93 protein-coding genes and 2 tRNA genes (1 of these 95 running past the window's edge) are annotated in these 115,343 nt (G+C 60.7%); 61 read left to right on the forward strand and 34 right to left on the reverse strand.

The window, feature by feature from the left end; translation table 11 throughout:
- Positions 1 to 45 precede the first annotated feature (45 nt).
- The 4 genes from yidC to rpmH all read right to left on the reverse strand — a co-directional run bounded on the left by yidC (position 46) and on the right by rpmH (position 2,715).
- A complete protein-coding gene (yidC, locus tag P0D71_RS04115; protein ID WP_091797626.1) occupies positions 46 to 1,704 on the reverse strand; it encodes a membrane protein insertase YidC in 1,659 nt (552 codons plus the stop codon).
- Positions 1,705 to 1,734: 30 nt separating this feature from the next.
- Entirely contained in the window at positions 1,735 to 1,965 is a 231-nt protein-coding gene (yidD, locus tag P0D71_RS04120; protein ID WP_081936011.1) for a membrane protein insertion efficiency factor YidD, read from the reverse strand.
- 106 nt (positions 1,966 to 2,071) lie between these two features.
- Complete coding sequence (locus P0D71_RS04125; protein WP_091797623.1) at positions 2,072 to 2,557, reverse strand: ribonuclease P protein component; 486 nt, start codon at positions 2,555 to 2,557, stop codon at positions 2,072 to 2,074.
- A gap of 23 nt (positions 2,558 to 2,580) precedes the next feature.
- Positions 2,581 to 2,715, reverse strand: a complete 135-nt coding sequence (rpmH, locus tag P0D71_RS04130) for a 50S ribosomal protein L34 (RefSeq protein ID WP_004198824.1) — start codon at positions 2,713 to 2,715, stop codon at positions 2,581 to 2,583.
- 392 nt (positions 2,716 to 3,107) lie between these two features.
- On the opposite strand from rpmH, the gene dnaA reads away from it, so the two are divergent.
- The 3 genes from dnaA (at position 3,108) to gyrB (ending at position 8,655) form a co-directional block, all read left to right on the forward strand.
- On the forward strand, positions 3,108 to 4,745 hold the full coding sequence (gene dnaA, locus P0D71_RS04135; RefSeq protein WP_218157121.1) for a chromosomal replication initiator protein DnaA: 1,638 nt from the start codon (positions 3,108 to 3,110) through the stop codon (positions 4,743 to 4,745).
- A gap of 220 nt (positions 4,746 to 4,965) precedes the next feature.
- On the forward strand, positions 4,966 to 6,069 hold the full coding sequence (gene dnaN, locus P0D71_RS04140; RefSeq protein ID WP_007180118.1) for a DNA polymerase III subunit beta: 1,104 nt from the start codon (positions 4,966 to 4,968) through the stop codon (positions 6,067 to 6,069).
- 114 nt (positions 6,070 to 6,183) lie between these two features.
- Positions 6,184 to 8,655 carry a DNA topoisomerase (ATP-hydrolyzing) subunit B gene (gene gyrB / locus P0D71_RS04145; protein WP_091797614.1) on the forward strand — a complete coding sequence of 824 codons (2,472 nt, stop codon included), beginning with the start codon at positions 6,184 to 6,186 and terminating at the stop codon, positions 8,653 to 8,655.
- Between the two features lie 193 nt (positions 8,656 to 8,848).
- Here the strand turns inward: gyrB and P0D71_RS04150 are convergent, their stop codons facing one another.
- Both P0D71_RS04150 and P0D71_RS04155 read right to left on the reverse strand, forming a co-directional pair.
- Complete coding sequence (locus P0D71_RS04150) at positions 8,849 to 9,301, reverse strand: S16 family serine protease (RefSeq protein ID WP_408468817.1); 453 nt, start codon at positions 9,299 to 9,301, stop codon at positions 8,849 to 8,851.
- Positions 9,302 to 9,393: 92 nt separating this feature from the next.
- Positions 9,394 to 9,591, reverse strand: coding sequence for a BREX system Lon protease-like protein BrxL (locus P0D71_RS04155; RefSeq protein WP_408303592.1), 198 nt, complete (start codon positions 9,589 to 9,591; stop codon positions 9,394 to 9,396).
- A 26-nt stretch (positions 9,592 to 9,617) separates the two neighbouring features.
- On the opposite strand from P0D71_RS04155, the gene P0D71_RS04160 reads away from it, so the two are divergent.
- The 23 genes from P0D71_RS04160 to P0D71_RS04270 all read left to right on the forward strand — a co-directional run bounded on the left by P0D71_RS04160 (position 9,618) and on the right by P0D71_RS04270 (position 40,675).
- Positions 9,618 to 9,953, forward strand: a complete 336-nt coding sequence (locus tag P0D71_RS04160; protein ID WP_408303591.1) for a hypothetical protein — start codon at positions 9,618 to 9,620, stop codon at positions 9,951 to 9,953.
- Positions 9,954 to 10,949: a hypothetical protein gene (locus tag P0D71_RS04165; protein WP_408479320.1), complete on the forward strand. Its 996-nt coding sequence runs from the start codon at positions 9,954 to 9,956 to the stop codon at positions 10,947 to 10,949.
- Positions 10,950 to 10,966: 17 nt separating this feature from the next.
- Positions 10,967 to 12,064, forward strand: coding sequence for an Imm72 family immunity protein (locus P0D71_RS04170; RefSeq protein WP_408479321.1), 1,098 nt, complete (start codon positions 10,967 to 10,969; stop codon positions 12,062 to 12,064).
- A 73-nt stretch (positions 12,065 to 12,137) separates the two neighbouring features.
- Positions 12,138 to 12,260: a hypothetical protein gene (locus P0D71_RS04175; protein WP_408303587.1), complete on the forward strand. Its 123-nt coding sequence runs from the start codon at positions 12,138 to 12,140 to the stop codon at positions 12,258 to 12,260.
- A 390-nt stretch (positions 12,261 to 12,650) separates the two neighbouring features.
- On the forward strand, positions 12,651 to 12,938 hold the full coding sequence (locus P0D71_RS04180) for a PAAR domain-containing protein (RefSeq protein WP_408479322.1): 288 nt from the start codon (positions 12,651 to 12,653) through the stop codon (positions 12,936 to 12,938).
- A 243-nt stretch (positions 12,939 to 13,181) separates the two neighbouring features.
- Positions 13,182 to 16,241 (forward strand): type VI secretion system Vgr family protein, encoded by a 3,060-nt coding sequence (locus tag P0D71_RS04185; protein ID WP_408479323.1) that lies wholly within the window; start codon positions 13,182 to 13,184, stop codon positions 16,239 to 16,241.
- 45 nt (positions 16,242 to 16,286) lie between these two features.
- On the forward strand, positions 16,287 to 20,987 hold the full coding sequence (locus P0D71_RS04190) for an RHS repeat-associated core domain-containing protein (RefSeq protein ID WP_408479324.1): 4,701 nt from the start codon (positions 16,287 to 16,289) through the stop codon (positions 20,985 to 20,987).
- 532 nt (positions 20,988 to 21,519) lie between these two features.
- A complete protein-coding gene (locus P0D71_RS04195) occupies positions 21,520 to 21,651 on the forward strand; it encodes a hypothetical protein (RefSeq protein ID WP_408303713.1) in 132 nt (43 codons plus the stop codon).
- A 72-nt stretch (positions 21,652 to 21,723) separates the two neighbouring features.
- A complete protein-coding gene (locus P0D71_RS04200; protein WP_408303712.1) occupies positions 21,724 to 21,972 on the forward strand; it encodes a hypothetical protein in 249 nt (82 codons plus the stop codon).
- A 248-nt stretch (positions 21,973 to 22,220) separates the two neighbouring features.
- Positions 22,221 to 22,652, forward strand: a complete 432-nt coding sequence (locus tag P0D71_RS04205; RefSeq protein WP_408479325.1) for a hypothetical protein — start codon at positions 22,221 to 22,223, stop codon at positions 22,650 to 22,652.
- Between the two features lie 152 nt (positions 22,653 to 22,804).
- Positions 22,805 to 23,092, forward strand: a complete 288-nt coding sequence (locus tag P0D71_RS04210; protein WP_408479322.1) for a PAAR domain-containing protein — start codon at positions 22,805 to 22,807, stop codon at positions 23,090 to 23,092.
- A 243-nt stretch (positions 23,093 to 23,335) separates the two neighbouring features.
- Entirely contained in the window at positions 23,336 to 26,395 is a 3,060-nt protein-coding gene (locus P0D71_RS04215; protein ID WP_408479323.1) for a type VI secretion system Vgr family protein, read from the forward strand.
- Positions 26,396 to 26,440: 45 nt separating this feature from the next.
- Positions 26,441 to 31,141, forward strand: coding sequence for an RHS repeat-associated core domain-containing protein (locus P0D71_RS04220; RefSeq protein ID WP_408479324.1), 4,701 nt, complete (start codon positions 26,441 to 26,443; stop codon positions 31,139 to 31,141).
- A gap of 532 nt (positions 31,142 to 31,673) precedes the next feature.
- Complete coding sequence (locus P0D71_RS04225; protein ID WP_408303713.1) at positions 31,674 to 31,805, forward strand: hypothetical protein; 132 nt, start codon at positions 31,674 to 31,676, stop codon at positions 31,803 to 31,805.
- A 72-nt stretch (positions 31,806 to 31,877) separates the two neighbouring features.
- Positions 31,878 to 32,126 carry a hypothetical protein gene (locus P0D71_RS04230; protein ID WP_408303712.1) on the forward strand — a complete coding sequence of 83 codons (249 nt, stop codon included), beginning with the start codon at positions 31,878 to 31,880 and terminating at the stop codon, positions 32,124 to 32,126.
- A 248-nt stretch (positions 32,127 to 32,374) separates the two neighbouring features.
- Positions 32,375 to 32,806 carry a hypothetical protein gene (locus P0D71_RS04235; RefSeq protein ID WP_408479325.1) on the forward strand — a complete coding sequence of 144 codons (432 nt, stop codon included), beginning with the start codon at positions 32,375 to 32,377 and terminating at the stop codon, positions 32,804 to 32,806.
- Between the two features lie 152 nt (positions 32,807 to 32,958).
- Complete coding sequence (locus P0D71_RS04240) at positions 32,959 to 33,246, forward strand: PAAR domain-containing protein (protein WP_408479322.1); 288 nt, start codon at positions 32,959 to 32,961, stop codon at positions 33,244 to 33,246.
- Between the two features lie 243 nt (positions 33,247 to 33,489).
- A complete protein-coding gene (locus tag P0D71_RS04245; protein WP_408479326.1) occupies positions 33,490 to 36,171 on the forward strand; it encodes a type VI secretion system Vgr family protein in 2,682 nt (893 codons plus the stop codon).
- 2 nt (positions 36,172 to 36,173) lie between these two features.
- Positions 36,174 to 37,601 (forward strand): hypothetical protein, encoded by a 1,428-nt coding sequence (locus P0D71_RS04250; protein ID WP_408479327.1) that lies wholly within the window; start codon positions 36,174 to 36,176, stop codon positions 37,599 to 37,601.
- Positions 37,598 to 38,374 (forward strand): hypothetical protein, encoded by a 777-nt coding sequence (locus P0D71_RS04255; protein ID WP_408298316.1) that lies wholly within the window; start codon positions 37,598 to 37,600, stop codon positions 38,372 to 38,374. The genes P0D71_RS04250 and P0D71_RS04255 overlap by 4 nt, the downstream gene beginning before the upstream one ends.
- Before the next feature lie 315 nt (positions 38,375 to 38,689).
- Complete coding sequence (locus tag P0D71_RS04260; RefSeq protein ID WP_408298318.1) at positions 38,690 to 39,139, forward strand: hypothetical protein; 450 nt, start codon at positions 38,690 to 38,692, stop codon at positions 39,137 to 39,139.
- A 180-nt stretch (positions 39,140 to 39,319) separates the two neighbouring features.
- Complete coding sequence (locus P0D71_RS04265) at positions 39,320 to 39,703, forward strand: hypothetical protein (RefSeq protein ID WP_408298320.1); 384 nt, start codon at positions 39,320 to 39,322, stop codon at positions 39,701 to 39,703.
- A gap of 210 nt (positions 39,704 to 39,913) precedes the next feature.
- Positions 39,914 to 40,675, forward strand: coding sequence for a hypothetical protein (locus tag P0D71_RS04270; protein WP_408298322.1), 762 nt, complete (start codon positions 39,914 to 39,916; stop codon positions 40,673 to 40,675).
- 417 nt (positions 40,676 to 41,092) lie between these two features.
- Here the strand turns inward: P0D71_RS04270 and P0D71_RS04275 are convergent, their stop codons facing one another.
- From P0D71_RS04275 to P0D71_RS04295, 5 genes are all read right to left on the reverse strand, one after another.
- Complete coding sequence (locus P0D71_RS04275; RefSeq protein ID WP_408479328.1) at positions 41,093 to 42,400, reverse strand: SEL1-like repeat protein; 1,308 nt, start codon at positions 42,398 to 42,400, stop codon at positions 41,093 to 41,095.
- A gap of 2 nt (positions 42,401 to 42,402) precedes the next feature.
- On the reverse strand, positions 42,403 to 44,388 hold the full coding sequence (locus P0D71_RS04280; protein ID WP_408479329.1) for a phospholipase D-like domain-containing protein: 1,986 nt from the start codon (positions 44,386 to 44,388) through the stop codon (positions 42,403 to 42,405).
- Positions 44,389 to 44,391: 3 nt separating this feature from the next.
- Positions 44,392 to 47,247: a type VI secretion system Vgr family protein gene (locus P0D71_RS04285; RefSeq protein WP_408298327.1), complete on the reverse strand. Its 2,856-nt coding sequence runs from the start codon at positions 47,245 to 47,247 to the stop codon at positions 44,392 to 44,394.
- A 154-nt stretch (positions 47,248 to 47,401) separates the two neighbouring features.
- Positions 47,402 to 48,235 (reverse strand): RNA-dependent RNA polymerase family protein, encoded by an 834-nt coding sequence (locus P0D71_RS04290; protein WP_408298329.1) that lies wholly within the window; start codon positions 48,233 to 48,235, stop codon positions 47,402 to 47,404.
- Positions 48,236 to 48,929: 694 nt separating this feature from the next.
- Positions 48,930 to 49,796, reverse strand: a complete 867-nt coding sequence (locus P0D71_RS04295) for an AraC family transcriptional regulator (RefSeq protein WP_408479330.1) — start codon at positions 49,794 to 49,796, stop codon at positions 48,930 to 48,932.
- A 261-nt stretch (positions 49,797 to 50,057) separates the two neighbouring features.
- Between P0D71_RS04295 and eat the strand changes: the two genes are divergently transcribed.
- From eat to eutC, 3 genes are read left to right on the forward strand one after another with little or no spacing between them, the layout of a single operon-like run.
- Entirely contained in the window at positions 50,058 to 51,461 is a 1,404-nt protein-coding gene (gene eat, locus P0D71_RS04300; protein ID WP_408479331.1) for an ethanolamine permease, read from the forward strand.
- A 43-nt stretch (positions 51,462 to 51,504) separates the two neighbouring features.
- On the forward strand, positions 51,505 to 52,899 hold the full coding sequence (locus P0D71_RS04305; protein WP_408479332.1) for an ethanolamine ammonia-lyase subunit EutB: 1,395 nt from the start codon (positions 51,505 to 51,507) through the stop codon (positions 52,897 to 52,899).
- The gene (gene eutC / locus P0D71_RS04310; protein ID WP_408479333.1) at positions 52,896 to 53,693 is read left to right on the forward strand and encodes an ethanolamine ammonia-lyase subunit EutC; all 798 of its coding nucleotides are present in this window, start codon (positions 52,896 to 52,898) and stop codon (positions 53,691 to 53,693) included. Before P0D71_RS04305 ends, eutC begins: the two co-directional genes overlap by 4 nt.
- Positions 53,694 to 53,710: 17 nt before the next feature.
- On the opposite strand, the gene P0D71_RS04315 is transcribed toward eutC, so the two are convergent.
- Positions 53,711 to 54,106, reverse strand: coding sequence for a DUF779 domain-containing protein (locus P0D71_RS04315; RefSeq protein ID WP_091797383.1), 396 nt, complete (start codon positions 54,104 to 54,106; stop codon positions 53,711 to 53,713).
- Positions 54,107 to 54,171: 65 nt separating this feature from the next.
- Positions 54,172 to 55,692, reverse strand: coding sequence for an aldehyde dehydrogenase (gene adh, locus P0D71_RS04320; protein ID WP_408298339.1), 1,521 nt, complete (start codon positions 55,690 to 55,692; stop codon positions 54,172 to 54,174).
- Positions 55,693 to 56,018: 326 nt separating this feature from the next.
- On the opposite strand from adh, the gene P0D71_RS04325 reads away from it, so the two are divergent.
- On the forward strand, positions 56,019 to 57,071 hold the full coding sequence (locus P0D71_RS04325) for a helix-turn-helix domain-containing protein (protein WP_408479334.1): 1,053 nt from the start codon (positions 56,019 to 56,021) through the stop codon (positions 57,069 to 57,071).
- A 57-nt stretch (positions 57,072 to 57,128) separates the two neighbouring features.
- Here the strand turns inward: P0D71_RS04325 and P0D71_RS04330 are convergent, their stop codons facing one another.
- Positions 57,129 to 59,522, reverse strand: coding sequence for a heavy metal translocating P-type ATPase (locus tag P0D71_RS04330; protein ID WP_408479335.1), 2,394 nt, complete (start codon positions 59,520 to 59,522; stop codon positions 57,129 to 57,131).
- A 78-nt stretch (positions 59,523 to 59,600) separates the two neighbouring features.
- Here P0D71_RS04330 and cadR point away from each other — a divergent pair, with 78 nt between their 5' ends.
- The 6 genes from cadR to P0D71_RS04360 all read left to right on the forward strand — a co-directional run bounded on the left by cadR (position 59,601) and on the right by P0D71_RS04360 (position 65,151).
- Positions 59,601 to 60,032 carry a Cd(II)/Pb(II)-responsive transcriptional regulator gene (gene cadR, locus P0D71_RS04335; protein WP_091797368.1) on the forward strand — a complete coding sequence of 144 codons (432 nt, stop codon included), beginning with the start codon at positions 59,601 to 59,603 and terminating at the stop codon, positions 60,030 to 60,032.
- 101 nt (positions 60,033 to 60,133) lie between these two features.
- Positions 60,134 to 60,334, forward strand: coding sequence for a hypothetical protein (locus tag P0D71_RS04340; protein ID WP_091797365.1), 201 nt, complete (start codon positions 60,134 to 60,136; stop codon positions 60,332 to 60,334).
- Between the two features lie 55 nt (positions 60,335 to 60,389).
- Entirely contained in the window at positions 60,390 to 61,793 is a 1,404-nt protein-coding gene (gene dbpA, locus P0D71_RS04345; RefSeq protein ID WP_408479336.1) for an ATP-dependent RNA helicase DbpA, read from the forward strand.
- A 310-nt stretch (positions 61,794 to 62,103) separates the two neighbouring features.
- On the forward strand, positions 62,104 to 63,258 hold the full coding sequence (locus P0D71_RS04350; RefSeq protein ID WP_091797359.1) for a pyridoxal phosphate-dependent aminotransferase: 1,155 nt from the start codon (positions 62,104 to 62,106) through the stop codon (positions 63,256 to 63,258).
- A 134-nt stretch (positions 63,259 to 63,392) separates the two neighbouring features.
- Positions 63,393 to 64,187: an ABC transporter substrate-binding protein gene (locus tag P0D71_RS04355; protein WP_091797356.1), complete on the forward strand. Its 795-nt coding sequence runs from the start codon at positions 63,393 to 63,395 to the stop codon at positions 64,185 to 64,187.
- A 118-nt stretch (positions 64,188 to 64,305) separates the two neighbouring features.
- The gene (locus tag P0D71_RS04360) at positions 64,306 to 65,151 is read left to right on the forward strand and encodes a helix-turn-helix transcriptional regulator (RefSeq protein WP_408479337.1); all 846 of its coding nucleotides are present in this window, start codon (positions 64,306 to 64,308) and stop codon (positions 65,149 to 65,151) included.
- A 21-nt stretch (positions 65,152 to 65,172) separates the two neighbouring features.
- Here the strand turns inward: P0D71_RS04360 and P0D71_RS04365 are convergent, their stop codons facing one another.
- The 3 genes from P0D71_RS04365 to P0D71_RS04375 all read right to left on the reverse strand — a co-directional run bounded on the left by P0D71_RS04365 (position 65,173) and on the right by P0D71_RS04375 (position 67,993).
- A complete protein-coding gene (locus P0D71_RS04365; RefSeq protein WP_408184008.1) occupies positions 65,173 to 65,760 on the reverse strand; it encodes a LysE family translocator in 588 nt (195 codons plus the stop codon).
- A 124-nt stretch (positions 65,761 to 65,884) separates the two neighbouring features.
- A complete protein-coding gene (locus P0D71_RS04370; protein ID WP_408479338.1) occupies positions 65,885 to 67,747 on the reverse strand; it encodes a hypothetical protein in 1,863 nt (620 codons plus the stop codon).
- 170 nt (positions 67,748 to 67,917) lie between these two features.
- Positions 67,918 to 67,993, reverse strand: a tRNA-Lys gene (locus tag P0D71_RS04375).
- Between the two features lie 204 nt (positions 67,994 to 68,197).
- Here P0D71_RS04375 and P0D71_RS04380 point away from each other — a divergent pair.
- On the forward strand, positions 68,198 to 68,602 hold the full coding sequence (locus P0D71_RS04380; RefSeq protein WP_309395355.1) for a PaaI family thioesterase: 405 nt from the start codon (positions 68,198 to 68,200) through the stop codon (positions 68,600 to 68,602).
- Between the two features lie 35 nt (positions 68,603 to 68,637).
- Positions 68,638 to 69,516: a patatin-like phospholipase family protein gene (locus tag P0D71_RS04385; protein WP_408479339.1), complete on the forward strand. Its 879-nt coding sequence runs from the start codon at positions 68,638 to 68,640 to the stop codon at positions 69,514 to 69,516.
- A 101-nt stretch (positions 69,517 to 69,617) separates the two neighbouring features.
- Here P0D71_RS04385 and P0D71_RS04390 read toward each other — a convergent pair whose 3' ends face one another.
- Positions 69,618 to 70,631 carry a D-2-hydroxyacid dehydrogenase family protein gene (locus P0D71_RS04390; protein WP_408479340.1) on the reverse strand — a complete coding sequence of 338 codons (1,014 nt, stop codon included), beginning with the start codon at positions 70,629 to 70,631 and terminating at the stop codon, positions 69,618 to 69,620.
- 378 nt (positions 70,632 to 71,009) lie between these two features.
- On the opposite strand from P0D71_RS04390, the gene P0D71_RS04395 reads away from it, so the two are divergent.
- Entirely contained in the window at positions 71,010 to 72,866 is a 1,857-nt protein-coding gene (locus tag P0D71_RS04395; protein ID WP_408479341.1) for a phosphoenolpyruvate carboxykinase (GTP), read from the forward strand.
- Positions 72,867 to 73,207: 341 nt separating this feature from the next.
- The gene (gene gvmR, locus P0D71_RS04400) at positions 73,208 to 74,311 is read left to right on the forward strand and encodes a transcriptional regulator GvmR (protein WP_408298359.1); all 1,104 of its coding nucleotides are present in this window, start codon (positions 73,208 to 73,210) and stop codon (positions 74,309 to 74,311) included.
- A gap of 164 nt (positions 74,312 to 74,475) precedes the next feature.
- Here the strand turns inward: gvmR and P0D71_RS04405 are convergent, their stop codons facing one another.
- The 3 genes from P0D71_RS04405 to dprA form a co-directional block, all read right to left on the reverse strand.
- Complete coding sequence (locus tag P0D71_RS04405; protein ID WP_408479342.1) at positions 74,476 to 77,154, reverse strand: DNA topoisomerase III; 2,679 nt, start codon at positions 77,152 to 77,154, stop codon at positions 74,476 to 74,478.
- Positions 77,155 to 77,401: 247 nt separating this feature from the next.
- Positions 77,402 to 77,779 carry a thioredoxin family protein gene (locus P0D71_RS04410; RefSeq protein WP_091797318.1) on the reverse strand — a complete coding sequence of 126 codons (378 nt, stop codon included), beginning with the start codon at positions 77,777 to 77,779 and terminating at the stop codon, positions 77,402 to 77,404.
- An 89-nt stretch (positions 77,780 to 77,868) separates the two neighbouring features.
- Complete coding sequence (gene dprA / locus P0D71_RS04415; protein WP_408479343.1) at positions 77,869 to 79,134, reverse strand: DNA-processing protein DprA; 1,266 nt, start codon at positions 79,132 to 79,134, stop codon at positions 77,869 to 77,871.
- A 244-nt stretch (positions 79,135 to 79,378) separates the two neighbouring features.
- Here dprA and def point away from each other — a divergent pair, with 244 nt between their 5' ends.
- The 14 genes from def (at position 79,379) to P0D71_RS04485 (ending at position 92,342) form a co-directional block, all read left to right on the forward strand.
- A complete protein-coding gene (gene def / locus P0D71_RS04420; RefSeq protein WP_408479344.1) occupies positions 79,379 to 79,882 on the forward strand; it encodes a peptide deformylase in 504 nt (167 codons plus the stop codon).
- A gap of 31 nt (positions 79,883 to 79,913) precedes the next feature.
- A complete protein-coding gene (gene fmt, locus P0D71_RS04425) occupies positions 79,914 to 80,900 on the forward strand; it encodes a methionyl-tRNA formyltransferase (RefSeq protein ID WP_408479345.1) in 987 nt (328 codons plus the stop codon).
- Positions 80,901 to 81,014: 114 nt separating this feature from the next.
- Positions 81,015 to 81,656 (forward strand): LysE family translocator, encoded by a 642-nt coding sequence (locus P0D71_RS04430; protein WP_408479346.1) that lies wholly within the window; start codon positions 81,015 to 81,017, stop codon positions 81,654 to 81,656.
- A gap of 106 nt (positions 81,657 to 81,762) precedes the next feature.
- Complete coding sequence (htpX, locus tag P0D71_RS04435; RefSeq protein WP_091797303.1) at positions 81,763 to 82,620, forward strand: zinc metalloprotease HtpX; 858 nt, start codon at positions 81,763 to 81,765, stop codon at positions 82,618 to 82,620.
- Positions 82,621 to 83,008: 388 nt separating this feature from the next.
- Positions 83,009 to 84,448 (forward strand): 16S rRNA (cytosine(967)-C(5))-methyltransferase RsmB, encoded by a 1,440-nt coding sequence (gene rsmB, locus P0D71_RS04440; RefSeq protein ID WP_408479347.1) that lies wholly within the window; start codon positions 83,009 to 83,011, stop codon positions 84,446 to 84,448.
- Positions 84,445 to 85,044 (forward strand): DUF4390 domain-containing protein, encoded by a 600-nt coding sequence (locus P0D71_RS04445; protein ID WP_091797298.1) that lies wholly within the window; start codon positions 84,445 to 84,447, stop codon positions 85,042 to 85,044. The genes rsmB and P0D71_RS04445 overlap by 4 nt, the downstream gene beginning before the upstream one ends.
- Entirely contained in the window at positions 85,034 to 87,448 is a 2,415-nt protein-coding gene (locus tag P0D71_RS04450; protein WP_408183998.1) for a sensor histidine kinase, read from the forward strand. Before P0D71_RS04445 ends, P0D71_RS04450 begins: the two co-directional genes overlap by 11 nt.
- The gene (esaR, locus tag P0D71_RS04455) at positions 87,449 to 88,138 is read left to right on the forward strand and encodes a response regulator transcription factor EsaR (protein WP_280996967.1); all 690 of its coding nucleotides are present in this window, start codon (positions 87,449 to 87,451) and stop codon (positions 88,136 to 88,138) included.
- Between the two features lie 116 nt (positions 88,139 to 88,254).
- A tRNA-Phe gene (locus tag P0D71_RS04460) sits at positions 88,255 to 88,330 on the forward strand.
- A 401-nt stretch (positions 88,331 to 88,731) separates the two neighbouring features.
- Entirely contained in the window at positions 88,732 to 89,466 is a 735-nt protein-coding gene (queC, locus tag P0D71_RS04465; RefSeq protein WP_408479348.1) for a 7-cyano-7-deazaguanine synthase QueC, read from the forward strand.
- A gap of 63 nt (positions 89,467 to 89,529) precedes the next feature.
- Positions 89,530 to 90,162 carry a 7-carboxy-7-deazaguanine synthase gene (gene queE / locus P0D71_RS04470; RefSeq protein WP_091797286.1) on the forward strand — a complete coding sequence of 211 codons (633 nt, stop codon included), beginning with the start codon at positions 89,530 to 89,532 and terminating at the stop codon, positions 90,160 to 90,162.
- Between the two features lie 9 nt (positions 90,163 to 90,171).
- On the forward strand, positions 90,172 to 90,615 hold the full coding sequence (gene queD / locus P0D71_RS04475) for a 6-carboxytetrahydropterin synthase QueD (protein WP_091800899.1): 444 nt from the start codon (positions 90,172 to 90,174) through the stop codon (positions 90,613 to 90,615).
- A 246-nt stretch (positions 90,616 to 90,861) separates the two neighbouring features.
- Complete coding sequence (locus P0D71_RS04480) at positions 90,862 to 91,644, forward strand: HpcH/HpaI aldolase family protein (protein WP_408183995.1); 783 nt, start codon at positions 90,862 to 90,864, stop codon at positions 91,642 to 91,644.
- The gene (locus P0D71_RS04485; RefSeq protein ID WP_091797279.1) at positions 91,641 to 92,342 is read left to right on the forward strand and encodes a tetratricopeptide repeat protein; all 702 of its coding nucleotides are present in this window, start codon (positions 91,641 to 91,643) and stop codon (positions 92,340 to 92,342) included. The genes P0D71_RS04480 and P0D71_RS04485 overlap by 4 nt, the downstream gene beginning before the upstream one ends.
- Positions 92,343 to 92,457: 115 nt before the next feature.
- Here P0D71_RS04485 and rodA read toward each other — a convergent pair whose 3' ends face one another.
- From rodA to P0D71_RS04510, 5 genes are all read right to left on the reverse strand, one after another.
- Positions 92,458 to 93,606, reverse strand: a complete 1,149-nt coding sequence (gene rodA / locus P0D71_RS04490) for a rod shape-determining protein RodA (RefSeq protein ID WP_091797276.1) — start codon at positions 93,604 to 93,606, stop codon at positions 92,458 to 92,460.
- A 10-nt stretch (positions 93,607 to 93,616) separates the two neighbouring features.
- Positions 93,617 to 95,929, reverse strand: coding sequence for a penicillin-binding protein 2 (mrdA, locus tag P0D71_RS04495; protein WP_408479349.1), 2,313 nt, complete (start codon positions 95,927 to 95,929; stop codon positions 93,617 to 93,619).
- A gap of 141 nt (positions 95,930 to 96,070) precedes the next feature.
- Positions 96,071 to 96,583 carry a rod shape-determining protein MreD gene (gene mreD, locus P0D71_RS04500; RefSeq protein ID WP_091797269.1) on the reverse strand — a complete coding sequence of 171 codons (513 nt, stop codon included), beginning with the start codon at positions 96,581 to 96,583 and terminating at the stop codon, positions 96,071 to 96,073.
- Positions 96,580 to 97,704: a rod shape-determining protein MreC gene (gene mreC, locus P0D71_RS04505; RefSeq protein ID WP_408479350.1), complete on the reverse strand. Its 1,125-nt coding sequence runs from the start codon at positions 97,702 to 97,704 to the stop codon at positions 96,580 to 96,582. Before mreC ends, mreD begins: the two co-directional genes overlap by 4 nt.
- Positions 97,705 to 97,857: 153 nt before the next feature.
- Positions 97,858 to 98,901, reverse strand: coding sequence for a rod shape-determining protein (locus tag P0D71_RS04510; RefSeq protein ID WP_004189550.1), 1,044 nt, complete (start codon positions 98,899 to 98,901; stop codon positions 97,858 to 97,860).
- 381 nt (positions 98,902 to 99,282) lie between these two features.
- Here P0D71_RS04510 and gatC point away from each other — a divergent pair, with 381 nt between their 5' ends.
- From gatC to P0D71_RS04535, 5 genes are all read left to right on the forward strand, one after another.
- Complete coding sequence (gene gatC / locus P0D71_RS04515; RefSeq protein ID WP_091797263.1) at positions 99,283 to 99,582, forward strand: Asp-tRNA(Asn)/Glu-tRNA(Gln) amidotransferase subunit GatC; 300 nt, start codon at positions 99,283 to 99,285, stop codon at positions 99,580 to 99,582.
- A 193-nt stretch (positions 99,583 to 99,775) separates the two neighbouring features.
- A complete protein-coding gene (gatA, locus tag P0D71_RS04520; protein WP_408298380.1) occupies positions 99,776 to 101,263 on the forward strand; it encodes an Asp-tRNA(Asn)/Glu-tRNA(Gln) amidotransferase subunit GatA in 1,488 nt (495 codons plus the stop codon).
- A gap of 5 nt (positions 101,264 to 101,268) precedes the next feature.
- Positions 101,269 to 102,744: an Asp-tRNA(Asn)/Glu-tRNA(Gln) amidotransferase subunit GatB gene (gene gatB / locus P0D71_RS04525; RefSeq protein ID WP_408479351.1), complete on the forward strand. Its 1,476-nt coding sequence runs from the start codon at positions 101,269 to 101,271 to the stop codon at positions 102,742 to 102,744.
- A gap of 134 nt (positions 102,745 to 102,878) precedes the next feature.
- Positions 102,879 to 103,718 carry a PPK2 family polyphosphate kinase gene (locus P0D71_RS04530; RefSeq protein ID WP_091797252.1) on the forward strand — a complete coding sequence of 280 codons (840 nt, stop codon included), beginning with the start codon at positions 102,879 to 102,881 and terminating at the stop codon, positions 103,716 to 103,718.
- 46 nt (positions 103,719 to 103,764) lie between these two features.
- On the forward strand, positions 103,765 to 104,544 hold the full coding sequence (locus P0D71_RS04535) for an exodeoxyribonuclease III (RefSeq protein ID WP_091797249.1): 780 nt from the start codon (positions 103,765 to 103,767) through the stop codon (positions 104,542 to 104,544).
- A 98-nt stretch (positions 104,545 to 104,642) separates the two neighbouring features.
- On the opposite strand, the gene P0D71_RS04540 is transcribed toward P0D71_RS04535, so the two are convergent.
- From P0D71_RS04540 to argB, 7 genes are all read right to left on the reverse strand, one after another.
- A complete protein-coding gene (locus P0D71_RS04540) occupies positions 104,643 to 105,920 on the reverse strand; it encodes a M48 family metallopeptidase (RefSeq protein ID WP_408479352.1) in 1,278 nt (425 codons plus the stop codon).
- The gene (locus P0D71_RS04545; protein WP_408479353.1) at positions 105,917 to 107,311 is read right to left on the reverse strand and encodes an AmpG family muropeptide MFS transporter; all 1,395 of its coding nucleotides are present in this window, start codon (positions 107,309 to 107,311) and stop codon (positions 105,917 to 105,919) included. The genes P0D71_RS04540 and P0D71_RS04545 overlap by 4 nt, the downstream gene beginning before the upstream one ends.
- 14 nt (positions 107,312 to 107,325) lie before the next feature.
- On the reverse strand, positions 107,326 to 107,934 hold the full coding sequence (gene metW, locus P0D71_RS04550) for a methionine biosynthesis protein MetW (protein ID WP_007179691.1): 609 nt from the start codon (positions 107,932 to 107,934) through the stop codon (positions 107,326 to 107,328).
- Positions 107,931 to 109,076, reverse strand: a complete 1,146-nt coding sequence (gene metX, locus P0D71_RS04555) for a homoserine O-succinyltransferase MetX (RefSeq protein WP_408479354.1) — start codon at positions 109,074 to 109,076, stop codon at positions 107,931 to 107,933. Before metX ends, metW begins: the two co-directional genes overlap by 4 nt.
- A gap of 294 nt (positions 109,077 to 109,370) precedes the next feature.
- A complete protein-coding gene (slmA, locus tag P0D71_RS04560) occupies positions 109,371 to 110,072 on the reverse strand; it encodes a nucleoid occlusion factor SlmA (protein WP_408479355.1) in 702 nt (233 codons plus the stop codon).
- Positions 110,039 to 110,842: a pyrimidine 5'-nucleotidase gene (locus P0D71_RS04565; RefSeq protein ID WP_408298389.1), complete on the reverse strand. Its 804-nt coding sequence runs from the start codon at positions 110,840 to 110,842 to the stop codon at positions 110,039 to 110,041. The genes slmA and P0D71_RS04565 overlap by 34 nt, the downstream gene beginning before the upstream one ends.
- Positions 110,843 to 111,102: 260 nt before the next feature.
- On the reverse strand, positions 111,103 to 112,002 hold the full coding sequence (argB, locus tag P0D71_RS04570) for an acetylglutamate kinase (protein ID WP_007179687.1): 900 nt from the start codon (positions 112,000 to 112,002) through the stop codon (positions 111,103 to 111,105).
- 264 nt (positions 112,003 to 112,266) lie between these two features.
- Here argB and P0D71_RS04575 point away from each other — a divergent pair, with 264 nt between their 5' ends.
- Positions 112,267 to 112,485 (forward strand): cysteine-rich CWC family protein, encoded by a 219-nt coding sequence (locus P0D71_RS04575; protein WP_091797233.1) that lies wholly within the window; start codon positions 112,267 to 112,269, stop codon positions 112,483 to 112,485.
- A 63-nt stretch (positions 112,486 to 112,548) separates the two neighbouring features.
- On the opposite strand, the gene P0D71_RS04580 is transcribed toward P0D71_RS04575, so the two are convergent.
- Complete coding sequence (locus P0D71_RS04580) at positions 112,549 to 114,186, reverse strand: tetratricopeptide repeat protein (protein ID WP_408479356.1); 1,638 nt, start codon at positions 114,184 to 114,186, stop codon at positions 112,549 to 112,551.
- A gap of 130 nt (positions 114,187 to 114,316) precedes the next feature.
- On the opposite strand from P0D71_RS04580, the gene P0D71_RS04585 reads away from it, so the two are divergent.
- A protein-coding gene (locus tag P0D71_RS04585; protein WP_091797227.1) for an ATP-binding protein crosses the window boundary here: on the forward strand, positions 114,317 to 115,343 show its 5' portion. 284 nt of this gene lie beyond the right edge of the window; only the first 1,027 of its 1,311 coding nucleotides appear in the window; it begins with the start codon at positions 114,317 to 114,319; the stop codon falls past the right edge of the window.

A 115,343-nucleotide genomic window follows, 5' to 3' on the forward strand; every position in this document is an offset into this window, starting at 1 on the left:
ATCAGCCTGCGCTAGCGGGCGTTGCCGCCCGCCTCAGCCGCGAAATCAGGCGGCTTTGGTTTTCGCCTGGCCCATCATTCGCGTGATGTAGTACTGCTGCGCGATCGACAGCACGTTGTTCACGACGTAGTACAGCACCAGGCCGGCCGGGAAGAAGAAGAACATGACCGAGAACGCGATCGGCATGAACATCATCATCTTGGCTTGAACCGGGTCCGGCGGCGTCGGGTTCAGCTTGGTTTGCAGGAACATCGAGACGGCCATCAGCACCGGCAGAATGAAGAACGGATCCTGTTGCGACAGATCGTGAATCCAGAGAATCCACGGCGCGCCGCGCATTTCCACCGACGATAGCAGCACCCAGTACAGCGAGATGAACACCGGAATCTGAATGACGACCGGCAGACAGCCGCCGAACGGATTGACCTTCTCGGTCTTGTACAGCTCCATCAGCGCTGCGTTCATCTTCTGCGGATCGCCTTTGAAGCGTTCACGCAGTGCTTGCATGCGCGGCGTGATCGCCTTCATGCGCGCCATCGACTTGTAGCTCGCGGCCGACAGCGGGAAGAACACAGCCTTGATCAGCAGCGTGAGCAGCACGATCGACCAGCCCCAGTTGCCGACATAGCTGTGGATCTTCTCGAGCAGCCAGAACAGCGGCTTCGCGATGATCGTCACCCAGCCGTAGTCCTTCACCAGTTCCAGACCCGGCGCGATGCCCTCGAGCATGCGCTCTTCTTCCGGACCGGCGAACAGGCGCGCGGAGACGTCGACGGTTTGGCCCGGGGCGATGGTCGCGACCGGTTCCTTCACGCCGACGCGGTACAGCGCCGGATCGATCTTCTCAACGTAGATGTCGCGTTTCGCACCTTGCTGCGGAATCCAGGCCGACGCGAAGTAATGCTGAACCATCGCGATCCAGCCGTTGTCAGCCGAAGTCGCGTAATCCTGCTTGTTCTTGTCGATGTCGCCGAACGTCATCTTCTGGAAGTGATGCTGGTCGGTGTAGACAGCCGGCCCGATGAACGTGTGCGAGAAGCGCGGCGTTTCCACCGGCTGGTCGTCACGCACCAGTTCCATATAGACCGACGGGCTCACCGGCGTGGTGCCGACGTTCTGGATCTTCGTGTCGACGCCGATCACATAGCTGCCACGCGTGAACGTGTAGGTCTTGATGACCTTCACGCCGCCCTTCACCGGCGACTCGAAGCTGAGCTGGAACGACTTGGCGTCGCCCGTCAGGTCGTGCGGCTGGTTCGGCAACGGCGTGTAAATGTCGTTGTGATTCGGGAAATCGCCGCCGAGCAGGCCCGTGCGCGCCAGATATGTATGGTTCGCGGTGCGGTCGAACAGCGTGATGACGAGATCCGGTTGCTTGCCGTCGCCTTGCTTGACCAGCGACAGCTTCGACAGCGTGCCGCCGCGAGTGTCGATTTCGCCGCTATAGACGTCGGTGTTGAACTTGATCAGTTGCGATTGCGTGGCCGCCGGCGCGTTGCCCGGAGCGGCTGCGTTCGTGGCCGGCAGATCGGCGGGCTGGGTTCCCGGCGTCGTGGTTCCCGGTGCGGCGCTACCGACGGTCTTGGTCGGCGTGGCGCTCGGGAAGAACATCGACGGGCGTCCGTGGTCGCGTTGCCAGTTGTCGAACAGCATGACCGCTGACATGAAAAAGATGACCCATAGGACGGTGCGTTTGATATCCATGCGTTGTCTCAGTGTCGATGGAACGGCGCGTCAGCGCTTTTCAGAAGTGGGAGGCGGGACGAGATCGATGCCGCCCGCGGAAAACGGGTGGCAGCGGCAAATACGCCTGGCGGCGAGATAAGTCCCGCGCGCGGCGCCATGATACTGGATTGCTTCGCGCGCGTAATCAGAGCAGGAAGGGTAAAAACGGCACCGGTTGCCGAGCATTGGGCTCACGGCAACCTTGTAGAAACGCAGTAAAGCGAAAAGTACCGTTTGCATGGCTGGTGCGGCCGGACGGCGCCGCGCAACGTGGAGTACCGGGCGACGCCCGCGCAGCACGGCCGCCGGAGCGGCCTGAACTGCAAAGCGGGCAGTCACTTGAGCGTCATTCCGTCTTGGGCGCTTCCGCGGGCGGCGCCTCGCGACGGGTCACTTCGCGCGCTGCCTTGTCGAGCAGCGCCTCGATTTCGCTGCGGCACAGCGCCCTCAACGGCGGCGACGAAGCGCTCGGCAAAGCCTTCTTGTCGAAGCGCGTGTGCAAACGCAGCAGCACATCCCAACCGCCGAATTCCGCGCGACGCAGCCGGAAGGCTTCACGCGCGATTCGACGTACCAGATTACGCGTGGCCGCGCGCGGCGCATACTTCTTGCCGATCACGAGGCCTAAGCGAGCTTCGTTGCCGGTGGGCCGGCCGTACACCACGAAGTGCGCAGTGCGGCGCCACGGGCGCAAACGAAAAACGGATGAAAATTCATCCGTTTTCAGCAGCCTTGCGGCTTTGGGGAAGGCGGCTTGCGCTCGCAACGGAACCGAGCCCAGTTGCTGCGCTTCAGCCGTTCCCGCGTCACCGCGGGCTTCACTACCCGGCATAAGCGTCGCGTGCAACGCCTGCCTTAGATGGCGAGGCGCTTGCGGCCCTTCGCGCGACGTGCGTTGATGACCTTGCGGCCACCTGCGGTCTTCATGCGAACGCGGAAGCCGTGGGTGCGCTTGCGACGGGTAACGGAAGGTTGGTAAGTACGTTTCATGTTGCTCTCACTTGATCGAAAAATAACCGCGCGATCATCGCTGAAAGCGCAATGGCCGGAGGTTTACTGAATTGGTTTTCGCGGAACCCGCTATTTAAACCGGTTTTTCGTTGACCGTCAATAGTTTAGCCTGGTTCGGCCGTTCCCCGCGAGCAGTTCGCCAGGTGATCCGTCCCTGTGGATAACTCCCTTGTGGGTCCGATTTGGCGTTAGAATCTCGCCTTACTTCCCAAAAATCCTGCACGCCGCTCCGGCTCGCTTGCCCCGCAAACCCTTGTGGCACAAGCGCCTGGAGCCATTGCGCCTGGTTAGTCTGGCTGCTCAGGGCCTTGTTGCGTGCGCGCGACGGGGGCAGCGGCAACCGCCGTGCACACCATAACGACAGCAACTCGATGAACGATTTCTGGCAACACTGTTCCGCATTGCTGGAGCGTGAGCTGACGCCCCAGCAGTACGTGACGTGGATCAAACCGTTGGCCCCGGTCGCCTTCGACGCCGCTGCGAACACGCTTAGCATCGCCGCGCCGAACCGTTTCAAGCTCGACTGGGTCAAGAGCCAGTTCTCCGGCCGCATCGCCGATATGGCCCGCGATTTCTGGCAGGCTCCCGTCGACGTCCAATTCGTACTCGACCCGAAAGCCGGCATGCGCGCCCCTGTGGCAGCCGCGCCGGCACCGGTGCCGGTGCGTCCGGCTTCCGCGCCTAGTTCGATGGGCGGTAGCGCCGGCAACGGCGCTGCGGTGGACGCCGCCGTCGGCGCCGTGCAAGCGGCGCAGGCCGCGCGCACCGGTGGGGCGAACGGCGCGAACAACGCGATGGCCAATCTCAACGCGAACGCCCGCGCGGCAGCTGAACAAAACGCGAACGCGCGCGCCGCAGCGGCAGAAGATTCCGCCGACCTCGATCTGCCCAGCCTCGACGCGAACGAAGCCGCGGCCGCCCGTCGCACGTGGCGTCCGGGCCAAAGCGCCGGCTCGAATGGGAACGGCGAGACAGACTCGATGTACGAGCGCTCCAAGCTGAATCCGGTGCTGACCTTCGACAACTTCGTGACCGGTAAGGCCAACCAGCTGGCGCGCGCCGCGGCGATTCAGGTCGCGGACAATCCCGGCATCTCCTACAACCCGCTGTTCCTGTATGGCGGCGTGGGTCTGGGCAAGACTCACTTGATCCACGCAATCGGCAACCAGCTTCTAATGGACAAAGCCGGCGCGCGGATCCGCTACATCCACGCGGAACAGTATGTGTCCGACGTGGTGAAGGCGTACCAGCGCAAGGCGTTCGACGATTTCAAGCGCTACTACCACTCGCTCGACCTGCTGCTGATCGACGATATTCAGTTCTTCTCCGGCAAGTCGCGCACGCAAGAGGAATTCTTCTACGCGTTCGAGGCGCTGGTCGCCAACAAGGCGCAGGTGATCATCACCAGCGACACGTATCCGAAGGAAATTTCGGGTATCGACGACCGCCTGATCTCGCGCTTCGACTCCGGCCTGACCGTGGCGATCGAGCCGCCCGAGCTGGAAATGCGCGTCGCGATTCTGATGCGCAAGGCGCAATCCGAGTTCGTGAGCCTGAATGAAGACGTCGCGTTCTTCGTCGCGAAACACTTGCGCTCGAACGTGCGTGAACTCGAAGGCGCGCTGCGCAAGATTCTCGCGTATTCGAAATTCCACGGACGCGAAATCACAATCGAAGTGACGAAGGAAGCGCTGAAAGACCTGCTGACGGTACAGAACCGGCAGATTTCGGTGGAAAACATCCAGAAGACCACGGCTGACTTCTACAGCATCAAGGTCGCGGACATGTATTCGAAGAAGCGTCCCGCGAACATCGCGCGGCCGCGGCAGATCGCCATGTATCTGGCGAAAGAGCTGACCCAGAAGAGCTTGCCGGAAATCGGCGAGCTGTTCGGCGGACGCGACCACACCACGGTGCTGCACGCGGTGCGCAAAATTGCCGATGAGCGCAGCAAGGACGCGCAACTGAACCACGAACTGCACGTGCTGGAGCAGACGCTGAAGGGCTGAGCGGGCTGTCTGGAAAAAACGACCTGTTTATTTCTGAAGTCGCCCCCATTTTAGTGAGGCGGTTCCGTTTTCAGGCACAATACAGGTTTAACCGCCCGGCGGCCGCGGGCGGATTTCACGCCGTGACAGGCGCTGCGTGGCGCCGGCGGGGAGCCACGGCTGCGCGCGGGAACGCTGTCCTGGCAAGGCGCGCAGGCCGTTATATCAACGAAGGAACTCTATGCAACTGGTCAAGACCGAACGCGATAACCTCCTCAGGCCGCTGCAAACTGTGAGCGGCATCGTCGAACGCCGCCATACGTTGCCGATCCTCGCCAATTTGCTGATTACCAAGAACGGCCCGGACGTGTCGTTCCTGTCGACCGACCTCGAGTTGCAGATCACCACGCGTGCCGATTTCGGCGTGGGCGGCGATTCGGTGGCGACCACGGTGGCAGCGAGAAAGCTCCTCGACATTCTGCGTGCCATGCCCGACGGGCAGGTCACGCTCACGCTGAATGACAAGCGTTTGACCGTGCAATCCGGCAAGAGCCGCTTTGCGCTGCAAACGCTTGCCGCGGACGAATTCCCGACGGTCGCGCAAGCTAAAGACTACGGCGCGAACCTCGTGGTTCCGCAGAAGACGTTCCGCCAGTTGCTCGGCATGGTCCATTTTTCGATGGCCCAGCAGGATATCCGCTACTACCTGAACGGCATGCTGCTGGTGGTGGACGGCGACCAGCTGATGGCGGTCGCAACCGACGGTCACCGTCTGGCGTTCTCGTCCATGAAGATCGAAGGCTCGTTCCAGCGTCAGGAAGTGATCATTCCGCGCAAGACGATCCTGGAACTCCAGCGTCTGCTGGAAGACATCGACGACACGCTGAAGATCGACATCGCGCAGACGCAGGTCAAGTTCACGTTCGGCCAGGTCGAACTGGTGTCGAAGCTGGTGGAAGGCAAATTCCCCGACTTCCAGCGCGTGATTCCGAAGTCGCACAAGAATCAGTTCGTGATTGGCCGTGAAGAACTGCAGCGCTCGCTGCAACGCGCCGCGATTCTGACCTCGGACAAATTCAAGGGCGTGCGCTGCATCATCGAGCCGGGCCAGTTGAAGATCATGTCGACCAACGCCGATCAGGAAGAGGCGCAGGAAGAACTGGAAATCGCATACGACGGCGACAGCGTCGATATCGGGTTCAACGTCACGTATCTGCTCGACGTGCTCGCGAACCTGAAGGTCGACACGTTGCAAGTGAGCCTGGGCGACGCCAGCTCCAGCGCGTTGATCACGATTCCCGAGAACGACGAATTCAAATACGTCGTCATGCCGATGCGCATCTAACGCGTCCAACACCAAAGAACACACCAAGGGGCGCAGCGCCCCTTTGGCGTTTTTATGGTGATTTGAAAAGTCCCGAGCAGCAACCTTGCAGCAACGCAGAACCGGAAAAAATCCATGACTGAAACGAACAATTCGCAACCCGACAACAGCTACGGCGCATCCTCGATTCAGATCCTCGAAGGTCTGGAGGCGGTGCGCAAGCGGCCCGGGATGTACATCGGGGATACATCGGACGGGACCGGTCTGCATCACCTCGTATTCGAAGTGCTGGACAACTCCATCGACGAAGCGTTGGCCGGGCATTGCAACGACATCCAGGTGATCATTCACGCGGACAACTCCATTTCCATCACCGACAACGGCCGCGGCGTGCCGACCGGTCTGAAGATGGACGACAAGCACGATCCGAAGCGCAGCGCCGCTGAAATCGTGATGACCGAGTTGCACGCCGGCGGCAAGTTCGACCAGAACAGCTACAAGGTGTCCGGCGGCCTGCACGGCGTGGGCGTGTCGTGCGTGAACGCATTGTCCGCGTGGCTGCGTTTGACCATTCGCCGCGACGGCAAGAAGCACTTCATGGAATTCCATCGTGGCGTGCCGCAGAACCGCATTATCGAAGAGATCGACGGCGTGGCTGTTTCGCCGATTCAAGTGACCGGCGAGACCGAGAACCGCGGCACCGAAGTGCACTTCCTCGCCGACGAGACGATTTTCGGCAACATCGAATATCACTACGACATTCTGGCCAAGCGGATTCGCGAACTGTCGTTCCTGAATAACGGCGTGCGAATCAAGCTGACCGACCAGCGCACCGGCAAGGAAGAAGATTTCGCGTTCGTGGGCGGCGTGAAGGGCTTTGTCGAGTACATCAACAAGAACAAGTCCGTGCTGCACCCGAACATTTTCCACATCAGCGGCGAGAAAGACGGCGTGGGCGTGGAAGTGGCGATGCAGTGGAACGACAGCTACAACGAAAACGTGCTGTGCTTCACGAACAACATTCCGCAGCGTGATGGCGGGACGCACTTGACCGGGTTGCGTGCGGCGATGACGCGCGTGTTGAACAAGTACATCAACGATCACGAAGTCGCGAAGAAGGCGAAGGTTGAGACTTCGGGCGACGATATGCGTGAAGGGCTGTCGTGCGTGCTGTCGGTGAAGGTGCCGGAGCCCAAGTTCAGCGCGCAGACGAAGGACAAGCTGGTGTCGTCGGAAGTGCGCGCGCCGGTGGAGGATGTGGTCGCGAAGGCGCTCGAAGAGTTTCTGCTCGAGACGCCGAATGACGCGAAGATTATTTGCAGCAAGATTGTGGATGCCGCGCGCGCGCGGGATGCGGCTCGGAAGGCGCGTGAGATGACGCGGCGGAAGGGTGTGCTCGATGGTGTTGGTCTGCCTGGGAAGCTGGCGGATTGCCAGGAGAAGGATCCGGCGAAGTCCGAGATTTATATCGTCGAGGGTGACTCGGCAGGCGGGTCGGCGAAACAGGGGCGGGATCGGAAGTTTCAGGCGATTTTGCCGCTGCGCGGCAAGGTGCTTAATGTGGAGAAGGCGCGGTATGACAAGCTGCTTTCTTCGGAGCAGATTGTTACGCTGATTACGGCGCTGGGCTGCGGGATTGGTAAGGAAGACTACAACCTCGATAAGCTGCGTTATCACCGCATCATCATCATGACCGATGCTGACGTGGACGGCGCGCACATCCGCACGCTGCTGCTGACGTTCTTCTATCGGCAGATGCCGGAGATGATCGAGCGTGGGTATATCTATATCGCGCAGCCGCCGTTGTTCAAGATCAAGGCGGGTAAGGATGAGCGGTATTTGAAGGATGAGGCTGAGGTTAATGCTCACATTCTGAAGCTGGCGCTGCAGGGGTCGGAGTTGTTGGCTTCGGAAGGGGCTACGCCGATTACGGGCGATGCGTTGGGGGAGTTGGCTCGGGCTTATTTGTTGGCGCAGGCTGTTGTTAATCGGTTGAGCCGGTTGTATGACGCTGGGGCTCTTGAGGCTGTGATGGATGGGATTGCGATCGATCTGTCCAGCGAGGAAGCGGCTGATGCGTCGGCTAAGGCTCTTGAGGCGAAGCTAAGGGATGATCCGTTGAAGCCTGAAGTTAAGGTTACGACGATGTATGACCCTGTGCGTGAATTGCGCTCGCTGCGGGTCGCGCGGACGCATCATGGGAATCAGAAGATTTCTGTGTTGGATCAGGATTTTCAACTGACTGCTGACTATCAACAGCTGATCAATACCGCTAATACGTTTAAGGGGTTGATTGGTACTGGCGCTGTCATTAAGCGTGGTGAGCGGAGTATGGCGGTTACTGACTTTAAGTCCGCTATGAAGTGGTTGTTGGCTGATGCTGAGCGCAATATCTCGAAGCAGCGGTATAAGGGTCTCGGTGAGATGAACCCTGGGCAGCTTTGGGAGACTACGATGGATCCGACTGTGCGTCGTCTTCTTCGTGTGCAGATTGAGGATGCTATTGCGGCTGATGGGATCTTTACTACGCTCATGGGGGATGATGTGGAGCCGCGGAGAGCTTTCATTGAGTCGAATGCGTTGCGGGCGGGGAATATTGATGTTTGAAAGTACCTGTAGATAGACGCATAACCTGAGAAAAACGGACCCATAAACTGAGAAATTTATGGGTTCTGCCTTTCAATAGCCACCAATAATTGGTGGCATAAACGGGTATGAACGAAGTCCGCCTGGCCTGTATGTCGAGATACTTACAGGCCCTTTTCTCTTTCAGCTGACACTGTTTGCGAAGGTGAGGCCGTCATTCGGCAAGCGCCTTCAACAACGCGTCCCGCCCATCCTGATAAAACTCGACGTCTAACTTGGTTGCCATCTCGTCCGACAAGTCAAACAATTGGCGCCGGCACGACACTGGCAGGAGTAGCGACTTAGCACCCTTTTCCACGGCTATCTCAGCCAAGGTAATTGCGTTGTGGATGAGTTCGATGGTGCCGCCCAAGGTCACTTCGCCCACCACTACCAGACCACCGCGAACCGACTTTTTCAACAGTGCACTAGCCAGCGCGATGAGTGCGGCCACGCTAGTCTTGGCAGCTGACTTGGCGGCATCGAATCCTCGGAACTGAACAGAAAACTCGTGCGACCGAGGGTCTCGGTCTCCCACTAGTTGCTGCGCCCTTGCATAGAGATTCTGCTCGGCACAGCGAATTGACTCCTTGAAAGCAGCGGGCCCCGGGTTGTTAAGCACCCTCACGCCGCTGCCTGGTCCTTCGGTGACTTCAAGTCGGAACAGCCCCGGGTGCTCGTCCTGGCCGCCGGGGCTCAGTGTCCAAATCTGTCCGCACTCTAGCGGCTCATCGCCAATACCGCCCTGACTTGAAGTTCGGGCGTGCTCACAAACTTTTCGACACCTTCCGCGCCCATGGTGTAGCTGAAATGCGTGTTGCGGAACTCGGCCGCGCCAATGCGCTTCTGCTGCTCCTTCACCCGGCGCCGCACCTCTAGGGCCAGTCGTACCGCCCACTCCAGGTCTTCATCACTCACCGGCGTTTCAGCGTTCGGGTACGCACTTGGCTTCGAGCGAAATCGAACTGACGGTAAATATCCGTCGCGCCGATGGGCGCGTGGTTAGCTACGACAAGGGCGTAGGCCGATTAGCTTTGCGGGTTGAGGGCATCGCCGCGAAAGACCATGCGCTCCTTGCGGAAGTCATCCAGTTCCTGAACCGCATGGGTCACGGTGACGCGCCGAAATGGCTGAAAGCACTGAACATAGCGCAGTACGAGTCTCAGGTCCTAAACAAGCTGAAGGACTTTTGTGCGACGGTTCAGCTTGCCATCCGGAGGTCTCTCGACGCACGCGTCGGAAAACTGTTGCCCGAAATCTGGCGCAGCAAAATCGACTAGGTGAGCGCGGGCTTCGCCGCGTTGCAGGACATGGCCGACCGCATGGTCCCCAAGGCGTTGCGAGAATTCGAAGCGAAACTCAAAACGCTACAGAACATGGTCTACCGTGGCGAAATTCATGAGATTGCTACTGGTGGCATGCCGAAGGTACGTCGAGAAGCAGAGGCGTATCTTGAAGAACGACGGCTTGCGCGGGAAATCCGGCGTGGCAAATTCCCTTCTTCCGAGTGCCGTGCTGACAAGAGTGAAGTCGAAGCGATGCTGACCAGCAAGTACGGCCCCAGGATCAAGGCGGGCTGGCCTGATATCCTGAAAGACCGCGGCGAGATTGCCAGCTATGGGAAGAAACCGGTTTTCACGAAAGTCGCAACATTTTCCGGAGAGATTTCTGCGATAGGTTCCCAGGAACTGGCCGGCAAAAAGCTGTATCGGGCCTTCGGCAACCCCTCCAAGCATGCGCCATACCCTGGTGGTAGCAAGGCGGGAGGACGGCAGCCCGCGTTCTGGGGTGTGGGTGAGGTGCCCAAAAGTGCGGAGGAATGGCGGACGCGCTCAGCCGTGCTCGACGAGTGGAACGGTAACGGCTTTCTCGCGATTGTGCATCTGCCTGCGGACCTGCCCGCGCACATGGACCTGAAAGCCTGGTCTGGACAGATTGCCGAACAGTATGGTGAGAAGGTTCCAACACAATATCTTGAAGGTGGCGGACAGCAACTCGTGGTCGATCTCGGGGAACTTGCTGACGAAATTACGGCGGCGGGTGAGTTGCTCAAGCAAGGCAAGTTGCCACCCACCATCTCGAAAAACGGAGTGACTGTAGAACTTCGGGCGACAAACTGGACGAACGTCGAGGACGTGTACGGCTATAGCAAGTTCGACGAAAACGTGCTCGGGGCTGCGCAGACGCGTCGCCTTGGGACTGAGGAGATCCAGACCAAGGTGACCAACAGCAGTGCAACCGCGGTGGCGCGTGCCGCCAATTCAGATAACCGGTAAGGGACGACAGGACCACCATGAAGTTGTTCAGCATGCGCGATGAAATGACGCGCCGTCAGGTTTTCTGGCTCCTGAAGAAATTGACAAGCTACAACCTCTGGGCCAAGAAGCGCGACGACTGGGAAATCTTCACGCGCGCGTATGAGAGCGCGGTCAAGACCTGGCCTTCCAGTCAGCGTGAACAGATGCCCGCGGACAACTTACCGCGCATCTACGGTATCCTCAGCAACTACAACAAGGGCCTGGACGAGCTACGCCGGGGTTATCGTTTTGTCTGGCGCCGCGGGGAAGCGTTCGACCAGGCGCTGACGGACTATTACGTTGTTGCCAAATACCTTTACCCGGATGGGGACTATTGGGAGCGCGGCATCCAGGAGGCGCCATATCCCCCGAAGGTGGAAGCGCTGAATCTGCTCATCCGCGCAAGCGAGTATGTGGGCGAGAACGCTGCCTGCGAGGTGCCTGCGGGTGACGATGCGACCGCTCAATTCACGGCGGCCGGCGCGCTGCTCGATCCTGATGCGTATATCTTTCGCTTCTATCAACTCGGCTTTCCCGTTTTTCCCGCGTCGTTGCCGCCCGTGCCGCAACCTACCGGTGTCGTGATCCGCACGGGCGACGCTGTACCCGTTGATGGCATATGGGAACCGGTCACAGTCACCCGCGGCAAAGTGCTTGGCTTTATCCCGGTAGGCGCCACCAGCAGCGAGAATGCGGGCTGCTTTAACTACCTTGTTCAAGGCACGCGTGCGCCTCGTATGACGGGGCCTTTCAACGAGAGTCGCGGCTACGCCGAAGACATCAATGTGAGTTGGTGCCTGCTTTGGAAGGATGATCGCTACATGGACGGCTTGATTCCCGATGAGTCCGAATACTTCATGACGGCGCCGGAGGCCACCTCCTACATCGAACCGGATCCAGTCATCCCGGCGGTGAGAACGGGCGAGGTATGCCCGGCCACTGGGCATTGGCAGGCGACGGGTCATCCGGAACATCAGGTACATGTTGTCAAGGGTGCAGTCATGCCGGATCTGTTGTTAAAGGACTGGTCAGACGCTGGCAAGGTGCACTACGTGGAGTGGACTCTTATTCACCAAGACAGAGAAGGTCGCTGAAAACAGAGGGTAGCGTGGCCCGTCGACTTGTCTTCAAAGGCGACCCAGGGGCTGAACGGAGCGCCGAGACTGGATGATCAGCCTGATGGAAAAGATTGCGAATCTGCAGATTATCGAGCGCCACCCTACCTACGATAAGGTCGGCAATCCGCAGCGGCTAACCGTTTCCGAATTCACCCCTGTCGGGCTTACGTGACACTCAGCCAGCGCAGAACACGCTATTCGAGTCCAGTCGGGAGTGATCGGCATACTTCTCAGTGATGCAAGCGGCATTGCAGTTGTGGAGGCGCCGTACGAACCTTCGGCCAATCGGGCATATATCGCCAATGCGGACGGCTTATTGAGGGCGCAAATCCCCGCGCGAATCGGCGCCGAACGCGTCATGTTTTACGACGTGAGCAAAGTTAGCGGCTCAGCCGCATTTCTCGCTGCAGCACCGGGAAGAGACGTTCGTATTGAGGTGAGAGAGTCGGACGGTGTGGTCGTACCCGAGTTGCCTAGGCGGACAGAAAAAGCATAGGTGGATGACGCACCGGGTCGCGAGAAAAGATGAAGGCGCGAGAAACCTTAAAGCTTTAAAGGCACGATGAAACGATATCTGATTTTGAACGGCGACAAAACGACAGCTAACGGCGTCGTTCAGGCAGCCCCCACCTCTATTCAGTTGAGCGATAAAGACGTCGCCCACGAAGGAGATCCAGTCGCATGCCCAGCTTGCAATACCACGGGGAAAATCCAGTGCGACGGGCCGCGCCAGATCATGACCGCGCCGGATGGAAGACACGCCGCATTAAGCGATGATTTATGTATTTGCGGCTGCCATCCGCCGCCTCGATTGGTTGCTTCTCAGCAGATGATGTCCACAGAAGCATAACCGTGTGGCTCTGCCCGTTTTGGTTGGCTGCAGCGCGTACTGCTCGCCAGAGATATGCGGCCCCATGGCGTATGACAGCAATCACAGGGTGACCTTTTTACCTCTATTCGAATGGCATTAAAGAGAAAGGCAATTAATTCCGATTTAACATTTATTTCTGAATATGCGATTGCGGTAAACGTCTGATCTTTTGTATTATCGCGCGATGGCGCGGGGGCGCAATTTGCATAAACAAGAGGCGGTATGGGTGCTCAGGACATAATCGCAGCGATCAAAGGCGGCTTGTTGCAAAGTGATCGCCTGTTAAAGCTTGATACGCCATTGGGTGCCAATGTCCTGTTGCCGCAAAGGCTGGTGGGCCATTCCCGCCTGGGCCGGGACTACGGATTTACGCTGGACGTCGTTTCAACCAATGACAATATTGAACTGAAAACGCTGATCGCCCAGCCGGTCACGCTCTGGACCCAGCAAACCGACCAGGCGTACGCCCCGCATCACGGTTATGTCCATACCGCCCGCCGGTTAGGCTCTGATAGTGCGATTACCAGCTATCAGATCGGCTTCGTCTCCTGGATGCATTTTCTGCATTTCAGAAAAGATGCACGAATCTGGCAGGATAAAGCCGTCGATGAAATTCTCACCGATGTATTCAATATGCATCCGCAGGCGCAGGGTGCATTCCGGTTCTCATTGCGTAACTCATTGCCGCAGCGCTCGTTCTGCGTGCAATATGAGGACGACTGGAATTTCTGCCACCGGCTAATGGAAACGGAAGGCCTGTTCGGCTATTTCGAACAGGCTGCCGATGGTAAATCTCATACCCTGGTCGTGACCGACGACATCGGTAGCCTGCAACCGCTGTCGCCGCAGACGGTGGATTTCTACCGGTCGGGCACCAACAGCGAAACGGATGCCTTCGTGCAATGGAGCGGCACGCGCACGCTGCAGAGCACGACACTCACCACGCGTACGTTCGATTACAAGGCGCCGCCCACGGGTGCGAATCCGAAAGGCACGACGGTTCCGACGCTGACCACGCAGGGCAACCTGCCACAGCAGGCCGAGGTGTATGAGTACACGGGCGCGTATACGTACGGACAGCAGGATCGCGGTGACCACCTCTCGAAGGTGAGGATGGAGGAGTGGGAATCGCGCGCGAAGCGCTTCCACGGCGTAGGCGCGGTCCGCCGCATCGACGCGGGGCGCTGGTTCGAACTGCAGGACCATCCGGGGCATGGCACCGACAGTCAGCAGGAGCGGCAGTTTGCCGTTATCGCCGTTGAATGGGTCATCGAGAATAACCTGCCGGTGTCGAGCGGGACGACGGATTTCCCGCACAGCCTGAAGCAAACGATCACTGCGGCCCGTGCACAGCACGCTAACGATCCAACGCTGCTCATCAAGTCGGCCGACGGTAGCGAAGGTTTCCTGTTGGTCTCTGTCGAAGCGCAGCGCAGAACAGTCCCGTTCCGCAGCCCGTTCGAGCACAGCAAGCCGAAGATGCACATGCAAACGGCGACGGTGGTCGGCCCAGCGAACGAGGAAGTCTTCACGGACCCACTGAACCGTATCAAGGTGCAGATGCACTGGGACCGGCTGAACCCCGGCGATGAGAACGCGTCGTGCTGGATGCGCGTCGCGCAATCGCACGCGGGGGGCGGGCACGGCAGCGTACACGTACCGCGCATCGGCGAAGAAGTCATCGTGTCTTTCCTCGACGGCGACTGCGACAAGCCGCTCGTTACCGGACGTACCTATAACAGTGCAAAGACGCCGGATTGGCATTCGAATGGGATCCTGTCGGGCTACAAGTCCAAGGAGTATCAAGGCAGCGGTTACAACCAGATGGTGATGGACGATGCCACCGGCCAGAACCGCGTGCAGCTATACAGCACCAGTGCAAATTCCCAACTGCATCTCGGCTATCTGATCGCGCAAACAGGTAACTCGCGCGGTGCTTACCTCGGCAGCGGCTTCGATCTGAAGTCGGATGCGTACGGCGCGGTCCGGGCTGCAAAAGGCCTGTATGTATCGACGCATCCGGCAACGGGCGCCTCAAGCCAGCCCCTCGCCGTCCGTGAGGCGAACAATCAGTTGGTCAATTCCGAAAGCATGATTGAGTCGCTAAGCCAGGCGAGCGAAACCCATCAGGCAGAAAGCCTGAAAGACGGCTACGACTCATTGAAGTCCTTCACGGACGCGACGCAAAACAGTGTCACAGGCGCCGCAAGCGACGGCGGCAATACTGCCGGCGGTGGCACGGGCAGTGCGAACGCGTTCAAGGAACCTATCATGCTGTTTGCGACGCCAGCAGGCATTGCAATGTCGACGCAGAAGTCGGCTCACATTGCGGCAAACGAGCATGTCAATCTGGTCAGCGGTCAGAGCACGCACATCGCAACCGGCAAATCGCTACTGGCAAGCGTTGGCGAGAAAATCAGCCTGTTCGTTCAGAACGCAGGCATGAAGCTCTTCGCGGCGAAAGGCAAAGTAGAGATTAAAGCGCAGTCAGACAACGTCGAACTCACCGCGCAGAAGACATTCAGGTTGCTCTCGGCAACCGAAAAAATCGAAGCAGCCGCCGATCAGGAAATCCTTTTGACAAGCGGCGGCGCATACATCCGCATATCTGGCGGCAACATCGACATCCATGCGCCGGGAAAGGTCGATGTCAAAGGCACGCAGCACAGCTTCAACGGCCCGACCAGTCAGGGCTATCCGCTGCCCGCCGCGCGTCCCGATCAACCAGGGCAACTTGAATTGCTGCATCAATATGCGAACGGCGAGGCGTTCAAGGGCGGAACGTTCTCGGTGCTGGACGCCAACGGCGCAATTCTACGCAAAGGCGCGCTGGACGGGAGCGGCCACACGATCGTAAGCGGCTTGCCGGCCGGTGCTGCACAGGTCCAGTTCGGCGAGGATCCGCGCAACCAGTACGACCCGTCCAGCGTATTCAAGACCGCGACATGGCCTGCACAGCCGCCTCAGTCAAGCGGCGTCGCCACATCGGCACTCTCGCGGCTTGGTGGGTTGTTGCCGTCCGCCACCGACGCCGGTAAAGCGCTTTCCGGCGCAACGCAGTTCGCGAGTGTGGCGGGACAGGCGGCGCAAGGCAGCAGTGGGCTGACGCAGGCGCTAGGCGGCCAGGCAGTCGGACTCGTTCAAGGCGCACTTTCGCAAGCCCTTCCGGGGCAAGCCAGTGCCGCCTTGTCGAAGGCGAGCCAACTGGGCGCCGCGGCGAAGCAGATCAGCACACTGGCGCAAACCGCGCGCGCGTCCGTACCTGCATTGACCTCTCTCTGAAGCACGCGTCAGACGCGAAACCTCACCTTCCCAGAAATAACCGCTATGGCCGAGTCTTCCAGTGTGCTACTTCCCAAACCGACAGAGGTGTTCGTCGGTCCGTTGCTCCAGATAGAAACTGTGGATGTGAGCGCTGGCATCAAGGCCTGTGATCGCTGGCTGCGCAGCATCAGCGATGACTTCATCACCATCGAGCGCATCCAGATGGTGGCCAACGCCTTGCCGGTCGTAGCAAACATCATGGCGGCCGTGGATCTTGTGCTCGACATCAAGGACATGGTCGAGCACGGCCAGCAACGGAAAGATCCCGATGTGTTCGACTGGATGAACCTCGGTCTCGACCTGATCGGTATCATCCCGATTCCGCTTGGAACTGCCGAATTTCGCATGGGCGCGCGGCCGGTAATGAAGCTGGTTCGACAAAAGATCGTCGAAAGCGGCAAAGCGATCGGAGAGGCGTCGTTGCAGGTGATGCAGACTGCACTGTTGCAAGCGGTGATCGACAGCCTGAGCGAACAGTTCGCCGGCCGGATACAAAGCTTCGTGGACGGCATCAAAAAGGAACTGGACAGCCTGCTCAAGACCTGTGCGGAGTACATCGAGAAGTTCATGCTGGGCTTCGCTCATCTGTTCGCTCAGGCGGCCGGTGACGAGCCGCTCAGCGCAGCGGGAAATGTCCGTGCGGCTGGCCAACACCTAGACCAGGCCGCCGCTGGATTTGCGGCTCATGATGCCCGTAAAACCGCCAGCAGTCTTGGCCATCTGATCGTCGATTTCGTCAAGATCGAGGCGAAGGGGCTGATCAATACCGGCACGTACGTGGCGAAGGCGCTAGACGTCTCGTATCAGAAACCGTTACGTGAGATGGCGGCCGCGTTGCGGGCGATGGTGCCAATGGTCAAGGAGCGAATCCTGGCACTTGGCGGAACGGATGCTGGCAAGATCGGCTGGCTGATCAACCTCATTCAGGTCGCAATCGAAAAGAAGCGCGACATCCTGGCGCGTCAGCGCTTGCATTCGACCGGCATTAAAGAGCGTGGCACGACGAAAGTGCATCGTCAGGAGGGGGAGGGACAGAAGGAGACATTGCGGCATACGGAGGATGCGAAACATCCGGGCCCCAACGACGGCAAGGTACATTGTCCAAGACCATCCCCACCTGCTCGCACCAGTCACTCAGTGGGCTTTGCGCTGGGTGACGAGCGGCTGAATCATCAAGATTTCGTTCTCCCCGGCGCGATGGCGATCGATTGGACAAGAACTTACCGTTCGTTCTTCGACGCGAACGACGAGCGAGGCGAACTGGGTGCGCGCTGGATCACCGCGTACACCACGCGGCTCGATATATGTCCCGACAAACTGGTGTATCACGACGCCACGGGACGGAGCCTCAATTACCCCCTTCTTGCACCGGGTGATGAGCACGACGACCGGTCCGAGGGGTTCACGCTCCTCCGTCTCGATGAGCAATGGCTGACGCTTGCGCGCGACCATGTGCTGCTCGAAGTGTACGAAAAGCGAAACGACGCTTTTCGTCTCGCGTTCTATCGCGACAAGTCGGGAAACCAGGTCACGCTTGACTATGACGAGGCGCACCGTCTGCACCGGCTGATTACGCCGCAAGCCGTGGTGGCGTTCCGATACGGCACCCACGATCGAATCATCGAGGTAACTCGCCACGACCTGGAGGGCAAACGAGTCGGCACGCTCGCTACGTACGCCTACAACGCCGACGGCGACTTGATCGGCGCAATGGATCGATTCGGCAACCGGCGTGAGTATGCTTATCGCCATCACCTGATTACGCGCTACACGGATCGGACCGGACGAGGAATGAATCTCGAATGGAGCGGCGCCGATCCAAAGGCCAAATGTGTCCGCGAATATGCGGACGACGGCAGTCGTGACACGCGACTGGCCTGGCATCCGGATTTCCGGAAGGTGAGCGTGACGGACGCAACGGGCAACGTTACGCAGCACTACTACGATCTGCACGGTTATACGTTCCGTATCGTTTATCCCGATGGTCGCGAGGAGTGGATGTATCGCGACACCAATCACAATCTTGTCCAGCATGTCTATCCGGACGGCACTAGCGAGCGCATGACCTACGACGCTCGTGGTCGATTGGCGCGACATGCTCGCGCGGATGGCAGCACGATTGAAATGGTCTACGACGAAAAGGACCACATGGTTCAGATCGTCGACCCCGAGGGGCATGCCTGGAAGCGTGCTTATGACGATGCTGGCAACGTGGTGGAGGAAACGGATCCGCTAGGCCATTCCACGAAATACAGCTACAACGCACAGGGCTTGCCTATCGAGGTAACGGATGCCAAAGGCGGAGCCAAGGTCATCGCTTACAACGAAGCTGGGCAGCTGACCTCATACACGGACTGCTCAGGCAAAACGACGGCTTGGGAGTACGACGTCGATGGGCGCCTAAAAGCCGTAAAAGACGCGGCGGGTGGCACGACGACCTACCGCTATGGTTCGAATGGTTTTCCTCAGGAAATCCAGAGTCCGGCCGGGATCGAACGCATTCAGTTCGACGCCGAGGGGCGCTTGCTGACGAGAACCGACCCGCTGGCGCGCACCACTCAGTACAGCTATGACGGCGCTGGGCGGATCGCCAGCCGAATCGATCCAATGGGCCATTCTCTGAGCTATGGTTACGACCGGCAGGACCGTCTGGTTCGGCTGACCGATCAGAACCAGGCTACCTATCAGTTCAAGTACGATCCCGCCGGCCACCTGCTCGAATCGATCGGTTTCGACGGGATGCTGACTCGTTACGACTATGACGCGGAAAGCGGTCGGTTATGCGCGATCGAGGAAGGCGGACAGAAAACGCATGTGGACTTCGATCGAGGTGGCCGGCTGACGCGCCGCGCCAGCGGCGAGGCTGAGGAACGATTCGCCTACGACGCAATGGGGCGATTGATCGATGCCCAGAACGCCTATAGTCGCGTACAGCATTTCTTCGATGCGACGGGCAACCTGGTACGCGAGCATCATGCCTACAATCTGTTCGGTGTGCAGCGTAGCTACGTGTGGCACCACGCCTACGACGAGCTGGGTATGCGGGTTCGAACGGTGCGACCGGATGGTCACGCGATCGACTGGCTGACCTACGGCTCCGGCCACGTTCACGGCATGGCGCTCGATGGTGATGAACGTCTTCAGATTGAGCGTGATGATCTTCACCGCGAAATTCGGCGCACGTTCCCCAACAAGATTGTTCAGCGCACGGACTACGATTCGGCGGGACGGATGCTGCGGCAAACCATCCAGCGCGGCAACGCGCCGGCGCCGCTTGCTGCACGCATGTATCGTTACGATGCGGCCGGCCAGCTCTCACACATTGAGGATAGCCGTAAGGGCCTGACGGATTATCGCTATGATCCGCTCGGCCGGCTGGTCGAATCGATTGGTCCGGGTGGCACGGAACGTTTCTCGTTTGATCCTGCGAGCAATCTGCTCGATGCGGGCAGTCCTGAGCATGCCCGAAGCCGGATGCCGCCAAGCCCATTGCGCCCGGAAAATACGTTGCCGCCAGAAATGCCAAAGGTGCTTGGCAATCTTCTCAAGAGCTATGCGGGCATTCACTTTGCCTATGACGAGCGCGGCAACCTGATTGAAAAACGATCACCGGGATCGGTTCAGCACTTCGAATGGGATGCGTTCAACCGGCTGATCAGCGCCCGAACCGAAAGCGTGACGCAGCACGCCGAAGCGCGGTATTACTACGATGCATTTGGTCGTCGGATAGCCCGGGAGGTTGGAGGTAAGCGCGTCACTTTCGGCTGGAGTGGCAATGCGCTGGCGTATGAAAGCGACGAAGACCGAAGCACGCACTTTTTATACGAAGCCGGATCGTTCGTGCCGTTAGCCCAATACGTTGGCGAACCGGTATCGGGCATGCCCACACCAGTGCGCGGCGAGGACCATCGCTACACACCGGAGGACGATCCGCTGCAACGCATCCACGAGCCGGTCTCGAATGCGCAGATGTTTTACTACCATTGCGATCAGATCGGAACACCGCATATTCTGACTGACGACGAGGGAGATGTTGTCTGGGACGCTACGTACAGGGCAATGGGCGAGGCCCGCGAAGTGATCGCGCGTGCTTCGCGCGTGACGGGCGTCGCACCGCATAACCCCCTCCGTTTTCAGGGACAACAGTTTGATGAAGAGACTAGGCTGGCGTATAACCGGCATCGCTACTACGATCCAGATATAGGGCGTTTCGTCAGCAAAGACCCAATCGGTCTCGATGGTGGGATCAACGTTTACGCCTACGGCAGAAATCCCGTCAGTTGGACTGACCCTCTTGGGTTGGAAGGCACGACCGATATCCCCAGCATGATGGCCGCCGGCTGGCAAGGCAAAGGCAACTATCCCGGCGTAGATGCATGGACGGACACAGTCCTCCCGAAAGGCACGCTAGTTGCGCATGGTGCACCAGGTACGAGTAACTTTGTGACAACGCTAGATGCAGTAGACGGAAGTCAAGGGTCGAAATCAACAATGTTCGGTGCCCTGCAGGTCGCGCCGCACCCGGAAAAGGGATTCCGACCGGGAATGACCGTGTGCGAACTCACTGCGGATACGCCCGCGGCAGGTGCCAAGGCGCTGGCAAACCCACAGCATGGTCCTGGCAACGCACAGCAGTACTTCATTCCCGACGAGGGCTTGTCCAACCTGAAACCGCTCTACAGTGTCCCATTGACTAAACCATGAACATCGATACAACGAACGGTACCCTGACGGTCTGTCAAAGTGTCATTCCGTCGACGCTGACATTGCAAGAATTCCTGGCCTCCGCCATGTATCAGCCTCACACGAAGGTGCTCGAGAATGGCCCTCTCGTGACGTACAAGATAGAGTCAATATGCGACAACCATAAGTACATATCGACGTTGTACTTTCAGTCCGGTCTCCTTGATTCGATTTCACTGTATGTCTCTGACTCAAGCCCGGTGACAGGTTGGGGGAGTTGGAGCAAAGCCGAGGAACAGAAGCGGTTGCAATCTCTTGTGGATCTTCTCACACAGCAAGGAATTGCCAACGGACAGCGCTTTGCCTGGGGCATTGTGAGTGCTTCGTACGATCAGCGTTCAGGGGACTCAAGCATTACGATCAGACATACGCGGCCGTAGATAGATATTCAGTGAGTTCGGTCTAAGACGATGTGATCGTCGGTATCTAGGAACGCGTCGAATGATTCCTCGATGCAGCATACGTCGACGGCGGCAGTCGCTCGTAGGCGGCCATGTTTGATTTTTCCACGGGCACGCTGACCATTGATGCATCTACGAACCTGTTTCATGGCGGGCCTTCGCCTGACGACCGGCCGTTGATCGGGGCAACGGAACTGGCGAAGTACGGCGAGTGGGAAAACTAAGGCATCAAGAACGTGACGGTTTGGGGGAAAACCTTTGATGTGGCGGCTTGCTATTGCAACAAGAAGCTTGCAATGATCGACTTCTTATGGGTAGACGGCGTCGCCAAGAAAACCGACTGGTCAGCGACTGAAGACGACCTTGTGAAGGAAAGGAAGACGCTCTCGAAAATGGTCGTTTCGGAAGCGCAACAGCCTTGCGTGTCTTCTATGATCGGCTCGGATACTTTTGTCTTCAACTGGGTAACGCATACGGTACGGGCCGATCTGCGCTCAATGGTTGTCACGACTAGTGTCGCGTACACCGACTCGAAGGAAGAGTAGGCGGGTGACGTAGCGGCTCACCAAATAGGAATGAACACCCGAGAAATCTCAAGCCCCAGAGACATCATGAAACGATTTCTAATTTTGAATGGTGACAGGACGACAGCTAGCGGCGTCGTTCAGACCGTGTCAACCACCATTCAATTGAGCGATAAAAACGTTGCCCACTAAGGGGGATCCAGTCGCGTGCCCTGCTTGCAATACAGCGGGGAAATGCTGGCTTTGATCGGAGCGCCGAGACCTATTCAATGAGTAGATTAGAAAAGATCGCGGACCTTCGGATCGTCGACCGCCGCCCCGGTTACGACAAGGTCAATAATCCTCAGCGATTGAGCGTTGCGGAATTGGCGCCTGTTGGCCTTACGTGGCAGTCGGGCGGCGTTCAACACACCATTCACAGTCAGGCGGGCGTGAGTGGACGACTTCTTGGTGACGCGAGCGGTATCGCAGTCATTGAAGGGCCATACGACCCTTCGGCGAATCGGGCTTATATGGCCAATGCAGACGGGTCATTAAGGGCGCGATTTTCCACACAAATCGGAGCCGAGTGTGTCAGGTTTTATGACGTGATCGAAGCTAACGGCTCAGTCGCATTTCTGGCTGCGGTGCCTGGAAGAGACGTTTGTATCGAAGTGCGAGAAGCGGACGGTGCCATGGTGCAAGTCACAGAAAGTCGGTAAGTGCATGTCGACGCGATGAACGACGGCCTGAGGCCTTAGTGCGACTCGACGATCACCGCGTTCGACGCGTCGTGTCCAATGATGGCCGGGGCGCATCGCAGGTCGTCAAACTGGATTAGATTCGAACGGCTGCGGTAGACCTAGGAAACACAATGAAACGATATCTGATTTTGAACGGCGACAAAACGACAGCTAACGGCGTCGTTCAGGCAGCCCCCACCTCTATTCAGTTGAGCGATAAAGACGTCGCCCACGAAGGAGATCCAGTCGCATGCCCAGCTTGCAATACCACGGGGAAAATCCAGTGCGACGGGCCGCGCCAGATCATGACCGCGCCGGATGGAAGACACGCCGCATTAAGCGATGATTTATGTATTTGCGGCTGCCATCCGCCGCCTCGATTGGTTGCTTCTCAGCAGATGATGTCCACAGAAGCATAACCGTGTGGCTCTGCCCGTTTTGGTTGGCTGCAGCGCGTACTGCTCGCCAGAGATATGCGGCCCCATGGCGTATGACAGCAATCACAGGGTGACCTTTTTACCTCTATTCGAATGGCATTAAAGAGAAAGGCAATTAATTCCGATTTAACATTTATTTCTGAATATGCGATTGCGGTAAACGTCTGATCTTTTGTATTATCGCGCGATGGCGCGGGGGCGCAATTTGCATAAACAAGAGGCGGTATGGGTGCTCAGGACATAATCGCAGCGATCAAAGGCGGCTTGTTGCAAAGTGATCGCCTGTTAAAGCTTGATACGCCATTGGGTGCCAATGTCCTGTTGCCGCAAAGGCTGGTGGGCCATTCCCGCCTGGGCCGGGACTACGGATTTACGCTGGACGTCGTTTCAACCAATGACAATATTGAACTGAAAACGCTGATCGCCCAGCCGGTCACGCTCTGGACCCAGCAAACCGACCAGGCGTACGCCCCGCATCACGGTTATGTCCATACCGCCCGCCGGTTAGGCTCTGATAGTGCGATTACCAGCTATCAGATCGGCTTCGTCTCCTGGATGCATTTTCTGCATTTCAGAAAAGATGCACGAATCTGGCAGGATAAAGCCGTCGATGAAATTCTCACCGATGTATTCAATATGCATCCGCAGGCGCAGGGTGCATTCCGGTTCTCATTGCGTAACTCATTGCCGCAGCGCTCGTTCTGCGTGCAATATGAGGACGACTGGAATTTCTGCCACCGGCTAATGGAAACGGAAGGCCTGTTCGGCTATTTCGAACAGGCTGCCGATGGTAAATCTCATACCCTGGTCGTGACCGACGACATCGGTAGCCTGCAACCGCTGTCGCCGCAGACGGTGGATTTCTACCGGTCGGGCACCAACAGCGAAACGGATGCCTTCGTGCAATGGAGCGGCACGCGCACGCTGCAGAGCACGACACTCACCACGCGTACGTTCGATTACAAGGCGCCGCCCACGGGTGCGAATCCGAAAGGCACGACGGTTCCGACGCTGACCACGCAGGGCAACCTGCCACAGCAGGCCGAGGTGTATGAGTACACGGGCGCGTATACGTACGGACAGCAGGATCGCGGTGACCACCTCTCGAAGGTGAGGATGGAGGAGTGGGAATCGCGCGCGAAGCGCTTCCACGGCGTAGGCGCGGTCCGCCGCATCGACGCGGGGCGCTGGTTCGAACTGCAGGACCATCCGGGGCATGGCACCGACAGTCAGCAGGAGCGGCAGTTTGCCGTTATCGCCGTTGAATGGGTCATCGAGAATAACCTGCCGGTGTCGAGCGGGACGACGGATTTCCCGCACAGCCTGAAGCAAACGATCACTGCGGCCCGTGCACAGCACGCTAACGATCCAACGCTGCTCATCAAGTCGGCCGACGGTAGCGAAGGTTTCCTGTTGGTCTCTGTCGAAGCGCAGCGCAGAACAGTCCCGTTCCGCAGCCCGTTCGAGCACAGCAAGCCGAAGATGCACATGCAAACGGCGACGGTGGTCGGCCCAGCGAACGAGGAAGTCTTCACGGACCCACTGAACCGTATCAAGGTGCAGATGCACTGGGACCGGCTGAACCCCGGCGATGAGAACGCGTCGTGCTGGATGCGCGTCGCGCAATCGCACGCGGGGGGCGGGCACGGCAGCGTACACGTACCGCGCATCGGCGAAGAAGTCATCGTGTCTTTCCTCGACGGCGACTGCGACAAGCCGCTCGTTACCGGACGTACCTATAACAGTGCAAAGACGCCGGATTGGCATTCGAATGGGATCCTGTCGGGCTACAAGTCCAAGGAGTATCAAGGCAGCGGTTACAACCAGATGGTGATGGACGATGCCACCGGCCAGAACCGCGTGCAGCTATACAGCACCAGTGCAAATTCCCAACTGCATCTCGGCTATCTGATCGCGCAAACAGGTAACTCGCGCGGTGCTTACCTCGGCAGCGGCTTCGATCTGAAGTCGGATGCGTACGGCGCGGTCCGGGCTGCAAAAGGCCTGTATGTATCGACGCATCCGGCAACGGGCGCCTCAAGCCAGCCCCTCGCCGTCCGTGAGGCGAACAATCAGTTGGTCAATTCCGAAAGCATGATTGAGTCGCTAAGCCAGGCGAGCGAAACCCATCAGGCAGAAAGCCTGAAAGACGGCTACGACTCATTGAAGTCCTTCACGGACGCGACGCAAAACAGTGTCACAGGCGCCGCAAGCGACGGCGGCAATACTGCCGGCGGTGGCACGGGCAGTGCGAACGCGTTCAAGGAACCTATCATGCTGTTTGCGACGCCAGCAGGCATTGCAATGTCGACGCAGAAGTCGGCTCACATTGCGGCAAACGAGCATGTCAATCTGGTCAGCGGTCAGAGCACGCACATCGCAACCGGCAAATCGCTACTGGCAAGCGTTGGCGAGAAAATCAGCCTGTTCGTTCAGAACGCAGGCATGAAGCTCTTCGCGGCGAAAGGCAAAGTAGAGATTAAAGCGCAGTCAGACAACGTCGAACTCACCGCGCAGAAGACATTCAGGTTGCTCTCGGCAACCGAAAAAATCGAAGCAGCCGCCGATCAGGAAATCCTTTTGACAAGCGGCGGCGCATACATCCGCATATCTGGCGGCAACATCGACATCCATGCGCCGGGAAAGGTCGATGTCAAAGGCACGCAGCACAGCTTCAACGGCCCGACCAGTCAGGGCTATCCGCTGCCCGCCGCGCGTCCCGATCAACCAGGGCAACTTGAATTGCTGCATCAATATGCGAACGGCGAGGCGTTCAAGGGCGGAACGTTCTCGGTGCTGGACGCCAACGGCGCAATTCTACGCAAAGGCGCGCTGGACGGGAGCGGCCACACGATCGTAAGCGGCTTGCCGGCCGGTGCTGCACAGGTCCAGTTCGGCGAGGATCCGCGCAACCAGTACGACCCGTCCAGCGTATTCAAGACCGCGACATGGCCTGCACAGCCGCCTCAGTCAAGCGGCGTCGCCACATCGGCACTCTCGCGGCTTGGTGGGTTGTTGCCGTCCGCCACCGACGCCGGTAAAGCGCTTTCCGGCGCAACGCAGTTCGCGAGTGTGGCGGGACAGGCGGCGCAAGGCAGCAGTGGGCTGACGCAGGCGCTAGGCGGCCAGGCAGTCGGACTCGTTCAAGGCGCACTTTCGCAAGCCCTTCCGGGGCAAGCCAGTGCCGCCTTGTCGAAGGCGAGCCAACTGGGCGCCGCGGCGAAGCAGATCAGCACACTGGCGCAAACCGCGCGCGCGTCCGTACCTGCATTGACCTCTCTCTGAAGCACGCGTCAGACGCGAAACCTCACCTTCCCAGAAATAACCGCTATGGCCGAGTCTTCCAGTGTGCTACTTCCCAAACCGACAGAGGTGTTCGTCGGTCCGTTGCTCCAGATAGAAACTGTGGATGTGAGCGCTGGCATCAAGGCCTGTGATCGCTGGCTGCGCAGCATCAGCGATGACTTCATCACCATCGAGCGCATCCAGATGGTGGCCAACGCCTTGCCGGTCGTAGCAAACATCATGGCGGCCGTGGATCTTGTGCTCGACATCAAGGACATGGTCGAGCACGGCCAGCAACGGAAAGATCCCGATGTGTTCGACTGGATGAACCTCGGTCTCGACCTGATCGGTATCATCCCGATTCCGCTTGGAACTGCCGAATTTCGCATGGGCGCGCGGCCGGTAATGAAGCTGGTTCGACAAAAGATCGTCGAAAGCGGCAAAGCGATCGGAGAGGCGTCGTTGCAGGTGATGCAGACTGCACTGTTGCAAGCGGTGATCGACAGCCTGAGCGAACAGTTCGCCGGCCGGATACAAAGCTTCGTGGACGGCATCAAAAAGGAACTGGACAGCCTGCTCAAGACCTGTGCGGAGTACATCGAGAAGTTCATGCTGGGCTTCGCTCATCTGTTCGCTCAGGCGGCCGGTGACGAGCCGCTCAGCGCAGCGGGAAATGTCCGTGCGGCTGGCCAACACCTAGACCAGGCCGCCGCTGGATTTGCGGCTCATGATGCCCGTAAAACCGCCAGCAGTCTTGGCCATCTGATCGTCGATTTCGTCAAGATCGAGGCGAAGGGGCTGATCAATACCGGCACGTACGTGGCGAAGGCGCTAGACGTCTCGTATCAGAAACCGTTACGTGAGATGGCGGCCGCGTTGCGGGCGATGGTGCCAATGGTCAAGGAGCGAATCCTGGCACTTGGCGGAACGGATGCTGGCAAGATCGGCTGGCTGATCAACCTCATTCAGGTCGCAATCGAAAAGAAGCGCGACATCCTGGCGCGTCAGCGCTTGCATTCGACCGGCATTAAAGAGCGTGGCACGACGAAAGTGCATCGTCAGGAGGGGGAGGGACAGAAGGAGACATTGCGGCATACGGAGGATGCGAAACATCCGGGCCCCAACGACGGCAAGGTACATTGTCCAAGACCATCCCCACCTGCTCGCACCAGTCACTCAGTGGGCTTTGCGCTGGGTGACGAGCGGCTGAATCATCAAGATTTCGTTCTCCCCGGCGCGATGGCGATCGATTGGACAAGAACTTACCGTTCGTTCTTCGACGCGAACGACGAGCGAGGCGAACTGGGTGCGCGCTGGATCACCGCGTACACCACGCGGCTCGATATATGTCCCGACAAACTGGTGTATCACGACGCCACGGGACGGAGCCTCAATTACCCCCTTCTTGCACCGGGTGATGAGCACGACGACCGGTCCGAGGGGTTCACGCTCCTCCGTCTCGATGAGCAATGGCTGACGCTTGCGCGCGACCATGTGCTGCTCGAAGTGTACGAAAAGCGAAACGACGCTTTTCGTCTCGCGTTCTATCGCGACAAGTCGGGAAACCAGGTCACGCTTGACTATGACGAGGCGCACCGTCTGCACCGGCTGATTACGCCGCAAGCCGTGGTGGCGTTCCGATACGGCACCCACGATCGAATCATCGAGGTAACTCGCCACGACCTGGAGGGCAAACGAGTCGGCACGCTCGCTACGTACGCCTACAACGCCGACGGCGACTTGATCGGCGCAATGGATCGATTCGGCAACCGGCGTGAGTATGCTTATCGCCATCACCTGATTACGCGCTACACGGATCGGACCGGACGAGGAATGAATCTCGAATGGAGCGGCGCCGATCCAAAGGCCAAATGTGTCCGCGAATATGCGGACGACGGCAGTCGTGACACGCGACTGGCCTGGCATCCGGATTTCCGGAAGGTGAGCGTGACGGACGCAACGGGCAACGTTACGCAGCACTACTACGATCTGCACGGTTATACGTTCCGTATCGTTTATCCCGATGGTCGCGAGGAGTGGATGTATCGCGACACCAATCACAATCTTGTCCAGCATGTCTATCCGGACGGCACTAGCGAGCGCATGACCTACGACGCTCGTGGTCGATTGGCGCGACATGCTCGCGCGGATGGCAGCACGATTGAAATGGTCTACGACGAAAAGGACCACATGGTTCAGATCGTCGACCCCGAGGGGCATGCCTGGAAGCGTGCTTATGACGATGCTGGCAACGTGGTGGAGGAAACGGATCCGCTAGGCCATTCCACGAAATACAGCTACAACGCACAGGGCTTGCCTATCGAGGTAACGGATGCCAAAGGCGGAGCCAAGGTCATCGCTTACAACGAAGCTGGGCAGCTGACCTCATACACGGACTGCTCAGGCAAAACGACGGCTTGGGAGTACGACGTCGATGGGCGCCTAAAAGCCGTAAAAGACGCGGCGGGTGGCACGACGACCTACCGCTATGGTTCGAATGGTTTTCCTCAGGAAATCCAGAGTCCGGCCGGGATCGAACGCATTCAGTTCGACGCCGAGGGGCGCTTGCTGACGAGAACCGACCCGCTGGCGCGCACCACTCAGTACAGCTATGACGGCGCTGGGCGGATCGCCAGCCGAATCGATCCAATGGGCCATTCTCTGAGCTATGGTTACGACCGGCAGGACCGTCTGGTTCGGCTGACCGATCAGAACCAGGCTACCTATCAGTTCAAGTACGATCCCGCCGGCCACCTGCTCGAATCGATCGGTTTCGACGGGATGCTGACTCGTTACGACTATGACGCGGAAAGCGGTCGGTTATGCGCGATCGAGGAAGGCGGACAGAAAACGCATGTGGACTTCGATCGAGGTGGCCGGCTGACGCGCCGCGCCAGCGGCGAGGCTGAGGAACGATTCGCCTACGACGCAATGGGGCGATTGATCGATGCCCAGAACGCCTATAGTCGCGTACAGCATTTCTTCGATGCGACGGGCAACCTGGTACGCGAGCATCATGCCTACAATCTGTTCGGTGTGCAGCGTAGCTACGTGTGGCACCACGCCTACGACGAGCTGGGTATGCGGGTTCGAACGGTGCGACCGGATGGTCACGCGATCGACTGGCTGACCTACGGCTCCGGCCACGTTCACGGCATGGCGCTCGATGGTGATGAACGTCTTCAGATTGAGCGTGATGATCTTCACCGCGAAATTCGGCGCACGTTCCCCAACAAGATTGTTCAGCGCACGGACTACGATTCGGCGGGACGGATGCTGCGGCAAACCATCCAGCGCGGCAACGCGCCGGCGCCGCTTGCTGCACGCATGTATCGTTACGATGCGGCCGGCCAGCTCTCACACATTGAGGATAGCCGTAAGGGCCTGACGGATTATCGCTATGATCCGCTCGGCCGGCTGGTCGAATCGATTGGTCCGGGTGGCACGGAACGTTTCTCGTTTGATCCTGCGAGCAATCTGCTCGATGCGGGCAGTCCTGAGCATGCCCGAAGCCGGATGCCGCCAAGCCCATTGCGCCCGGAAAATACGTTGCCGCCAGAAATGCCAAAGGTGCTTGGCAATCTTCTCAAGAGCTATGCGGGCATTCACTTTGCCTATGACGAGCGCGGCAACCTGATTGAAAAACGATCACCGGGATCGGTTCAGCACTTCGAATGGGATGCGTTCAACCGGCTGATCAGCGCCCGAACCGAAAGCGTGACGCAGCACGCCGAAGCGCGGTATTACTACGATGCATTTGGTCGTCGGATAGCCCGGGAGGTTGGAGGTAAGCGCGTCACTTTCGGCTGGAGTGGCAATGCGCTGGCGTATGAAAGCGACGAAGACCGAAGCACGCACTTTTTATACGAAGCCGGATCGTTCGTGCCGTTAGCCCAATACGTTGGCGAACCGGTATCGGGCATGCCCACACCAGTGCGCGGCGAGGACCATCGCTACACACCGGAGGACGATCCGCTGCAACGCATCCACGAGCCGGTCTCGAATGCGCAGATGTTTTACTACCATTGCGATCAGATCGGAACACCGCATATTCTGACTGACGACGAGGGAGATGTTGTCTGGGACGCTACGTACAGGGCAATGGGCGAGGCCCGCGAAGTGATCGCGCGTGCTTCGCGCGTGACGGGCGTCGCACCGCATAACCCCCTCCGTTTTCAGGGACAACAGTTTGATGAAGAGACTAGGCTGGCGTATAACCGGCATCGCTACTACGATCCAGATATAGGGCGTTTCGTCAGCAAAGACCCAATCGGTCTCGATGGTGGGATCAACGTTTACGCCTACGGCAGAAATCCCGTCAGTTGGACTGACCCTCTTGGGTTGGAAGGCACGACCGATATCCCCAGCATGATGGCCGCCGGCTGGCAAGGCAAAGGCAACTATCCCGGCGTAGATGCATGGACGGACACAGTCCTCCCGAAAGGCACGCTAGTTGCGCATGGTGCACCAGGTACGAGTAACTTTGTGACAACGCTAGATGCAGTAGACGGAAGTCAAGGGTCGAAATCAACAATGTTCGGTGCCCTGCAGGTCGCGCCGCACCCGGAAAAGGGATTCCGACCGGGAATGACCGTGTGCGAACTCACTGCGGATACGCCCGCGGCAGGTGCCAAGGCGCTGGCAAACCCACAGCATGGTCCTGGCAACGCACAGCAGTACTTCATTCCCGACGAGGGCTTGTCCAACCTGAAACCGCTCTACAGTGTCCCATTGACTAAACCATGAACATCGATACAACGAACGGTACCCTGACGGTCTGTCAAAGTGTCATTCCGTCGACGCTGACATTGCAAGAATTCCTGGCCTCCGCCATGTATCAGCCTCACACGAAGGTGCTCGAGAATGGCCCTCTCGTGACGTACAAGATAGAGTCAATATGCGACAACCATAAGTACATATCGACGTTGTACTTTCAGTCCGGTCTCCTTGATTCGATTTCACTGTATGTCTCTGACTCAAGCCCGGTGACAGGTTGGGGGAGTTGGAGCAAAGCCGAGGAACAGAAGCGGTTGCAATCTCTTGTGGATCTTCTCACACAGCAAGGAATTGCCAACGGACAGCGCTTTGCCTGGGGCATTGTGAGTGCTTCGTACGATCAGCGTTCAGGGGACTCAAGCATTACGATCAGACATACGCGGCCGTAGATAGATATTCAGTGAGTTCGGTCTAAGACGATGTGATCGTCGGTATCTAGGAACGCGTCGAATGATTCCTCGATGCAGCATACGTCGACGGCGGCAGTCGCTCGTAGGCGGCCATGTTTGATTTTTCCACGGGCACGCTGACCATTGATGCATCTACGAACCTGTTTCATGGCGGGCCTTCGCCTGACGACCGGCCGTTGATCGGGGCAACGGAACTGGCGAAGTACGGCGAGTGGGAAAACTAAGGCATCAAGAACGTGACGGTTTGGGGGAAAACCTTTGATGTGGCGGCTTGCTATTGCAACAAGAAGCTTGCAATGATCGACTTCTTATGGGTAGACGGCGTCGCCAAGAAAACCGACTGGTCAGCGACTGAAGACGACCTTGTGAAGGAAAGGAAGACGCTCTCGAAAATGGTCGTTTCGGAAGCGCAACAGCCTTGCGTGTCTTCTATGATCGGCTCGGATACTTTTGTCTTCAACTGGGTAACGCATACGGTACGGGCCGATCTGCGCTCAATGGTTGTCACGACTAGTGTCGCGTACACCGACTCGAAGGAAGAGTAGGCGGGTGACGTAGCGGCTCACCAAATAGGAATGAACACCCGAGAAATCTCAAGCCCCAGAGACATCATGAAACGATTTCTAATTTTGAATGGTGACAGGACGACAGCTAGCGGCGTCGTTCAGACCGTGTCAACCACCATTCAATTGAGCGATAAAAACGTTGCCCACTAAGGGGGATCCAGTCGCGTGCCCTGCTTGCAATACAGCGGGGAAATGCTGGCTTTGATCGGAGCGCCGAGACCTATTCAATGAGTAGATTAGAAAAGATCGCGGACCTTCGGATCGTCGACCGCCGCCCCGGTTACGACAAGGTCAATAATCCTCAGCGATTGAGCGTTGCGGAATTGGCGCCTGTTGGCCTTACGTGGCAGTCGGGCGGCGTTCAACACACCATTCACAGTCAGGCGGGCGTGAGTGGACGACTTCTTGGTGACGCGAGCGGTATCGCAGTCATTGAAGGGCCATACGACCCTTCGGCGAATCGGGCTTATATGGCCAATGCAGACGGGTCATTAAGGGCGCGATTTTCCACACAAATCGGAGCCGAGTGTGTCAGGTTTTATGACGTGATCGAAGCTAACGGCTCAGTCGCATTTCTGGCTGCGGTGCCTGGAAGAGACGTTTGTATCGAAGTGCGAGAAGCGGACGGTGCCATGGTGCAAGTCACAGAAAGTCGGTAAGTGCATGTCGACGCGATGAACGACGGCCTGAGGCCTTAGTGCGACTCGACGATCACCGCGTTCGACGCGTCGTGTCCAATGATGGCCGGGGCGCATCGCAGGTCGTCAAACTGGATTAGATTCGAACGGCTGCGGTAGACCTAGGAAACACAATGAAACGATATCTGATTTTGAACGGCGACAAAACGACAGCTAACGGCGTCGTTCAGGCAGCCCCCACCTCTATTCAGTTGAGCGATAAAGACGTCGCCCACGAAGGAGATCCAGTCGCATGCCCAGCTTGCAATACCACGGGGAAAATCCAGTGCGACGGGCCGCGCCAGATCATGACCGCGCCGGATGGAAGACACGCCGCATTAAGCGATGATTTATGTATTTGCGGCTGCCATCCGCCGCCTCGATTGGTTGCTTCTCAGCAGATGATGTCCACAGAAGCATAACCGTGTGGCTCTGCCCGTTTTGGTTGGCTGCAGCGCGTACTGCTCGCCAGAGATATGCGGCCCCATGGCGTATGACAGCAATCACAGGGTGACCTTTTTACCTCTATTCGAATGGCATTAAAGAGAAAGGCAATTAATTCCGATTTAACATTTATTTCTGAATATGCGATTGCGGTAAACGTCTGATCTTTTGTATTATCGCGCGATGGCGCGGGGGCGCAATTTGCATAAACAAGAGGCGGTATGGGTGCTCAGGACATAATCGCAGCGATCAAAGGCGGCTTGTTGCAAAGTGATCGCCTGTTAAAGCTTGATACGCCATTGGGTGCCAATGTCCTGTTGCCGCAAAGGCTGGTGGGCCATTCCCGCCTGGGCCGGGACTACGGATTTACGCTGGACGTCGTTTCAACCAATGACAATATTGAACTGAAAACGCTGATCGCCCAGCCGGTCACGCTCTGGACCCAGCAAACCGACCAGGCGTACGCCCCGCATCACGGTTATGTCCATACCGCCCGCCGGTTAGGCTCTGATAGTGCGATTACCAGCTATCAGATCGGCTTCGTCTCCTGGATGCATTTTCTGCATTTCAGAAAAGATGCACGAATCTGGCAGGATAAAGCCGTCGATGAAATTCTCACCGATGTATTCAATATGCATCCGCAGGCGCAGGGTGCATTCCGGTTCTCATTGCGTAACTCATTGCCGCAGCGCTCGTTCTGCGTGCAATATGAGGACGACTGGAATTTCTGCCACCGGCTAATGGAAACGGAAGGCCTGTTCGGCTATTTCGAACAGGCTGCCGATGGTAAATCTCATACCCTGGTCGTGACCGACGACATCGGTAGCCTGCAACCGCTGTCGCCGCAGACGGTGGATTTCTACCGGTCGGGCACCAACAGCGAAACGGATGCCTTCGTGCAATGGAGCGGCACGCGCACGCTGCAGAGCACGACACTCACCACGCGTACGTTCGATTACAAGGCGCCGCCCACGGGTGCGAATCCGAAAGGCACGACGGTTCCGACGCTGACCACGCAGGGCAACCTGCCACAGCAGGCCGAGGTGTATGAGTACACGGGCGCGTATACGTACGGACAGCAGGATCGCGGTGACCACCTCTCGAAGGTGAGGATGGAGGAGTGGGAATCGCGCGCGAAGCGCTTCCACGGCGTAGGCGCGGTCCGCCGCATCGACGCGGGGCGCTGGTTCGAACTGCAGGACCATCCGGGGCATGGCACCGACAGTCAGCAGGAGCGGCAGTTTGCCGTTATCGCCGTTGAATGGGTCATCGAGAATAACCTGCCGGTGTCGAGCGGGACGACGGATTTCCCGCACAGCCTGAAGCAAACGATCACTGCGGCCCGTGCACAGCACGCTAACGATCCAACGCTGCTCATCAAGTCGGCCGACGGTAGCGAAGGTTTCCTGTTGGTCTCTGTCGAAGCGCAGCGCAGAACAGTCCCGTTCCGCAGCCCGTTCGAGCACAGCAAGCCGAAGATGCACATGCAAACGGCGACGGTGGTCGGCCCAGCGAACGAGGAAGTCTTCACGGACCCACTGAACCGTATCAAGGTGCAGATGCACTGGGACCGGCTGAACCCCGGCGATGAGAACGCGTCGTGCTGGATGCGCGTCGCGCAATCGCACGCGGGGGGCGGGCACGGCAGCGTACACGTACCGCGCATCGGCGAAGAAGTCATCGTGTCTTTCCTCGACGGCGACTGCGACAAGCCGCTCGTTACCGGACGCGTCTATAACGGTGCGAAGACTCCAGACTGGCATTCGAACGGAATTCTCTCAGGCTACAAGTCCAAGGAATACCAGGGCAGCGGTTACAACCAGATGGTGATGGACGACGCGACCGGCCAGAACCGCGTGCAGCTATACAGCACGAGTGCAAATTCCCAACTGCATCTCGGCTATCTGATCGCGCAAACAGGCAACTCGCGCGGTGCTTACCTCGGCAGCGGCTTTGACCTGAAATCCGATGCGTATGGTGCGCTCAGGGCGGGGCAAGGTTTGTATGTGTCGACCCATCCCACGGCGGGGACCTCAAGCCAGCCTCTCGACGTACGCGAAGCAAATAGCCAACTTGTCAATTCCGAAAGCGTGATCGAAGCGCTATCGCAGGCGAGCGAAACCCATCAGGCAGAAAGCCTGAAAGACGGTCACGACTCGCTTAAAACCTTTACCGATGCGACACAGAGCAGCGTAGCGGGCGCAACAGGTAGCGGCGGCAATACCGCAGGCGGAGGCACTGGCAACGCCAACGGCTTCAAGGAGCCGATCATGCTGTTCGCAACGCCATCGGGCATCGGGATGTCGACACAACGGTCAGCACACGTCGCTGCGACTGAGCATGTCAACATCGTCAGCGGCCAGAGCACGCACATTGCGACAGGCAAGTCGCTGCTCGCGAGTGTTGCCGAAAAGATCAGCCTTTTCGCACAGAATGCCGGTATAAAGCTTTTCGCGGCGAAAGGAAAAGTCGAAATCCAGGCGCAAGGCGATAACCTTGAAATCACCGCCCAGAAGACGCTGAAGTTGCTCTCCGCGACGGAGAGGATCGATGCGGCTGCGAAGCAGGAAATTCTGCTCACGGCGGGGGGCGCGTACGTGCGCATTTCCGGCGGCAACATCGAGATTCATGCCCCCGGAAAAATCGATATCAAGGGAGCTCAGCATGCTTTCAGTGGCCCGACGAGTCTAGATCGAACCTACAACTCCGAGGGAAAGAAAGCAGACATGCGGATCCGTTACATGGACGCGGAGGGCAACGTGCCGGAAGGCGAGCCGATCAAGCTCGCGTCCGAGGACGGGGTGGTGCACAACGTTGTCCTGGATGGAGAAGGAAAAGGCGAGTTGAACGGAATCGATTTCGGCAGGTTCGTGGCCGACCAGGTCAAGCGAAGCGGAGAATAGCCATGGGCAATCGTCCCCTGATCCAACATACCGTGTGCATCGATTTGCCGGGTGAACCGGTCGAGTGCTGGGCCGAAAGCGATATCACCGTTCTGCTTCGCAAGCACCGCGACGTGATATTCGACGTGCACCTTCTCAAAGGGAAAAGCTACACCGTCGAAGCGACCGATGACTGGTTCTACGACACGCGAAAAAAACAGCGCGTAAAGAGCGCGACGTTCCAGGACGGCGAGCGTCTCCACGTTTGGATAGGTCGTGACTTCAAGGGTTTTCTTCTGTTGAAGGTCGGCACGATTGAGCTGCAACGCTACTCAATGTTGCTTCTCAACACGGATAACCACGGGGAAGACCCAAAAACAAAACCCGAACCAATTATCTTGACCTACGGAGCGCAGACAGGGATCAGCGCGTCTCCACAGCTCGCGCTGTTTGCTCCCGGCGGGAAGCCGTTCGTCACTCAGCCTGGGTTGGCCAGTCATTTTATGGAGCCGAGCTGGCAGACAGGTTTGACGCCTTACCCGAGCACGACGGCGTTCCTCGATGATCCATTCAGCTGCAAACGGCTTCTGCCGGTGAAGTTGCCGCCTGCCACTCATCCGGCACCTGAACAGATCGGGCATGTCTTTGAAGTGGACGTCACCACCATTCCTTCAGACCTGGTCAAGTTGCTCGAAACAGGCGGCGCTGACGAAACGGCCATTGATACTCAGAAAGTTGCGACGCGCAACTGGATCATAGGCCAATTCATTGGCACGGCTGGATACTTCGGCGACAATTTCCCGTGGGTGTCCGAGCTATGGAAGTCCAACTTCAGGCTATTGAGGATTGTCCACAGACGAGCCGGACCCAAGTGGTACATCGTCTTCAAAGGCAGTCTTAAATCCCGTGAGGAAATCATCGCGGCGAAATACTCGGTCAAGAACTCAAAGATATTCGCGATAACAGGCGGGGCGGGCTCGGCCGAGTCGATGGCGCAGTCGGCATGGAAGAGCGCTAAAGGCGCGGTGACGACCAAGGCTGGTGTCATCACGATTGTGCTCACCATCGGACTCGATTTTGCTGAGTGGTACAACGATTACAAGCAGGTCGACAATGCGGGGCATCGCAAGAAGGACTGGTTCGATCTGTTCGCAAAGATAGGAATTGATCTCGCCGTCGCCGGCCTGACCGCTGCGTTGACTTCATTGATAGTGGGTGGTCTGGCGACCGCCAGCATTGCTGCGGGTCTCGCCACCTTCCCAGTTGTCGCGACTGTAGCCATTGCGATCGGTGTCGCCGTTGGCGTTGGCTACGTCGTCAACCTGATCGACAAGAAGGTGCATTTTACGGATTGGGTCGCATCCAAGCTCCGCGAGGCGGCGGCGTTGTACGAAAAGAACATGCCGACTGACTATAATCCGTACTCGCCAATGTTTGGAGGAATGCCGTGACGCATGTTGCAGAGGATAGAGACACCAGAAGCCAACTGCGTTCCACGATCTTTCGCGGCCTCGGCGCCACCGTGCTGCTGCACGGATTCTCGATCGTTCTGGCGTTCGCGGCGTATCGCTACGACTTTGAGGTTTCGAGTTTGCCAGGACAGATTAACGTCGCACTGGCGGTGCTTTGCATTTTCTCGCCACTCGTTGCTCTATTGGTCTTTCGAAACACAAGACGATTTGTCGTTTACGGTTGGGTGCGATTGTGCAATCTACTATCGGCCTATACGTTGGTCGGTATTACGTTCTACTACTTCTATTTCATTTTCGCGCCCATCTCCACACCAGCCAGAACGATCGGCTTGTTGGTAGGCGGTATCCTTACGCTCTATTGGCTTGGATTTGCGTATCGTGCGCTGAGGACCTTCATTCAGAAGTCAACGTTCGTCGAAAAAGCGTTTAGCGCCTCAGGCGCGTCGATTCAGTGCGACGACCGGTTCTTTGAAATTCTCAATAAGTTGTACGAGGAAAAGAATCCGTTCCCTGCCTGGCACACGTGGATCGTCATGGGAGTGGCACCTTTCTTTCTGGTGCTCAATCGGCTGCTGTCCACCTATTTCGGCTCGCAAGGGGTCTTATTTTTCATCGCGGCTATCACGTTTCCTGCATCACTTTGGCTCATTGGCCTCACGGTTCGAGTCTTTGTCACAATGATCCAATTACCGCTATCATTGGAAAAAGTCTCCGGCAAATCTGTCGAGATCAGTGCGGACGCTGTGTTTTAAAGTGTTGCGGCGAAGAAGCCACCTAGTGAGGGCTGGAAGCTTATCCTCCGGTCCGATTCTATTAAGAAATTTTGACCGTCGCCTGCGCAGCAATCGCATAGTTCTAGGGTCACGTTTTTCAAAGCATCGTCCACTCGGATATCGTGACAGACTTCGCAGGTTGATTTACTTACACACGGTGGCCCGATCAAATCGCGGCCTCCCGATCGCCCCGGCTTTCTGCAACCTTTAGAAAATGCGCCATTCCTTCTGCAAGGTTTATGTCCTCGCGGTCGTCTCGAGTCCCAGCGTGTCCAAACTAGGGAGGGCCCAACAATGATGTCCGGCGCCTTTGATTTTTGGACAGGAGAATTGACTGTTGACACAGGGGCGAAACTCGCGCCATGCCGCACGACTCGAGCGGACTTGATTGCAGCAGGTTGGACAACGCTGGACTCCCAGAGCGACTGGGAAACGTTAAGCGTCAACAAGATTATGATCTGGGGGTACTCGTTTGCGGTGTCGGCACGATTTCACGAGGGCAGGTTTGTCGCGATTGACTGCCTTTGGAATGATGGAAGCATCCTGAGGCAAGACTGGTCGGCCACTGAAGACGACCTCATTCGGGAGAAAAAAACTCTGTCCACACTAATCGCGTCAAAAGGGCAGACCGCACCTGCTGTCACTTCACTCGGTGTCGATGCGTTTGGATTCAGTTGGGGGACAATATCGGTTCGCGCCGATCCGCGGTCGATGATGGTCCTGCTGTCGATTGCGTATACCTGATCATCACGCGATCGCGCATGTCCATTTCAAAGAGGATGAGTGCGTCAAGGAAGACAGCGGCCAATGCCTGGACTTGTTTGCGGATCGTATTTCGTCGCGACAGGTCATGCTACTCGTGCGCTGCACTACAGAGTACCTAGCCCTGGGCCGCGCACAATCAAACGCCACCGACGCGAAGTGATGACAGCACCGTCGAGAACCTTGCCGGCAACCGGTACGACGTGGTGCTATAGCATCGGAGCCTACCAGCCTTCAACAATCGCGCTTCAAGGTGTGTCCCGAGGTATTGCAGGCGATGCCATCGGCGGCGCCGAAGCACTCGCGCGCATCAAAGAAGTGACCGACTCGAATACGCCGGTCAACGCGACCCGGGACGGGCAGCGGAAACTGCTTGTGCTTCTGCTCGCCAAGGACAGAGAGTGGTCCGACGATCTGACCGAAAACCTTACCTCGCATCCCGGCAACGATCCCGAGATGCCGTCACCTATCGCCCTATTTCCCAAAGTCATGTCATCGCTACTTGGAACGGACATGTTAGCGCCCGGACACACACCGAGCATGTGACGTCATTGCGTATTTCGGGGATGTCGAACGGACGTTTCGGCGAAGCCGAAATACGCAATGTCATGGTTTCGATCGATCGGGGATCGATGAAGCACGCGGCCGAATATCTGGAAAAGTCGATGTCCAAAGACTATGATCAGTACCCCATGATGTATGTGCCGTGAGACGGCATCCACTGGAAAGCGAACCGAGATGCCACGATCGCAATCGATGACGAAACCCGAGACCGAACCAAAAGACGCAGTTTGGGAGATGACGAAGAAAGCCACGCCGGCGAACTTCATATTTCCCATACTGGGCGCCGGCGTGTCGTACGCGGCATATGCAGATGATCTTGCAGTATCCGGATGGCCATGGAAAATCGGACTACTGGTTACGCTGGTTTGCCTCTTTGTACCGCTTACTGCCTCGACGATGTACCGCCGTTCGAATCTGCTGTGGGTATGCGGCTTGATACTATCGATTGCGACATTCGCTATGTACTTCTTCTTTGGCATATTCGCCTATTTCTACTATTTCGTGTTTGCACCGATGGCGCCCCTTCTGCGTTGGCCGGGGCTGCTTGGTGGAATTGGACTAACGCTGTACTGGGCTGGCATGTCAAGGCAAACGGTGTTGCATACGATCACAAACACCTCCTTCGTAAAACGGGCCTTCGAAGAAAACGCATCCGACTTTCGTTATCGAACGCAAGCGGGAATGGCACTGTTCGAGCGGCTCAATAAAGAGCGCTCGCCTTTTCCAAAAATCTATTCCTATATCGTTCTCGGTATCGCGCCGTTCTATCTGATACTGGGTCGGCTACTGTCGTCAAATTTCGGGGCGAACGGTGTGTTGTTCGCTTTGGCGGTGTTGGGCATGCCAGTGTCGCTCTGGTTTGCCGGCCTGCTTGTCCGCGTCTATCTCGTGATGGTCAGCCTACCTAGAAAACTGGAGAGGGAACATCACAAGCCGGTGTTGATAGCCGATTAGGAAAACGGGGCATTCTACGCAAGGCGATGCCGCATGCATATCTTGGGACCAAGGGCTTTTGCCGAGCGTCATGGAAACTGAAGGTAGAAAACGATCTGCAAATCTTCAAAGTCAGACTTCGATAGAAGTCGAACCCTGAGAGTCGACCAGTCTCGGTGGCGGATTGCACTGACAGATGCAGAGATCGTCGCCCAGTGCTACCCGTCAATCGTCCAGTCCAGTCATCGCTAGGCGCGGCCTGTCGCACGGGATTTTCCAGGTCGAATGGCAGCCTGAGCATGAGACATCGTCGCCGGGCCCAATTTGACGCCCCGGCAATTCGAATGCGGTTGATCAAGCGATGACAGTCCCGTTCGAAGTAGCGTTGTCACTGGTTAGAATCAGAAATCGCTTCGTGCTCGGTCTGTTCTTTGCCGGTCAGGCCTGGTCGCTGTAGGCGATCAATTGCCATTCAACCTGCGCGGTATGCTGTCGGGCTCCGATCCAGCGGTCTAGCAATACAACCTTTCGCGGCTCATGCACGACAACCGAGGGTAGCGTGTCTCCCTTCAGGAAGCGCCTCTGTGCGTCGCCAGTCTGACCCGCTTCGAGTTTCGCGCACCATACGCCGCCTTCCGGACATTGCTCACCTGTGCGCGCGACAGTACCAAGTGGCACCTTTGTCGCGACAGTTACCGGCCGCCCATTCTGCGATGTCCTACTCGAGGCTCCGGCCAGCGGCAGTCCCGTAGCCGGATCGAGACTCTTCTCCTTGCTCAGCTTGTCGATGAGTTCATCTGACGGCTTCTGCGGCGATACGGCCGCCGCCCGCTCTTTCTCCCACTGGAATGTGCCATCCCACTGCGGCAGTTTGGCTGGCGGCAGCGGGACGATCTTGTCGATGTCTGGGATCTTGGGGTTCTTGCCATCATTGCCGTTGACGAATTTGCCGATCAGCTCGTAGCGGCGTGTGCGCTCTGGATCGTTTGGCAAGCCGAGAAAATACAGGCGGTCTGATGGCGGCGGTCCTTTGAATCCGTTCCCCAAAAACGATGCTGACTGCGCATCGCCGCTCTCCACACCTTTCTGGAAAACCTTCACGGCATCAGACTGGAGGTCATCATTCTTAAGGTTGACACCCAGCGGACCCGCAGTTGCGCCGTAGCCCTGATCGACTGCACATTGACGCATCTGTCGAGCTATATCCGGGGCCTTGTCGTGCGGCGACAAAAGTTCGCCGACGTACCCTTGCGCTTCGGGGTTTCCCAAGTCTGCCGCTTTACGGAAGTAGCGTAGCGATGCCTCGGAATCTTGTTTCAAGCCGTAGCCGATTTCGAGGTAATGGCCAATATCGTAGTAGCCGCCCGGTATGCCCTGTTCAACCAGTTGCGTAGCAAGAGATATGGTTTCGTTTGGGGCATCAGGCGAATCGGCCAGGCCCTGCGAAATCAAGAGTTGCGCGTTGTGGTTGGCTTTGTAATGACCATGGGCTGCCGCAATCCGGTAGTAACGGACGATATCGTTAAAGTTCTTTGGACCATCAGCGCTCTGCAGAAAGCGGGCGTATTGGAACAGAACGTCTGCCTGAGGATCTAGGACCGGCAAATGGTCAGCCTCGTGCGTGCAGGTAAACGCAAGATTGGCGCGCACGGCGCTCATATCGGGCAAAGAGGTCAAGGGATCGTCCTTATGCGTACAACCAAACAGGCTGAAAAACAGTGCAGCAATCAAACATTTTCTGAACATGGTCAGTCCGAGTAACTGCGAACATTGGAGGTTCGCATAAAACCAACGAGAGACGCATACGGTGCCTTTTTGCCTGCACTTTGCAATTCCGTATTGTTTGTAATGATGTCGCGCCACGCACCGAAAGCTGTTTCGGGGTTATCGTCCGCGCCGCGGCCAGCAGTGTGAAGACTCCACAATCGCCGACGCAAATCTGCGGAAACCTTTCCGTTGTCGTGGCAGATGTTCAACTCGCTATCGGCCTCCATGCTACGCGTGTTGATGTTCGCGGAGCCGAGTGTCATGAAAGCATCGTCGACGGTCATTAGCTTCGCGTGCACGTAAACCGGGAGCCAAGTGCCCGGCAACGAATCAGGTGCAACTAAGGTGCACACATGAACCTTGAGTCCCGTGATCTCCGTGGGGACAATTTGCTTGCTGCGATCGGCCGCGTCACGGCGCTGTTGTTTAATGTCAGTCAGCTTTTGCCAAAGGTCCTGTTGATTCATTCTGTTCTGCTGGAGGTATTGCATCGCTCCAGCAGCGGATGAAAAATCAAATCCAGAGATTTCTACTTTCTTTTCTGCTTGCTGTTCCCGTTCCAGTTGCGCTTCCACGTCTTTTTGCTCGCTCTCCAGACTATCTGCTCGTTCCAGACGGGTCACTTCCGGGATCGTATCCTCACGGCCGAGTGCGTGGAGCATACGGTAAGTGTTGACTGTACCAGTACCGACTGCCGCGTCGGTGGAATTGGTGACGACGAAAAAATAGATGGGGTTCTTGGCGAGATCGCGCCCCCAGCTGGCTTGTTGTTTGACCGCCTGCTTGATCTTCTCTGCAAGCGGCGGCCATCTGAAATACTGGTTTTCGATAAAAATGTGTTTTGTGACATTGTTCACTGCCTGCAGGTACATCTTTTCGATGTCACGACTTCCCGCCTGTGATTGCGTACGTAACACCTGCGCCATCAAAGGCGTGTCGCCTGCCGTATTTCGATAGGCGCTCAACTGCGTGGCAGCGCGCTTGCGCGATTTGCCCAGACTTTGGCCCGTCGCGTCGTCCCATGCCTGACAGAAGTTGTCATTTAAATATTGCAGCACAGGGCCGGTGACCCGGCTCGAGATATCCTGCCATGGAGAAGGGCCACTGCGCCCAAAGCGAGGATGCATCCGTGCGAAACTGTGCGCGTCAGTGTCCCAATACTGATCCAGCATGTTATGACCCATGACGAAACCAAGCGCGAGGTCGGGATATTCATAATCGACCAGTACCATTTTCTGGTGGTGAGTGGGTTCGAGCGCGCCCATCGAAGCACTGTTTTGCGCAGCGGTTCGTGTATCTCGCGCCGAGTCTTCACCATGCCAAAAAGTACGCCAAGCTATTTCAATTCGATTGGCTGGGTTGAAATCTCGTGTGGCGAATTCGAAATTCTTGAATGCCTCTTTCCGATCAATCCGTCGCACCGCCGCATCGGCTAATGCCCCGGGCATGGGTAGACGCGAAGTTACATTGGTCAGGTTGGCACGCCTATACCACTCGGTATCGAATTCCAGTTCGGTGTTATTTTGGTAGTCGGGTGACAGCATCGACATGTGAGCATAGATCGATTTTCCGAGATAGGGCTTCACTGCGGTCGCCGCATTGTTACCAGGCATGTTGTTTTCGCTCCACTCCGCCAGGTGGATGTCATCCTGCCAGCAGAGCAGTCTCACCTTGATTCCTTCCTCTCCTTTCTGCACGAGGAGCTGACCGATCGGTACACCACTACCGTTGCGCTTGAAAAGCATCGACGGCTGAAAGCCCCAGCAGATGATATCGACGGAATGTTTTGCAAGGGCGATGGCGTCATATACCGCGCCGAATGCTTCTTCCCCATTCACCAACGGTCTAAACGTACAGGCCGCCGGATTGTATTCGGTTCGCTGCACAAACCACGGCAGAGTTGTCGTCGCGCTCTTCGTGCTGTTCAATGCGATCGGTGTGGTGATGGTCGAATTCGGTGTTGCCATGACCTATGCGTCCGAATAAGGGTTGAGCAGATCGTTGTATACCTGCCGGTGAGCGGCACGGTCTGCCGAGGTGTATTCGCTCCCCGGCATGCTTTCGTGAAACTGGAACCCCTGGTTCGCCAGCGCTCCATTGATCGCATCGCCCCGATAGTCAGCGGGCACCGGGATTTCATGAATCACACCATTCGCCAGTTCAAGTTTGTATTGCTGTGTGGTGACGTGATGATCAATGGGAAGCTGGCCGGTGCTGTCAATGACCCCTTGCTTTACTAGCGCGCCGTCCGCAAAGAGCTTGTACGGCATGCCTTCAGGAATGACAGTTGTTGCGGAGGGCGATGCGACGGTGTTGACCATCAATCGTTGCGTGGGCATATCCCTGAAAGTTGGGCTGTTGACATCCATCCGCGTCGGACCGCTAAACGAGTGTTGCGCACCCTTGATATCGATTTTCCCCGGCGCGTGGATTTCGATGTTGCCGTCCTTGATGCGGATATAGGCGCCACTCGATGTCACGAGAATCTCCTGTTTTGCAGCGGCCTGAATCGCGTCGGTCGCAGAGATTAGCTTTAACGTCTTCTGCGCGGTCATCTCGATATTGTCGGCGTGTGCCTGAACTTCGACTTTCCCTTTCGCCGCAAAGAACTTCATGCGCGCGTTTTGCGCAAACAGGCTGAGCTTCTCCGTCACGCTCGCGACGAGCGACTTGCCCGTCGCGACGTGAGTGCTTTGCTCACTGACCAGATTGATGTGCTCGTCGACGGTAATATGGGCTGACTTCTGCGTCGACAATGCGATGCCCGCCGGCGCCGCCATCAGCACAATGGGCCGCTTGAATGTGTTCGCGCTGCCTGTGCCGCCACCTGCAGTGTTCCCGCCGCTCGTGGATGCCCCCGTGGCGCTATTTTGGGTCGCATCGGTGAAGGTCTTCAGCGCCTCGTGGCCGCTCTTCAGACTTTCTGCTTGGGCGCTCTCGCTAGCCTGAGAGAGCGCATCCATCACGCTTTCAGAGTTGGCCAGTTGATCGCTCGCTGCACGTGCGTCGAGCGGCTGACTCGTGGTGGGATGGGTGGAAACGTACAACCCTCGATCGGCTCGAAGCGCGCCGTATGCGTCAGACTTCAGATCGAACCCGCTGCCGAGATAGCTGCCTCTCGTGTTGCCGCTTTGGTCGATGAGATATCCCAGATGCAGATGCGCATTCGTGCTGCTGCTATAGAGTTGCATGCGGTTCTGGCCCGTCGCATCATCCATCACCATCTGGTTGTAGCCGCTGCCTTGATACTCCTTGGACTTGTAGCCCGAAAGCAGACCATTGGAATGCCAGTGCGGTTGCGTCGCACCGTTATAGATGCGGCCCGTTACCAGCGGCTTATCGCAATCACCGCCTGCCCAATCGATCAAAACCTCTTCGCCGACTCTCGGGATATGAACACCGCCGTATCCGCCACCTGTATCGGACATCGCGACCCGCACCCAGCACGACGCCCTTTCGTCGCCTTCATTGAGCCGGTCCCAATGGAAATGCACCTTGATGCGGTTCAACGAGTCTGTATAGACTTCTTCGCCGTCCGGTCCAACCACGATTGCCGACTGTAGGTGCATCGACGGTTTGTGATGTTCAAACGGGCTGCGATATGGCACGACCTTGCGCTGCGCTTCGATTTCGACGAGGAAGAAACCCTCGCTGCCGTCGCTGTGGGCGACCACCAATCCGTCATGGAGCGCATGGTTCGACTTCGCTGCCGCCAGTTCGCTCTTCAAACTATGCGGGAAATCGGCGGCCTGAGTGGATGCCGGCAGATTGTTCTCAACGAACCAAGCGCTCTCGATGATGGCGAACTGCCGGTTCTGGGCGCTATCCGTTCCGTGCTCGGGGTGATTGTCTAGTTGGAACCAACGACCGGCATCGGCGCTTCGCACGCCGCCTGCAGCGAAGAAACGCTTTGCCCGCGACTCCCACTCTTCCATTCTGACCTTCGACAGGTGATCGCCGCGGTCCTGTTCGCCGTAGGTATAGGCGCCGGTGTACTCGTAGACCTCTGCTTGCTGCGGCAGATTCCCTTGGGTTGTGAGGGTTGGCACACTGGTGCCTTTCGGATTGTCCGGCGAGCTCGGCACCTTGTAATCGAAAGTGCGTGTCGTGAGCGTCGTGCTTTGCAGCGTTCGTGTGCCAGACCACTGCACGAGAGCATCGGCTTCGCTGTTGGTGCCCGCCCGATAGAACTGAATCGTTTGTGGAGAAAGCGGTTGAAATGAGTCGAGGTTGTCGGTGACGACGAGCGTATGCGACTTGCCGTCGCTAGCCTGTTCGAAGTATCCGAACAGGCCCTCACTTTCCAGCATCCGGTGGGTGAAATTCCAGTCGTCCTCGTATTGCATACAGACCGAACGCGAAGATAGCGGCTTGCTCAGAGCAAAACGAAATGCCGCTTGCGCCTGGGGATGCATGGTGAAGACATCGGTGAGGATCTGGTCCGCGGATTTGTCCTGCCAGATCCGCGCGTCTTTGCGGAAGCGCAGAAAATGCATCCATGATGCGAATCCGATCTGGTAACTTGTCAGTCCGCTTTCCGATCCGAGACGTCGCGCCGTGTGCACGTAGCCATGGTGTGGCAGATAGGACTTGTCAGCCTGCTGGATCCACAACGTGACGGGCTGCGCAATTAAGGTTTTGAGCGCGATGTTTCCAGATGCGGAAACGACATCAGCAGTAAATTCGAAATGGCGGCCAATCCGTGAATAACCGACAATCCGCTGTGGCAGCAGAATATTATCGCCGAGCTGGCTATCCAGTTTCAGGAGGCGGTCACTCTGGACGAGTCCACCAGTTATTGCCCCGATTATGGTCTGCGCTCCCATACCGCCGCCTCTTCTTGTTAGCTGATTGAGCCATCGCGCTCAGCGCGATTTTACAAAACTTCAGACTAGTCAGCCAGCTAGCCAATATCAACCACTGTAAAACGGTATTTATTTCTATAATCAGAATATGCGCATGGCATATCGGTAAATTCTGTTAAATGATCTTTGACAGGCTCTCCTGTTTTGCCAGATGGATTACGATGCACCGGTTCGAAAACGGCGCAACCAAATAACACGATTCATGTCGCAGAGTCGCGAGAAAAGGCCGGCAATCAGTCAATGTCCTTGCAACGGCCGTCGGGTAACCCGAGGCGCAAAAAACGGAGTAAACGCGCCCCGTATGAACCGACGCAAAAAAATCCGTCAGATCGAAGCGCGTCACTACCGCTTTCGCCGCATGCGGCGCGGCAAAGGTCACGATATTCCGGTCACGTCGAAAACCATGCACCGATTCGTGAGGCGGAATCCGGTCGAGAAAACCCGACAAAACTTTGCGTTGTAGAGCCCGCAACCGTGGCTTGGGAATCTCGATGATCCGGCAGCGACCGTCGCGCTTCTCGTTCGCCTTATACGAATAGTGATGAAGCGGCGTCGCAGCACTTTGCGCCGGCATGCGCCAACGATCGGCAAACCAGTGCGATTCGTCCTGCTCAATGCCTAGCCAAGCGGCCAGATCGCCGAGCGTCGGCAACTGAGGCAAGGCTACGTCATGTAACCACGGCAGGGGCGGTCGCTGAATAGGCGGCCGCGTCAGCACGCGAACCACTGTCGGCGGCTGCTCGCTGCGCCACGCTGATACGAAGGCGGGCATCCCTGCCACGACCGTCGACAATTCCTTGCGCCCGACGTTATCCCACCTCGCAGCAAATCTCTTCTCCACATGGCGCGCCAATCCTTTCATCCAGCTGGTGGCCTCGCCTAATGCGAGTGTCATCCGCTCGACCATTCCCACAGGCTCAGCCGAGCCCGCCAGCATGGCATCGGCCATCGCGTAGGTAACGTGTTGCAGCGAAGATAAGGACATAGCGAGGGAAGGCGGGGCGGCCAGTCAACGCGTCTTGTGCTGCGTGAGCGCTCTTGCGCAACGCGCAACTGACGCTCATGCGACGAACTGCGGAGTAGTGTCGATCCACGGGGTAGCCCCGTAGTGCCCGGAACCGATGTGGCCTGTATCCAGGCGGGCTTGACCAGCCGTCCCGCGTGGCGACGATAAGCGAGCCGGCCGAAGCTTGTCAACGCACTGGCACTACGAAGTGATTTTTCGCGAAACATGAATGGCGTTTATCTGACGGTCGCATCGTCGATACCATGTCGAAACTCAACACGCCGAGCGCGAGCCCAGCACCAAGGTTTCGCAACGTCGCGTGCCCTCAACTTATCCACACCCTCCTCTGGACAACTTTTGTACAACCCACCTGACACATTGTGGGCGAAACCTTGATAAAAACGCGACTGACCTAGGTCGCACAAAAGTTTTCCCTAGCTCCGTGTTCCTGTTCGCGCACGCTCCGCAGGGTTATCGATTCCGCATCGCCTTGATCCGTAAACGAAGTTTCAGGTTATCCACAGAAGAACGCGAGGCTTGTTAACTATTACTACGTATACATATACAAAGACTATAAAAACCAGAGAGGCACCCGCGCGGCACGCTGCACAAGCGAGCATTGCCGGCAGGTAAACGCTCAAGCCAGCGGTAAACAGATCTCCGTAACGAGATCAGCAGGCGCCGTATCCTTCGGGCTATTCAGATACTCCTCGAACACCGGCGCGTCGGCGGCTTCTCGCCCGGATTGCACGAGCCACGTTCCATACAGCCACTCATAAGCCGCACGCATATCGCTATACGGTCCTTGATGTCGCAACACCGCGTACTCACCACCCTTCACATGCGCCACGGAAACCGGCGGACTGACCGTCACGGACGCCTGAACCGGATGCGGCAACAACACTCCAGCCTTAGACCGCAACTCACTCTCCGCAACGACACCCGGATCGTCGTAGTAAACACCGATCATGCGCATCTGCGCCGCGAGCAGATTATGTTTCGCCAGCCAGCCGAACAGCGCATCGAACGCTTTGCCGATCTGCATATAAGGGCCAATGTGATCGACCGACAAAACCTCCATCGGCTCCACGTGACGAATCACCACTTCACGCAATGTCATTTGATCGTCTCCTGATAGCACCGGTCGAAACCGGCTATGTGTGCCTTGCTTGCGATACTGTGCCGGCGGCATGCCGAACACAGCGCGAAAGGTGCGGGAAAAAGATTGCAGACTGCTGTAGCCGGAGCGTTCGGCAATCTCCGGAATCGGCATCGAGCCGTTCGCCAGATAGCCGGCCGCGCGATGCAGCCGTAAACGTCGCACGGTGGTGGCGACCGTCTTGCCATACATCGCCTGATAAATCCGGTGCCAGTGATACGGCGAGAGGCAGGCGATTTCCGCCAGACGATCGATATCGAGCGGTTGGTCCAGATGATCGTAAATATGGTCGAGCACGCGGCCGAGCCGGGATTCATAGCGAGCTCGATTACCTGATTCATTCATGGCTGGATCAACGTGAGAGCTGTCGAACGGATGTGCGCCAAAGTATCACGTCCGCGTTTACCAAATCCTGCGAAGTTCACCTGACCTCAGCGGTAAACATACGCTGCAGTTAAGCGCCCGCTGACACCGCCACGCCGCAAAACTTTGCCGAATTTCGATAACACCTCGAATAATGGCTCACTACCATCGGCTGAAACCTGTCCGCCCATGCACCGCAAAGCCTTGCGGGATCGAGCCGGCGGCACCGTCAGGGAGCACCCGATGAAATCAGAGTCCAACAATCAGCATGTCGGCAAAGTCATGCATCACGAGTTGAAGCAGACGCTCGGCACGTGGCAGCTGTGGGGCATCGCGGTCGGCCTCGTCATTTCCGGCGAGTATTTCGGCTGGAGTTATGGCTGGGCAAGCGCCGGCACACTCGGCTTCGTCATCACGGCGATTTTCATTGCCGCGATGTATACGACGTTCATTTTCAGTTTCACCGAACTCACCACGTCGATTCCGCACGCGGGCGGCCCGTTCGCGTACGCCCGTCACGCTTTCGGTCCGACGGGCGGTTATCTGGCCGGCGCGGCGACGCTGGTGGAGTTCGTGTTTGCGCCGCCGGCCATCGCGCTTGCGATCGGCGCCTATCTGCACGTGCAGTTTCCGGGTCTCGAGCCGAAACATGCGGCGATGGGCGCTTATCTCGTCTTCATGGCGCTGAATATCGTCGGCGTGCAGATTGCCGCGGCGTTCGAGCTGTGCGTGACGCTGCTCGCGATCTTCGAACTGCTCGTTTTCATGGGCGTCGTGTCACCCGGTTTTCAGTGGTCGAACTTCGCGAAGGGCGGCTGGTCGGGTGCCGACACCTTCAGCATGGGCTCGTTTCACGGCATGTTCGCGGCGATTCCGTTCGCGATCTGGTTCTTTCTGGCGATCGAAGGCGTGGCCATGGCCGCCGAAGAGGCCAAGAACCCGAAGCGCTCGATTCCGATCGCCTATGTCGCCGGCATTCTGACGCTGGTGGTGCTTGCCGTCGGCGTGATGGTGTTTGCCGGCGCGGCTGGCGACTGGACCAAGCTGTCGAACATCAACGATCCGCTGCCGCAGGCGATGAAGTTTATCGTCGGCGAACATAGCGGCTGGATGCATATGCTGGTGTGGCTCGGCCTGTTCGGGCTGGTCGCGTCGTTTCACGGCATCATCCTCGGCTATTCGCGGCAGATCTTCGCGCTGGCACGGGCGGGCTATCTGCCGGAGTGGCTCTCGAAGGTGCATCCGCGCTTCAAGACGCCGCATCGTGCGATCCTTGCGGGCGGCGTGGTGGGCATCGCGGCGATCTACAGCGACGAGCTGATCCAGTTCGGCGGCCAGACGCTGACAGCGAACATCGTGACGATGTCGGTATTTGGCGCTATCGTGATGTATATCATCAGCATGTTGTCGCTGTTCAAGCTGCGTCGCACCGAGCCGAACATGGAGCGCCCGTTCCGCGCGCCGCTGTTTCCGGTTTTTCCGGCGTTCGCGCTGGTGGCCGCGGTGATTTGTCTGGCAACCATGGTCTACTTCAATTTTCTGGTGGCGGTCGTGTTCGCAATCTTCCTCGCGCTGGGCTACGTCTACTTCCTGATGACGCGGCATCAACGCGAAGCCGCGCCGGCGGACGCTTTGCTCGAGGAATGACGGATCGAGCCGCTGCTCGAGCAGCGGCGATGGAGTCGTAAAGATGAGCTACACCGAGACGATCGGCAGCCGCACCTACCGCTTTGCCGATCTGAAGACCCTGATGGCGAAAGCCAGTCCGCAGCGTTCCGGCGACCAGCTCGCGGGCGTGGCGGCGGCGAGCGAGGAAGAACGCGTCGCCGCCAAGATGGCGCTCGCGCAATTGCCGCTGCGCACCTTCCTCAACGAAGCATTGATCCCCTACGAAAGCGACGAAGTCACGCGCCTCGTGATCGACGATCACTCGCCGCAGGCATTCGCCGAAATCGCGCATCTCACGGTGGGCGATTTTCGCAACTGGCTGCTGAGCAGCACGACCGATGCCGACGCGCTCACGCGTATCGCCGCGGGTCTCACGCCGGAGATGGTCGCAGCGGTGTCCAAACTGATGCGCAATCAGGATCTGATTGCGGTAGCGCGTAAACGTCCGGTGATTACACGCTTTCGTAACACGGTCGGCTTGCCGGGCCACATGTCGGTGCGCTTGCAACCGAATCATCCGACCGACGACGTCAAAGGCATTGCCGCTTCGATGCTCGACGGCCTGATGTACGGCTGCGGCGACGCGATGATCGGCATCAATCCGGCCAGCGACAATCTCGCCGCGATCACCAAGCTGCTGCTGATGATCGACGACTTCCGCCAGCGCTATCAGGTGCCGACGCAATCGTGCGTGCTGACCCACGTCACCAATACGATTGCCGCGATCGAAAAAGGCGCGCCGGTCGATCTGGTGTTTCAGTCGATTGCCGGCACGGAGAAAGCGAACGCGGGCTTCGGCATTTCGCTCGCGCTGCTGCAGGAAGCGTATGAAGCGGGCCTTTCGCTGAAGCGCGGCACGGTCGGCAACAATCTGATGTACTTCGAAACGGGCCAGGGCAGCGCGTTGTCGGCGGATGCGCATTTCGGTGTGGATCAGCAAACTTGCGAAGTGCGCGCCTACGCAGTCGCGCGCAAGTTCAATCCATTCCTTGTGAACACTGTGGTCGGATTTATCGGACCGGAGTATCTCTACGACGGTAAACAGATCACGCGCGCCGGTCTCGAAGATCATTTCTGCGGCAAACTGCTCGGCGTGCCGATGGGTTGCGACATCTGCTACACGAACCATGCCGAAGCCGATCAGGACGACATGGACAATCTGCTCACGCTGCTCGGCGTAGCGGGCATCAACTTCATCATGGGCATTCCAGGCGCTGACGACGTCATGCTCAATTATCAAAGCACGTCTTTCCACGACGCACTTTACGTGCGTGAGGTACTCGGCTTGCGCCGCGCGCCGGAGTTCGAAGAATGGCTGGAGTCGATGCAGATCACCGACTCGCGCGGTGCCTTGCTCAGTGCTTCGGCACAACAACCGCTGCTGGAAGGCGCGCCCGACTGGATGGGCATCGCATGAGCGACTTCCTCGAAAAGAATCCATGGAACGCGCTGCGGCGGTTTACCAATGCACGTATCGCGCTGGGCCGCGCGGGCAATAGCCTGCCGACTGCACCGCTATTGGCGTTCAACCTGTCACACGCGCAAGCGCGTGATGCCGTGCATCATCCGCTCGATACGGACGTGTTGCACGAGCAACTGCGCGCGCAAAACTTCAACACGCTCGACGTGCATAGCGCCGCGCCCGATCGCGAGCATTATTTACGGCGTCCCGATCTCGGCCGACGTTTATCGGAAGCGAGTCGCGTAGCGCTGGCGGCTGTCCCCGACGATTCGCCCGAGGTGGTCTTCGTAATCGGCGACGGTCTTTCGGCGTTCGCCGCGTCGAAGCAAGCTCTTCCGCTGCTGCAAGCGGTCGTTCCACGTCTCGCGGATTGGAAGATTGGCCCAGTCGTGGTCGCGCGTCAGGCGCGCGTTGCGCTCGGTGATGAGATCGGCGAATTGCTCAATGCCAAGCTGGTGGTGATGCTGATCGGTGAGCGACCGGGTTTGAGTTCGCCCGATAGCCTCGGCATCTATCTCACGTACGCGCCGAAAGTCGGCTGCAGCGACGCGCAACGCAACTGTATTTCGAACGTGCGCCCTGAAGGACTCGACTATCCGTTGGCCGCACACAAACTGCACTATCTGCTGACGCACGCAAGGCGTTTGGGTCTCACCGGCGTCGGCCTGAAAGACGATAGCGATGCGCTGCTGGCAGAGACGCCAGCAGCACCCTCGATCAGCGACGATTCAAACCCGGGTGCCGCATAACAGATCGCGGCACGGTATCAAGCATCGGCTCGCTGCACCGGATGCGTTTCCAGCCACGCGTTTTCGTCGTCTTCGAAAAGACGGGAGCGTGTCAGGAAACGCAAACCGCTCGGCCGCTCAAGCGAAAACATTCCGCCGTTGCCCGGCACCACGTCGATGATCAACTGTGTGTGCTGCCAGTATTCGAATTGCGATTCGCTCATGTAGAACGGCACGTTCGCAATCGTGCCGAGTTTCACGTCGGACGAGCCGACCATAAACTCGCTTTGCGGAAACATCATCGGCGCGCTGCCGTCGCAGCATCCGCCGGATTGATGGAACAGCACGGCCCCGTGCTCGGCGCGCAACTTGTCGATCAACTCGACGGCAGCCGGCGTTGCGATTACGCGGGCGACTTCCTTCTTATCAGCCATCACATGCCCTTGCAAAAAAGAGAGCGAGCCGCACAGTGCGGCTCGCCCGAACAGGAGCGCGGTGCTTAGAAGAAACCGAGCGGCTTGTCGCTATAGCTGACCAGCAGATTCTTGGTCTGTTGATAATGGTCGAGCATCATCTTGTGATTCTCGCGGCCAATACCCGACTGCTTGTAGCCGCCGAACGCCGCATGCGCCGGATAAGCGTGGTAGCAGTTCGTCCACACGCGGCCCGCCTGGATCTGGCGGCCGAAGCGATAGGCGCGCGTGCCGTCGCGCGTCCACACGCCGGCGCCGAGACCGTAGAGCGTATCGTTGGCAATCTCGAGCGCTTCTTCTTCCGTCTTGAACGTCGTGACCGACACGACCGGCCCGAAGATCTCTTCCTGGAAGATGCGCATTTTGTTGTTGCCGCGGAAGACGGTCGGCTTTACGTAATAGCCTTTGCTCAACTCACCGCCAAGCGTATTGCGTTCGCCGCCAATTAGACATTCGGCGCCTTCCTGTTTGCCGAGGTCCACATACGAGAGGATTTTTTCCAGCTGTTCCTGCGAAGCCTGCGCGCCGATCATCGTCTTGGTATCGAGCGGATGCCCTTGCGTAATCGCGGCGACACGCTTGAGCGCACGTTCCATGAAGCGGTCGTAGATCTTTTCATCGATCAACACGCGCGACGGACAGGTACACACTTCGCCCTGATTCAGCGCGAACATCGTGAAGCCTTCGAGCGCTTTGTCGAAATAGCTGTCGTCCTCGCTCATCACGTCCGCGAAGAAAATATTCGGGCTTTTGCCGCCGAGTTCGAGTGTGACGGGAATGATGTTCTGGCTCGCGTACTGCATGATCAGCCGCCCGGTCGTGGTCTCACCGGTAAACGCGATCTTGGCGATGCGCTTGCTGGAGGCGAGCGGCTTGCCGGCTTCAAGACCGAAGCCGTTCACCACGTTCAGCACACCCGCGGGCAGCAGGTCCTGAATTATTTCGACCAGCACGAGAATCGAAGCGGGCGTTTGCTCGGCAGGCTTGAGCACTACGCAGTTGCCGGCGGCAAGCGCGGGCGCGAGTTTCCACACCGCCATCAGGATCGGGAAATTCCACGGAATGATCTGGCCGACCACGCCGAGCGGTTCATGGAAGTGATAAGCGACCGTGTCGTGGTCGATCTCGGAGAGCGAGCCTTCCTGCGCGCGCACGGCGCCGGCGAAATAGCGAAAGTGATCGATGGCGAGCGGAATGTCGGCGGCCATGGTTTCGCGCAACGGCTTGCCGTTGTCGATCGTCTCGGCTACGGCGAGACGCTGCAGGTTCGCTTCCATCCGGTCGGCAATGCGGATCAGGATATTCGCGCGATCCGCGGCGGAGGTCTTGCCCCACGCCGTTTTCGCACGATGCGCGGCATCGAGTGCGAGTTCGACGTCGGCTTCACGCGAACGCGGAATCGACGTGAACGCCTCGCCGGTGATCGGCGACACATTGTCGAAGTACTCGCCGCCCACGGGTTTCACCCACTCGCCGCCGATAAAGTTCGCGTACTGCTTTTTGAACGGGAATTCGGTGGTCAGGAATTGCATCTCTGCATGGTTCATCTGTGTGCTCCTCACATGTTTGAATGGGCTATATTCGGCGCGATATTTCGCTTGGCCGCCTCAGGGTAGAGCCAGAAGCGTGCCAATGCACCGTGCTGGTGACCCATGCACACGCGGCAGGCACTAGCGCACGGCATGGCGCACGAGATTGTTCAGTCGCTATCAAGGGGGCGTCACAATTTTGAGCAATGCACGCAGTGCTGTTCATCCATTGAACAGTGGGCCTGTGGGCTGGCGGTACGATTCGAGTGGCGAGGCGTCGGAGTCGTTCGGCATGGGAATTGCCTTTCCCTGTCACCCTCATGTTCCGTTTGCGCAGATCCGGTATGACGATCGACACTTTCCGCGATAGCCTGGCCGCTTCGGTGCTCACGCCGCAGCCGAGCTTCTGCGTGCAGACCCGCGTCGCCCATGATGCCGACGAGCAGGCGCGCAATCTTCATGGCTGGAGCCAGACCTACGACCAGTTGACGGCGGGGTGTTTTGTCGGCGGCCTGACGGAGTTGTGTCTCGACCACATGCAGGTGTTCGTCGAAACGACCAGCCATACGCTGCGGCAAACCTGCGAAGTGCAAAAGGACGCCTACTGGTTTGGCATTCCGACTTGCCCTGCCGGTTCTGGCCGCATCGACGCGCAAGTGATCGCCGGCGACGCGCTCGCGTTCCGTCCGGGCGGAATCGAATTTGAGCTGCTGACCTCTGCGGGTTACGAAATTTTTGGTGTGGTGGTCAAAGGCGAGGTGCTGCGCCGTTACGCGGAGCAAGTGGAGCGCATCGGTCTGGCCGACCCCGTGCCGAATACGCAGGTCGTGCCGATCGGCATGGCGCGCAAGGAACAGTTGTGCGCCACGCTGCGTCAGTTGCTCGACGATGGCGCCGTGCGCGGCACGCCGCTGTCTTCGGTTGCCCGCAATAATCTGCAGGCCGCGGTGCTGGCTTCGCTGTTCGACGTCGGTGCGTTGCCCGCTTTGGAGTCAGCTTCGGAGCAGGTTGTGATGCCGACGCGGCCGCGTCGGCAGTCGATCGTGTCGGAAGCGCGCGACTATGTGCTGTTCAATCGCGACCGCGCGGTGAGCGTGCCGGAGTTGTGCGAGCAGTTGCATGTCAGCCGGCGCACGCTGCAATACTGCTTTCAGGACGTGCTCGGCATGGCGCCCGCCACGTATCTGCGCGCGATTCGCCTGAATGGCGCGCGGCGCGATCTGTCGAGCGCAACGCGCTCGGTGCAGGACGTCGCGGCGGCGTGGGGCTTCTGGCACCTGAGCCAGTTCGCGACCGATTACCGGAAGCTCTTCGGCATGCGGCCTTCGGATACGTTGAAGGCGGCGATCGGCGCTCACGCTGAGACGGCCGGCGCGGTGAACGCGGTCGCGCACTGACCTTGGCCGGCTGCAAGCGCCGTGCGCTGCACCGCAGCCGCAAAACTCGCTACGCCGTCACTTGCGCAACAGCCGCAACCCGTTCGCTACCACCAGCAGGCTCGCGCCGACATCGGCGAAAACGGCCATCCACATCGTGCCGAGGCCGATCACGGTCAACACGAGGAACACGCTCTTGATGCCCAATGCAAGCGTGATGTTCTGCACCAACACCGAATGCGTCGCCTTCGACAGGCGAATGAATGCCGGAATTTTGCGCAGGTCGTCGTCCATCAACGCGACGTCGGCGGTTTCGATTGCCGTGTCGGTGCCCATCGCGCCCATCGCGAAGCCGATGTCGGCGCGTGCCAGCGCGGGCGCGTCGTTGATGCCGTCGCCGACCATGCCGACTGTCGCGTGATCCTTCGACCACTGCGCGACCGCGTTGAGCTTGTCTTCCGGCAACTGATTGCCGCGCGCTTCGTCGATACCGACTTGCTGCGCGATCGCGGCGGCGGTGTGCGGGTTGTCGCCGGTCAGCATCGCCGTGCTCACGCCGAGGCGCTGCAATTCGGCGATGGCGGCGCGGCTCGTCTCCTTCACCGTATCGGCGACCGCGAACAGGGCCAGCACGCGTTCGGCGTCCGCCAGCATCACCACGGTCTTGCCCTGGCGTTCAAGCCCGTCGAGCCGTGATTCGAGCGACGCCGAGCAGCGTCCGAGTTCTTCGATCAACCGATGATTGCCGAGCCAGTAGGGCAAGCCGTCGATCTCGCCGCGCACGCCGCGTCCCGCGAACGCCTCGAAGGCGTCGACCGTCAGATGGCTGACGCCGTCGGCCTTCGCGGCCGCGGCAAGCGCCATTGATACCGGATGATCCGAGCGTCCCGCGAGGCTCGCCGCGAGCGCGCGGCAACGGACCGCGTCGACCTCGGCAAGTATCTCGAACTCGGTTTGCACGGGCTTGCCGTGGGTGAGCGTGCCGGTTTTGTCGAGCGCGAGCCGGGTCAGCTTGCGGCCCCGTTCGAGAAATGCGCCGCCCTTGATCAGAATGCCTTTGCGGGCGGCCGCGGCGAGACCGCTGACGATCGTCACCGGCGTCGAGATCACGAGCGCGCATGGGCACGCGATCACCAGCATCACCAGCGCCTTGTAGATCCACGCTTGCCACGCTCCGCCGAAGAGAAGCGGCGGCACGATGGCCACGGCGAGCGCGACGGCGAACACGATCGGCGTATACACGCGGGCGAACTGATCGACGAAGCGCTGCGTCGGCGCCTTGGTGGCCTGCGCTTCTTCGACTGCATGGATGATGCGCGCGAGCGTCGTATTGCCGGCGGCGGCGCTGACGCGATAGTCGAACGAGCCGGGCTGGTTGATCGTGCCGGCGAACACCGCGTCGCCCGTCTCCTTGTCGACCGGCAGGCTTTCGCCGGTGATCGGCGCCTGATTCACACTCGAGCGGCCCGCCACGATCTCGCCGTCGAGCGCGATCCGCTCGCCCGGCTTTACGCGGACCACGGCGCCGGGCGCAATCGCCTTGAGGTCGATGGACCGCCAACTGCCGTCGGGCTGTTGTACGCTGGCCTGGTCGGGCGTGAGTTGCATCAGGCCCTGGATCGCATTGCGGGCGCGGTCGAGCGACTTCGCCTCGATCAGTTCGGCGATGGTGAAGAGCACCATCACCATGGCGGCTTCCGGCCATTGCCGCAGGATCAGCGCGCCGGTCACCGCGATACTCATCAGCGCGTTGATGTTCAGGTTGCCGTTGCGGATCGCAAGCCAGCCCTTCCTGTACGTCGTGAGGCCGCAGGAGAGGATGGCGAGGATCGCCAGAGCCGCAGACACCCAGACCGGTGCACCGAGCCAGCCTGCGGCCTCTGAACCGGCCGCGGCCACACCGGCGAGCACCAGCGGCCACCACGGTTTGGGCGGCGCGTGCGGAGCGGCGGTGGGCGGTGCGTGCGGATCGGCGTCCGCCAGTTCCGGCGTGAAATCGAGCGAACGGAGCGCGGCGAGGATCGAGTCGAGCGCCTCGGGCGCGTGGACCACCGTCAAGACCCGCTGCATCAGGTTGAAATCCATGCTGCGCACGTGCGGCATGCGGCTGAATTTCTTGCGGATCAGCGCTTCCTCGGTTGGGCAATCCATCTGCATGATGCGGATGGCGGTGCGCAGGTCGCTGCCGACGGCTTCCGGTTGCGGCAGCCGGACCGGTGCCGACGCGGCTCCCGCCGTCGCGCAACAAGGTGTGTCGGCGGGACTGTGAGCGTGGCGATGGTGGCCGTGGTCGTGGTCATGGTCATGGCCATGGCCGTTGCCATGGTCATGAGCGTGGTCGCCGTGGCCATGGTTGCACTTCGCGCCGTGACCATGAGCCGGGTCATGCGCATGAGCATGGCCGTCGTGCCCGTCGGTACAGGCTTTCGCCCGTTCCAGGCGGTCGGTTTCGGCATGGTTGGCTTGAGGCATGGTGGCTTCCTGGTTCGATTTGTGGTCTAGTAAACACCTTGAAGCCACTACAAGGTCAAGGCCGCATCCGGAGGGTCCATGAAAATCGGCGAATTGGCGAAAATCGCCCATTGCACGACCGAAACCATCCGTTTCTACGAGAAAGAGAGCCTGTTGCCGGAAGCGGAGCGCACGGAGGCCAATTACCGCAGTTACACGGCAAAGCACGTCGAACGGCTGCGTTTCATCCGTAATTGCCGCGCGCTCGACATGACGCACGACGAAATCCGTGCGTTGCTGCGTCTGACCGACGCGCCGGCCACCGGCTGCGGCGGCATCAATGCCTTGATCGACGAGCACATTGCGCACGTCGATACCCGCATCGACGAACTGAAGCAGCTCAAAGTGCAATTGACCACCTTGCGCGAGCAATGCCACGGCGAACAGGCCGTGGAAGATTGCGGCATCGTGCACGGGCTCAACGAAATGGATGTGAGCGCGCCGCGTGCGCGGCATACGCACCTGGGTTGATAGCCTTCGGCCGTCGTCACCCCGACGGCCGCGACCCATTCACGGCTGGGCCGCTCGTGCGGCCCGCCGGATCAACAATCGAATCCAGTTGGAGAAGCAACGTGTTTACCTGTAGAAATCAATCCTGCGAAGCCCAGTGGGAGCAATCGGACGTCGTCATCAAGAACGAAGGGCAGGGCCTCCTGTTCCGTTGCCCGATGTGCGGCGCGCGCAATTACGTCGAGCGTTTCGACGGGGACGACGGCTCGGTGTTGTACGAGCAGATCGAAGGCCGTCCCGCCCCCGGTCCCATGGCCGAATAGTTTTTGCCTTCAGCAGCCTCTTGCCGACTCCAGCCGATTGCGAGCCATCACACCTATGAACAGTCCCACCACCGCCGGCGCGCCGTTTAGCCAGCTACCGCTGCCGCCCGCGACGCTCGCCAACCTGACCCAGCTCGGTTACGTCGAGATGACGCCGATTCAGGCCGCGAGCCTGCCTATCGCGCTCGCCGGCCACGATCTGATCGCCCAGGCGAAAACCGGCAGCGGCAAAACCGCGGCGTTTTCGCTCGCGCTGCTGGCGCGCCTCGACGCGCGCAACTTCGCCGTGCAAGCCATGGTGCTGTGCCCGACGCGCGAACTCGCCGATCAGGTCACGCAGGAAATCCGGCGCCTTGCGCGCGCCGAAGAAAACATCAAGGTGCTGACGTTGTGCGGCGGCACGCCCATGCGTCCGCAAATGGCGAGTCTCGAACACGGCGCGCACATCGTGGTCGGCACGCCGGGCCGCATCATGGATCACCTGGAGCGCGGCAGCCTGCCGCTGCAGTCGCTCAACACGCTGGTGCTCGACGAAGCGGACCGCATGCTCGACATGGGTTTCTTCGACGATATCGCGACCGTGGTGAAGCAGTGCCCGAAAGAACGGCAAACGCTGCTGTTTTCGGCGACGTATCCCGAAGGCATTGTCAAACTGAGCCAGCAATTCCTGCGTAATCCGAAGGAAGTCAAACTCGCCGAGCGGCATGACAACACCAAGATCCGTCAGCGCTTCTATGAAGTGACCGAAGACGGGCGTCTGCACGCGGTCGGTCTGCTGCTGAACCACTATCGCCCGGTGAGCACGCTGGCGTTCTGCAATACCAAGCAGCAATGCCGCGATCTGCTCGACGTGCTGCGCGCGCAGGGATTTCATGCGCTCGCGCTGCATGGCGAACTCGACCAGCGTGAACGCGATCAGGTGCTGATCCAGTTCGCCAATCGCAGTTGCTCGGTACTGGTAGCGACGGATGTCGCCGCGCGCGGTCTCGACATCGCGCAGCTCGAAGCGGTGATCAACGTCGACGTGACGCCGGATCCGGAAGTGCACGTGCACCGCATCGGCCGCACGGGCCGCGCCGATCAGGAAGGCTGGGCGCTGAGTCTCGCGAGCATGAACGAGATGGGCCGCGTCGGCAGTCTCGAACAGGCGCAAAAGCGCGAGGTCGAGTGGCACAAGCTGTCCGAACTGACAGCGGCGAGCAACGAGCGACTGTTGCCGCCCATGGAAACGTTGCAGATTCTCGGCGGGCGCAAGGAAAAGATCCGCCCCGGCGACGTGCTCGGCGCGCTGACCGGCGAGGCGGGTTTCGCCGGCTCGCAGATCGGCAAGATCAACGTGACGGAAATGTCCACCTACGTGGCGGTGGAGCGCAGTATCGCGCGCGATGCGTTGCGCAAGCTCAGCGCCGGCAAGGTGAAGGGCAAAAAAGTCAAAGTCCGCCTGATGGACGACGCCTGATGGACGACGCCTAAGGCAACGCCGGCCGCGAGCGCTCCGCTCGTGGCCGGGCGCATCACATTACGTCATACCTCTGCAGTTTCAAGCGTTCTTCACGCAGCCTCATTTCTTCCCCGAAAGCACCGATCTGTCTGGCTTCGCCCGTGGCGGCGCGGGTTCGCGTCAGCCATGACGTAAACGCATGCGGCGCATGACAAAGTTTCGATTGTGACGGTTCTTTGGCTGATGCCTAATCACCACACCAGAAGGGACCGCCGCGCAGCTGGCCGTCCGTGAATCCGCTGCCGGATGGAGAAAGGGAGAAAGCCTTATGCAGAGCGCCACACAAGCCCGCTCGAAGTTGCCTGATGTGGGCACGACGATTTTTACCGTGATCGGTCAACTGGCCGCGCAACACGATGCGCTGAATTTGTCGCAAGGCGCGCCGAACTTCGCGCCGGACCCCAAACTGATTGACGGCGTTGCTCAGGCCATGCGCGCCGGGCATAACCAGTACGCGCCGATGGCCGGCATTGCCGCCTTGCGCGAAGCGCTCGCCGACAAGGTCGCCACGCTGTACGGCGTGCGCTACGACCCGTCCAGCGAAGTGACCGTCATCGCCAGCGCGAGCGAAGGGCTGTATTCGACGATCAGCGCGTTGGTGCATCCGGGCGATGAGGTGATCTACTTCGAGCCTTCGTTCGACAGCTACGGCCCGATCGTCCGCCTGCAGGGCGCGACGCCCGTGCCGATCAAACTGTCGTTGAGTGATTTCCGCGTGGACTGGGACGAGGTCGCCGCAGCGATCACGCCGAAGACCCGCATGATCATCATCAACACGCCGCACAATCCGACCGCGACCGTGTTCAGCGAAGCCGACGTCGAGCGCCTGAAGGCCATTACGCGCAATACCGATATCGTGATTCTCGCCGACGAAGTCTACGAACACGTGGTGTTCGACGGCGCGAAGCATCAAAGCATGGCTTGCCATTCCGAACTCGCGGAGCGCAGCGTGATCGTTTCGTCGTTTGGCAAGTCGTATCACGTGACCGGCTGGCGTGTCGGCTATTGCCTCGCGCCCGCCGCGCTGATGGACGAGATTCGCAAAGTCCATCAATTCATGGTGTTTTCTGCCGATACGCCTATGCAGTACGCGTTCGTCGACGCACTGGCCAATCGCGAAAGCTACCTCGGCCTGTCCGCGTTCTATCAGAAGAAGCGCGATCTGCTCACGGACGCCCTGCGCGATTCGCGCTTCGAATTGTTGCCGAGCGAAGGCAGCTTCTTCATGCTCGCGCGTTTTCGCGGCTTCTCCGAAGAAAGCGATAGCGATTTCGTGCTGCGCCTGATTCGCGACGCACGTGTTGCTACGATTCCGCTGTCGGCTTTTTATACCGATGGTACGGACTCCGGCTTGATCCGCCTGAGTTTCTCGAAGGATGATGCGACATTGATCGAAGGCGCGCGCCGTCTGTGCGAGATCTGATTGTGTGAGTCACGGATGCAAGTGGCGGCTTCACGCGACGGCGGGATTTTTGACCGCAGTATGATCGTCGCGCCGTCACGCATCAGCGCGCCGCAGTGCGGCGTGACAATAAATCGAAGGGAAAGGGACCTGCTATGAAATTGCTCAAGCCTCTATTGGCACTGGCCTGTGCTTTTGCGTCGCTCGCGGCGTCGTCCGCCGCGAACGCCGCCGAGACCTCGACGCTGCGTTTCGGCCTCGAAGCGCAGTATCCGCCGTTCGAATCGAAGGGGCCGAACGGTGAGTTGCAGGGTCTGGATATCGACGTCGGCAATGCCGTTTGCACCGCTGCGCATATGACGTGCAAATGGGTCGAGACCTCGTTCGACGGGCTGATTCCCGCGCTGCAGGGTCGCAAGTTCGACGCGATCAACTCAGCGATGAATGCGACCGAACAGCGCCGTCAGGCGATCGATTTCACCACCGTCGTGTACCGCGTGCCCACGCAGTTGATCGCGAAGCGTGACAGCGGTCTGCTGCCGACCACGGCCTCGCTGAAGGGCAAACGCGTGGGCGTGTTGCAGTCGTCGATTCAGGAAACTTTCGCCAAGACGCACTGGGAGTCGGCGGGCGTGACCGTCGTGCCGTATCAGGACCAGAACCAGGTCTATGCGGATCTCGTGGCGGGCCGTCTCGACGCGACGCTCGTGCTGGCGCCGGCCGGACAGACCGGCTTTCTGTCGAAGCCGAACGGCAACGGTTACGCCTTTGTCGGCGAGCCGGTGCGCGACGACAAGATTCTCGGCAGCGGCATTGCATACGGCATTCGCAAGGGCGATACCGCATTGCGTGAGCGCCTGAATGCGGCGATCGCGAAGCTGCAGGCCGACGGTACCGTGAAGACGCTGGCTGCGAAGTATCTCGGCAATATCGACGTGACGGCGAAATAAGCTGTCGCGCCACGTGGTTCATGTTGTTAGTGAGTCGGCTTGTTGATGGTGCGTTTGGCGGCTACGATACGTAAGCCTTGCTGCGGCGAGGCCTACGCAATAATCGGAGAGCGCACACATGAGCGGAATCACGCAGGCGGCTGTTCACGCGAAAAGCGCTTGCGCGCCGCGGTTCTGGCGCAATGATGCGTTGCCGTTCATCGAGGTGCGTTCCATCGAAGACGGCCGCGAGGTCTGCTACGCCAAACATTCGCACGAAACCTTCTCCATCGGCGCCGTGACCGGCGGACGCAGCGTCTATCTGAATCGCCACACGCGTGAATGGATCGGCGCGGGCGCGGTCGTCATGATGAATCCGGACGACGTGCATGCCTGCAATCCGGTTGCCGGCGAGCGTTGGTCGTATCGCATGATGCATGTCGACGTCGCATGGCTCACGTCGCTGCAACACGAATTGGGTTTCAACGAGAACCACGCGTTTCACGCGTTCTCGCAGACCATGTCTACAGACGCTGCATTGTTCGGCGGTTTGAACCGGCTGCATGCGATTCTCGTCGACAGTAACGCCGACGTGTTGCGCAAGGAAAGCGCGGCTATCGCCTTCTTCTCCGAAGTACAAAACAAGCTGAATCCGGCGGTCTTGCCGGATCGTGACGCGACCCGTCAACTCACGCGTGCGGCGGAGTTCATTGCTGAAAACTGCACGCGCTCGCTAAAACTCGAAGACATTTGCGACGCGGTCGGTCTGTCCGCGTCGCATCTGATCCGCGCTTTCAAGCAGCGCTACGGCATGACGCCGCACGCATACCTGATCAACCGGCGTATTCAATACAGCCGTGCCCAACTCAGGCGCGGCCGGGTGATTGCGGAGGTCGCGCTCGACGCCGGTTTTGCCGATCAGGCGCATTTGCAGAGAATCTTCAAGCGGCTGGTCGCGGCGACGCCGGGGCAGTATCGCAGTTGAAGCTGTGGCGGCGGCCGTGCGTCAAGCTGCGAGCAGATACAGCGCGCTCGCCGCGAGCAACGCCGCCAATATGCGATTGAAGAACCTCACCCGCTGCGGTTGCTGCAGGTATTTGCGCAGGAACGTGCCGGCGTAGGCCCAACTGGCGATCGACAGATAGCAAATCACGAAGTACAGCACGGTGAATTGCGCGATGAGCCTGCCGTCGCCGTCGGCTGCATACGCACCCATGCCGGCCAGCGACGCGAGCCAGGCTTTTGGATTGAGCCACTGCATGGCCGCGCCGTAGGCGAAGGACGGTCCGCGCGCCGGCTTGTCCGCGCCGAGTTGGCCGTCGTCGACAGCGAGTTTGTAGGCCATGTAGAGCAGGAAGCCCACGCCGGCCCATTTGACTATGGCGATCAGGTCGGGGAAACGGGCGAGCAGTTCATGCAGCCCGAGGCCAATCAGCAGAAGCAGCACAGTGAAGCCGACGGTCGCGCCGGTGACATGCCGCATGCTCGCGGCCAGGCCATGTTGCGCGCCGGCGCTGAGCGCGACGACATTCACCGGGCCCGGTGAAATAGAACAGGCCAGCGCGAATGCGGCCATGGAGAGCAGTGCGGTCATCGGAAGCCTCGATACGGAAGTGCGCAGGATCTGCGGCGCTCAAAGGTATCGGGCGAGGGTGCCGGGTGTATTGAAGGAAATTGCTATGGCCGGCCCGTGATGTTGCGCCCCGGGCCTTGCGGTTTTAGCGATGCGTGATGCCGCACCATTGGTACGGAAAGACGCCTTGGCCGACATAGGCGCGGTAAGTGGCGCAGGAATTGGCGTCGATGGTGAAGCCATGCCGCTCCAGAACAGGACGCGCCTGTTCGATCAGTTGAGCATTCTCCGCGGCCACGTCGCGCACGTCATCGTGGCGGATGTCGAGCCGGCACATGCGATTGTCGGCGGCGTTTGGCGTCCATTGCAGGCTCGCGTGAAGGTGCAGGCGATCGATCGCGGCTTGTATCGTGTTGCAGCCTTTCACGCCCTCCGTTAGTCCGATGGCGTTGGCGATCCGATCCATCTTCGCCACGTTGTCGACGCGCCAGTTATGTCGGCCTTCGATGATCGCATACGCGGGACCGCCGCGAGAACGCACAAGCTCCGCTATGTGCTGATCGAATTGCGGCGAGTAGGGAAAGCTGCCGTCGATCTGCGTGAACGAGACCGACACGGGAAAGAACTGCACGATCCAGCCCCATGGCGGATTCCCGCCGACAATAACCGCCGTCGTGTTCTGAGGGCTAGTCAAAGCGGGCACATCGGCACGGAAGGCCGACCTTGCCCAGCGCTCGTGTCCCCAAGTCTCGACGCCGCCGGCCACGACAACCATCGTCGTCACGCAGAGCAACCATGCGGCAACCCGTCGCGCCGTCAGGTAAGGCAGTAGCCGGTCGAGCAGCAGATACGCGACGAGCGGCGTCAGTGTTTCGATCGGAACGACGTAGCGGTAGATGCTGAACAGAATCATCCACAGGAAGTAGCCCAGCGCCACGAAAGTCGTGACGTATGCCGCTCGCGAACTCAGTCGCCGGGTTCGAGGCCGGCGGCGCAATAGCTCCGCGAGCCGGGTGGCGGCCAGCATCCAGAACAGCACGTACACGACAGGCCAGATGATCTGATGCAGGCGTGCTTGTCCGACGCGCTTCGAATCGAATGCAAAGACGAAGGGCCAGAGAATGTATTCGCGCGCGTTTTTCGGCAGCCACGATTGATCCGCGACGCCGCTCGGCGGGCTGAGCGGATTGGGGAAGATCGAGCTGAACTGTGGAAAGAACGGGTTGCCGAACGTGTGCCACATTACTGCCATCCAGTAGCCGCCCGCAGCCAGCAAGCCGGCGAGAGCGCCCACGCCGAACAGGAAAGCGGCGCGCACGCGCGCGAACGGTGTTGCTGGCAACAGCAGCAACCCTGCGCAAAGGGCGAGGGCAAACGGCGCATTGGTCAGCTTGAGGCCCATGCCAAGGCCGGCGATGAGGCCCGCGCATACGAGTCCTGCAGCGGTGGCCGCCGACCACGTTGCCAACCGGTCCCACAGATGCAAGACGAGCAGCAGCGCGGCGAGCACGAACAGCGTGGTCGTGTCGTCGCCCATGGAATTGCCGAAGCCGGACAGAAAATTCGCTGTCAGGATGCCGGCTGCGGCAAGCAGTAGAGGCGTGCGGTTCGCGTCTTCGGGGGGCAGTTGCGGCAGGGTTCGCCGGATGATCGACAGCAACAGCACGAAATTGAGGCCGTGCAGCGTGCCCATGATGAAGCCCGCCAGCGGCGCGGGAAACGTCCGGTTCAACGCGTGGTAGAAGACGTCGAGCATCGGATTGAAGTAGGTCTGCATGCCGGCCGGCGCGAAATCGGTATGCAGCTTGTCGTTCAGGAACGCGAAGCCGTTGTACTGGTGATAGTTGAACCCGTCCCAATTGCGGTCCTGGCCGAGGAAAAGCGACCACAGGCCGAAGAGGACCGGGATCCACACACGGGCGGCGGCGCTCAGGCGAGGGTCGTTGAGATCCCATGACAAGGCCCGCTGCCAGAAGGAGCGGCGAGCGGGGCGGTCGATCGTGTGCATGTTTTTGTCGGTGCGGGGAAGTGCAAAGCTTTGCGCCGCATGGAGGGCGGCGAGGGCAGCCGACATGGTATCGGAAGGCAAGCGCGCGAAGGTTGGCCTTTGCAGTGCCTTTGGGGAGGCTGAAAAGCAAAAAGCCCGGTCCTTGCGACCGGGCTTTTTGCTTTGAATCTTGGTGGGGCGTGAGTGACTCGAACACTCGACCTACGGATTAAGAGTCCGCTGCTCTACCAACTGAGCTAACGCCCCCAACAGAAGCGAAATTATGCAGAAATTTTTCGGGCTTGCCAAGCCCCCTTAGCAGATTTCTTAAAAATATTTGCATCGACGGTCCCGAGGCATTCCTCAATGGACTCGCTGTCGTGAAAAAGGCGTTGTCTATATCGTCCCGGTATCATGTCGCGGACACTTTGCCGCACGCAGCATCGCGCGGCTTTCGACCTGGGGCTTGCCATGGATGACAAAGAGATTATCGAATTACTCGACCGCATCCTCGCGCCGTGGGTCCGCGCGCTTACGCTGACGCCGGTCAAGGTCGATGAAGAAAGCGCCACGCTGCGCCTGCCGTTTTCGGGCGGGCTGCGTCACGCGGGTGGCGTGATCTGCGGCCAGGTCTTCATGGCCGCGGCGGACACGGCCATGATCGTCGCCATTTCGGCCGCGCTCGGCGGTTTCAAGCCGATGAGTACGGTCTCGCTCAATATCAATTTCATGCGCACGGTGCGCAAGGGCGACGTGCTGATCACCGCGCGAGTGCTACGCATGGGCCGCAACCTCGTGTTTGGTGAGGTCGAATTGTTCGACGAAGCGGGCAACATGGCCGTCCATGCCACCACGACCTACGCACTACTCGACTAAAACGGGCAGAGCGCCGCATAAGAGGAAAAATCAGGATGTTCGATCAGGTCGTATTCGCCGGCGGTGGCAATCGCTGTTGGTGGCAGGCGGGTTTCTGGGACGTGGTGCAGCCGGAATTGCGGATCCGGCCGCGCGTCATCACCGGCATTTCGGCCGGCGCCGCCACCGCGTGCATGCTCTACACGCGCGATTCCGACTGGGTGATGCGCTATTACGAAGACGCGTTGCGTCACAACACCCGCAACGCCTACTGGGGCAACCTGCTGCGTGGCGAGTCGGTGTTTCCGCATTACCGTATCTACCGTCAGGCGCTGCTCGACATCTACGGCGAGAAGTTTCCGACGCTCGCCGATGCGCCGGAAATCCGCATCGGCGTGTCGCATCTGCCGCGCTGGCTCGGCGCGCGCAGCGCGGTGGCCGCCGGTCTGATCGCGTACAACATCGAAAAGTACGTGCGTAAGACGCTGCATCCAACGCTCGGGCAAACGCTCGGCTTTCATCCGGAGTTCGTGCGCGCGCAAGATTGCGCGAGCGTCGAAGATCTGGCGGATCTGATCCTGCAATCGTCGAGTACGCCGCCGTTCACGCCGGTGCTACGGCGCAACGGCCGGCCGGTGCTGGACGGCGGCATGGTCGATAACGTGCCAGTCGGCGCGCTCGACTCCGAGGCGCCCGGCAACGTGCTCGTGATGGTCACCCGTCTCTATCCGCGGCCGCAGATGTTCGTCGTGCCGCACGGCGTACAGCAACGGCTCTATGTGCAGCCGTCGCGCAAGGTGCCGATTTCCAGTTGGGATTACACGAGCCCCTCGCAGATGGTGCACGCGTACAACCTTGGCCGCGCCGATGGCGAGACCTTTCTCGAACGCATGCCCGATCTGATGGAAGCCGCCGCGCACGAAACGGCGCGGTGAGAGCACTAGCGGTGGCGAGGGCCGATACTGCGCGAACCCCGCTGGACGAACTCTCTTGCGGCTCAGCAGGCACCGAGCCGCTCACCGCGGAACTTGCCGTTCTAACGCCGGCGGCCGCCTTGTAACGCTTCCGGATTCGCCACGCTGCTCGTATCGCCAGCGTCGAAAGCCAGAATGTTGTTGAACGCCGCGGTGAAATACTGCTCGTAGCTTTCCCGCTCCACGTAGCCGATGTGCGGCGTGCAGATCACGTTTTCCATGCGCAGCAGGCTGTAGCCCTGCAGAATCGGCTCGCTTTCGTAGACGTCGATAGCGACCATCCCCGGACGATTGTGCGGCAACGCGTTCACCAGCGCGTTTTCGTCGAGCAACTCGGCCCGGCTCGTGTTCACGAGCAGCGCGGTCGGTTTCATCCGCATCAGGTCTTCCTGTTTGACGATGCCGCGCGTGTCGTCGTGCAGGCGCAAATGCAGCGACAGCACGTCGCTCTGCTCGAATAGCGCCTCGCGGCTCTCCGCCACGCTGTAACCGTCGGCGCGAGCGGCTTCGCGCGAATGCTCGCGGCCCCAGATCAACACCTTCATGCCGAATGCCTTGCCGTATCCGGCAAGCAGCTGGCCGATCTTGCCGTAACCCCAGATTCCCAGTGTCTGACCGCGCAACACCTGCCCCAAACCAAAGTTCGGCGGCAGCGCCGACGTCTTCAGACCAGACTGCTGCCAGGCTCCTTGCTTAAGGTTTGCTACGTATTGCGGAATCCGCCTCTGGGCCGCCATGATGAGGGCCCACGTCAATTCGGCGGGCGCGTACGGCGAACCGGTGCCTTCGAGCACGGCAATGCCGCGCTCGGTACAGGCCGCCAGGTCGATGTGGCTCGACACCTTGCCCGTCTGGCTGATCATGCGCAAACGCGGCAGTTTATCGAGCAGTTGCGAGTTGATGCGGGTGCGTTCGCGAATCAGAACGAGTGCGTCGACTTCGGAGAGACGGCTTGCCAACTGGCCCAGACCGCGGACGGTGTTGTTAAAAACCTTGACCTCGTGGTCGGCCAGCAATTGAAAGCAGTCGAGCTTGCGAACGGCGTCCTGATAATCGTCGAGGATGGCAATCTTCATGGTATGTGTCTTGCGACGCACCTTGGTGGTGCGGAACGGAGTGTTATGCTGACTGTCCCACCATGTGACCTAGGTCACATGCCGGTCTGGCTGAATGCCTTACCGTAGTAGCTACCGCACAGAATGGCAGCGCCACGGCAAAGGCCGATTGACATCGTTTTTAACAGTTTGTTGCGTGTTGAGGCAAGCCGCTTTACAGACGGTTGCAGAAGCCCCGTCGGCTGGCCTCCCCGCTCAACAGGCTGTGTGGCCCGGAATGACCTGCACAATTGCGCGTCGGGTGGCAGCAACCCCGGCGTGAAGAATTGAACGCCTCTCGCATGCAGCGTCACTGGGCTTGTACCGTTTTTCTATTGCTTTCAAAACGGAGACAAGTCGATGAATCATCCCTCATTCGAAGGTCAGCCCACTATCGAGGCGCCCGCGTGGGTCAAGAACCGAAAATTGGTCAACTGGGTGCAGCGCGTCGCTGCGATGACCAAGCCGGAGCGGATCGTCTGGTGCGACGGCTCGCAGGAAGAATACGACCGGCTTTGCGCGCAGATGGTCGAAGCGGGCACTCTCAAAAAACTCAACCCCGCCAGGCGTCCCAATTCTTATCTCGCATGGTCCGACCCGTCCGACGTGGCGCGCGTCGAAGATCGCACCTTCATCTGCTCGCAGCACCGCGAAGACGCGGGCCCCACCAATAACTGGATCGCCCCGGCCGAGATGCGCTCGACGCTCGACGGCCTGTTCGAGGGCGCCATGCGCGGCCGCACCATGTACGTGGTGCCGTTTTCGATGGGGCCGCTCGGCTCGCCGATCGCGCATATCGGCGTGGAACTGAGCGACAGTCCGTACGTGGTCACCAACATGCGCATCATGACGCGCATGGGCCGCGAGGTGTATGACGTGCTGGGCGAAGACGGCGAATTCGTGCCGTGCGTCCACTCGGTCGGCGCGCCGCTCGCGGCGGGCGAGAAAGACGTGCCGTGGCCGTGCAACGCTACCAAATACATCGTTCACTTTCCTGAATCGCGGGAAATCTGGAGTTACGGCTCGGGTTACGGCGGCAATGCGCTGCTTGGCAAAAAGTGTTTCGCGCTGCGCATCGCCTCGACCATGGGCCGCGCCGAAGGCTGGCTGGCCGAGCATATGCTGATTCTCGGCGTGACCTCGCCGGAAGGGCGCAAGCATCATGTCGCGGCGGCGTTTCCGTCGGCGTGCGGCAAGACCAACTTTGCGATGCTGATCCCGCCGGAAGGCCTGAACGGCTGGAAAATCTCCACGATCGGCGACGATATCGCCTGGATCAAACCGGGCAAGGACGGCCGCCTGTACGCGATCAATCCGGAAGCCGGCTACTTCGGCGTGGCGCCGGGCACGAGCGAGAAGACCAACTTCAACGCAATGGCCACGTTGAAGGAAAACGTGATCTTCACCAACGTTGCGCTGACCGACGACGGCGACGTCTGGTGGGAAGGCATGACGGACGAAGCGCCCGCGCACCTGATCGACTGGCAGGGCAAGGACTGGACGCCGGCGAGCGCGAAGGAAAGCGGCCGCAAGGCGGCGCACCCGAACGCGCGCTTCACGGCGCCGGCCTCGCAATGCCCGTCGATCGACGCCGACTGGGAAAATCCGGCGGGCGTCGCGATCGACGCGTTCATCTTCGGCGGCCGCCGCTCCACCACCGTGCCGCTCGTCACCGAAGCGCGCAACTGGGTGGAAGGCGTCTACATGGCGGCTACCATGGGTTCCGAAACGACCGCCGCGGCGGCCGGCCAGCAGGGCGTGGTGCGCCGCGATCCGTTCGCGATGCTGCCGTTCTGCGGCTACAACATGAGTGACTACTTCGGTCATTGGCTGAAGACCGGCGAGCGTCTGCAGCAACTGGGCGCGACACTGCCGAAAATCTTCTGCGTCAACTGGTTCCGCAAGGGCGCGGACGGCAAGTTCGTCTGGCCGGGCTTTGGCGAGAACATGCGGGTGCTGAGCTGGATGGTCGGCCGGATCGAAGGCTCGGCTCAGGGTGAGGAACATGCTTTCGGCGTGTCGCCGAACTATGAGGATATCGACTGGAGCGGGCTGAATTTCAGCCGCGAGCAGTTCGAGCAGGTGATTTCCGTGGACGACGCAGCGTGGCGCGACGAACTCGCGCTGCACTCGGAACTGTTTGACACACTGCAGCAGGGCCTGCCGCCCGCGCTGACCCAAGCCAAACGAGCGCTCGAAGGGAAACTTGCCGCCTGATCATGTGAGTATTCACTTCGCATGAAAAACCGCCTTCGGGCGGTTTTTCTTTTGGAGGCGACCGCAGAGCGAGTTCTTTCTGATTCCACACCGCGCGCACAAGCTTTACGTCTGTTGGGTTAAAAAAGGCCGTGCAAGCTGCATTGCAGCAGATTGTTTCTTTTCATGGAACAATCGATGATCGCGCCCCATGTTAGGGCGCACAGTCGCACAAATATTGACAATATTTCCGCTTTCGCGGGCAACTTACACACGATTTCCCGAGTCGTAGGAGAATTCCAAGTTCGCTTCACTGGTTTTCACTAATTGTCAGGAAGCAGTAACACGGCAGGAGTTGTCCTATGGATCATTTGCAGTCGATGCGAGTTTTCGTCAAAGTGGCGGATCTCGGCAGTTTTGCCCGCGCTGCGAGCGCGATGGATATTTCCAACGCAGTTGCCACCCGTCACGTTGCCGACCTCGAAGGCCGTCTCGGTACGCGACTGCTCAATCGCACCACCCGCAGCTTGTCTCTGACCGAATCAGGCCAGGTTTATCTCGAGCGTGCGCGCCAGATTCTCGACGAACTGGAAGACGTCGAGCAGATGGTGGTCGCGCGCAATCACGAACCCGTCGGCACGTTGCGAATCGTCGCGCCGGTGGTGTTCGGGTTGCACAATCTCGCGCCCGTGCTTCAGACGTACGCGGAGCGCTATCCGAAAGTTATCCCCGATGTCACGCTGGTCGACCGTCAGGTCGATCTGGTGGAAGAAGGCTTCGACGTAGGCGTGGTGATCGCGCGGCAAATGCGCAGCGCAAGTATCGTCACGCGGCGTCTCACCACGGGTTGCATGACCGTGTGCGCTACGCCGGCGTATCTGGAGAAGCACGGCATGCCCACCCGTCCGGAGCATCTGCTCGAGCATCCGTGCCTGAGCCTGCCTTCCGAATATTGGGGCGACGAGCGCGTGTTCACCGGCCCGGAAGGCGAGGTCCGCGTGCGTCCGTCGAACGTGATCGTGGCGAACAACACCGAAATGCTGCGTCAGTTTGCGCTGCTCGGTATGGGCATCGCCATCCTGCCGAGCTATCTGATCGGCCGCGACATGACGCGCGGCAGGCTCGTGCGGCTGCTCGGCGACTACCGGCTGCCGCAGGTCGAGATCAACATTGCGTATCCGAGCCGCCGCCACTTGCCCGCCAAGGTGCGCACGTTCATCGACCATCTGGTCGAGCATTTCAGCCAGACGCCGAACAGCCTGCTTGGTGAACAGTGGATCAAGGAGGATGGCCTTGGCCGGACTGCTATGACGACGGCGCCCGATTCCGCGGATCCGATGCCACCGGAAGCCTTCGACGGCGCTGAGCCGCTCTCGCGCCTGCTGGACAGCGAGTTATCGCCGCTGCCGAAGTCGCTGGCAAAAACAACGACCCGCACTCGACCCACAGCCTTGTCGCCGCTGTAAGTGGTCAATCAGTGGTGAATCGATAAAGCCGGCGGCGCCCGCACAGGGCGTTTTCCGGAGAAGCAACAAAAAAAGGCGCGATCACACAAGTGATCGCGCCTTTTCTTATGGTGGCCTCGAATGAAGCCGGCCGGAGATGAATCTCGCTCCGGCCGCCGGTCCACTTACGAGCCGGTTTTGCGTGCCGCCGTTTTCCTCGCGGGCGCCTTTTTGGCTGCTGCGGTCTTGGTTGCGGGTGCCTTCTTAGCCGCCACCTTTTTGGCTGCCGGCGTGGCCTTGACCGCGACCGGAGCGTCACCGTCCTCAGACTCCGAATCCACCGAATCCGCCGCTGCCTTGGCAGCCGACTTGGCCGCCGCGGTCTTCGCTGCAGTTTTCGCCGACGGCTCCTTCTTCTCGAACTCGAAGCCGATCTTGCCGTCGTTCTGCTTGACTAGGAATGCCTTGAAGTTCCGGCCGGTACGTGACGACTTGAAGTTGGTCAGCAGGTCAGTGCGGCCTTCTTCGAGTAGCTTGGACATCTGTTCGCGGGCAATTTCCTGCTGCAGGATCACCTTGCCGGAGCGGAAGTCGCAAGTCTTCGGATTGGCGACCGAGTTTTCGCAGACGTAGCTCATGCCGTGCTCGAACACGCGGCCCTTGCACTTCGGGCACGCGCCGACCGGCTGCTGCTCGGAGAAGTCGGGCGGTTCGCCGTCTTCACCGCCGGCATCCTGGCCGAAGTCGAATTCGAGCTTGAAGTTCTTGATCTCATCGTCGAACGAGAGCTTCAGGATCGCCGAGAACGGCCGGCCCATCTTGCTGCGGAAACCCGACAGCGGTCCGATCGTCTTGTTTCGCAGCAACTCTTCGACTTCCGGAATTTCGAACTGACGTCCGCCCGGGATCTTCGAAATGGAAAACTCGCACTTCGAGCAGGCAAAGCGCCGGTAGTTTTCCTTCACCTGGCCGCCGCAATTCGGACACGGTGTTTCCAACGTCGCGTAATCGCCCGGTATCGTGTCGGAATCGTACTCTTTCGCACGCTTCACGATGGTCTGCGTCATGCGGGCGATTTCCTGCATGAACGCGTCGCGCGGCAGGTTGCCGCGCTCCATTTGCGAGAGCTTGTATTCCCACTCGCCAGTCAGTTCCGGCGCGGTCAGTTCCTTTACGCCGAGGCCGCGCAACAGCGTCATGAGCTGGAAAGCCTTGGCGGTCGGAATCAGATCGCGGCCTTCGCGAATCAGATACTTTTCACCCAGCAAACCTTCAATGATCGCCGCACGCGTGGCCGGTGTGCCGAGACCTTTGGCCGCCATGGCTTCGCGCAGCTCGTCGTCTTCGACGAGCTTGCCCGCGCCTTCCATGGCCGACAGCAGGGTGGCTTCGTTGTAGCGTGCGGGCGGTTTCGTCACCAACTGCTGGGCGGCGATCTTGTCCGTCTTGACCTTCTCGTCCTTCTGCACAGGTACGAGGTTCGCGTCTTCGCCGCTGATTTCGCGGCCATAGACCTGCAACCAGCCCGGTTCGACCAGCACCTTGCCTTCAGTCTTGAAGTGATGGCCGACCACTTCGGTGATCCGCGTCGTCACCCGGTATTCGGCGGCCGGGAAGAACACCGACAGGAAGCGCTTCACGACGAGGTCGTAGAGCTTCTGTTCCGGCTCGGACAGATTCTTAGGCGCTTGCAGCGTCGGGATGATTGCGAAGTGGTCGCTGATCTTCGAATTGTCGAAGATGCGCTTGTTCGGTTTCACCCAGCCCTTGTCGAGCACCTGCTTGGCGAAAGGCAGATAGTTGTTGCTCTCCTTGAGCATGCCGAGCGTCTCTTTGACCGTATCCATATAGTCTTCCGGCAGCGCGCGCGCGTCGGTACGGGGATAGGTCAGCACCTTGTGCTTTTCGTACAGCGCCTGGGCGAGGCCCAAGGTGTTCTTCGCCGAGAAGCCGAAGCGGCCGTTGGCTTCACGCTGCAAGCTGGTCAGGTCGAAGAGCGCCGGCGACAGTTGCGTGGACGGCTTCGATTCCTCGGTCACCGTGCCGATCTGGCCGCGGCAGGCGGCGACGATCGTTTCGGCCGCGGGCAGCGCCCACAGACGCGAATCGCGTTTTTCCGGATCGAACTCGTCGCGCTTGAATTTCGGATCGAACCAGCGGCCTTCGTAGAAGCCGGCCGCGCAGACGAATTCCGCCTTCACTTCCCAATAGTCGCGCGGGACGAAGCGGCGAATTTTCTCTTCGCGCTCGACCACGATCGACAGCGTCGGCGTTTGCACCCGCCCGACCGTGGTCAGGAAGAAGCCGCCGCCCTTGCTGTTGAACGCGGTCATGGCCCGCGTGCCGTTGATGCCGACCAGCCAGTCCGCCTCCGAGCGGCAGCGCGCCGCATCGGCGAGCGGCTGCATCTCTTCGTCGCTACGCAGACGGGCGAAGCCGTCGCGGATCGAGCCCGCCGTCATGGATTGCAGCCACAGGCGCTGCACCGGCTGCTTGGCCTTCGCGTGTTGCGCGATCAGACGGAAAATCAGCTCGCCCTCGCGCCCCGCGTCACATGCGTTGATCAGACGGTCGATATCCTTGCGCTTGAGCAGCTTGGTCAGCACCTTCAGGCGCGACTCGCTCTTGGCGATCGGATTGAGATCGAAATGCGGCGGAATGACGGGCAGGTTGGCGAAACTCCACTTGCCGCGCTTGACTTCATAGTCTTCGGGCGCGGCAATTTCCAGCAGGTGGCCGACTGCCGAGGAAAGGACGTATTCGTCGCTTTCGTAGTATTCGTCATGCTTGGTAAAGCCGCCCAAAGCGCGCGCGATGTCGTTCGCGACGGAAGGCTTTTCGGCGATGATCAGTGCTTTGGACATGACTCGATGTGAGGTTGGTAGATCAGGGTTGATGGCCGTGAGTGCGCTTTTGCTAGCGCGACCCTCGTTTGCGACCTTTGCGACCCATTAACGACCGCTTTATAGCACACGGCGCGAAGGCGGCGTGTCAAGTGCCATAAAGCGCGCCATCATAATTGCGCGCTCAGCCATTGGGCAAGTTGCGGCAAATGCCCTGTGCACCACTCGCAACGCCCGAGCTGGTGGGCCCGCAAACCGGCCGCCCGAGTCAGGCTGCAGCCAGCGCCGGCCGAAGCTTGGGCGCGCCGCTGACGCCGGGCACCGCCGTCAGATCAGACAACATCCGTTCCACAATCGCCGCCTGCGGCAGAACCGTGCCGAAAAACCGCGTCGTAACCGAATCTTCGATCAGTATGGTCGGAAAATTCTCCACATCCAGATCGTCGAAGCGGTCCGCATGGGTTTCGATGTCGATCCATGCGAAGCAGATTTCCGGGTGCCGGTCCGCCAGTTTGTCGAAAGCGTCCCGATACTCGCGGCAGGTTCCGCACCATTCCGCGCACAGGCAGGCAACGAACAGCGTGTCGGGTTCGTTGACGCGCTCGGCGATCCGGTCTTGGTCGGTGTCGAGGTTCAGCGCGGGCATGGTGGTTCCTTACGTACTTTTGTCAGGTGCTTTGGCGCGAATGTAGCATGGCCGATCCCGAATGGTCGTTGAAGCTGATCAATGCGGGGTCAGCCGTGGCTCGCCCGCATGAAGCGGCCGCCGGGCAGTGCAGTCACCTGGCCAGCGAGTTCGAGCTGCAGCAAGTGGCTCTGCAGGGCCGCGTCTTCCATCTCGGTGCGGGTAGCGAGAATTTCAAGCGTGGTGGGTGAGTGGCCGAGTGCGGCGAGGAGGCGTTCGGCTTCGGGATCGAACGGTGGGCGGGGCGATGCGGCGTGGCCTGCTGTTACCGGGTCGGCCGCGGACGCTCCTGCAGTCGGCCGCGGCGCCGAGCTCGGCCGGCTGACTGTCGCGCCGCTGAGCGCTCGCGTATTCGTCGCACCAGCGTCGCTCGAAAGAACGGCATGCGCCGCGCTGGAAGGCGGCCGCGGGGCGGCCCGCCGCGCGAAGCCCAGTTCCTCCAGCACCTCATCCGGCGTTTCCACCAGCTTCGCGCCCTGCTTGATGATCCGATGACACCCGCGCGACAGCGGCGCGTGAATCGAGCCTGGCAGCGCGAAAATATCGCGGCCCATCTCATTGGCGAGCCGCGCAGTGATCAGCGAACCTGAACGCATTGCCGCTTCGACGATCACCACGCCGCTGACGAGCCCCGCGATCAGCCGATTGCGCTGCGGAAAATTGGCGGCGCGCGCGGGCGTGCCGAGCGGCCATTCGGAGAGGATCGCGCCCTGCACGGCGATTTGCCGCGCCAGTGCGTGGTGCGCCGCCGGGTACACGAGATCCGCCCCCGTGCCGATCACGGCGACGGTGCCGCCGACGCCTGCAAGTCCACCGCGATGCGCGGCGCCGTCGATACCGAGCGCGAGGCCCGAGACGACGGTAACGCCGGCTACCGAAAGCTCCCGTGCGAAACGCTCGGCGTCTTCGACACCTTGCGGTGTGGCGCTGCGGCTACCCACGAGGGCGACTGCTCGCGTGTGCAACAGATTCAGCCGACCCTTTATATATAGAAGAGGCGGCGGATCGGGCATGGTCAGCAGCGCCCGCGGGTAAGCGGGGTCGTCGAGGGTCACGATCTGATTGCCGGGTTGCTCACGCCACGCGATCACCGCGTCGAGCCGGGCGTCGAAATCGCTGCCCGTCGGGGCCAGCGCCGCGCGCGCCGCGGCCTCGCCGGCAATCGCGGCGAGCGCCTCGGGCGCTTGATCGAAAATCGCTTCAGGCAGGCCAAATGCGCTTAGCAGCAGGCGTAGCGCCGCAGGTTTCAGGCCCGGCGCGAGCGAAAGCCGCAGCCACGCGGCGAGTTCAGTGTCGGTTGCAGGCAAGGTGTGCATTGCGTGTCGATCCTCTTGCTGGGCCAGCGGGCAGGCGGGCGCCATGCTAAAATTTTCATCATCCGAAATAACCGCAGCGCCGCGCCCACCCGCGCGGGCTCGTCGTTTAGCGCATGTGGCGCGTTGAATCGAACCGGTTCGACACCATCTATCCTCTGCGTAACGCGACAAGCCCACAACCTGGCCGAATGGCCAACGCGAGCCTTCCACCGGTCAGCGGCGCCTGAAAATCACACTCGAAATCATGGCTTTACTGAACATCCTCAATTACCCGGACAAGCGGCTGCACAAGATTGCCAAGCCGGTCGAAGCGGTCAACGACCGCATCCGCCGCCTCGTCAAGGACATGGCCGAGACCATGTACGCGGCGCCCGGCGTCGGCCTCGCTGCAACCCAGGTGGACGTGCATGAACGCGTGATCGTGATCGACGTATCGGACGACCACAACGAACTGCTCGCCTTCATCAATCCTGAAATCGTCTGGTCGAGCGACGAAAAGAAGCTCTCGGAAGAGGGTTGTCTCTCGGTGCCGGGCATTTACGACAATGTCGAGCGCGCGGAGAAAGTGCGCGTCCGGGCGCTCAACGAGAAGGGCGAAACTTTCGAAATGGACTGCGAAGGCCTGCTCGCGGTGTGCATCCAGCACGAAATGGATCATCTGATGGGCCGCGTGTTCGTCGAGTATCTGTCGTCGCTGAAGCAGACGCGCATCAAGAGCAAGATGAAGAAGCTCGCCCACGCCATGTAATGCGCGTTCACCTCGCCTACCGCCCCCGTTCATGAGTCATTCGTTGCGCGTCATCTTTGCCGGTACGCCGGAGTTCGCCGCGGCCGCGCTGGCCGCGATCCACAGCGCCGGGTTCATGGTGCCGCTCGTGCTGACTCAGCCGGACCGGCCCGCCGGCCGCGGCATGAAGTTGCAGGCGAGTCCGGTCAAGCGCTATGCGCAGGAGCATGGGCTCGCCGTTGCCCAGCCGCCGTCGCTGCGTCGCGCCGGCAAATATCCTACTGAAGCCGCCGCCGCGATCGAGCAACTGCGCGCCACGCCGCACGATGTCATGGTGGTGGCCGCGTATGGGCTTATCCTGCCGCAGGAAGTGCTCGATATCCCGCCGCTCGGCTGCATCAACATTCACGCCTCGTTGTTGCCGCGCTGGCGCGGCGCGGCGCCGATTCATCGCGCGATCGAAGCGGGCGACGCCGAAACCGGCATCACGCTGATGCAGATGGACGTTGGCCTCGACACCGGCGCGATGATCTCCGAAGCGCGCACGGCAATTTCCGGCGACGACACCACGGCCACATTGCACGACCGGCTCGCGCAAGACGGCGCGAAGCTGATCGTCGAGGCGCTGGTCGAACTGGAGCGGACCGGCAAGCTGGCCTCGACGCCGCAACCGGCGGACGGCGTCACCTATGCGGAAAAGATCGGCAAGCACGAAGCCGCGCTCGACTGGCGCCGCCCGGCGGCCGTGCTCGCGCGCCAGGTGCGGGCGTTCGACCCGTTCCCCGGCGGCGTCGGCACGCTGGAAGACGGCACGTCGATCAAGATCTGGGCCGCGGTTCCCATTGATGCGAAAACCAACGGCGCACCCGGCACGATCACCGACATCTCTGCCGAAGGCGTGGTTGTAGCGTGTGGCGAAGGCGCGTTGCGCCTCACGCAACTGCAAAAACCCGGCGGCAAACGCCTGCCGGTGCGCGAATTCCTGGCCGGCTCGACGCTGGCTGTGGGACAACGCTTTCAACTTCCCGAAGCAAACTAACACCGTTGCGCATGACCTGAACATCGTCCGTTCGGCCGATGTTCAAGACCCCGCTAGACGATCCTGCCGCGCGTTAGAATCCTCCATGCAATAGCCTGGATTTCAAGGATTCCCATGTTTGGCATCACCCATTTCGAGTTTTTCGTTGTTGCGGTCTTTCTCCTGAACGTGACGCCCGGTCCCGACACGGCGTATATCGTTGGGCGCAGCGTCGCCCAAGGCCGCGGCGCGGGGCTCATGTCGGCGCTCGGCATCTCGGCAGGTTGCTGCGTTCACTCGCTGGCCTGCGCGTTCGGTTTGACCGCAGTGCTGGCCGCGTCGGCCACCGCATTTACCGTCATCAAGTTTGTCGGCGCTATTTATCTGATTTATCTTGGCGTGCGCCTCATATTCGCCAAACCGGCCGCCGACCAGGCAGCGGGCGAAGCGCGCGCGGCCGGTGCGCCCAAGTCGCTGCGGCAGCTTTTCCTGCAAGGCTTCTGGACCAACGTGCTGAACCCCAAGGTGGTGCTGTTCTTCGTATCGTTCTTCCCGCAATTCGTGACGGCCGGCAGCGACCACAAAGCGCTCGCCTTCCTCACGCTGGGCGCGGTGTTCGTCGTGATGAGCATGGTCTGGAACAGCTTTGTCGCGTGGGTCGCGGGCAGCGTGACGCGGCGTTTCTCCGGGCAGCCGTTGGTGAAGCAGTGGCTGGATCGGGGCGTCGGCAGCGCTTTTGTTGGTTTGGGTATCAAACTCGCCACCGCATCAAGATGATTGAATTTTCCTTGTGCGCCCATATCTAACAATTCGCTTACAATCAGGCGCCGCGATTCTCGCGGTGCAGATATGAACCCCGCGTCAGGGGCAAGGAGTTGCAGACATGTTCAATTGGGTCAAAACCGCGATGTTGATGGCCGCGATCACGGCCCTTTTCATCGTGATCGGCGGGATGATCGGCGGGTCGCGCGGCATGACGATCGCGCTCGTGATCGCCCTTGGGATGAATTTCTTCTCGTACTGGTTCTCGGACAAGATGGTGCTGCGCATGTACAACGCGCAGGAAGTCGACGAAACCAGTGCGCCGCAGTTCTATCGCATGGTGCGCGAGCTTTCGACGCGTGCAGGCCTGCCCATGCCGCGCGTCTACCTGATCAATGAAGACGCGCCGAACGCGTTTGCCACCGGCCGCAATCCGGAGCACGCGGCGGTTGCTGCCACCACGGGCATTCTGCGCGTGCTTTCCGAGCGTGAAATGCGCGGCGTCATGGCGCACGAGCTCGCGCACGTGAAGCATCGCGACATTCTGATTTCGACCATCTCGGCCACCATGGCCGGCGCCATTTCCGCGCTGGCGAACTTCGCGATGTTCTTCGGCAGCCGCGACGAAAACGGCCGGCCCACGAATCCGATCGCGGGCATTGCCGTCGCGCTGCTCGCGCCGATCGCCGGCGCGCTGATTCAAATGGCGATTTCGCGGGCACGTGAGTTCGAAGCCGACCGTGGCGGGGCGCAGATTTCCGGCGACCCGCAAGCGCTCGCTTCGGCGCTCGACAAGATCCATCGTTACGCGAGCGGAATTCCGTTTCCCACCGCCGAGCAGCATCCGGCCACCGCGCAAATGATGATCATGAATCCGTTGTCGGGCGGCGGTATCGCGAATCTGTTTTCCACGCACCCGGCTACCGAGGAGCGCGTCGCGCGGTTGATGGAAATGGCGCGCACGGGGCGCTTCGAATAACGCCGCGCGGCGCTTGGGCGCAATGAAGAAAGGCGAGTCTGCGGGCTCGCCTTTTTTGTTCCAATGGCAGGTTTGCGGAGCAGGGGCAGCCTGTGGCCGCTGGTCGATGAAGCGCCCATCAATCGCCTTCGCGGCCGTAGACGGTCCGCACGCCTCTTCACCTCACCTCACCGCACCGCACCTCACCTCACCTCACGTCACGTCACGTCACGTCACGTCACCTCACCGCAGACCCCGCGCCGCAGGCCCCTCTATTCCAGCACGCCGTGCATGTGCAAACCCCCACTCCATCCACTATCGGCCGGCCGCGGCGGCCCGCGCTTCGCGCCACGCTACAATGTGTGTTGATTGCGTCGCGCGTTCCGCGCGGCCCGCCTTAGCCTTCTTCATGACCACAAAGCCTTCTTCGCGTACTGCTTCCTCACCGGCGCGTCCGCGCGAATCCCGATTGTCGATGCTGCATCTCGCGCCCGAATCGCTCGGTTTCGCGCTCGACTGCGCGGGCCAGGCCGTCGGCGCCGTGCGTCTCGGCTCAGCGTTGCCGGCCGCGCTGCAGTCGGTCTTCGTGTCCGCGCCTGAGGGCAGCACCGCCGCCGCGCGCGGCGCGGTGCAGGACATCGCGTACCGCACCATGCGGCGTCTCGCGACCGTCGAGTGGCTGATCGCGAAGCTGGTGAAAAAGGCGCCGCCGCCGCACGTCGGCCATGTGCTCGAGTGCGCGCTGGCCTTGCTCGTCGACGACGAAGCGAGCGCTGCCTATACGCCGTTCACGGTGGTCGATCAGGCGGTGAGCGCGATCGGCGCGCGTCGTGAGTTCGCTTTTGCCAAGGGGCTTGTCAACGCCGTGCTGCGAAATTTCCTGCGCGAGCGCGAAGCGCTGTTGAGCGCCGCGCAAGCCGAGGAAGTGGCGCGCTGGAATTACCCGGCCTGGTGGATCGATGCGGTGAAGCGCGCATGGCCCGACGCATGGCAGTCGGTGCTGGCCGCCGGCAACACGCAAGGCCCGCTGACGCTGCGTGTGAACGCGCGTCGTTCAACGGTCGACGCCTACCTGCAAGTGCTGCAAACCCATCACATTGGCGCGAGCAAGGCGGGAGACTATGCGGTCAAACTCGCCACGGCGATGCCGGTGGATCGCATTCCCGGTTTTAACGACGGTGTGGTCTCGGTGCAGGACGCCGGCGCGCAACTCGCCGCGCAACTGCTCGGCGCGCGTGACGGCATGCGCGTGCTCGACGCCTGCGCGGCTCCCGGCGGCAAGACCGGACATCTGCTCGAACTCGCCAATCTTCAGCTCGTCGCGCTCGAAAGCGACGCGTCGCGCGCGCGCCGCATCGGCGAAAATTTGCAGCGTCTGAAGCTCGAAGCGGAAGTGCGGATCGGCGACGCCGGCGCGCCCGCGAAGTGGCACGACGACATCGACCAGCCGTTCGACCGCATTCTCGCGGACGTGCCGTGCTCGGCGTCGGGTATCGTGCGGCGTCATCCGGACATTCGCTGGCTGCGCCGCGCGTCCGACATTCCCGCGCTCGTCGCCGAGCAGCGCCGCATTCTCGATGCCCTTTGGCCGCTCGTGAAACCAGGCGGCGAGTTGCTCTACGTTACGTGTTCGATCTTTCCGGAAGAAGGCGAGTTGCAGGCGCAGTGGTTTGGAAACAAGTATCAGGATGCGGTACGATTGGACGCGCCGGGGCAACTGTTGCCTTCAGTCGCTCGCGCGCCCGCCGACACATCGGCCGGTTCCCATGCCGGACAACCCGCTGAAGACAGCGCCGGCGCGAACTCAGACCACGACGGATTTTTCTACGCGCGCTTCCAGAAACGGTGACCATCAAACGCTTCTTCCCGCTTCGGCTCGCAGCCGTGCTCTGGATCGCGCTGGCCCTATGGCTCGCGGCGCCGGGCGCGGCGCACGCTGACTCGATCGCGGTGCAGCGTGCGTCGCTGCAAGCCGACAACACCGGCTGGAACCTCGACGCCCGTTTCGACTTCGACCTGAACAGCAACCTCGAAGACGCGGTCAATAAAGGCATCCCGCTCTATTTCACGACCGATTTCGAATTGAGCCGGCCGCGCTGGTACTGGTTCGACGAGCAGCCGGTCAGCGTGTCGCAAAGCATTCGCCTGTCGTTCCAGCCGCTCACGCGCGAATACCGCGTGTCGAGCGTCTCCTCCGGCGGTTTGCAGCTCGGCTTCACCACGCTCAAGGATGCGCTCGCGGTCATCAAGCACGTCACCTCGTGGCACGTCATCGAGCGCAATGAAGTGCGCGCCGGCGAGACGTATAACGCATCGGTGCGCATGCAACTCGACATCGCGCTGATGCCCAAGCCGTTCCAGATCGACGCGGTGAACAACCGCGACTGGAACCTCGCGTCCGAATGGAAGCGTTTTACCTTCACGGTGACCGAACGTGCTAAATAAAGTGCGCTCCGCCACCAGTGTCAGCAGCATCGTCGTGCGCGTGCTGGTGTCGACGGTCGCGGTCACGGCCGTGTTGCTGCTCGTCCTGCTGGCGGCCGCCAGCGCGAACACCGAATTCTTCGACCGCTATTACCAGTGGCTTTACGCCGCCAACCTCGCGGTCGCGATGATCTTTTTGCTGGTGGTGGCGACGCTCGTCATCATCATCATCGCGCGGCTGCGAAAGGGTAAGTTCGGCACAAGGCTATTGGCGAAACTGGCGTTCTTCATGGCGCTGGTCGGCGTGGTGCCGGGCGGGATCATCTACGTCGTGTCGTATCAGTTCGTGTCGCGCAGTATCGAGTCGTGGTTCGATGTGAACGTCGAAACCGCGCTCACGTCCGGGCTGAATCTCGGGCGCGGCATGCTCGACGCGTCGCTGTCCGATCTGCAGACCAAGGGCCGGTTGATGTCGGAGCAGCTGGCGAGCGCGGACGCCGCCGGCACCACGCTCACGCTGCTGCGTCTGCGCGATCAGTTCGGCGTGCAGGATGCGACGATCGTCGAACCCACGCGCAGCATGTCCGGTGCGACGCCCGATATGCACGTGGTCGCGCAGGCATCCGGCAACTACGCGACGCTCGTGCCGAACGATCTGCCCACGCCGCTGATGATCGATCAGGCGCGCGGCCGCGGCTACGCGGCGATCGAAGGCGAAGTGGACGGCGATCCTCATGCGCATGGCAGCAAAGGCGTGCTACGGCTGCGCGTGGTGCAGCGCATTCCCGACTCGAACGCCTCGTTGCTGCAACCCACCGAACGCTTCCTGCAACTCACGCAGCCGGTGTCGCCCACGCTCGCGCGCAACGCCGACGCGGTGCAGCGCGCCTATCGCGAGTATCAGGAGAAGGCGCTTGGGCGCACGGGTCTGCGCAAGATGTATATCGGCACGCTCACGCTCGCGCTCTTTCTCGCCACCTTCATCGCGATGATGCTCGCGCTCGCGCTCGGCAATCAGCTTGCGCGGCCGCTGTTCCTGCTGGCGCAGGGCACCAAGGAAATCACGGAAGGCGATTACACGCCGAAGCGGGAAATCAAATCGCGCGACGAACTGGGCTTTCTCACGCAGTCGTTCAACGCCATGACGCGCCAGTTGTCCGAAGCGCGCGCGGCGGTCGAGAACAACCGCATTGCGCTCGAACATTCGAAGGCGTATCTGGAAAGCATTCTCGCCAACCTGACCGCGGGCGTGTTCGTGTTCGACCGGCAGTTCAGGCTGACCACGGCGAATCGCGGCGCCGAGCGGATTTTCCGTCAACCGTTCCAGGCATTGATGGGTTCGGCGCTGGATCAGATCGGCGTGCTGAGCGAATTCGGCGGCATGGTTCGCAAGGCGTTTGCCGATCGCGAAGCAGCGAGCGGCGACGGTCACGACGATCGCGGCCACTGGCAGCAGCAGTTTTCGGTGCAGGTGCCCGGCGAAACCGAGCCGCTTACCTTGCTCGTGCGCGGCGCGCGGCTCGTCTCGGCGACGGACCGCGACGCGGAAGACATGCAGACCTCCGGCTATGTCGTCGTATTCGACGATATCTCGGACGTGATCTCCGCGCAGCGTTCGATCGCATGGGGCGAGGTTGCGCGGCGGCTCGCGCACGAGATCAAGAATCCGCTCACGCCGATCCAGCTTTCCGCCGAGCGTTTGCAGATGAAACTCGCCGACAAGCTGTCGCCATCCGACGCAGATGTGCTGAAGCGCGGCGCGACCACGATCGTCAACCAGGTCGCCGCCATGAAGCAGATGGTCGACAATTTCCGCGACTACGCGCGCACGCCGCCGGCGGTGCTCGCGCATTTGCAACTGAATGATCTGGTCAGCGAAGTGCTCACGCTGTACGGTATCGAAGAGGGCAAAGGCGCGATTCAGGTCGAGCTCGCCACCCTGCCGGCGATTCGTGGCGACGCGACGCAATTGCGTCAGGTGATTCACAACCTGCTGCAGAACGCGCAGGATGCGGTGGCGGACCTCGAGCATCCGCGTGTATTGCTCGAGACGAGGACAGTAGAATACGGAGACCCCGACGCGGAAGGCAAAGTCCACGTCGCGGTGCGTCTGACCGTGTCGGACAACGGACCGGGCTTCCCCGCGCGTATCCTCACACGTGCATTCGAACCTTACGTGACGACCAAGGCCAAAGGTACGGGCCTGGGTCTTGCGATGGTCAAGAAGATCGTCGACGAACACGGCGCGCGCATCGACATCCGCAATCGCATGAAAGCGGGCGACGTGATCGAGGGCGCGCAGATTTCGATCCTCTTCCTTCAACTGGCAGACGATGCCGCGACACCTGGAACAGGGCCGCGTCCGGCGCACGGCAGTGCGTCGCATGGAAAGACAAAAGCAACAGTGCAGACAAGGGCAGCGTAAATGGCAACCATCCTGGTGGTAGATGATGAAATGGGCATCCGGGAATTGCTCTCGGAGATCCTGAGCGACGAAGGGCATGTCGTGGAGGCCGCGGAAAACGCGCAGGAAGCGCGCGAATTCCGTTTGCGCCAGGCACCCGACCTGGTGCTGCTCGACATCTGGATGCCCGACACCGACGGCGTGACCTTGCTCAAGGAATGGGCTGCGCAAGGGCAACTGACCATGCCGGTGATCATGATGTCCGGCCACGCCACGATCGATACGGCCGTTGAGGCAACCAAGATCGGCGCACTCAATTTCCTCGAGAAGCCGATTGCTTTGCAAAAGCTGCTGAAGGCTGTCGAGCAGGGCCTCGCGCGTGGTAACGCGGCGAGTGCGCCGGGCGGCGCGGCGGCCAAGCCGGTGTTGCCGGTGAGTGCATCGGCAGTGGCTTCGGCAGCGGCATTGCCGATGCTTTCCACCGACGGCCTCGGCAGCGGAGCGCTGGCGGCGCAAACGGCGTCGATTTCATTCGATATTCCGCTGCGCGACGCACGCGACGCCTTCGAGCGCGCGTACTTCGAATATCACCTCGCGCGTGAGAACGGCAGCATGACGCGCGTGGCGGAGAAGACCGGCCTGGAGCGCACGCACTTGTATCGCAAGCTCAAGCAACTCGGTGTCGATCTCGGTAAAAACAAGGGGGAGTGAGCTTGGTGACGAGCGCAAGTGAGCCGGTGCTCCGCGCGCAGATCGCACTTTCACAGATTTTTTCTAGAAGGGGCTTGCCCTGCTGCTGACCCTTTGATATTATTTCGTTCTTCGTTGGCCCGGTAGCTCAGTTGGTAGAGCAGCGGATTGAAAATCCGCGTGTCGATGGTTCGATTCCGTCCCAGGCCACCAGGATTCAGCCCCAGGAAATCGCAAGATTCCTGGGGCTTTTCCTTTTTGCGCCCCTAATGTGTGACGGGCTTGAAGGACATCACGCGTGTCCATTGCTTTGGCTTGCGCGCGCCGCATGGCAGCACGCACTCGGCGGTGTTCGGCGCTGCATGATAAAATCGCGCCAGTTCAAGGACTTGCACAGTGAGTGCAGCGCCTGCGTGCTGCGCGGCAACGCCGCCACCTGCACCGAACCCTTCGCCCGACGATTAACGGTATAAGCGCCCAGCGACTCTGCATGCGGAAGGCGCGGCCTATACTGCTTTGGGCCGGCAGCAGTGCCGGCACGCGTCGCGCCGCGTTGCTTGCATGGCGCACCTCGCGCAGCGCGACGTGGCACTCTTCATTCACGGAGTTTCACGGTGATCCGCAACGACGCTAAACGTAGCGCTCTGGTGCTGTTTTCCGGCGGCCAGGATTCCGCCACGTGCCTCGCCTGGGCGCTCGAACGTTATGAAACGGTCGAGACACTGGGCTTCGATTACGGTCAGCGGCACCGCGTCGAACTGGAATGCCGCGAGGGGTTTCGCAACGCTGTCGCGCGTGCATTTCCGCAATGGGCCGAGCGCCTCGGCGACGATCATATGATCGACCTGTCGGTGCTCGGCGCGATCAGTGACACCGCCATGACGCGCGAGATTGAGATCGAAGCCACGGCGAACGGTTTACCGAACACGTTCGTGCCGGGCCGCAATCTGATGTTCATGACCATCGCTGCGGCGATTGCCTATCGGCGTGGCTTGCAGGTACTGGTGGGCGGCATGTGCGAGACGGATTTCTCGGGCTATCCCGATTGCCGCGACGACACGATGAAGGCGTTGCAGGTCGCGCTGAACCTCGGCATGGACACGCGCACGCTGCTCGAAACACCGTTGATGTGGCTCGACAAGGCCGACACGTGGCGCCTCGCGCACGAACTCGGCGGCGACGAACTCGTCGAACTGGTGCGCGTCGAGACGCATACGTGCTACGTCGGCGAACGCGCCGAATTGCATGCGTGGGGCTTCGGTTGTGGCGAATGCCCGGCGTGCCGCTTGCGCAAGCGTGGCTACGAAGCCTATCTGTCGGGTGAGAAGGTCACCGAGGCGCCGGTCTGATAACGCTCGGCAGGACAGCGCACCTCAGGCAATCATTTTCAGGAACATAGGGCACACAGCAGCATGACTTACGCGGTCAAGGAAATCTTCTACACGTTGCAGGGCGAGGGCGCGAATGCCGGGCGTCCGGCTGTCTTCTGCCGGTTCGCCGGCTGCAACCTGTGGTCGGGCCGCGAAGAAGATCGTGCCGAAGCGGTGTGCCAATTCTGCGATACCGATTTCGTCGGCACGGACGGTGAGAACGGTGGCAAGTACCGCACGGCGGAAGATCTGGTGCAGATGATCGCGTCGCAATGGCCGCAAGGCGAGGGCGAGCGTTTCGTCGTGTGCACGGGCGGCGAACCGATGCTGCAGATCGATCAGCCGCTGGTCGACGCGCTGCATGCCGCCGGCTTTGAAATCGCGATCGAAACCAACGGCTCGCTGCCGGTGCTCGAGACGATCGACTGGATCTGCGTGAGCCCGAAGGCCGACGCGCCGCTCGTCGTGACGAAAGGCAACGAACTGAAGGTCGTGATCCCGCAGGACAACCAGCGCTTGTCCGAGTATGCGAAGCTCGACTTCGAGTATTTCCTCGTCCAGCCCATGGACGGTCCGTCGCGCGACATCAACACCAAGCTCGCGATCGACTGGTGCAAACGCCATCCGCAATGGCGCCTGTCGATGCAGACCCACAAGTATCTGAACATTCCCTGATTTGCCGTGCTGACGATTACACGAAAACTCGAATTCGACGCGGGTCACCGCATTCCTGATCACCGCAGCCAGTGCCGTAATCTGCACGGTCATCGCTACGTGCTCGAAATCACGCTGCAAGGCGATCTGGTCGACACCGAAGGCGCGCCCGATCGCGGCATGGTGATGGACTTCGCCGACGTGAAGTCGCTCGCAGTCGAGCATCTGGTCGACAAGTGGGACCACGCGTTTCTCGTCTATGAAGGCGACGCGCAGGTGCGTGGTTTCCTGGAAACGATGGCCGGCCACAAGACGGTCGTGCTCGATCGCATTCCCACGGTCGAAAACCTTGCCGCCGTGGCGTTCGAGATTCTCGCGAACGTCTACGACGCGCACTACGGCGTGAATCTGCGTTTGCACAAGCTGCGTCTGTACGAGACGCCGAATTGCTGGGCCGACGTGGTCCGCGACTAAATCGAACGCCGCCGCGCGGCTCGCGAAAAGTCCCCTTGGGGACCGTCCAACCCTCGCGTTATTGTCACGGTATGATCGCTCCGATAACCACACGGAGCGAGACATGCCGGTCACCGCATTGCGTCGCAGCAGGCATCCGGGCCGCCTCGGCCAGAGCCAACCTCTTTGTCTTTTCCCAGCCCATCGCGCCGGTAGTGCGCACTGCGGTTCAGGCGATGCATTTCATCGCCGCCACGGAGCGCGGCGATGAGCAGCCTGACCAATCCCCTCAAGTCACGCCTCAAGGAACCCGATCCGCTGTTCGGCCTGTGGCTTTCGCTCGGCAGCGACGCTGCGGCCGAAGCGCTCGCGCACGCCGGCTACGACTGGCTGCTGATCGACATGGAGCACGCGCCGAACGATAGCGGCGACGTCGCATCGCAATTGCGCGCGATCGCCGCCGCGCATCTGCCGACCGAGCCGGTGGTGCGCGTGCCGGCTAGCGAGGCGTGGCTCGTCAAGCGCGTGCTGGATGCCGGCGCGCGTACGCTGATGTTCCCGAATATCGAGTCCGCGGAAGAGGCGGCGCGCGCCGTGCGTCTCACGCAATATCCGAGCGCCGGAGCGCTCGACGGTGAGCGCGGTGTCGCCGGCGTGGTGCGGGCCGCGGCCTACGGCATGCGGCGCGACTACGTGCAGACGGCCAACGCGCAGATCGCGACCATCGTGCAGATCGAGTCGGCGCGCGGCTTGCAGGAGGTGGAAAAGATCGCGGCGACGCCGGGTGTCGATTGCCTGTTCGTCGGGCCGGCCGACCTTGCCGCGAGCCTCGGTCATCTCGGCGATTCGAAGCATGCCGACGTGCAGGCCGCGATGGCGCGCATCGTCAGCGCGGCGGACAAGGCGGGCATTGCCGCCGGTATTTTTGCCATGGATGTCGCGAGCGCCAAACAGCATCGCGACGCCGGATTTCGTTTTATCGCTCTGGCCGCGGACGTCATGTGGATGTTGCGCGCGACTCGCCAGGCGTTGCAGGAGGTGAGGTCATGAAAGGGATGGTGCAGTGCGTCGTGGTGCGTCTGGCGGTCACGGCGGCGTTGATGGCGAATGTGGCGGCGTATGCGCAGGACCGCGTGGCGAAGTCGAACGATCCGCAGACGCAAACCGCGGTCGCCGACTACAACGCCGGCAATCTCGGCGCGGCGCTGGCCGAGTTCCGCAAGGCCGCGGAGCGCGGCAGCCGGCTCGCCGAGTTCAACTACGCAATGATGCTGCTCAACGGCGAAGGCGGCCCGGCCAATGTGGATGAAGGCAAGAAATGGCTGCGCAAGGCCGCCGACGCCAACATGTCGCACGCGCAATACGTGTACGGCAAGATGTACGACGATGGCGAGTTCGTCGGGCGCGATCCGGTCGAAGCGCACCGCTGGTTCCTGAAGGCGGCGCAGCAAGGGCACGTGCAGGCGGAGTTGGCGCTCGCCAATCAGTTCCTCGACGGACGCGGCACCGAGCGCGACAACAAGCAGGCGTTCTTCTGGTACAAGAAGGCGGCGGAAGGCGGCGACATGACCGCGCAGTACGTGGCGGGCTCGTTTTACGAGCGCGGCGGCGACGGTGTAGACAGGAATCTCAACGTGGCGCGCGCTTATTACGCTGCCGCAGCGGCGCAGGGCGATCCGGCGGCGCGGCTCAAGTATCAGCAACTCAGCGCGCAGTTGCGGGATCAGAAGGAAGTGAAGCCGCAATAAATAAAGAAGGGGCGCTCCGTGATGATGGTGCGCCCCTTCTTCGATTTGCAGCCTTTGTTCTGCGGCCTTGTTCGCTGCCTTCTTTGCAGCCTTGTTCGCCGACAGCCTCGCCGCGCTAACTCTGCATCAACCGCTTTTGCCGCGCGACGCTCATGATGAGCCCGATGGCCACACCCAGCGTGGTCAGTGCGGTGCCGCCGTAGCTCATGAACGGCAACGGCACGCCGACCACCGGCAAGATGCCGCTCACCATGCCGATATTGACGAATGCGTAGGTGAAGAACGCCATGGTCAGCGAGCCGGCCAGCAAGCGTCCGAACAGCGTCGCACCATTGGCCGCGATATACAGCCCGCGCGCGATCAACAGCATGTATAGCGTGAGCAGCACGACGCCGCCCGCCAGCCCGAACTCTTCGGAGAACACCGCGAAAATGAAGTCGGTGTGCTTCTCGGGGATGAACTCCAGATGCGCCTGCGTGCCCTTCAGCCAGCCTTTGCCAAGCGGACCACCGGAGCCGATCGCGATGACCGCCTGGATCGTGTGGAAGCCCTTGCCGAGCGGATCGGAGGTCGGGTCGAGCAGCGTGCAGATACGGTGTTTCTGATAATCGTGCATCAGCGGCCATTGCACTTCGGGCTGACATATCTTGTCCTGAAAGGCGGCGATCGAAGCGACCGCTATGACGCCTGCAATCAGCACCGGCACGATCAGCTTGAAACTCAGGCCCGCAAAGTAAATCACGAAGAAGCCGGCCGCGAACACCAGCACGGCCGTACCGAGGTCGGGCTGCTTGGCGATCAGGCCGACCGGCACCGCGAGAATCAGCAGGCCGACCAGATAGTCGTACCAGCGCATCACGCCTTCGCGGCGCTGGTAGTACCACGCGAGCATGAGCGGCGTGGCGATCTTCAGGATTTCCGACGGCTGGATCACCACCCCGACATTGATCCAGCGCTTAGCGCCCTTGCGCGTGAGGCCGAATAGCGCCACCGCGACCAGTAACGCGATCCCGAACGTGTAGAGCGGGACCGCGAAGCGCATCAGCGTGGTGGGTGGAACATTGGCGAGCGCCCACATCAGCACGAACGTGAGCATGATGTTGCGCAACTGGTCTTCCACGCGGCCGGGGACGTCCAGACTCGCGCTGTACAGCGTGACGATGCCGACGCACAGCAGCAGAAACACGATCAGTGCGAGCGGGCGGTCGAAGCCCGCGAACATCCGCTTGATGCGGTCGAGCCAGGCGCGCTTGTCGAATTGCATGCCTTTCTCCTTACTCGTCGATGCCGCCGGAAACCGGCTGGCGTGGCGACGTGCCCTGAGTGCCGTCTTCGCGCGACGGTGCCGCGGCGGTCGGCACCGGCTCGCTAGCCGGGCGGGGTTTATGCGGGACGCCGGATTTACGCGACGCTGAATTCTTTGCGGCAGAAGTCGCGGAAGTCGAGGTGGCCACCGGTGCCGATGCAGCCGCCGGCACGGAAGCCGCGGCCGCCGCAGATGCCGCCTTCGCAGCCGCCGCAGCGGAGGCCGCCGCTGCCGCCGAAGCCGCACCGGGAATCGGCAGAGCAGTGAAGCCCGCCGCGACCTTGACCGGCTGCGCCGCATCCTGTGGCGACGGCGCATCGCCGACTTCAGGCGCGGACGCATCCTGGGTCGCCGACGCCGCCGCCTCGATGGCCGCCGCCTGAGCGCCCGGCTTGTTCTTGCCGACGAGGTAGTAGTCGAGCACCTTCCGCGCGATCGGCCCCGCCGATTCCGCACCCCAGCCGCCGTTTTCGACGATCAGCGCGAGCGCGATCTTCGGCTGCTCGGCGGGTGCGAAGGCGATGAAAAGTGCGTGGTCGCGCAGATGTTCGGCGATTGCGTGGCCTTTGTAGTTCGCGCCTTGCAGCGAGTAGACCTGCGCCGTCCCCGTCTTGCCGGCCGCCAGGTACTGGGCGCCGATGAACAGTTTCGACGCCGTCCCATTGGTCACGACGCCTTCCATCGCGCGCTTGATGATGTCGATATCCGATTGCTTGACCGCGATCTTGTCGCTCGGATCGCGCACGACCGCGCGAGTGTCTTTCGTGATCGGATTTTCGATGTCGCGCACGAGGTGCGGCTTCATCACGACGCCGTTGTTCGCGAGCGTGGCCGTAGCGTGAGCGAGCTGGAGAATCGTGAACGAGTTGTAGCCCTGGCCGATGCCGAGACTGATCGTTTCGCCCTCATACCAGCGCTGCTGTTCGGGCTTGCGGTATGCCTTGCGCTTCCATTCGGTGGACGGCAGGATGCCGCGCGCCTCGCCCGAGATGTCGATACCGGTGATCTGGCCGAAGCCCCACGGCTTCATGAAGTTGGCGATATTGTTGACGCCGAGATCGTGCGCGAGCATGTAGAAATACGTGTCGTTCGACACCACGATCGCGCGGTTCATGTCGACCCAGCCTTGGCCCGAACGCACGTCGTTGCGGAACGTGTGGCCGCCGAAGGTATACGAGCCCGGATCCTGAAAGCCCCAGCCCGGCGTGCGCTTATGCAGTGTGAGCGCGGCGAGCGCCATGAACGGCTTGTAGGTCGAACCCGGCGGATAAGTGCCGTGCAGCGGCCGATTGAGCAGCGGGTGGTCGGGCGAATTGTTGAGATCGTCCCACGTCTGCTGATCGATACCGTCGACGAACGAATTCGGATCGAAACTCGGCGCGGACACGAACGCAAGCACGTCGCCCGTGGATGGTTCGATCGCGACCAGCGCACCGCGGCGGCCGGCGAACGCCTGCTCGGCGACCTGCTGCAAGCCGATATCCAAAGACAGCACGAGGTTGTTGCCAGGCGTTGCCTGCGTACGCGACAAGGTGCGCACGGGGCGGCCGCCGGCCGTCACTTCCACTTCCTCGAAACCGGTCTGGCCATGCAGTTCGGTTTCGTAGCTCTGCTCGACGCCGATCTTGCCGATGTAGTCGGTGCCCTTGTAGTTGTTCGCGTCGAGCCGCGGATCGTAGTGGTCCGGATCGCTGTCGTTCTGGTCGCTGGCGTCGTCGATACGGTCCTGATCGCGCTGCGAAATCCGGCCGATGTAGCCGATCACGTGCGCCGCCGTCGGCCCGAGCGGATATTGGCGGAACAGGCGCGCGCGCACTTCCACGCCGGGAAAACGGAAGCGCTGCGCGGTGAAACGCGCGACTTCGTCGTCGGTCAGGCGCGTGCGGATCGGCAGGCTCTCGAAGTTCTTCGAGTCTTCCTGCAGCTTCTTGAAGCGGCGGCGGTCGCGCGCGTCGATCGAAACGACCGTGGCCAGGTTGTCGATCACGTTTTCGAGCGAGTCGTTCAGCTTCGAGGGCGTAATTTCGAGCGTGTAGGCGGAGTAGTTCTTCGCCAGCACGACGCCGTTGCGATCGGTGATGATGCCGCGGTTCGGCACGATCGGCGCGACGGAAATGCGGTTTTCATCGGCCTGCAGCGAATATTTGCTGTAGTGCCAGACCTGCAGAAACAGGAAGCGGAAACCGATCAGCCCGAAGCACACGAACACGAACAGACCCGCCGCCGCGACGCGCAGGCGGAACTTCGAGAGCTGTTGCTGAGTGTCCTTGAATTCGGTCATGCGATTCTGCAAAAGGCCGGTTGACGGCCATCATGAGTGTGCGCCTTTTCCGGCCGGAACCGGAAGGCATGAACAGCGATGCGCGTCGAGCGGGCCGGCAAAGCGGGTTCCATCAGAACGGCCGGCGGGCCCGATGCGTGATCAAATTGGCCGGGTATCGTCCGGGTCGGCCGGGCGGCGCTGCGGCATCAGCAGCAGCACGCTGGTGACCGGCCACAGCGCGGCTTCGACGAAACCGTCGATCAGATAACCCCAACCCGGAAACGCCGCGCCCGTCAGCAGACGGATCACGAACGGCACCAGTTGCGCGACCACCAGCAGCGGCATGACCGCGAAGGTCTGCACGCCGAGCGACATCCACAGCACGCGGCGGTGGATGGTGATCGCGCCGTACGACAACAGCGTGTACGCCAGCGCGTGCTCGCCGAGCAGGCTGGCGTTGTGCACGTCCATCAGCAAACCGAGCGAAAACGCGATACCCATGCCGACTTTGCGCGGCTGGTGGACGTTCCAGAACAGCAGCACGAGCGCGACGAAGTCCGGCACGCCGATAAGGCGCCCCCACGGCATCAGATTCAGCAGGAACGCGGCAGCGAGACTGAACGAGATGAAGTACGGGTTGACCGGCTGCAGAATGTATTGCGGACGGTTCATGGCTGTGCCCCCGGCGTGGCTTGCGGCTTCGCGTTCTTCTCAGCGGCCGGTTTCTTTTCGGTGGCGGACTTCTTGTCCGCGGCTGCCGGTTTGGCGGGCGCCTTTTCGGCGGGCTTGGCCGCTGCGGGCTTCTCGGCCGCGGGTTTTTCACCCGCGGATTTTTCACCCACCTTTGCCGGCGATTTGTCCGTCGCCGCTTTACCGTCTGCCGGCTTGGCGCCCTTCTTCGCTTTCGCCTCCTTCGCGGCCGTGGCTGCGTCGGGTACTTCGGCGGGACGCGGCGGAACATTGTTCACGTAGTGCAGCACCAGCAACTGACGGGCGCCGCGCACCGGTGCGATCGGCAGGCAGATCACGCGCGCGAACGCCGTATCGGCCTGTTTGTCGACCCGCACCACCTTGGCGACCGGCAACCCCGGCGGATAGACGCCGTCGAGTCCGCTCGTGACGAGTTCGTCGCCGGACTGGATGTCGGCGCTGATCGGCACGAAGCGCAGATCGAGCGTGTCGCCCTTCGGCGTGCCGTAAATCACACTGCGCAAGCCGGTGCGCACGATCTGCACGGGCACCGCCTGGTCCTTGTCCGTGAGCAGGGTCACTTCCGCTTGCAGCGGGAAGACGCGCGTCACCTGACCGATCACGCCGTCTTCGTTGACGACCGGCGAACCATTCTGGATGCCTTGCTGCGCACCGCGGCCGATCACCACCTTCTGCGTGAAAGGATCGCGTGTGTCGTACTGGATCTCGGCGGGCAGAGATTCGGTGGTGGAGCGCTGCGACAGTTGCAGCAGCGCGCGCAAATGGGCGTTTTCGGCGGCCAGCCCGGCTGCCGTATTGGCTTGCTGCGAAAGCTGCAGGTCTTTGGTGCGCAGCTTGTCGTTTTCGCTGCGCAGCGTGGCGCTGGTCACGGCCAGGTCGGCGGCGCCCACGAACATATCGCGAGGCACGAGTGCCGCGCGTTGCAACGGATAAAGACCCGCGCCGAGCACGCCACGCACGATTTCGAGCGTTTTGAAGCGAGCGTCGGAGATCAGCAGGGCGAGCGCCAGCACGACGAAAAACACGAGTCGTGCGAGAGCGGACGGTCCTTGCTTGAACAGGGGCGGCGGACTGTATTCCATGGTCGGCGCCGGGGGCGTGAGCGGTTGGGTGAGACGGCGGCGCGCGAGGAACGCGCGTTCAGCGAGCGGAGGCTGGCAGGTCCAGCCAACGGCAAACCGGCCCGCAAGGGGCCGTTTGCCAGATCCGCGCTACTGACATGGAGACGGGCTCGCTTACTCGTACGAGAAGATGCTGCCCAGCTTGTCCATGCGTTCGAGCGCCATGCCCGAGCCGCGCACAACGCAGGTCAGCGGGTCTTCGGCGACGAGCACCGGCAGGCCGGTTTCTTCGGCGAGCAGGCGGTCCAGATCGCGCAGCAATGCGCCACCGCCCGTGAGCATCATGCCGCGCTCGGCGATGTCGGCGCCCAGTTCCGGCGGCGTTTGTTCGAGCGCGATCTTTACCGACGACACGATCTGGTTCAGCGGATCGGTGAGGGCTTCGAGAATTTCGTTGCTGGAGATCGTGAAGCTGCGCGGAATGCCTTCCGACAGATTACGGCCCTTCACTTCCATTTCCTTGACTTCGGAACCCGGGAAGGCGGAGCCGATTTCCTTCTTGATGGCTTCGGCGGTTTGCTCGCCGATCAGCATGCCGTAGTTGCGGCGGATGTAGTTGACGATGGCTTCGTCGAACTTGTCGCCGCCCACGCGCACCGAGCCTTTGTACACGATGCCGCCGAGCGAGATCACGCCGACTTCGGTCGTGCCGCCGCCGATGTCGACGACCATCGAACCGGTGGCTTCCGACACCGGCAGGCCGGCGCCGATCGCAGCAGCCATGGGTTCTTCAATGAGGTAGACCTGCGAAGCGCCCGCACCGTGCGCGGCTTCCTTGATCGCGCGGCGTTCGACCTGGGTCGAACCACAGGGCACGCAGATGATGATGCGCGGCGACGGCGAGAACATGCGCGATTCGTGAGCAGTTTTGATGAACTGCTTGATCATCTGCTCGGTGACGGTGAAGTCGGCGATCACGCCGTCTTTCATGGGGCGGATCGCCTCGATGTTGCCCGGCACCTTGCCGAGCATCTGCTTGGCTTCCTTGCCGACTGCCTGGATAGTTTTCTTGCCGTTGGGACCGCCTTCCTGGCGGATCGAGACCACCGACGGTTCATCAAGAACGATACCCTTGCCACGCATGTAGATGAGCGTGTTGGCCGTGCCGAGGTCAATGGCCAGATCGTTGGAGAAGTAGCTGCGCAAAAAACCGAACATTCAAAATCCTGTCTCGCTTGGGGCCGGGCCTCGCAACGTATGCGCAGGGCGGCAGCGGAAAAAATAACAGCTTCAACCGGGCGGAAGCGGCGCCACAGGAACTTGAAGCTGCGAGGGAGTCTACCGGAGGCCGGTGCAAAGCCAGGTCAGAAAAATCCGAACGATCTTGGGGAATAGTTCAGAAAGGCCTTGGTAAGTCGGTCCGGGTTTGGGTCGAACGCGTAATGATACCTTATAATTTTGGATGTTTTGAAGGAAACGGACGGCACTTTTTGCCGCCGCTGGCCCCTTTTTCGAGGGCTTCCTCCAGCGTCGTAACTCGCTGTCGCAGCGCTGTTTTTTGGCGTGCTGCGGCGGTCCACCACATTTTCCGGTGACTGCATGGCTCTGACCCTGACCGATGTAAAACGTATCGCGCATCTTGCGCGGCTCGAACTGGCCGACGCCGACGCTGAGCACACGCTCGTTCAGCTCAACGATTTTTTCGGCCTCGTCGAGCAGATGCAGGCGGTCGATACCACCGGCATCGCCCCGCTTGCCCACCCGATCGAGCAGATCGAAGACGTCGCGCTGCGTTTGCGCGACGACGCGGTGACCGAAACGGTCGACCGCGAAGCTTTCCAGCGCCCGGCGCCGGCCGTGCAGGAAGGCCTGTACCTCGTGCCCAAGGTGATCGAGTAACACCCGCTTTGCGAGCTTGGCGCGGCGTGCGCGCCAGGCGGCTGCCGATATGCCGGCTTGCGGCATATCGACTCGTGGCCCCGGTGCTCGCACGACCGTCGTCGCCGGCTTTCTCGGCTCGGCTTGCCGGCGGGCAGCCGAATGCCTCCACGGCAGCGTGACTGCGCTGCCGCGCTCTTCAGGATAAAACGCAATGCATGAAAAAAGTTTGACCGAACTGCGCGCCGCATTGACGGCCAAGGAATGCTCCGCAGTCGAACTGGCGCAGCTCTATCTGAAGCGGATCGACGCGGCCAACAGCCTGAACGCATTCATCCAGGTCGACCCCGATCTGACGCTCGCGCAGGCAAAAGCCGCGGACGCGCTGCTTCATACCGGCCACGCCGGTCCGCTGGTCGGCCTGCCGATCGCGCACAAGGACGTGTTCGTCACCAAGGGCTGGCGCTCCACGGCCGGCTCGAAAATGCTGTCGAACTACGAGAGCCCGTTCGACGCGACCGTGGTCGCGCGTCTGCAGAACGCCGGCATGGTGTGCGTGGGCAAGACCAATATGGACGAGTTCGCGATGGGCTCGTCCAACGAGAATTCGTACTTTGGTCCCGTGCAGAATCCTTGGGACGTCAAGGCTGTGCCGGGTGGTTCGTCGGGCGGCTCGGCCGCGGCCGTGGCTGCGCGCCTCGCGCCCGCCGCGACCGGCACGGACACCGGCGGCTCGATCCGTCAGCCGGCGTCGTTCTCCGGCATCACGGGCATCAAGCCGACGTATGGCCGCGTGTCGCGTTACGGCATGATCGCGTTCGCCTCGTCGCTGGATCAGGGCGGTCCGATGGCGCAAAGCGCCGCCGATTGCGCCACGCTGCTCAACGCCATGGCGGGTTTCGACGAGCGCGATTCGACCAGCCTCGTGCGTGACGACGAAGACTACACGCGCTACCTCGGCAAGCCGTGGAAAGAAGACGGTGCGGGCAAGCCGCTCGCCGGCCTGCGCATCGGCCTGCCGAAAGAGTATTTCGGCGCCGGTCTCGCCGACGACGTGCGCGCCTCGATCGACGCCGCGCTCAAGCAATACGAAGCGCTCGGCGCCACGCTGGTCGAGGTCTCGCTGCCGAAAACCGAGTTGTCGATCCCGGTGTACTACGTGATCGCGCCGGCGGAAGCTTCGTCGAACCTGTCGCGTTTCGACGGCGTGCGTTTCGGCCATCGCGCCGCGGAGTATCGCGATCTCCTCGACATGTACAAGAAGTCGCGCGCCGAAGGTTTCGGTCCGGAAGTGAAGCGCCGCATTCTGGTCGGCGCCTACGTGCTGTCGCATGGCTATTACGACGCGTACTACCTGCAAGCGCAGAAGATCCGCCGCATCATCGCGCAGGACTTCCAGGAAGCGTTCAAGCAGTGCGACGTGATCATGGGACCGGTCGCGCCTTCAGTGGCATGGGATCTGGGCGCGAAGGGCGACGATCCGGTGCAGATGTATCTGGCCGACATCTACACGCTGTCGGTGAGCCTCGCCGGTTTGCCGGGCATGAGCGTGCCGTGCGGCTTCGGCGCGGGCGCGAATGCGCAGCGTCCGGTTGGTTTGCAGATCATCGGCAACTATTTCAATGAAGCCCGGATGCTGCAGGTGGCCGACGCGTTCCAGCGCGCGACCGAGTGGCACCGTCAGGCACCGGCAGGAGTGTGAGCACCATGACCAAGCAATGGGAAGTCGTGATCGGTCTGGAGACCCACGCGCAACTGTCGACCCAGTCGAAGATTTTTTCTGGCGCCTCGACGCAATTCGGCGCTGCGCCGAACACGCAAGCGTGCCCCGTCGATCTGGCCTTGCCGGGCACGTTGCCGGTAATGAACCGCGGCGCTGTGGAGCGCGCTATCCAGTTCGGTCTCGCGATCGGCGCGACGGTGGCGCCGCGCAGCATCTTCGCGCGCAAGAATTATTTCTACCCCGATCTGCCGAAGGGCTATCAGATCAGCCAGTACGAAATCCCCGTCGTGCAAGGCGGCCAGGTGACGATTCAGGTGCCGGCCAATGAAAAGGCGGGTAAGGAAGCGTACGAGAAGGTCGTCAACCTCACGCGCGCCCACCTCGAAGAAGACGCGGGCAAGTCGCTGCACGAAGACTTCGCGGGCATGACCGGCATCGACCTGAATAGGGCCGGCACGCCGCTGCTCGAAATCGTCACCGAGCCGGAAATGCGCAGCGCGGCGGAAGCGGTCGCCTACGCCAAGACGCTGCATACGCTCGTCACGTGGCTCGGCATCTGCGACGGCAACATGCAGGAAGGCTCGTTCCGTTGCGACGCGAACGTGTCAGTGCGCCCGGTCGGTCAGGCCGAATTCGGCACGCGCGCCGAGATCAAGAACCTGAACTCGTTCCGCTTCCTAGAAGAAGCGATCCAGTACGAAGTGCGCCGTCAGATCGAACTGATCGAAGACGGCGGCACGGTGGTGCAGGAAACGCGTCTATACGATCCGGACAAGCGCGAAACGCGTTCCATGCGCAGTAAGGAAGACGCGCACGATTACCGCTATTTCCCCGATCCGGATCTGATGCCGCTCGTGATCGACGCGGCGTGGGTCGAGCGCGTAAAGAGCGAGATGCCGGAACTGCCGGTCGCGATTCAGCAACGCTTCGTCACGCAATACGGTTTGACGCCTTACGACGCCAACGTGCTGACCTCGAGCAAGGCGATGGCGGCGTACTACGAAGCGGTGGTGAGCAAAGTCGGCCCGTCCAATGCGAAGGCTGCGGCTAACTGGCTGATGGGTGAAGTGTCGTCGCAGTTGAATCGCGAAGGCCTCGACTTTGCAGCAAGCCCGGTGTCGTCAGCGCAACTCGCATTGCTGCTGCAACGTATCGCCGACGGCACGATCTCCAACAAGATCGCCAAGGAAATTTTCCTCGCGATCTGGGAAGAGAAAGCCACCGACGAAGCCGCTGCCGATCGCATCATCGAAGCGAAGGGCCTGAAGCAGATTTCGGATACCGGCGCGCTCGAAGCGATCATCGACGAAGTGCTCGCTGCGAATCAGAAGTCGGTCGAGGAATTCCGCGCCGGCAAGGAGAAGGCGTTCAACGCGCTGATCGGTCAGGCAATGAAAGCGACCAAGGGCAAGGCGAATCCGGCGCAGGTAAACGAACTGCTCAAGAAGAAGCTGTCCTGAGTTGAAGCTGAGTTAAAAAAGCACGGCCTAAGCGTTCGCGCTTTGGCCACCGCGGGCTGTTGCCGGAAACGAAAGTGGGGCAGCGGCCCGTTTCATTTGCGGGACCGTTTAAACGCAGATCACGGAGTGTGTGGATGGCCAGGCAACCTGAACTCGACGACTTCCGCGTGCCGTATTTCGACGACGGCAAGAAGAAAAACAAATTCTCGCTCGACGGTTTCGATCCGGCTGCAAAACCCTTTTCGGCCGGTTCGAAAGACGCCGACAAAGCCCGCCTCCTGGAGATCGGCGAGAAGCTCGACTCCCAGCAGGAGCGCCTGCATGCGCAGCAGACGCGCCGCGTCCTGCTGGTGCTGCAGGGCATGGACACGAGCGGCAAGGACGGCACGATCCGCGCGGTGTTTCACGACGTCGATCCGCTGGGTTTGCGCATCGTGCCGTTCAAGGCGCCGACGCCCGTCGAACTCGCGCACGACTTTCTCTGGCGCGTGCATGCGCAAGCGCCTGCGGCGGGCGAACTGACGATCTTCAACCGCAGTCATTACGAAGATCTGCTGGTGCCCACGGTGCTCGGCAACCTGGACGCGCCAGCCTTCGCGCAACGCTGCCGCCACATCCGCCAGTTCGAAGCATTGCTGGCAGATAGCGGCACGACCATCATCAAGTGCATGCTGCACATTTCGAAAGAAGAGCAGCGTGTGCGTTTGCAGGCGCGTATCGACGATTCGACCAAGCATTGGAAATTCGACGTCGCCGATCTCGAAGCGCGCAAGCAGTGGGACAAGTATCAGGTGGCCTATGGCGAGGCGCTCGCCGCGACATCGACCGAATACGCGCCGTGGTACGTGATTCCGGCGGACTCGAAGACGCATCGCAATGTGATGGTGGCTGAGTTGCTGTTGCGCGCATTCGAGACGCTGAAGCTCGAATTTCCGCCTGCCAAAGAATCGCTGAAGGGCATCAAGATCGCGTGAGCGTGCCCCTTTGCTTCAGAAACGAATCGACCATATAAGGAACGACATGTTGCGTGTGATTACCGCCAACCTGAACGGCATCCGTTCAGCGGCGAAGAAGGGCTTCTTCGACTGGTTCGGCGAACAGAAAGCCGACGTGCTGTGCGTGCAGGAAATCAAATGCTCGCAAGACGACATGACGCCGGAATTCATGGCGCCGCACAACTTCACCGGCTATTTCCAGCACGCCGTGAAGAAGGGGTATAGCGGCGCGGGCGTGTATACGCGTCACGAACCGGACGAAGTGGTAATCGGCTTCGGCAGCGAGGAGTTCGACCCGGAAGGGCGCTATGTCGAACTGCGTTTCGGCAAGCTGTCGGTGATTTCGGTGTACGTGCCGTCGGGCTCGAGCGGCGACGAACGCCAGCAGGCCAAATACCGTTTCATGGACGAGTTCATGCCGCATCTCGCGGAACTGGCTCAGGAGCGCGAAGTGATCGTGTGCGGCGACGTGAACATCGTCCACAAGGAAATCGACATCAAGAACTGGAAGAGCAATCAGAAGAACTCGGGTTGCCTGCCGGAAGAGCGCGCATGGCTCACCAAACTGTTCGACGAAGTGGGTTACGTCGACGTGTTCCGCACGCTCGACCAGCGGCCGGAGCAGTACACGTGGTGGAGCAATCGCGGTCAGGCGTATGCGAAGAACGTCGGGTGGCGGATCGATTATCAGATCGCGACGCAAGGTATCGCGAGCAAGGCGAAACGCACTGACGTGTTTCGCGATATCAAGTTCAGCGACCATGCGCCGTTGACGGTCGATTACGACCACAAGGTGAAGAAGTAAGCAGGGCCCGCGTTCTGGCAGAAGGCGAGGCCAAAGTAGCCTTCCTGCAGGGGCGCGCTTCGACGGACAAGAGCCGCGCCGCGCTCAGCCCACGCCGCTCAGTTGCGGGCCGGTGTGCGGCGCGGGCGGCCCATGCCGCCGTAGTCCGGCAGCGCATCCACCGTTTTGCCGATCGCTTTCGCGTAGAGCGGCAGCATGTCGGGCAGACGTTTGATGATGTCCTGGCGGCGCGCCGGCGTGTACGGATGCACGTAGATGAAGCCCTGATCGCGATTGCTGCGCGTGGCTTGCGCGAGCTTGTCCCAGAGCGTGACCGCCGCGCGCGGATCGAAGCCGGCGCGCGACGCGATATCACTGCCGATCACGTCGGCTTCGGTTTCATCGGTATTCTCGTATTTCATTTCCAGGAGGCGCGAGCCGATGCCGAGCGGCGCCGCACCGAGGTCGGCGAGTCCGAACAGTTGCGGGATCGTACCCGACGAGTCGAGCTGGCTCGCCTGCAGTTGGCCGAGCCGCTCGCGCGCATGTTCGCGCAGCGCGTGCGCGATCTCGTGGCCGATCAGCATGCCGAGTTCGTTGTCGTTCAAACGCGCGCGGTCGAGCAGCCCGCCATACACGACGATCTTGCCGCCCGGCAGACAGTACATGCGGATATCGGGCGAGCGCACCACCGCCACATCCCACTTCCAGTTCTTGGCCCGCTCGTTCCATTTCAGCGAGTACGGGATCAGCTTGTCGACGATCGAGCGCACGCGCGTGACGTGCGCGTCCGCGTCGCCATACAGCCGGTTCGCGTGCTCGGCGCCGTAGGCGATCTGGTTGAACTCTTCGGCGGCTTGCGCCTCGAGCATCGGCGAAGGAATCAGGTTGCGGAACACCAGATAGCCGCCGTAGCGCAGCTGCGTGTTCGTCGGACTGTACGGTGCGGACGCCGCGGCAGGCATTGATGTGCCGGCGGGCGCTTTGGCGGCTGCGGACGGCGCCGGCGTCCTCGCCGTGACCGGAGCCGGCGGCGATGGCGTCGACGGCGCCGCCGAGGGCGGTGTGGCAATGGCGGGCGCACTGCCGGCGCCCACGGCGCTGCCGGCGTTGGTCGTGCCTTGCACCGCCGATGTCGCGCTTTCCGTGCTCGCGGCGGCCGCTGCGGCCTTCGCTGTTGGCGCGGCCGACGTGGCGGGTGCGGGCGCCGCTGCGGGTGCGGCCGTGCTGGTAGCAGTGGCCGGCATGGCGGTCGCGTAGGCGCTCAAGGGCGCGGCCAACGTCAGGCTCACACAGCCGAGCGACCACACCGCGTGCAGAGCCGCGCGTCTCGCGTTGCGCGCAGGACGCCGGGATGTAATCGGGCGCAGTACGGCCTTCGGGAGAAGCGCCTTCACGACCGCGTCCTCCACGGCGCGATACGCAGCAGAAGCACCATGCCGGGCAACGCCAGCGCGGTGCAAACGATGAAGTAATCGAACCAGCCGATCTGCGCGACCACATAACCGCTTGCCGCTGAGGCCAGCGTGCGCGGCACGGAAGCGAGGCTCGTGAAGAGCGCGAACTGGGTGGCCGTGTAGCGGGGATCGGTGGTGCTGGCGATATAGGCGGTGAAAGCCGCCATCGTCAGGCCGGTGGCGAAGGTTTCGAAGCCGTAGACGAGCGCTAGCGCAACGGAGCGCGGTTCGAGCTGTACGGCCCAATCGATGCCCACCAGCGCAAGCAGCTTCGTCGTGCCCTGGCTCAGCCAGACGGCGATGTCGTAAATCGCCGCGAGACCGGGCGAAGCCGGCCCGAGATGCGCGAGCCACGCGAACCCGAGCGTGGACACCATCTGCAGGATGCCGAAGATCCACAAGCCCCGGCCTATGCCGATTTTCATCAGCCAGATTCCGCCGGCGATCCCGCCCGCCAGACTCGCGCCGAATGCGGTGGTCTTCGCGATCACGCCGATCTGCGTGCGCGAAAAACCGATGTCGAGAAAGAACGATGTGGACAGCGTGGTCGCCATCGTGTCGCCGAGCTTGTACAGAAAGATGAAGCCGAGCACGAACAGCGCGCCACGCCAGCCGTCGCGCTGAATGAATTCCTTGAACGGCTGCACGATCGCGTCGCGCAGGTTCTTGGGCGGCGTGCCGTGCACCTCGGGCTCGCGCACTACCAATGTCATCACCATGCCGGGCAGCATGAACGCGGCGGTGACGATAAAAACGGTGCTCCACGGCAAATGGTCGGACAGGATCAACGCGAGCGAACCGGGCACGAGCGCCGCGATCTTGTAGGCGTTCACATGCACCGCATTGCCGAGCCCCTGCTGCGTGTCGCTCAGCAACTCGCGCCGGTAGGCGTCGATCACGATGTCCTGACTCGCGCCGAAGAACGCGACCAGCGCCGTCAACGCCGCCACCGTCCAGATCGAGTCTTTCGGCGATACGAATCCCAACGTTCCGATCGCGCCGGCCACCAGAATCTGCGTGACCAGCATCCAGCCGCGCCGTCTGCCGGGACGCCAGCCCGGAAAACGCGGGACATAGCGGTCCATTAGCGGGGCCCAGATAAATTTCCAGGTGTACGGGAACTGGATCAGCGCAAAGAGGCCGATCTCTTTCAGATTGACGCCTTCTGAGCGTAACCACGCCTGCACCAGATAGACGAGCGTGAACAGCGGCAATCCCGACGTAAAGCCGAGAAAGACGCAGATCAGCATGCGCGTATTCAGGAACGCGCGCCAGCCGGGGTGTTCTTCGTGAGCGGTAAGTGCAGGCGCCTCGTGCGGCGGGTTCGACATGTGGATAACTTGCGTTAGCTTTTCTTGACGCGATAGACCGCAAGACTACCACGCCAGTTCACGCCCCAACGCACGACCTGGCCCTCGTGGAGCACGACCCGGTCGAGAATCTCGATGCCCACTTCCGGCGCGAGCGCCTCGAAATCCTTGATGGTCAGCACGCGCACGTTCGGCGTGTTGTGCCATTGATAAGGCAGCGACTTCGACACCGGCATGCGGCCCCGCAGCACCGAGAGCCGATGCGCCCAGTAGCCGAAGTTCGGGAACGACACGATGCATTCCTTGCCGACCCGCACGGTCTCGCGCAGGATCGCGGCCGTCTGGTGAATGGTTTGCAGCGTCTGCGACAGAATCGCGAAATCGAAACTGCCGTCTTCGAACAGGCGCAGGCCGTCTTCCAGATTCTGCTGGATCACGTTGACGCCGTTTTGCGTCGACGCCAGCACGCCCGCGTCGTTGATTTCGATGCCGTAGCCCAGCACGTCCAGTTCTTCGGTCAGGAGCGAGAGCAGCGAGCCGTCGCCGCAGCCCAGATCCAGCACTGTGGCGCGCGGTTCGACCCAGCGGGCGATCGCGCGGAAGTCCGGGCGCAGCGCCAGATAATCGAGAGCTCGCTGGTTCATGCGTTCACCTCGTTCGCAATACGTTCGTAGTAGGCACGCATCAGGTTGTGATAGCGCGCGTCGTCGAGCAGGAAGGCGTCGTGGCCGTGCGGCGCGTCGATTTCCGCGTAGGTGACCGTGCGCTTGTGATCGAGTAGCGCCTTCACCAGTTCGCGCGAGCGGGCCGGCGCGAACCGCCAGTCGGTCGTGAAGCTGGCGATCAGATATTTCGCCGTGGTGTGCGCGACCGCCTTCGTCAGATCACCGTCGAAGGCCTTGGCCGGATCGAAATAGTCGAGCGCGCGGGTGATCAGCAGGTACGTGTTCGCGTCGAAGTAGTCGGCGAACTTGTCGCCCTGATAACGCAGGTACGACTCCACCTCGAACTCCACGTCGAAGTTGAAGTTGTATGCATCCAGCGCGCCTTCCGCGCGACGCAGCGAGCGGCCGAATTTCTCGGCCATGTCGTCGTCCGACAGATAAGTGATGTGGCCGATCATGCGCGCGACGCGCAAGCCGCGCTTGGGCTTCACGTTGTGCGCGTAGTAGTTGCCGCCGTGGAAGTCCGGGTCCGACAGGATCGCCGAGCGCGCGACCTCGTTGAAGGCGATGTTCTGCGCCGACAGCTTCGGCGTGGACGCCACCACGATGCAATGCGCGACGCGCTCCGGATACATCATGCTCCACGCGAGCGCCTGCATGCCGCCGAGGCTGCCGCCCATCACCGCCGCGAAGCGCGTAATTCCAAATTGATCCGCGACGCGCGCCTGGGCGTTGACCCAGTCTTCCACCGTCACGACGGGAAACGTCGCGCCGTACGGATTGCCGGTGGCCGGATCGATACTCATCGGCCCGGTCGAGCCAAAGCACGATCCCAGGTTGTTCACGCCGATCACGAAAAACTTGTCGGTGTCGAGCGGCTTGCCCGGGCCGACCATGTTGTCCCACCAGCCGATGTCCTTGGGATTGTCGGCGTACACGCCCGCCACGTGGTGCGAGGCGTTGAGCGCGTGGCACACCAGCACCGCATTGCTACGCGCGGCGTTGAGCGTGCCGTAGGTCTCGACCATCAGGTCGTAACCGGCCAGCGAGCTGCCGTTCTGCAACTGCAGCGGCTCGGTGAAATGCATTTTTTGGGGAGCGACGATACCGATCGATTCCATTCATTCCGCCATTTAACAAAACAGGGCGGCTAGATGGCGTCGGCGAAGCACGGGGACTATGACTGTGTGCGCGGCTGACGACCTCTTTAGCCGCATTTATAGTGAACCGCGGGAGTCATTCCCGGCAGTTCGCGCGCCCGCAATCGAGTCAGCAAATCGGCGCGTAACAGGTTGTCAAAGCAGGTGTTCGGGGTGTTGCGGACAGCGGTCCTTGATGGTTCGAGGCGCCGCAGTCAGGCGCAAAGTATAGCGGAAATTTTCGCGCGGCAACGTCGCGGGCGCATGCTGCGCGGACTACTGAAGAATCAGCAGCAATTGCGCGTCGGCCTGTTCGGCGGGCGGCCGCGCGAAGCCGCTACGCACATAACGGTGCCAGCGGCCGATGATATAGCTCAGCAGCAGACTCGCGCGGATCGCGGGATCGTACCCGGCGGGCAGCGGGGCGGCGGCGTGCTGCTCGCTGGCGTTGTCGCCCGAACTCGCGCCAGTGTTGGCCTCCATTTGCGCGAGGCGCAGACATTGTTTCAGCGACACCTCGACGCGTTCCAGCATCTGATTCACTCGCTCGGTCAGCCGTTCATGTTCGCCGACCAGCGCCTCGCAGGTCAGCACGCGCGTCATGCCTGGGTTCTTCGCGGGAAAGTTGAGCAGCATCAACGCGATCGAGCGCGCCTGCAGCACGCCATTGCTTTCCTTGTCGGCAATCTGGTTGATCAGCCCGAAGATGGTTTGCTCGATGAACTCGATAAGCCCTTCGAACATTTGCGCCTTGCTGGCGAAATGCCGGTACAGCGCGGCTTCCGATACGCCGAGCCGTGCTGCCAGCGCCGCGGTGGTGATCTTTTCGCTCTTGGGCGCTTCCAGCATCTCGGCGAGCGTCTGGAGGATGTGCACGCGGCGCTCGCCCGGTTTCAGGCGCGGCGCGCGCGGGGCGGCGAGCGTGGCGGTCGGTTCGTGTTCGGCTAAGACTTCGTCAGGCTTGTCGATCGGCTGCATGGCTGTCGTCCCGTCTGCTGTCTCTTCAATCGAACCGAGCGGGTGCTCAGTCGTAGCGATTTTAACGAACGAATGCTCCGGTCGACATAGTGCGGCCGGCCGGTGCCCGGCAGGCGCGTCGGCACGCCGTCCGCGTGTGGCTTGCGCGGCAGATGGCCGGTGATCCACACCGTGCGGATGCCGAGACGCCGGTAGTTTTTCAGATGCGAGCGCGTGTCTTCGACGAGGATCACATCCTTGAGCGACACGTGAGCGTCGCGCATGGCTTTGCGCAGCATTGCGTGGTCGGGTTTGGCGCGCCAGTGGCGGCGATCGCGCATGTGTTCGATGGCGATCACCTGTTCGAACAGGCGCTCGATGCGCAGTTCGGCCAGCACCGCGCGCGCATAGGCTTCGGGCGCGTTGGTCAGCACGATCTTGCGGCCCGGCAGCGCGGCCACGAGGCGCGCGACACCGCGTTCATGACGGATCATCGAGCCGAGATCGGGGAAGGTGTGGACGACCTTCAGGAAGTCGTTCGGATCGAGCGGATGGTGGCGCGTGAGGCCGAGCAGCGCCGCGCCGTAACGCTGCGTGTAGCCGGTGCGCAGCCGGTTTGCTTCGTCGATGTCCACTTGCAAGGCGTCGATGATGTACTGCGTCATGCCCTGATTGATCGCCGGAAAGATCGCGTGCGACGCGTGGTGCAGCGTGTTGTCGAGATCGAACAGCCAGACCGGACGGCCACCTGCGATATGCGGACGACGGCGTCGGGAAGTGGGGGTGCGCATGATGGAGAACGCCGTTCAGGCGCGAACAGTCGCCTCGCGTGGCGAACGCGAACGGTTCACGGTGCGGGCGGTGGGTGACGAGGGGAGCGTGGGCTGGTGCGCCGAGCCGGCGCGTTGGCAGCCGTAGTTGGCGCTGTACGAACTGTACGCGCTGGAAGAGCGGTATGGGCGGTACGAGCGGTACGACGGGGACAGGCAACTGCACGGCACACGCGGCATGCCATGCTGACGTGCCGTGGGTGCCGGGTTTGAGGCAGGAATCAATGCGAGCGGATCATCGTGCCGAACGGCTGCTCGGTGAGAATTTCCAGCAGGACCGAGTGCTCGATGCGGCCGTCGATGATGTGCACCGAACGCACGCCGCTCTTGGCCGCGTCCAGCGCCGACGAGATCTTCGGCAGCATGCCGCCGGAGATGGTGCCGTCGGCGAACAGGCCGTCGATTTCGCGCGCCGACAGATCGGTCAGCAGATTGCCTTCCTTGTCCATCACGCCGGGGATGTTGGTCATCATCACGAGCTTTTCGGCGTTCAGCACGACCGCCAGCTTGCCCGCGACCAGATCCGCGTTGATGTTGTACGACAGGCCGTCTTCGCCGAAACCGATCGGCGAGATTACCGGAATGAACGCGTCGTCCTGCAACGCTTTCACGACTGCCGGGTTGATCGCCTCGACTTCGCCGACCTGACCGATGTCGACGTACTGGCCGGGATTGTCGCGATCCGGCATCAGCATCTTGCGGGCGTGGATCAGGCCGCCGTCTTTGCCCGTCAGGCCGACCGCGTGGCCGCCGAAGTGGTTGATCAGCGTGACGATGTCCTGCTGCACTTCGCCGCCGAGCACCCATTCGACGACTTCCATCGTCTCTTCGTCGGTGACGCGCATGCCTTGGATGAAGGTGCCCTGTTTGCCGATCTTCTTCAGCGCCTGGTCGATTTGCGGACCACCGCCGTGCACGATGACCGGATTGATGCCGACCAGCTTCAGCAGGATCACGTCGCGCGCGAAGCCCTGCTTCAGGCGCTCTTCGGTCATGGCGTTGCCGCCGTATTTGATGACCACGGTCTTACCGTGATACTGGCGGATGTAGGGCAGCGCCTCGGCCAGGATTTCAGCCTTCAGGGTGGGCGCGATCTGCGAAAGGTCAGGAAGCTCGGACATGGCGGCAGGCTCAGGCACGGAACAGTTGAATCAGGGCGAATTGTACAGGACTGGCGCGCTGCAACAGGGTTTTCGATACCTGTGCGGGCGGCGGGCGCCGCAGGCTTTGCGCACCGCGCAATGACAGCCCGTGCCCACCAGTCAACGGCGAAGCGTAACGCGGTTCGGCGGCCCCGTAAATTAGCCGGACGGACGACTCACGGCGGCCCGCCAGTCGTGGCATCATTTCCTGATCCAGGCTGAAGCGAGACCATCCGGCCCGTCATGAAACCGTCCGTTTCCCGCTCCCAAAGCAGCGCGCGCTGCCCGCGCTGTGGCAGCGTGTTCGATTGCGGCATGCATTCGCAACCGCTCGACTGCTGGTGCCGAAAAATGCCGGCGTTGCCGGCGGACAGGCTCGATCCGACAGGACGCTGCCTGTGTCCCGAATGTCTTGCTGCCGAGATTGCGCGGGCGGCTCAAGCGTCGCCGGCGCGTGATTGATGCATGTGGTGACGAAAAGATCGCCGCAAGCATCGCTGTTTGACGGAATTGCCAGGGCGCGCCTTACGCCGCGCGGTGCCCGGCCGCCAACGCCTTCAGATCACGCGCGACGGCCTCCAGCGCCGGCTCCCATTGACCAAACCGCGGCTGCCGGTACAGCGTGGCGCTCGGATACCACGGGCTGTCACGACGGTCGAGCAGCCAGACCCAGTGCGGGTTGACGTCTAGCAGCACCCAGGTACGCTGGCCGAGCGCGCCGCTCAAATGCGCAGCCGATGTGCAAACGGTGATGACGAGATCGAGCGCGCCCACGAACGCGGCGGTATCGTCGAAGCTCGCGAATTCGGCGGTGTAGTCGGTCATTGGCAGGCCGGCCGCGCGTGCCGCCGCGACATCTGCGTCTGCGCCCGGCTGCAACGAATAGAACGCCACGTCCTGCATGCCGCCGAAATGAGCCGCATAGCGTTCCCAACCCACGCGGCGAAATGGATTGCGCTGATGGCCGTGGCTGCCGGTCCATGTCAGGCCGACTTTGAGCCTGGCTTCGCCCGCGAGCCTCTTTTGCCACGACGCCGTGGTCGCCGGGTCCGCGTGCAAATAGGGTACTGCAGCCGGAATCGTTTCTTCCCGTGTCTCGAATCTTAGCGGCAAGCTGAGCAACGGAATCTCGTAGTCGAATGCGGGAAGCGATTCGACGCCGCCGCCGGCTGAAAACTCGTCCGCGTGAGCGCCCAGGCTGCGCGCGAGCAGCGCGCCCATTTGCGGGAACGAGTTCCAAATGAGTCGGCCGCCTTCGCGATGGACGCGCTCAGCCAGCATCGGGATATAGCGGCAGAACTGCAAAACGTCGCCCATGCCTTGCTCGCCCCACACGAGCAAGGTTTTGCCGGCGAGTGATTCGCCGCGCCAAAGCGGTGCGGGCATGACCGGGCGGTTCCCGCCCAACTCCGCGGAGCCGTCCCAGCGCGCCTCGTGCGATGCCCAGCCGTGCGCATAATCGGCCCGAACCAGTTGCAGCATGGACAGATTGGAGCGCAGGGTGGCGTCGTCAGGTCCCAATGCGCAAGCGGTTTGGGCGGCTTGCTCCGCGTCGTCCCAGCGTTGCGCCTCACGCAGCGTCAGCGCATAGTTGTTGTGCGCCAGCGAGCTGTGCGGCGCACATTGCACGGCCCGGGCGCCGGCTTCGAGCGCTCGCGGCAGATCCATATTCGTGCGGTACGCGTTCGTCAAATTGGTCCAGCCGTCGCCCTCACCAGGCTCGTCCCGGACCGCGCTTTCCAGAAGCGCGATCTGCTCGTTCGCGTCGCCACCCGCGCGCGCCAGTGCGCCGGCGAGATTGCTGCGCAGGCACGGCAATCCTGGATCGATGGCGAGTGCGCGTCGGTAGGGTGCAATGGCCTCGCCATGCCGGTTTGCTATCTGCAACGCATAGCCATGACGAAAGTGCGCAAGAGCGCGGTGCGGATCGAGTTGGGCAATAATGGCAGCGAGTTCGATCGCCTCGCCGACACGGTGTTGTTTGAGCAGTGCGGTAGTGAGCGATGCGAGTGACGCGTCGTCCAGTGGATGGAGTCGCGCCGCGGCGTCGAGGCAAACGGCCTCGGCTTGCGCCGTGCCATTGTGCCGGGCTGCTGAGGCTTGTCGCAAAAAAGTCAGGAAAGCTGAAGAGGCATCAGCCTCGCAGTCAGAAGTAGGTAGCATGGATAGGCGGCGCGACTGAGGAACCGATGACGAGAGACCGGTTCGCGACGCGCTGTCGCAAAAAATTTCCATGTTACCGGCGCAAGGTCGCGAGGTAAGTCGGACGAGTCCGAACAGGTAAACTAAAGTCATGCATCGTATAACCAACACCGGCCGCGTCAATCTCGGGCATCTGTTCTGGCTGCGCAGTCTCGCGATCATCGGCCAGTTGATGACGATTGCATTCGTGCAGACCTTCATCGGCGTGCATCTGCCGTTGCCCGCCATGCTGCTCGTGATCGCGCTGGAAGTGATCTTCAACGGAATCACGTGGTGGCGCGTTTCGCAGCAGCGGCCTGAATCCAACATGGAATTGTTCGGTCAGATCTGGGTCGATCTGGGCGCGTTGTCCGCGTTGCTGTTTCTCTCCGGCGGCACCACCAATCCATTCGTTTCGCTCTACCTGCCTTCGCTCGCCATCGCCGCGGCCGTGCTGCCGTGGCATCTGATGGCCTGGCTCGCGGCGTTCGCGGTAGCCTGCTACGCAGTGCTGGGTTTCGATTCCGTGCCGCTGAATCTCGACAATCCCGCGAACCTGTTCGACTACTATCGCGCGGGCATGTGGGTGAACTTCATGGTCAGCGTCGGGCTCATTGCATGGTTCGTTGCACGCATGTCGAGAGCACTGCGGCTACGTGACGCAGCGCTCGGAGAAGCGCAGCAGCGCTTGCTTCACGATGAACGGGCGGTCGCGCTCGGTGTGCAGGCCGCCACCGTCGCTCACGAAATTGGTACGCCTCTGTCTACAATTGCGATGTTGTCCGAAGAATTGCGCGATGCCGCGCGTTCCGACAAGGGTCTCGCGCCCTACGCCGCCGACCTCGAACTGCTCGAACAGCAGATGACGCTATGTACATCGGCGCTTGCCCGTTTGCGCAGCCGGGCGTCGACCAGCGCCAGCCGCCAACCGGTCGGCGAGTGGCTCGAATCCTTCGCTGAGCAGTGGCGCTTGCGTCATCCGCATGTGAAGTTCGAGCGGATCGGCGTGCCGCCTGCGGATGTCAGTCTTGACGACACCGTGGCTGTGAGTCAGATTCTCACGATTCTGCTCGACAATGCTGCGCGTGCAAGCCGCGATCACGTCACGCTATCCTGCGCGCTTGCGGCGCGTGGAGATC

The organism is Paraburkholderia sp. RL17-383-BIF-A, from assembly GCF_046028015.1.
Lineage (GTDB): Bacteria > Pseudomonadota > Gammaproteobacteria > Burkholderiales > Burkholderiaceae > Paraburkholderia.

Excerpts from the sequence above, each read along its gene's own strand:
- P0D71_RS04350 (WP_091797359.1), top strand. The coding sequence starts at position 62,104 with ATGCAGAGCGCCACACAAGCCCGCTCGAAGTTGCCTGATGTGGGCACG.
- P0D71_RS04265 (WP_408298320.1), top strand. The coding sequence starts at position 39,320 with ATGACAGCACCGTCGAGAACCTTGCCGGCAACCGGTACGACGTGGTGC.
- yidD (WP_081936011.1), bottom strand. The coding sequence starts at position 1,965 with ATGCAAACGGTACTTTTCGCTTTACTGCGTTTCTACAAGGTTGCCGTG.
- P0D71_RS04360 (WP_408479337.1), top strand. The coding sequence starts at position 64,306 with ATGAGCGGAATCACGCAGGCGGCTGTTCACGCGAAAAGCGCTTGCGCG.
- dnaN (WP_007180118.1), top strand. The coding sequence starts at position 4,966 with ATGCAACTGGTCAAGACCGAACGCGATAACCTCCTCAGGCCGCTGCAA.
- P0D71_RS04170 (WP_408479321.1), top strand. The coding sequence starts at position 10,967 with ATGAAGTTGTTCAGCATGCGCGATGAAATGACGCGCCGTCAGGTTTTC.
- metW (WP_007179691.1), bottom strand. The coding sequence starts at position 107,934 with ATGAACCAGCGAGCTCTCGATTATCTGGCGCTGCGCCCGGACTTCCGC.
- P0D71_RS04485 (WP_091797279.1), top strand. The coding sequence starts at position 91,641 with ATGAAAGGGATGGTGCAGTGCGTCGTGGTGCGTCTGGCGGTCACGGCG.
- gvmR (WP_408298359.1), top strand. The coding sequence starts at position 73,208 with ATGGATCATTTGCAGTCGATGCGAGTTTTCGTCAAAGTGGCGGATCTC.
- dnaA (WP_218157121.1), top strand. The coding sequence starts at position 3,108 with ATGAACGATTTCTGGCAACACTGTTCCGCATTGCTGGAGCGTGAGCTG.
- gatC (WP_091797263.1), top strand. The coding sequence starts at position 99,283 with ATGGCTCTGACCCTGACCGATGTAAAACGTATCGCGCATCTTGCGCGG.
- rodA (WP_091797276.1), bottom strand. The coding sequence starts at position 93,606 with ATGCAATTCGACAAGCGCGCCTGGCTCGACCGCATCAAGCGGATGTTC.
- rsmB (WP_408479347.1), top strand. The coding sequence starts at position 83,009 with ATGACCACAAAGCCTTCTTCGCGTACTGCTTCCTCACCGGCGCGTCCG.
- P0D71_RS04530 (WP_091797252.1), top strand. The coding sequence starts at position 102,879 with ATGGCCAGGCAACCTGAACTCGACGACTTCCGCGTGCCGTATTTCGAC.
- mreC (WP_408479350.1), bottom strand. The coding sequence starts at position 97,704 with ATGGAATACAGTCCGCCGCCCCTGTTCAAGCAAGGACCGTCCGCTCTC.
- P0D71_RS04250 (WP_408479327.1), top strand. The coding sequence starts at position 36,174 with ATGGGCAATCGTCCCCTGATCCAACATACCGTGTGCATCGATTTGCCG.
- P0D71_RS04200 (WP_408303712.1), top strand. The coding sequence starts at position 21,724 with ATGATCGACTTCTTATGGGTAGACGGCGTCGCCAAGAAAACCGACTGG.
- P0D71_RS04330 (WP_408479335.1), bottom strand. The coding sequence starts at position 59,522 with ATGCCTCAAGCCAACCATGCCGAAACCGACCGCCTGGAACGGGCGAAA.
- P0D71_RS04290 (WP_408298329.1), bottom strand. The coding sequence starts at position 48,235 with ATGGCCGATGCCATGCTGGCGGGCTCGGCTGAGCCTGTGGGAATGGTC.
- P0D71_RS04365 (WP_408184008.1), bottom strand. The coding sequence starts at position 65,760 with ATGACCGCACTGCTCTCCATGGCCGCATTCGCGCTGGCCTGTTCTATT.
- P0D71_RS04355 (WP_091797356.1), top strand. The coding sequence starts at position 63,393 with ATGAAATTGCTCAAGCCTCTATTGGCACTGGCCTGTGCTTTTGCGTCG.
- P0D71_RS04195 (WP_408303713.1), top strand. The coding sequence starts at position 21,520 with ATGTTTGATTTTTCCACGGGCACGCTGACCATTGATGCATCTACGAAC.
- metX (WP_408479354.1), bottom strand. The coding sequence starts at position 109,076 with ATGGAATCGATCGGTATCGTCGCTCCCCAAAAAATGCATTTCACCGAG.
- mrdA (WP_408479349.1), bottom strand. The coding sequence starts at position 95,929 with ATGACCGAATTCAAGGACACTCAGCAACAGCTCTCGAAGTTCCGCCTG.
- P0D71_RS04380 (WP_309395355.1), top strand. The coding sequence starts at position 68,198 with ATGGATGACAAAGAGATTATCGAATTACTCGACCGCATCCTCGCGCCG.
- P0D71_RS04210 (WP_408479322.1), top strand. The coding sequence starts at position 22,805 with ATGAAACGATATCTGATTTTGAACGGCGACAAAACGACAGCTAACGGC.
- P0D71_RS04215 (WP_408479323.1), top strand. The coding sequence starts at position 23,336 with ATGGGTGCTCAGGACATAATCGCAGCGATCAAAGGCGGCTTGTTGCAA.
- fmt (WP_408479345.1), top strand. The coding sequence starts at position 79,914 with ATGAGTCATTCGTTGCGCGTCATCTTTGCCGGTACGCCGGAGTTCGCC.
- P0D71_RS04305 (WP_408479332.1), top strand. The coding sequence starts at position 51,505 with ATGAGCTACACCGAGACGATCGGCAGCCGCACCTACCGCTTTGCCGAT.
- dbpA (WP_408479336.1), top strand. The coding sequence starts at position 60,390 with ATGAACAGTCCCACCACCGCCGGCGCGCCGTTTAGCCAGCTACCGCTG.
- argB (WP_007179687.1), bottom strand. The coding sequence starts at position 112,002 with ATGTCCGAGCTTCCTGACCTTTCGCAGATCGCGCCCACCCTGAAGGCT.
- P0D71_RS04535 (WP_091797249.1), top strand. The coding sequence starts at position 103,765 with ATGTTGCGTGTGATTACCGCCAACCTGAACGGCATCCGTTCAGCGGCG.
- P0D71_RS04175 (WP_408303587.1), top strand. The coding sequence starts at position 12,138 with ATGATCAGCCTGATGGAAAAGATTGCGAATCTGCAGATTATCGAGCGC.
- gatB (WP_408479351.1), top strand. The coding sequence starts at position 101,269 with ATGACCAAGCAATGGGAAGTCGTGATCGGTCTGGAGACCCACGCGCAA.
- P0D71_RS04510 (WP_004189550.1), bottom strand. The coding sequence starts at position 98,901 with ATGTTCGGTTTTTTGCGCAGCTACTTCTCCAACGATCTGGCCATTGAC.
- P0D71_RS04315 (WP_091797383.1), bottom strand. The coding sequence starts at position 54,106 with ATGGCTGATAAGAAGGAAGTCGCCCGCGTAATCGCAACGCCGGCTGCC.
- P0D71_RS04230 (WP_408303712.1), top strand. The coding sequence starts at position 31,878 with ATGATCGACTTCTTATGGGTAGACGGCGTCGCCAAGAAAACCGACTGG.
- P0D71_RS04240 (WP_408479322.1), top strand. The coding sequence starts at position 32,959 with ATGAAACGATATCTGATTTTGAACGGCGACAAAACGACAGCTAACGGC.
- P0D71_RS04220 (WP_408479324.1), top strand. The coding sequence starts at position 26,441 with ATGGCCGAGTCTTCCAGTGTGCTACTTCCCAAACCGACAGAGGTGTTC.
- P0D71_RS04410 (WP_091797318.1), bottom strand. The coding sequence starts at position 77,779 with ATGCCCGCGCTGAACCTCGACACCGACCAAGACCGGATCGCCGAGCGC.
- P0D71_RS04125 (WP_091797623.1), bottom strand. The coding sequence starts at position 2,557 with ATGCCGGGTAGTGAAGCCCGCGGTGACGCGGGAACGGCTGAAGCGCAG.
- eat (WP_408479331.1), top strand. The coding sequence starts at position 50,058 with ATGAAATCAGAGTCCAACAATCAGCATGTCGGCAAAGTCATGCATCAC.
- dprA (WP_408479343.1), bottom strand. The coding sequence starts at position 79,134 with ATGCACACCTTGCCTGCAACCGACACTGAACTCGCCGCGTGGCTGCGG.
- mreD (WP_091797269.1), bottom strand. The coding sequence starts at position 96,583 with ATGAACCGTCCGCAATACATTCTGCAGCCGGTCAACCCGTACTTCATC.
- P0D71_RS04565 (WP_408298389.1), bottom strand. The coding sequence starts at position 110,842 with ATGCGCACCCCCACTTCCCGACGCCGTCGTCCGCATATCGCAGGTGGC.
- adh (WP_408298339.1), bottom strand. The coding sequence starts at position 55,692 with ATGAACCATGCAGAGATGCAATTCCTGACCACCGAATTCCCGTTCAAA.
- rpmH (WP_004198824.1), bottom strand. The coding sequence starts at position 2,715 with ATGAAACGTACTTACCAACCTTCCGTTACCCGTCGCAAGCGCACCCAC.
- P0D71_RS04545 (WP_408479353.1), bottom strand. The coding sequence starts at position 107,311 with ATGTCGAACCCGCCGCACGAGGCGCCTGCACTTACCGCTCACGAAGAA.
- P0D71_RS04280 (WP_408479329.1), bottom strand. The coding sequence starts at position 44,388 with ATGGCAACACCGAATTCGACCATCACCACACCGATCGCATTGAACAGC.
- def (WP_408479344.1), top strand. The coding sequence starts at position 79,379 with ATGGCTTTACTGAACATCCTCAATTACCCGGACAAGCGGCTGCACAAG.
- P0D71_RS04430 (WP_408479346.1), top strand. The coding sequence starts at position 81,015 with ATGTTTGGCATCACCCATTTCGAGTTTTTCGTTGTTGCGGTCTTTCTC.
- P0D71_RS04575 (WP_091797233.1), top strand. The coding sequence starts at position 112,267 with ATGAAACCGTCCGTTTCCCGCTCCCAAAGCAGCGCGCGCTGCCCGCGC.
- P0D71_RS04190 (WP_408479324.1), top strand. The coding sequence starts at position 16,287 with ATGGCCGAGTCTTCCAGTGTGCTACTTCCCAAACCGACAGAGGTGTTC.
- P0D71_RS04245 (WP_408479326.1), top strand. The coding sequence starts at position 33,490 with ATGGGTGCTCAGGACATAATCGCAGCGATCAAAGGCGGCTTGTTGCAA.
- P0D71_RS04205 (WP_408479325.1), top strand. The coding sequence starts at position 22,221 with ATGAGTAGATTAGAAAAGATCGCGGACCTTCGGATCGTCGACCGCCGC.
- P0D71_RS04295 (WP_408479330.1), bottom strand. The coding sequence starts at position 49,796 with ATGAATGAATCAGGTAATCGAGCTCGCTATGAATCCCGGCTCGGCCGC.
- P0D71_RS04480 (WP_408183995.1), top strand. The coding sequence starts at position 90,862 with ATGAGCAGCCTGACCAATCCCCTCAAGTCACGCCTCAAGGAACCCGAT.
- gyrB (WP_091797614.1), top strand. The coding sequence starts at position 6,184 with ATGACTGAAACGAACAATTCGCAACCCGACAACAGCTACGGCGCATCC.
- eutC (WP_408479333.1), top strand. The coding sequence starts at position 52,896 with ATGAGCGACTTCCTCGAAAAGAATCCATGGAACGCGCTGCGGCGGTTT.
- P0D71_RS04275 (WP_408479328.1), bottom strand. The coding sequence starts at position 42,400 with ATGTTCAGAAAATGTTTGATTGCTGCACTGTTTTTCAGCCTGTTTGGT.
- P0D71_RS04395 (WP_408479341.1), top strand. The coding sequence starts at position 71,010 with ATGAATCATCCCTCATTCGAAGGTCAGCCCACTATCGAGGCGCCCGCG.
- cadR (WP_091797368.1), top strand. The coding sequence starts at position 59,601 with ATGAAAATCGGCGAATTGGCGAAAATCGCCCATTGCACGACCGAAACC.
- P0D71_RS04580 (WP_408479356.1), bottom strand. The coding sequence starts at position 114,186 with ATGCTACCTACTTCTGACTGCGAGGCTGATGCCTCTTCAGCTTTCCTG.
- P0D71_RS04285 (WP_408298327.1), bottom strand. The coding sequence starts at position 47,247 with ATGGGAGCGCAGACCATAATCGGGGCAATAACTGGTGGACTCGTCCAG.
- slmA (WP_408479355.1), bottom strand. The coding sequence starts at position 110,072 with ATGCAGCCGATCGACAAGCCTGACGAAGTCTTAGCCGAACACGAACCG.
- esaR (WP_280996967.1), top strand. The coding sequence starts at position 87,449 with ATGGCAACCATCCTGGTGGTAGATGATGAAATGGGCATCCGGGAATTG.
- htpX (WP_091797303.1), top strand. The coding sequence starts at position 81,763 with ATGTTCAATTGGGTCAAAACCGCGATGTTGATGGCCGCGATCACGGCC.
- P0D71_RS04185 (WP_408479323.1), top strand. The coding sequence starts at position 13,182 with ATGGGTGCTCAGGACATAATCGCAGCGATCAAAGGCGGCTTGTTGCAA.
- yidC (WP_091797626.1), bottom strand. The coding sequence starts at position 1,704 with ATGGATATCAAACGCACCGTCCTATGGGTCATCTTTTTCATGTCAGCG.
- P0D71_RS04325 (WP_408479334.1), top strand. The coding sequence starts at position 56,019 with ATGACGATCGACACTTTCCGCGATAGCCTGGCCGCTTCGGTGCTCACG.
- P0D71_RS04260 (WP_408298318.1), top strand. The coding sequence starts at position 38,690 with ATGATGTCCGGCGCCTTTGATTTTTGGACAGGAGAATTGACTGTTGAC.
- P0D71_RS04405 (WP_408479342.1), bottom strand. The coding sequence starts at position 77,154 with ATGTCCAAAGCACTGATCATCGCCGAAAAGCCTTCCGTCGCGAACGAC.
- P0D71_RS04390 (WP_408479340.1), bottom strand. The coding sequence starts at position 70,631 with ATGAAGATTGCCATCCTCGACGATTATCAGGACGCCGTTCGCAAGCTC.
- queE (WP_091797286.1), top strand. The coding sequence starts at position 89,530 with ATGACTTACGCGGTCAAGGAAATCTTCTACACGTTGCAGGGCGAGGGC.
- P0D71_RS04270 (WP_408298322.1), top strand. The coding sequence starts at position 39,914 with ATGACGAAACCCGAGACCGAACCAAAAGACGCAGTTTGGGAGATGACG.
- P0D71_RS04385 (WP_408479339.1), top strand. The coding sequence starts at position 68,638 with ATGTTCGATCAGGTCGTATTCGCCGGCGGTGGCAATCGCTGTTGGTGG.
- gatA (WP_408298380.1), top strand. The coding sequence starts at position 99,776 with ATGCATGAAAAAAGTTTGACCGAACTGCGCGCCGCATTGACGGCCAAG.
- P0D71_RS04370 (WP_408479338.1), bottom strand. The coding sequence starts at position 67,747 with ATGCACACGATCGACCGCCCCGCTCGCCGCTCCTTCTGGCAGCGGGCC.
- P0D71_RS04225 (WP_408303713.1), top strand. The coding sequence starts at position 31,674 with ATGTTTGATTTTTCCACGGGCACGCTGACCATTGATGCATCTACGAAC.
- P0D71_RS04180 (WP_408479322.1), top strand. The coding sequence starts at position 12,651 with ATGAAACGATATCTGATTTTGAACGGCGACAAAACGACAGCTAACGGC.
- P0D71_RS04235 (WP_408479325.1), top strand. The coding sequence starts at position 32,375 with ATGAGTAGATTAGAAAAGATCGCGGACCTTCGGATCGTCGACCGCCGC.